Source organism: Streptomyces sp. NPDC059255, from assembly GCF_042752355.1.
Classification (GTDB): Bacteria; Actinomycetota; Actinomycetes; order Streptomycetales; family Streptomycetaceae; genus Streptomyces.
On record NZ_JBHYZP010000005.1, the window covers coordinates 171,610 to 285,873 of the forward strand.

97 protein-coding genes, 1 tRNA gene and 3 pseudogenes (2 of these 101 cut by a window edge) are annotated in these 114,264 nt (G+C 71.6%); 62 read left to right on the forward strand and 39 right to left on the reverse strand.

From position 1 onward, the window contains the following. Positions 1-482: the 5' portion of a metallophosphoesterase gene (locus ACFXKG_RS09580; protein ID WP_384834916.1), read on the reverse strand. The gene continues 460 nt to the left of window position 1, outside the view; only the first 482 of its 942 coding nucleotides appear in the window; its start codon is at positions 480-482; its stop codon lies off the left edge, out of view. A 108-nt stretch (positions 483-590) separates the two neighbouring features. Here ACFXKG_RS09580 and ACFXKG_RS09585 point away from each other — a divergent pair, with 108 nt between their 5' ends. Then, positions 591-1,055 (forward strand): GatB/YqeY domain-containing protein, encoded by a 465-nt coding sequence (locus ACFXKG_RS09585; protein WP_384834919.1) that lies wholly within the window; start codon positions 591-593, stop codon positions 1,053-1,055. A 176-nt stretch (positions 1,056-1,231) separates the two neighbouring features. Here the strand turns inward: ACFXKG_RS09585 and ACFXKG_RS09590 are convergent, their stop codons facing one another. After that, positions 1,232-3,520: a transglycosylase domain-containing protein gene (locus tag ACFXKG_RS09590; protein WP_384834922.1), complete on the reverse strand. Its 2,289-nt coding sequence runs from the start codon at positions 3,518-3,520 to the stop codon at positions 1,232-1,234. Between the two features lie 397 nt (positions 3,521-3,917). Between ACFXKG_RS09590 and ACFXKG_RS09595 the strand changes: the two genes are divergently transcribed. Next, positions 3,918-4,262, forward strand: coding sequence for a WhiB family transcriptional regulator (locus tag ACFXKG_RS09595; protein ID WP_030353248.1), 345 nt, complete (start codon positions 3,918-3,920; stop codon positions 4,260-4,262). 343 nt (positions 4,263-4,605) lie between these two features. Here ACFXKG_RS09595 and ACFXKG_RS09600 read toward each other — a convergent pair whose 3' ends face one another. Together ACFXKG_RS09600 and ACFXKG_RS09605 are read right to left on the reverse strand one after the other, a co-directional pair. Continuing rightward, positions 4,606-6,066 (reverse strand): ArsA family ATPase, encoded by a 1,461-nt coding sequence (locus ACFXKG_RS09600; RefSeq protein ID WP_384834926.1) that lies wholly within the window; start codon positions 6,064-6,066, stop codon positions 4,606-4,608. Continuing rightward, entirely contained in the window at positions 6,063-7,028 is a 966-nt protein-coding gene (locus tag ACFXKG_RS09605) for an ArsA family ATPase (protein WP_384834929.1), read from the reverse strand. The genes ACFXKG_RS09600 and ACFXKG_RS09605 overlap by 4 nt, the downstream gene beginning before the upstream one ends. A gap of 71 nt (positions 7,029-7,099) precedes the next feature. Here ACFXKG_RS09605 and ACFXKG_RS09610 point away from each other — a divergent pair, with 71 nt between their 5' ends. From ACFXKG_RS09610 to ACFXKG_RS09625, 4 genes are all read left to right on the forward strand, one after another. Continuing rightward, complete coding sequence (locus ACFXKG_RS09610) at positions 7,100-7,261, forward strand: DUF4177 domain-containing protein (RefSeq protein ID WP_106965770.1); 162 nt, start codon at positions 7,100-7,102, stop codon at positions 7,259-7,261. Beyond that, positions 7,258-7,728, forward strand: a complete 471-nt coding sequence (locus tag ACFXKG_RS09615; protein ID WP_384834932.1) for a RidA family protein — start codon at positions 7,258-7,260, stop codon at positions 7,726-7,728. Before ACFXKG_RS09610 ends, ACFXKG_RS09615 begins: the two co-directional genes overlap by 4 nt. A gap of 177 nt (positions 7,729-7,905) precedes the next feature. Next, complete coding sequence (locus tag ACFXKG_RS09620) at positions 7,906-8,979, forward strand: NUDIX hydrolase (protein ID WP_384834935.1); 1,074 nt, start codon at positions 7,906-7,908, stop codon at positions 8,977-8,979. Continuing rightward, a complete protein-coding gene (locus ACFXKG_RS09625; RefSeq protein ID WP_384834938.1) occupies positions 8,976-9,812 on the forward strand; it encodes an MBL fold metallo-hydrolase in 837 nt (278 codons plus the stop codon). Before ACFXKG_RS09620 ends, ACFXKG_RS09625 begins: the two co-directional genes overlap by 4 nt. A gap of 115 nt (positions 9,813-9,927) precedes the next feature. Here the strand turns inward: ACFXKG_RS09625 and ACFXKG_RS09630 are convergent, their stop codons facing one another. Next, the gene (locus ACFXKG_RS09630; protein WP_015034542.1) at positions 9,928-10,602 is read right to left on the reverse strand and encodes a Crp/Fnr family transcriptional regulator; all 675 of its coding nucleotides are present in this window, start codon (positions 10,600-10,602) and stop codon (positions 9,928-9,930) included. Positions 10,603-10,954: 352 nt separating this feature from the next. On the opposite strand from ACFXKG_RS09630, the gene nth reads away from it, so the two are divergent. The 3 genes from nth (at position 10,955) to ACFXKG_RS09645 (ending at position 14,064) form a co-directional block, all read left to right on the forward strand. After that, on the forward strand, positions 10,955-11,818 hold the full coding sequence (nth, locus tag ACFXKG_RS09635) for an endonuclease III (RefSeq protein WP_384834942.1): 864 nt from the start codon (positions 10,955-10,957) through the stop codon (positions 11,816-11,818). 147 nt (positions 11,819-11,965) lie between these two features. Further along, on the forward strand, positions 11,966-12,790 hold the full coding sequence (locus tag ACFXKG_RS09640) for an NUDIX hydrolase (protein ID WP_384834944.1): 825 nt from the start codon (positions 11,966-11,968) through the stop codon (positions 12,788-12,790). A gap of 74 nt (positions 12,791-12,864) precedes the next feature. Beyond that, a complete protein-coding gene (locus ACFXKG_RS09645) occupies positions 12,865-14,064 on the forward strand; it encodes a MarP family serine protease (protein WP_384834947.1) in 1,200 nt (399 codons plus the stop codon). A 56-nt stretch (positions 14,065-14,120) separates the two neighbouring features. Here the strand turns inward: ACFXKG_RS09645 and ACFXKG_RS09650 are convergent, their stop codons facing one another. The 6 genes from ACFXKG_RS09650 to ACFXKG_RS09675 all read right to left on the reverse strand — a co-directional run bounded on the left by ACFXKG_RS09650 (position 14,121) and on the right by ACFXKG_RS09675 (position 22,285). Beyond that, positions 14,121-14,300: a hypothetical protein gene (locus tag ACFXKG_RS09650; protein WP_365806278.1), complete on the reverse strand. Its 180-nt coding sequence runs from the start codon at positions 14,298-14,300 to the stop codon at positions 14,121-14,123. A gap of 164 nt (positions 14,301-14,464) precedes the next feature. Beyond that, complete coding sequence (locus ACFXKG_RS09655) at positions 14,465-15,457, reverse strand: alpha/beta fold hydrolase (RefSeq protein ID WP_384834951.1); 993 nt, start codon at positions 15,455-15,457, stop codon at positions 14,465-14,467. Next, positions 15,454-15,948 (reverse strand): phage holin family protein, encoded by a 495-nt coding sequence (locus ACFXKG_RS09660; protein WP_384834954.1) that lies wholly within the window; start codon positions 15,946-15,948, stop codon positions 15,454-15,456. Before ACFXKG_RS09660 ends, ACFXKG_RS09655 begins: the two co-directional genes overlap by 4 nt. Positions 15,949-16,032: 84 nt before the next feature. After that, complete coding sequence (nhaA, locus tag ACFXKG_RS09665) at positions 16,033-17,427, reverse strand: Na+/H+ antiporter NhaA (protein ID WP_384834957.1); 1,395 nt, start codon at positions 17,425-17,427, stop codon at positions 16,033-16,035. A 217-nt stretch (positions 17,428-17,644) separates the two neighbouring features. Then, positions 17,645-19,603, reverse strand: coding sequence for an acetate--CoA ligase (gene acs / locus ACFXKG_RS09670; protein ID WP_384834960.1), 1,959 nt, complete (start codon positions 19,601-19,603; stop codon positions 17,645-17,647). Between the two features lie 351 nt (positions 19,604-19,954). Beyond that, on the reverse strand, positions 19,955-22,285 hold the full coding sequence (locus ACFXKG_RS09675; RefSeq protein ID WP_384834962.1) for a bifunctional SulP family inorganic anion transporter/carbonic anhydrase: 2,331 nt from the start codon (positions 22,283-22,285) through the stop codon (positions 19,955-19,957). A 268-nt stretch (positions 22,286-22,553) separates the two neighbouring features. Between ACFXKG_RS09675 and ACFXKG_RS09680 the strand changes: the two genes are divergently transcribed. Further along, positions 22,554-23,834: a hypothetical protein gene (locus tag ACFXKG_RS09680; RefSeq protein WP_384834965.1), complete on the forward strand. Its 1,281-nt coding sequence runs from the start codon at positions 22,554-22,556 to the stop codon at positions 23,832-23,834. A gap of 19 nt (positions 23,835-23,853) precedes the next feature. On the opposite strand, the gene ACFXKG_RS09685 is transcribed toward ACFXKG_RS09680, so the two are convergent. Beyond that, entirely contained in the window at positions 23,854-24,840 is a 987-nt protein-coding gene (locus ACFXKG_RS09685) for an ATP-binding protein (RefSeq protein ID WP_384834969.1), read from the reverse strand. Between the two features lie 102 nt (positions 24,841-24,942). Here ACFXKG_RS09685 and ACFXKG_RS09690 point away from each other — a divergent pair, with 102 nt between their 5' ends. Then, entirely contained in the window at positions 24,943-25,896 is a 954-nt protein-coding gene (locus ACFXKG_RS09690) for an oxidoreductase (RefSeq protein WP_384834972.1), read from the forward strand. Between the two features lie 372 nt (positions 25,897-26,268). Here ACFXKG_RS09690 and ACFXKG_RS09695 read toward each other — a convergent pair whose 3' ends face one another. After that, positions 26,269-27,114, reverse strand: coding sequence for an HAD family hydrolase (locus tag ACFXKG_RS09695; RefSeq protein ID WP_384834975.1), 846 nt, complete (start codon positions 27,112-27,114; stop codon positions 26,269-26,271). A 516-nt stretch (positions 27,115-27,630) separates the two neighbouring features. Here ACFXKG_RS09695 and ssd point away from each other — a divergent pair. From ssd to ACFXKG_RS09730, 7 genes are all read left to right on the forward strand, one after another. Then, entirely contained in the window at positions 27,631-28,728 is a 1,098-nt protein-coding gene (gene ssd / locus ACFXKG_RS09700) for a septum site-determining protein Ssd (RefSeq protein WP_384834977.1), read from the forward strand. Continuing rightward, positions 28,725-29,912: a TadA family conjugal transfer-associated ATPase gene (locus ACFXKG_RS09705; protein WP_384834980.1), complete on the forward strand. Its 1,188-nt coding sequence runs from the start codon at positions 28,725-28,727 to the stop codon at positions 29,910-29,912. The genes ssd and ACFXKG_RS09705 overlap by 4 nt, the downstream gene beginning before the upstream one ends. 11 nt (positions 29,913-29,923) lie before the next feature. Next, entirely contained in the window at positions 29,924-30,790 is an 867-nt protein-coding gene (locus ACFXKG_RS09710; RefSeq protein WP_384834983.1) for a type II secretion system F family protein, read from the forward strand. Then, positions 30,787-31,563: a type II secretion system F family protein gene (locus ACFXKG_RS09715; RefSeq protein ID WP_384834986.1), complete on the forward strand. Its 777-nt coding sequence runs from the start codon at positions 30,787-30,789 to the stop codon at positions 31,561-31,563. Before ACFXKG_RS09710 ends, ACFXKG_RS09715 begins: the two co-directional genes overlap by 4 nt. 63 nt (positions 31,564-31,626) lie before the next feature. Beyond that, positions 31,627-31,866, forward strand: a complete 240-nt coding sequence (locus tag ACFXKG_RS09720) for a DUF4244 domain-containing protein (protein ID WP_384834989.1) — start codon at positions 31,627-31,629, stop codon at positions 31,864-31,866. An 88-nt stretch (positions 31,867-31,954) separates the two neighbouring features. Next, positions 31,955-32,323, forward strand: coding sequence for a TadE family type IV pilus minor pilin (locus ACFXKG_RS09725; protein ID WP_384834992.1), 369 nt, complete (start codon positions 31,955-31,957; stop codon positions 32,321-32,323). Then, entirely contained in the window at positions 32,320-32,718 is a 399-nt protein-coding gene (locus ACFXKG_RS09730) for an Rv3654c family TadE-like protein (RefSeq protein WP_384834995.1), read from the forward strand. The genes ACFXKG_RS09725 and ACFXKG_RS09730 overlap by 4 nt, the downstream gene beginning before the upstream one ends. Here ACFXKG_RS09730 and ACFXKG_RS09735 read toward each other — a convergent pair. Beyond that, positions 32,630-35,149: a DEAD/DEAH box helicase gene (locus tag ACFXKG_RS09735; protein WP_384834998.1), complete on the reverse strand. Its 2,520-nt coding sequence runs from the start codon at positions 35,147-35,149 to the stop codon at positions 32,630-32,632. The genes ACFXKG_RS09730 and ACFXKG_RS09735 overlap by 89 nt on opposite strands. Positions 35,150-35,228: 79 nt before the next feature. Between ACFXKG_RS09735 and ACFXKG_RS09740 the strand changes: the two genes are divergently transcribed. From ACFXKG_RS09740 to ACFXKG_RS09805, 14 genes and pseudogenes are all read left to right on the forward strand, one after another. Next, positions 35,229-35,582 (forward strand): STAS domain-containing protein, encoded by a 354-nt coding sequence (locus ACFXKG_RS09740; RefSeq protein ID WP_003967428.1) that lies wholly within the window; start codon positions 35,229-35,231, stop codon positions 35,580-35,582. 103 nt (positions 35,583-35,685) lie between these two features. Then, entirely contained in the window at positions 35,686-36,138 is a 453-nt protein-coding gene (locus tag ACFXKG_RS09745; RefSeq protein ID WP_384835001.1) for an ATP-binding protein, read from the forward strand. A 249-nt stretch (positions 36,139-36,387) separates the two neighbouring features. Continuing rightward, a complete protein-coding gene (locus tag ACFXKG_RS09750; protein ID WP_384835004.1) occupies positions 36,388-38,799 on the forward strand; it encodes a sodium-translocating pyrophosphatase in 2,412 nt (803 codons plus the stop codon). Between the two features lie 363 nt (positions 38,800-39,162). Next, positions 39,163-39,756 (forward strand): small secreted protein, encoded by a 594-nt coding sequence (locus ACFXKG_RS09755; RefSeq protein WP_384835007.1) that lies wholly within the window; start codon positions 39,163-39,165, stop codon positions 39,754-39,756. A gap of 156 nt (positions 39,757-39,912) precedes the next feature. After that, positions 39,913-41,460 carry a methyltransferase gene (locus tag ACFXKG_RS09760; RefSeq protein ID WP_384835010.1) on the forward strand — a complete coding sequence of 516 codons (1,548 nt, stop codon included), beginning with the start codon at positions 39,913-39,915 and terminating at the stop codon, positions 41,458-41,460. 142 nt (positions 41,461-41,602) lie between these two features. Next, entirely contained in the window at positions 41,603-41,800 is a 198-nt protein-coding gene (locus ACFXKG_RS09765) for a hypothetical protein (protein WP_384835013.1), read from the forward strand. A 444-nt stretch (positions 41,801-42,244) separates the two neighbouring features. Beyond that, entirely contained in the window at positions 42,245-45,100 is a 2,856-nt protein-coding gene (topA, locus tag ACFXKG_RS09770; RefSeq protein WP_384835016.1) for a type I DNA topoisomerase, read from the forward strand. Positions 45,101-45,392: 292 nt separating this feature from the next. Then, positions 45,393-48,842 carry a dTMP kinase gene (gene tmk / locus ACFXKG_RS09775; protein ID WP_384835019.1) on the forward strand — a complete coding sequence of 1,150 codons (3,450 nt, stop codon included), beginning with the start codon at positions 45,393-45,395 and terminating at the stop codon, positions 48,840-48,842. A 244-nt stretch (positions 48,843-49,086) separates the two neighbouring features. Further along, positions 49,087-50,292, forward strand: a complete 1,206-nt coding sequence (locus ACFXKG_RS09780) for a DNA polymerase III subunit delta' (RefSeq protein WP_384835022.1) — start codon at positions 49,087-49,089, stop codon at positions 50,290-50,292. A gap of 108 nt (positions 50,293-50,400) precedes the next feature. Next, complete coding sequence (locus ACFXKG_RS09785; RefSeq protein ID WP_384835025.1) at positions 50,401-51,948, forward strand: alpha/beta hydrolase; 1,548 nt, start codon at positions 50,401-50,403, stop codon at positions 51,946-51,948. A 116-nt stretch (positions 51,949-52,064) separates the two neighbouring features. After that, a tRNA-Thr gene (locus ACFXKG_RS09790) sits at positions 52,065-52,138 on the forward strand. Between the two features lie 368 nt (positions 52,139-52,506). Next, the gene (locus ACFXKG_RS09795) at positions 52,507-52,662 is read left to right on the forward strand and encodes a hypothetical protein (RefSeq protein WP_384835028.1); all 156 of its coding nucleotides are present in this window, start codon (positions 52,507-52,509) and stop codon (positions 52,660-52,662) included. 166 nt (positions 52,663-52,828) lie between these two features. Further along, positions 52,829-53,071: pseudogene (locus tag ACFXKG_RS09800) on the forward strand (nucleotidyl transferase AbiEii/AbiGii toxin family protein); the annotation flags it as partial. A 119-nt stretch (positions 53,072-53,190) separates the two neighbouring features. Further along, the gene (locus ACFXKG_RS09805; protein ID WP_384835031.1) at positions 53,191-53,346 is read left to right on the forward strand and encodes a hypothetical protein; all 156 of its coding nucleotides are present in this window, start codon (positions 53,191-53,193) and stop codon (positions 53,344-53,346) included. Between the two features lie 150 nt (positions 53,347-53,496). Here ACFXKG_RS09805 and ACFXKG_RS09810 read toward each other — a convergent pair. After that, positions 53,497-54,290, reverse strand: a protein-coding gene (locus ACFXKG_RS09810; RefSeq protein ID WP_384835279.1) for an IS5 family transposase whose coding sequence is annotated in 2 segments (ribosomal slippage) — positions 53,497-53,969 and positions 53,969-54,290 — 795 coding nt in all. Because the reading frame shifts where the segments join, the coding sequence is not laid out codon by codon here. A gap of 240 nt (positions 54,291-54,530) precedes the next feature. Next, a pseudogene (locus tag ACFXKG_RS09815) lies at positions 54,531-54,701 on the reverse strand (transposase); the annotation flags it as partial. Between the two features lie 153 nt (positions 54,702-54,854). Here ACFXKG_RS09815 and ACFXKG_RS09820 point away from each other — a divergent pair. After that, positions 54,855-55,304 (forward strand): annotated as a pseudogene (locus ACFXKG_RS09820) (LuxR C-terminal-related transcriptional regulator); the annotation flags it as partial. Positions 55,305-55,354: 50 nt separating this feature from the next. Here ACFXKG_RS09820 and ACFXKG_RS09825 read toward each other — a convergent pair. From ACFXKG_RS09825 to ACFXKG_RS09835, 3 genes are all read right to left on the reverse strand, one after another. Next, positions 55,355-56,398, reverse strand: coding sequence for an RNA polymerase sigma factor (locus tag ACFXKG_RS09825; RefSeq protein WP_384835035.1), 1,044 nt, complete (start codon positions 56,396-56,398; stop codon positions 55,355-55,357). 4 nt (positions 56,399-56,402) lie between these two features. Continuing rightward, positions 56,403-59,273: an excinuclease ABC subunit UvrA gene (gene uvrA, locus ACFXKG_RS09830; RefSeq protein WP_384835038.1), complete on the reverse strand. Its 2,871-nt coding sequence runs from the start codon at positions 59,271-59,273 to the stop codon at positions 56,403-56,405. A 172-nt stretch (positions 59,274-59,445) separates the two neighbouring features. Next, positions 59,446-60,510 carry an SMP-30/gluconolactonase/LRE family protein gene (locus ACFXKG_RS09835; RefSeq protein WP_384835041.1) on the reverse strand — a complete coding sequence of 355 codons (1,065 nt, stop codon included), beginning with the start codon at positions 60,508-60,510 and terminating at the stop codon, positions 59,446-59,448. A 313-nt stretch (positions 60,511-60,823) separates the two neighbouring features. Here ACFXKG_RS09835 and ACFXKG_RS09840 point away from each other — a divergent pair, with 313 nt between their 5' ends. Beyond that, entirely contained in the window at positions 60,824-61,561 is a 738-nt protein-coding gene (locus tag ACFXKG_RS09840) for an NPP1 family protein (RefSeq protein ID WP_384835044.1), read from the forward strand. A 107-nt stretch (positions 61,562-61,668) separates the two neighbouring features. On the opposite strand, the gene ACFXKG_RS09845 is transcribed toward ACFXKG_RS09840, so the two are convergent. From ACFXKG_RS09845 to ACFXKG_RS09855, 3 genes are all read right to left on the reverse strand, one after another. Then, complete coding sequence (locus ACFXKG_RS09845) at positions 61,669-62,136, reverse strand: cupin domain-containing protein (protein ID WP_384835046.1); 468 nt, start codon at positions 62,134-62,136, stop codon at positions 61,669-61,671. Next, positions 62,133-62,612: a nitroreductase family deazaflavin-dependent oxidoreductase gene (locus ACFXKG_RS09850; RefSeq protein ID WP_384835049.1), complete on the reverse strand. Its 480-nt coding sequence runs from the start codon at positions 62,610-62,612 to the stop codon at positions 62,133-62,135. Before ACFXKG_RS09850 ends, ACFXKG_RS09845 begins: the two co-directional genes overlap by 4 nt. 337 nt (positions 62,613-62,949) lie before the next feature. Then, positions 62,950-64,665, reverse strand: coding sequence for a bifunctional 3'-5' exonuclease/DNA polymerase (locus ACFXKG_RS09855; protein WP_384835052.1), 1,716 nt, complete (start codon positions 64,663-64,665; stop codon positions 62,950-62,952). A gap of 291 nt (positions 64,666-64,956) precedes the next feature. On the opposite strand from ACFXKG_RS09855, the gene ACFXKG_RS09860 reads away from it, so the two are divergent. After that, positions 64,957-65,871 carry an NADP-dependent oxidoreductase gene (locus tag ACFXKG_RS09860; protein WP_384835055.1) on the forward strand — a complete coding sequence of 305 codons (915 nt, stop codon included), beginning with the start codon at positions 64,957-64,959 and terminating at the stop codon, positions 65,869-65,871. Between the two features lie 287 nt (positions 65,872-66,158). Here the strand turns inward: ACFXKG_RS09860 and ACFXKG_RS09865 are convergent, their stop codons facing one another. Then, the gene (locus ACFXKG_RS09865) at positions 66,159-66,791 is read right to left on the reverse strand and encodes a sugar O-acetyltransferase (protein WP_384835058.1); all 633 of its coding nucleotides are present in this window, start codon (positions 66,789-66,791) and stop codon (positions 66,159-66,161) included. A 254-nt stretch (positions 66,792-67,045) separates the two neighbouring features. Here ACFXKG_RS09865 and ACFXKG_RS09870 point away from each other — a divergent pair, with 254 nt between their 5' ends. Together ACFXKG_RS09870 and ACFXKG_RS09875 are read left to right on the forward strand one after the other, a co-directional pair. Continuing rightward, positions 67,046-68,344 carry a DUF2786 domain-containing protein gene (locus ACFXKG_RS09870; RefSeq protein ID WP_384835061.1) on the forward strand — a complete coding sequence of 433 codons (1,299 nt, stop codon included), beginning with the start codon at positions 67,046-67,048 and terminating at the stop codon, positions 68,342-68,344. Between the two features lie 138 nt (positions 68,345-68,482). Next, positions 68,483-70,699: an FUSC family protein gene (locus tag ACFXKG_RS09875; protein WP_384835064.1), complete on the forward strand. Its 2,217-nt coding sequence runs from the start codon at positions 68,483-68,485 to the stop codon at positions 70,697-70,699. Between the two features lie 107 nt (positions 70,700-70,806). Here ACFXKG_RS09875 and ACFXKG_RS09880 read toward each other — a convergent pair whose 3' ends face one another. Continuing rightward, entirely contained in the window at positions 70,807-71,319 is a 513-nt protein-coding gene (locus ACFXKG_RS09880) for a hypothetical protein (RefSeq protein WP_384835067.1), read from the reverse strand. Between the two features lie 360 nt (positions 71,320-71,679). On the opposite strand from ACFXKG_RS09880, the gene ACFXKG_RS09885 reads away from it, so the two are divergent. Then, positions 71,680-71,922, forward strand: a complete 243-nt coding sequence (locus ACFXKG_RS09885) for a DUF397 domain-containing protein (RefSeq protein ID WP_382893729.1) — start codon at positions 71,680-71,682, stop codon at positions 71,920-71,922. Between the two features lie 269 nt (positions 71,923-72,191). Here the strand turns inward: ACFXKG_RS09885 and ACFXKG_RS09890 are convergent, their stop codons facing one another. Then, positions 72,192-72,692 carry an ATP-binding protein gene (locus ACFXKG_RS09890; RefSeq protein ID WP_384835071.1) on the reverse strand — a complete coding sequence of 167 codons (501 nt, stop codon included), beginning with the start codon at positions 72,690-72,692 and terminating at the stop codon, positions 72,192-72,194. Between the two features lie 315 nt (positions 72,693-73,007). Here ACFXKG_RS09890 and ACFXKG_RS09895 point away from each other — a divergent pair, with 315 nt between their 5' ends. The 6 genes from ACFXKG_RS09895 to ACFXKG_RS09920 all read left to right on the forward strand — a co-directional run bounded on the left by ACFXKG_RS09895 (position 73,008) and on the right by ACFXKG_RS09920 (position 78,868). After that, entirely contained in the window at positions 73,008-73,889 is an 882-nt protein-coding gene (locus ACFXKG_RS09895) for a helix-turn-helix domain-containing protein (protein WP_382893733.1), read from the forward strand. 70 nt (positions 73,890-73,959) lie between these two features. Further along, the gene (locus tag ACFXKG_RS09900; RefSeq protein WP_384835074.1) at positions 73,960-75,426 is read left to right on the forward strand and encodes an aldehyde dehydrogenase family protein; all 1,467 of its coding nucleotides are present in this window, start codon (positions 73,960-73,962) and stop codon (positions 75,424-75,426) included. 118 nt (positions 75,427-75,544) lie between these two features. Then, positions 75,545-76,129, forward strand: a complete 585-nt coding sequence (locus ACFXKG_RS09905; protein ID WP_384835077.1) for a DinB family protein — start codon at positions 75,545-75,547, stop codon at positions 76,127-76,129. A gap of 9 nt (positions 76,130-76,138) precedes the next feature. Next, a complete protein-coding gene (locus ACFXKG_RS09910) occupies positions 76,139-76,780 on the forward strand; it encodes a PadR family transcriptional regulator (RefSeq protein WP_384835080.1) in 642 nt (213 codons plus the stop codon). Positions 76,781-76,949: 169 nt separating this feature from the next. Further along, positions 76,950-78,020 (forward strand): ATP-binding cassette domain-containing protein, encoded by a 1,071-nt coding sequence (locus ACFXKG_RS09915; RefSeq protein ID WP_384835281.1) that lies wholly within the window; start codon positions 76,950-76,952, stop codon positions 78,018-78,020. Next, a complete protein-coding gene (locus ACFXKG_RS09920; RefSeq protein ID WP_384835083.1) occupies positions 78,017-78,868 on the forward strand; it encodes an ABC transporter permease in 852 nt (283 codons plus the stop codon). The genes ACFXKG_RS09915 and ACFXKG_RS09920 overlap by 4 nt, the downstream gene beginning before the upstream one ends. A 107-nt stretch (positions 78,869-78,975) precedes the next feature. Here ACFXKG_RS09920 and ACFXKG_RS09925 read toward each other — a convergent pair whose 3' ends face one another. The 3 genes from ACFXKG_RS09925 to ACFXKG_RS09935 form a co-directional block, all read right to left on the reverse strand. Beyond that, the gene (locus ACFXKG_RS09925; protein WP_384835086.1) at positions 78,976-80,412 is read right to left on the reverse strand and encodes a glutamate decarboxylase; all 1,437 of its coding nucleotides are present in this window, start codon (positions 80,410-80,412) and stop codon (positions 78,976-78,978) included. Between the two features lie 200 nt (positions 80,413-80,612). Beyond that, positions 80,613-81,932, reverse strand: a complete 1,320-nt coding sequence (locus ACFXKG_RS09930; RefSeq protein WP_384835089.1) for an ion channel protein — start codon at positions 81,930-81,932, stop codon at positions 80,613-80,615. A 91-nt stretch (positions 81,933-82,023) separates the two neighbouring features. Beyond that, complete coding sequence (locus tag ACFXKG_RS09935; protein WP_384835092.1) at positions 82,024-82,395, reverse strand: YbjQ family protein; 372 nt, start codon at positions 82,393-82,395, stop codon at positions 82,024-82,026. Positions 82,396-82,610: 215 nt separating this feature from the next. Between ACFXKG_RS09935 and ACFXKG_RS09940 the strand changes: the two genes are divergently transcribed. The 7 genes from ACFXKG_RS09940 to ACFXKG_RS09970 all read left to right on the forward strand — a co-directional run bounded on the left by ACFXKG_RS09940 (position 82,611) and on the right by ACFXKG_RS09970 (position 90,273). After that, entirely contained in the window at positions 82,611-83,897 is a 1,287-nt protein-coding gene (locus ACFXKG_RS09940) for a DedA family protein (RefSeq protein WP_384835095.1), read from the forward strand. 163 nt (positions 83,898-84,060) lie between these two features. Next, positions 84,061-85,020, forward strand: coding sequence for a hypothetical protein (locus ACFXKG_RS09945; protein WP_384835098.1), 960 nt, complete (start codon positions 84,061-84,063; stop codon positions 85,018-85,020). Beyond that, positions 85,017-86,546: a peptidoglycan-binding protein gene (locus ACFXKG_RS09950; protein WP_384835101.1), complete on the forward strand. Its 1,530-nt coding sequence runs from the start codon at positions 85,017-85,019 to the stop codon at positions 86,544-86,546. Before ACFXKG_RS09945 ends, ACFXKG_RS09950 begins: the two co-directional genes overlap by 4 nt. 128 nt (positions 86,547-86,674) lie before the next feature. Beyond that, complete coding sequence (locus tag ACFXKG_RS09955) at positions 86,675-87,346, forward strand: ABC transporter ATP-binding protein (RefSeq protein ID WP_384835283.1); 672 nt, start codon at positions 86,675-86,677, stop codon at positions 87,344-87,346. A 53-nt stretch (positions 87,347-87,399) separates the two neighbouring features. Beyond that, on the forward strand, positions 87,400-88,599 hold the full coding sequence (locus ACFXKG_RS09960; RefSeq protein WP_384835104.1) for an ABC transporter permease: 1,200 nt from the start codon (positions 87,400-87,402) through the stop codon (positions 88,597-88,599). A 181-nt stretch (positions 88,600-88,780) separates the two neighbouring features. Then, on the forward strand, positions 88,781-89,314 hold the full coding sequence (locus ACFXKG_RS09965) for a SigE family RNA polymerase sigma factor (protein WP_384835286.1): 534 nt from the start codon (positions 88,781-88,783) through the stop codon (positions 89,312-89,314). A 2-nt stretch (positions 89,315-89,316) separates the two neighbouring features. Continuing rightward, positions 89,317-90,273, forward strand: coding sequence for a hypothetical protein (locus tag ACFXKG_RS09970; protein WP_384835107.1), 957 nt, complete (start codon positions 89,317-89,319; stop codon positions 90,271-90,273). A gap of 103 nt (positions 90,274-90,376) precedes the next feature. Here ACFXKG_RS09970 and ACFXKG_RS09975 read toward each other — a convergent pair whose 3' ends face one another. Together ACFXKG_RS09975 and ACFXKG_RS09980 are read right to left on the reverse strand one after the other, a co-directional pair. Further along, positions 90,377-92,080, reverse strand: a complete 1,704-nt coding sequence (locus tag ACFXKG_RS09975) for a threonine/serine exporter ThrE family protein (protein ID WP_384835289.1) — start codon at positions 92,078-92,080, stop codon at positions 90,377-90,379. Between the two features lie 365 nt (positions 92,081-92,445). After that, entirely contained in the window at positions 92,446-92,940 is a 495-nt protein-coding gene (locus ACFXKG_RS09980; protein ID WP_003968257.1) for an inorganic diphosphatase, read from the reverse strand. A 166-nt stretch (positions 92,941-93,106) separates the two neighbouring features. On the opposite strand from ACFXKG_RS09980, the gene dacB reads away from it, so the two are divergent. The 6 genes from dacB (at position 93,107) to folE (ending at position 100,788) form a co-directional block, all read left to right on the forward strand. Next, entirely contained in the window at positions 93,107-94,630 is a 1,524-nt protein-coding gene (dacB, locus tag ACFXKG_RS09985) for a D-alanyl-D-alanine carboxypeptidase/D-alanyl-D-alanine-endopeptidase (protein WP_384835111.1), read from the forward strand. A gap of 95 nt (positions 94,631-94,725) precedes the next feature. Continuing rightward, positions 94,726-95,853, forward strand: a complete 1,128-nt coding sequence (locus ACFXKG_RS09990; protein ID WP_382893760.1) for a zinc-dependent metalloprotease — start codon at positions 94,726-94,728, stop codon at positions 95,851-95,853. Positions 95,854-96,040: 187 nt separating this feature from the next. Continuing rightward, positions 96,041-97,183, forward strand: a complete 1,143-nt coding sequence (tilS, locus tag ACFXKG_RS09995; RefSeq protein WP_384835114.1) for a tRNA lysidine(34) synthetase TilS — start codon at positions 96,041-96,043, stop codon at positions 97,181-97,183. Between the two features lie 93 nt (positions 97,184-97,276). Beyond that, positions 97,277-97,837 (forward strand): hypoxanthine phosphoribosyltransferase, encoded by a 561-nt coding sequence (hpt, locus tag ACFXKG_RS10000; RefSeq protein ID WP_384835117.1) that lies wholly within the window; start codon positions 97,277-97,279, stop codon positions 97,835-97,837. A 201-nt stretch (positions 97,838-98,038) separates the two neighbouring features. Further along, on the forward strand, positions 98,039-100,066 hold the full coding sequence (gene ftsH / locus ACFXKG_RS10005) for an ATP-dependent zinc metalloprotease FtsH (RefSeq protein WP_384835120.1): 2,028 nt from the start codon (positions 98,039-98,041) through the stop codon (positions 100,064-100,066). Between the two features lie 116 nt (positions 100,067-100,182). Beyond that, on the forward strand, positions 100,183-100,788 hold the full coding sequence (gene folE, locus ACFXKG_RS10010) for a GTP cyclohydrolase I FolE (protein ID WP_382893766.1): 606 nt from the start codon (positions 100,183-100,185) through the stop codon (positions 100,786-100,788). Between the two features lie 28 nt (positions 100,789-100,816). On the opposite strand, the gene ACFXKG_RS10015 is transcribed toward folE, so the two are convergent. The 6 genes from ACFXKG_RS10015 to ACFXKG_RS10040 form a co-directional block, all read right to left on the reverse strand. Continuing rightward, a complete protein-coding gene (locus ACFXKG_RS10015) occupies positions 100,817-101,317 on the reverse strand; it encodes a DUF3180 domain-containing protein (RefSeq protein WP_384835123.1) in 501 nt (166 codons plus the stop codon). Positions 101,318-101,435: 118 nt separating this feature from the next. Further along, complete coding sequence (folK, locus tag ACFXKG_RS10020) at positions 101,436-102,050, reverse strand: 2-amino-4-hydroxy-6-hydroxymethyldihydropteridine diphosphokinase (protein WP_384835126.1); 615 nt, start codon at positions 102,048-102,050, stop codon at positions 101,436-101,438. Next, positions 102,047-102,406 (reverse strand): dihydroneopterin aldolase, encoded by a 360-nt coding sequence (gene folB / locus ACFXKG_RS10025; protein ID WP_365806154.1) that lies wholly within the window; start codon positions 102,404-102,406, stop codon positions 102,047-102,049. Before folB ends, folK begins: the two co-directional genes overlap by 4 nt. Before the next feature lie 193 nt (positions 102,407-102,599). After that, positions 102,600-103,133 (reverse strand): nuclear transport factor 2 family protein, encoded by a 534-nt coding sequence (locus ACFXKG_RS10030; protein WP_384835292.1) that lies wholly within the window; start codon positions 103,131-103,133, stop codon positions 102,600-102,602. A gap of 8 nt (positions 103,134-103,141) precedes the next feature. Beyond that, the gene (folP, locus tag ACFXKG_RS10035) at positions 103,142-104,044 is read right to left on the reverse strand and encodes a dihydropteroate synthase (RefSeq protein WP_384835129.1); all 903 of its coding nucleotides are present in this window, start codon (positions 104,042-104,044) and stop codon (positions 103,142-103,144) included. 97 nt (positions 104,045-104,141) lie between these two features. Next, positions 104,142-106,103 (reverse strand): phosphatidylglycerol lysyltransferase domain-containing protein, encoded by a 1,962-nt coding sequence (locus ACFXKG_RS10040; protein WP_384835132.1) that lies wholly within the window; start codon positions 106,101-106,103, stop codon positions 104,142-104,144. Positions 106,104-106,249: 146 nt separating this feature from the next. On the opposite strand from ACFXKG_RS10040, the gene ACFXKG_RS10045 reads away from it, so the two are divergent. Next, positions 106,250-107,365 (forward strand): alpha/beta hydrolase, encoded by a 1,116-nt coding sequence (locus ACFXKG_RS10045; RefSeq protein WP_384835135.1) that lies wholly within the window; start codon positions 106,250-106,252, stop codon positions 107,363-107,365. A 29-nt stretch (positions 107,366-107,394) separates the two neighbouring features. Here the strand turns inward: ACFXKG_RS10045 and ACFXKG_RS10050 are convergent, their stop codons facing one another. Next, entirely contained in the window at positions 107,395-108,600 is a 1,206-nt protein-coding gene (locus ACFXKG_RS10050; protein WP_384835138.1) for an ABC transporter ATP-binding protein, read from the reverse strand. 151 nt (positions 108,601-108,751) lie between these two features. On the opposite strand from ACFXKG_RS10050, the gene ACFXKG_RS10055 reads away from it, so the two are divergent. From ACFXKG_RS10055 to ACFXKG_RS10070, 4 genes are all read left to right on the forward strand, one after another. Further along, positions 108,752-109,444, forward strand: a complete 693-nt coding sequence (locus ACFXKG_RS10055) for an ABC transporter permease (RefSeq protein ID WP_384835141.1) — start codon at positions 108,752-108,754, stop codon at positions 109,442-109,444. A 2-nt stretch (positions 109,445-109,446) separates the two neighbouring features. Next, positions 109,447-110,214: an ABC transporter permease gene (locus ACFXKG_RS10060; protein ID WP_384835295.1), complete on the forward strand. Its 768-nt coding sequence runs from the start codon at positions 109,447-109,449 to the stop codon at positions 110,212-110,214. A gap of 36 nt (positions 110,215-110,250) precedes the next feature. Next, on the forward strand, positions 110,251-111,246 hold the full coding sequence (locus ACFXKG_RS10065; protein ID WP_384835144.1) for an ABC transporter substrate-binding protein: 996 nt from the start codon (positions 110,251-110,253) through the stop codon (positions 111,244-111,246). Positions 111,247-111,421: 175 nt separating this feature from the next. Further along, positions 111,422-112,636: a hypothetical protein gene (locus tag ACFXKG_RS10070; protein ID WP_384835147.1), complete on the forward strand. Its 1,215-nt coding sequence runs from the start codon at positions 111,422-111,424 to the stop codon at positions 112,634-112,636. Between the two features lie 80 nt (positions 112,637-112,716). On the opposite strand, the gene ACFXKG_RS10075 is transcribed toward ACFXKG_RS10070, so the two are convergent. Beyond that, entirely contained in the window at positions 112,717-113,868 is a 1,152-nt protein-coding gene (locus ACFXKG_RS10075) for an NADH-quinone oxidoreductase subunit D (protein ID WP_384835149.1), read from the reverse strand. A 107-nt stretch (positions 113,869-113,975) separates the two neighbouring features. Further along, positions 113,976-114,264 carry the final stretch of an SAM-dependent methyltransferase gene (locus ACFXKG_RS10080; protein ID WP_384835298.1) on the reverse strand. It continues 701 nt past the right edge of the window, so 289 of the gene's 990 nt are visible here — the last part of the coding sequence; its start codon lies off the right edge, out of view; its stop codon occupies positions 113,976-113,978.

Consider the following 114,264-nt stretch of genomic DNA (forward strand, 5'->3'; position numbering starts at 1 on the left):
TCGCGCAGCGGCTCCCACGGGTTGTGCACCACGGAGACGGCCGGGGCGTTGCCGTTCAGGCCGTGGCGGCCCTGGGCCTTCTCGAAGAGATAGCGGACCGGGTTGCGGAGCGTCGGGCCGTAGTAGTCGTTCGAGCCGAAGACGTACACGCCCGGGTACTCCATCAGCGGGCCCAGCGCGTCCAGCACCTCCGGCACGCCCTCCGGGTCGGAGAGGTTGTCGCCGGTGTTCACGACGAAGTCGGGGCGCAGCCCGGCCAGCGACTGGAGCCAGCGCTGCTTCTTGCGCTGTCCGCTCACCATGTGGATGTCGGAGACCTGGAGGACGCGAAGATCACGCATACCGCGCGGCAGCACCGGTACGGAGATTCTCCGCAGCCGGAAGGAGCGGGCTTCGAATCCGGCGGCGTAGGCGAGGCCGGCCGCCCCGACAGCTGCGATACCGGCGGTGACTTTGAGGGGAACCCCGTAGCGTGCGCGCATGCGCCCATGGTCGCAGACGCGCCGGGTGTCAGTGATCCACGGGGCGGTTATCCACAGGCGGGGAAATCCGCGGGCGGCCACCTCGGCGCACCTGCCACACTTGGCCCCATGACCAGCCTTAAGTCCAGACTGAAGGAAGACCTCACCGAGGCCATCAGGGCGCGGGACGAGCTCCGCTCGGCCACGCTCCGGCTCACCCTCACCGCGATCACCAAGGCGGAGGTCTCGGGCACGTCGGCGCGCGAGCTCTCCGACGACGAGGTGCAGAAGGTGATCGCGAAGGAGGCGAAGAAGCGCCGCGAGGCGGCCGAGGCGTTCGCCCAGGGCGGCCGTGAGAAGCAGGCCGAGCGCGAGAAGGCCGAGGGCGTGCTGCTCGACGCGTATCTGCCGAAGCAGCTCACCGACGAGGAGCTGGCCGGGATCGTGGCGCAGGCCGTCGCGGAGGCGAAGGCCGCGGGTGCCGAGGGGCCGCGGGCGATGGGCGCGGTCATGAAGATCGTGAACCCGAAGGTGGCCGGTCTCGCCGACGGCGGCCGGGTGGCGGCCCTCGTGAAGCAGTCGCTCGCCGGCTAGATCCGGCCCGGTCCGTCGGCGGTCGCGCGGGGACTGCGGCCGAGCCGGCAGCCTGGGCTGATGTCTCTGGGGGCGGGGGACGGCGACGGTGTGCCGCCCGTACCGCGCCGGTGGGGGGCCCGCGTGTGGGGGGCCCACCCTCCGGTCGGTTACGCGGTCAGAAGCGCGGGGCGCGGTTACGGGAAGGCATCGCCGCCGCCGTTCCCGTTGCCGCCGCCGTTACGGCCGCCGCCGAAGAAGTCGAAGCCGCCGCCCGGCTTCCCGTCGCCGTTGCCGCCGTTCCCGTTGCCGCCATTGCCGTTGCCGCTGTTGCCGCCGCCGTTCCCGTTGCCGCCGTTGTCGGAGCCGCCGTTGCCGTCGCCCGGGTTGTCCCGGTCCCGGCCCTTTTCCTTGTCCTTCTGCGCGTCCGGGATGTTGATGGTGTTGAAGGTCGGCGCCTCCTTCCCCTCCAGCGCCCCGGTGACCGCGTCCTTCCAGATCGGCCCCGGCACCTGACCACCGAACACCTTGTCGTGGTAGGTGCCGCCGATGGTGATGTTCTCCATCTCGACCTGCTGGGAGGGGCTGCCGACCCAGACCGCGCCGGACAGGTTCGGGGTGTAGCCGACGAACCAGGCGTTCTTCCTGAGGTCCGTCGTACCCGTCTTGCCCGCGTTGTCGCGGCTGGTCAGACCGGCCGACTCACCGGTACCGGAGTCGACCACACCCTTGAGCAGGGTGTTGATCGTGTCGGCGGTCTTCTCGCTCATCGCCCGCGAGCAGCTCGTCTTCGGAACCTTGAGGCTGTCGCCTCCCGCCGTCTTGATCGAGGAGATGGCGATCGGCGTGCAGTACGTGCCGCGGTTCGCGTAGGCGGCGTACGCGCTGGCCATCCGCAGCGGTGAGATGCCCTGCGAGCCCAGGGTCAGGGCGGACGGCGCCTCGGGGAGCTTCTTGCCGTCACCCTGGACGACGCCCAGCTTGGAGATCGTCTCCGTCACCGGGCAGAGTCCGATTTGCCCTATCATCTGCACGAAGTAGGTGTTGACCGAGAGGGCCATCGCCTCCTTCAGCGCGTACGGACCGACCTCGGACTCGTTCTCGTTCTCGGCCGTGTCGCCGCCGGTGTTGACCCACGGCTTGCCGCTGCACGTCTGGATCGAGGCCGGGTACGGCATCTGGTACGGCGACGGGTACGACTGCGTCGGCGGGACCCCGCGCTCGATCGCCGCCGTCGCGAGGAACGGCTTGAACGTCGAACCGGTCGGGAAGCCGTAGTTCGAGCCGCCCATCCCGTGGTCGACCGAGAGGTTGATCTGGGTCTCGTTCTTCCCGAAGCCGTACGGCTTGGACTGGCCCATGCCCAGGATCTTGCCGGTGCCCGGCTCGACCAGGGTCACAGCCGTCGCGACCTTGTCGCTCTTGTTGACGTGGCTCTTGATCGACGCCTGCACCGAGGACTGGGCCTGCGGGTCCAGCGTCGTACGGATCGTCAGACCGCCCTGGCTCCAGACCTTGGCGCGCTCCTCGCGGCTCTTGCCGAAGACCGGGTTGGTCAGGAAGGCCTCGCGCACGTAGTCGCAGAAGAAGCCCGCCCCGCTGACCGCCGTGATGCAGCCGTTCTCCGGGCGGCTCACCTTCAACTCGATCGGCGCGGCCTTGGCACGGTCCGCCTCCGCCGCCGAGATGTCGCCGACGGTGGCCATCCGCTGGAGGACGGTGTTGCGCCGCTTGGTCGCCTCTTCCTCGTCGTTGATCGGGTCGTAACGGGTCGGCGACTGGACGGTGCCCGCGAGGAGGGCCGCCTCTTCCAGCTTCAGGTCCTTGGCGGACTTGGAGAAGTAGCGCTGCGACGCCGCCTCGATCCCGTACGCCGACTGCCCGAAGTACGTGATGTTCAGGTAGTTCTCGAGGATCTTCTTCTTGCCCAGCTCCTCCTCGACCTGGATCGCGTACTTCAGTTCCTGGATCTTGCGGCCCAGGGTCTGCTGGGTGGCCTGCGCGACCTTGTCCGGGTCGTCGCCGGCCTCCTCGACGAACACGTTCTTCACGTACTGCTGCGTCAGGGTCGAGGCGCCCTCCGCGACGCCGCCCGACTGCGCGTTGCGGTTGACCGCGCGCAGTACACCCTTGAGGTCGACGGCCCCGTGCTCGTAGAAGCGCGAGTCCTCGATCGCGACGATCGCCTTCTGCATGTACGGGGAGATCTGCTTGAGCGGCACGACGGTACGGTCGCGGAAATAGACGGTGGCGATGCGGCCACCCTGGGCGTCCAGGATCGTGGTGCGCTGACTCAGCGGCGGAGTCTTGAGGTTGGCGGGGATTTCGTCGAACCCCTCGACCGACCCCTTCGCCGCGAGTCCCAGCGCGCCGAAGGCCGGCAGCGCGATTCCGGCGAGGACCGCTCCCGCCAGCACACTGACACCGAGGAACTTGGCGGCCTGCTGGGTCCCGGTCAGACCCCCGCCCGAGCGCTTCTTTGGCATGAGGGCAGCCTACGTTCTCAATCGCCGGACACGCGTCAAGGCTCTGGCCTAAGCTGTCCCCAACTGTCACAGCAGTGCGGTCATGCATCAAGGGCCCTCGATGAACTTCCCGTGAACCCGAAACGTGAGAAGTGATGTCCGAATCACCCCGATACGCTGTCGGACGTCCGTTGTGACTCGACTGAAATAACCCGACTCTTTTGGATTGTTCCTTTATGCCCTGGGGTCACTCCCCTGGGTGATCTGCCGCGTACGCATAGTCCGTTCGGGCCATTCAAGATTGGGCCCGAAGGGGGTGTTGCGCTGTGCCCGCCTTCCGTAACGTCCTCAACTGGCAACGGTGAATATGCCGCTGCCGCCGTGGGGGAGCCTCGATTCGGGAGAGGACGGCGCCGGCATGGGCTGGGTAACCGACTGGAGTGCGCAGGCAGCTTGCCGCACTACCGATCCAGATGAACTGTTCGTACAGGGTGCGGCGCAGAACAGGGCCAAGGCGGTGTGCACCGGATGCCCGGTGCGGACCGAGTGCCTGGCAGACGCGCTCGACAACCGCGTCGAGTTCGGCGTGTGGGGCGGAATGACGGAGCGGGAGCGCCGCGCGTTGCTGCGCAGGCGTCCGACCGTCACTTCATGGCGCCGACTGCTGGAAACGGCGCGTACGGAGTACGAGCGCAGCGCGGGTCTGCTGCCCGTGGGCTTGGAGGATGACGAGACGTACGAGACCTACGCGGCGGTCGGGTAGATCCCTGGCCGTCCCGGTGCTGGGGCGGATGCGTTTCGGTCCCACCGATATCGAAACGGACTCCGCCCTGGCCGGGAGCCTGTCGGGAGCGCCGAGTGTGGCGTGCGGACGGGCGACCGCGAGGAACACGATGCCTCGCGTCGCGGATTGTGGGGGCCATACATCCCCGTGGCCCCGCAATGTCGTCTGCGTAATCCCGGCTACTGCTCCACATTCCTGTCCCACGTCTCAAACAGCACGCATTGCATAGCGGCACGCATTGCATATACGCGGGTATGGCGCGGCTCGATCAGTCGCGCCGTCGGCGTGTCCCCGTGTGCCCCTACGCCTGCGAGGCGTGTCCCTATGCCTCCGAGGCGAGGCGCTCGCCGATCATCCTGAGTCCCGCCAGGTCGTGCACATCTCCTGGCAGGGCTCCCACCTCGACCACCGCCACCTCGGGGTGGAGCGCGGTGAAGCGATCGCGCGTGCGCTGCTCGCGTGCGAGGACCTGCATGCGCTCGGCGTGCAGATACAGCAGACCGGCCGTGAGCTGTTCCACAGTTGTGACAGAAGGGGGCGCGTCCGTCGCGGCGGAAACGGACACATCCGCCGGAATGTCCCGGGGGGTCTTTGACGTCTCGGTGCTCTCCGGGGGGTCCGGGGTCTCTGATGTCTGTGGAGCCGGCGTCGTCACCGGGCTGTCTGACGTGTCTGGGGTCTTCTCGGTCCGGTCCGCGTCGGCGGCTGACGCGGCGGCTGGCTCGGCGGCTACGGGGGGCTCGACGGCTTCATGAAGCCCGTGCGGCTCGGACGCTTCGGGAGAGGAGCTGTCCGGGGTGGTAGCGCCACTGCGAGCATTCCCCCGTATCTGATCCACCATGCGCCCCTCCTCAAGATTTTCTGCCGCCGCGCGCGCCCGCTCCGCCGACAGCCGGTCCGCCCCGCTCCCGTGGACCCGGTTGAGGACCAGCCCCGCCAGCGGCATCTCCTCGGCCGCCAGCCGCTCCACGAAGTACGCGGCCTCCCGCAGCGCGTCCCGCTCCGGCGCCGCCACCACCAGAAAGGCCGTGCCGGGCGCCTGGAGCAGCCGGTACGTCGCGTCCGCGCGGGTGCGGAAGCCGCCGAACATCGTGTCCATCGCCGTCACGAACGTCTGTACGTCGCGCAGGAACTGACCGCCCAGCAGCTTTCCCAGCGTTCCGGTCATCATCGACATACCGACATTGAGGAATTTCATCCCGGCCCGGCCGCCCATCTTCGCGGGGGCCATCAGCAGCCGGATGAACTTCCCGTCGAGGAAGGACCCGAGCCGCTTCGGCGCGTCCAGGAAATCGAGCGCGGAGCGCGACGGCGGGGTGTCGACGACGATCAGGTCCCAGGAGTCGCGGGCCCGCAGCTGGCCCAGCTTCTCCATCGCCATGTACTCCTGCGTGCCCGCGAAACCGGCCGACAGGGACTGGTAGAACGGGTTCTCCAGAATGGCGCGGGCCCGGTCCGCGTCCGCGTGCGCTTCGACGATCTCGTCGAAGGTCCGCTTCATGTCGAGCATCATCGCGTGCAGCTCACCGGGCCCCTCGACGCCCTTGACCTGCCGCGGAGTGTTGTCCAGCGAGTCGATCCCCATGGACTGCGCCAGCCGGCGCGCCGGGTCGATGGTCAGGACGACGACCTTGCGGCCGCGCTCCGCCGCCCGTACACCGAGGGCCGCCGCGGTCGTCGTCTTGCCGACCCCGCCGGAGCCGCAGCACACGATGATGCGTGTCTCCCGGTCGTCGAGCAGCGGATCGATGTCGAGCGGGGCGGCCGCGGAGTCCAGCGTCATGCGAAGACCTCACCAAGTTCCCGTAGCTCTCCCGCCAGCCGGTAGAGACCGGCGAGGTCCATCCCCTCCCCGATGAGGGGAAGCTCGTACGCCGGCAGCCCCAGCTTGGCGAGCACGGCCCGCTGTTCGCGCTCCAGTTCCACGCGCTGGGCGTGCTCGGCGGCCTGTTCGAGCAGCGGCCCGACCAGCTTCGTGGGCGCGGGCACGCCGGCCGCGGCCAGTGCCTTGGCCACCTCCTTGCGGCGGTCCCCCGCCGCGGCGCGTACGGCCGCCTCGTCCAGGAGGTGCGGACGCACCATGTTCACGATCACCTTGCCGACCCGCAGCTCGGCGCCCTTCAGCTCGGCGATGCCGTCCGCGGTCTCCTGGACGGGCATCTCCTCCAGCAGCGTCACCAGATGCACCGCCGTCTCCGGCGACTTCAGGACCCGCATCACCGCCTGCGCCTGATTGTGTATCGGGCCTATCTTCGCCAGCCCCGCCACCTCGTCGTTCACATTGAGGAAGCGGGTGATGCGGCCCGTGGGCGGCGCGTCCATCACGACGTAGTCGTAAGTGAAACGTCCCTGCTTGTCCCGTCGGCGTACGGCCTCGCACGCCTTGCCGGTCAGCAGCACGTCCCGGACGCCGGGCGCGATCGTCGTCGCGAAGTCGATCGCGCCGATCTTCTTGAGCGCCCGCCCCGCGCTGCCGAGCTTGTAGAACATCTGGAGATAGTCGAGGAGGGCGCGCTCGGCGTCGATGGCCAGCGCGTACACCTCACCGCCGCCCGAAGCGACGGCGATCTTCCGTTCCTCGTAAGGAAGGGCTTCCGTCTCGAAGAGCTGTGCGATGCCCTGTCTGCCCTCGACCTCGACGAGAAGGGTGCGCTTGCCCTCGGTCGCGAGGGCGAGCGCGAGGGCGGCGGCGACCGTCGTCTTACCGGTACCGCCCTTGCCGCTGACGACCTGGAGCCTGCTCACGTATTCGAGCCTAACCAGTAAGGCCGCGGGCTACGCACGAGGCTGCCACCCGGTACGACTACAGTCGCCCCATGACCAAGTGGGAATACGCGACCGTGCCCCTTCTCGTGCACGCGACCAAGCAGATTCTGGACACCTGGGGCGAGGACGGCTGGGAGCTCGTCCAGGTCGTCCCCGGGCCGAACAACCCCGAGCAGTTGGTGGCCTACCTGAAGCGGGAGAAGGGCGCATGAGCGGCACCGTCGACGCCGCCCTCGCCGGGCTGGGGCTGACGCTGCCCGAGGTCGTACCGCCGCTGGCCGCCTACCAGCCGGCCGTACGGTCGGGCGCGTACGTCTACACCTCGGGCCAGATCCCGATGGTGGACGGCAAGCTTCCGGTCACCGGCAAGGTGGGCGCCGAGGTCACCGCGGAGGAGGCCAAGGAGCTGGCCCGCACCTGCGCGCTGAACGCCCTCGCCGCCGTGAAGTCGGTCGTCGGCGACCTGGACCGGATCGCGCGCGTGGTGAAGGTCACCGGCTTCGTCGCCTCGGCCGCGGACTTCACCGGCCAGCCGGGCGTCGTCAACGGCGCGAGCGAGCTGCTGGGCCAGGTCCTCGGCGACAAGGGCGTGCACGCGCGCAGCGCCGTGGGCGTGGCGGTGCTGCCGCTGGACGCGCCGGTCGAGGTCGAGATCCAGGTGGAACTGACCCAGGACTGACTGACCCAGAGCTATGCGTGGAGCCGGTCCCCGGTGGTCCGGCCTCGTGACCCTGAGAGGTCCCGTTCGGTACGTGCGGTACGGCACGTACGGGGCGGGGCCTCTCCGCGTACGCGAGGGGCGACGCGTGACCGGGTGCCTCTCGAACATCCTCCCGCCAGCGCATAGCATCCGGCCATGTCCAATGGTCAGTGGTACCCGCCCGAATGGCCCGAGCGGATCCGTGCCCTCGCCACCGGTGAGATCACCGCGGTGACTCCCCGGCGGGCCGCGACGGTGATGCTCCTGCGCGACGATCCCGGCGGCCCCGGCGTTCCCGGTGGTCCCGCCGTCCACATGCTGCGGCGCCGCGCCTCGATGGCCTTCGCCGCGGGCGCGTACGCGTATCCGGGCGGCGGAGTCGACCCCAGGGACGACGACCGCCTCGTCCGCTGGGCGGGGCCCGGCCGCGACGTATGGGCGCGGCGGCTCGGCGTGGACCCGGCGTCCGCGCAGGCCATCGTCTGCGCGGCGGTACGCGAGACGTACGAGGAGGCGGGTGTCCTGCTCGCGGGGGAGACCGCGGACACCGTCGTCGGTGACATCGGCGCCGCCGCCGACGGGGGAGGCGGCACCCCTGGCGACGACGCTGATGCGGACCGCGGCGCCGCCCGTAACGCCGACAGTGCTGCCGCTCGCGACGCCGACCGGGACGGCTGGGAGGCCGACCGCGCCGCCCTCGTCGACCGGGAGCTCTCCTTCGCTGAATTCCTCGACCGGCGCGGCCTGGTCCTGCGCAGCGATCTGCTCGGCGCGTGGGCCCGCTGGATCACCCCGGAGTTCGAGCCGCGCCGCTACGACACCTGGTTCTTCGTGGCCGCCCTGCCGCCGGGGCAGCGGACCAGGAACGCCTCGACCGAGGCCGACCGTACGGTGTGGATCAGGCCGTCCGAGGCGACGGAGGCGTACGACAAGGGGGAGCTGCTGATGATGCCGCCTACCATCGCGACGCTCCGTCAGCTCCAGCCTTACGGTACGGCCGCCGGCGCGCTCGCCGGGGCCGCGGGGCGTGATCTGACGCCCGTGCTGGCCACGGCCCGGATGGAGGGCGGGGAACTGGTCCTGAGCTGGCCGGGGCACGACGAGTTCACCAAGCGCGTCGACCGGGCACCCGCGTACGACTCGAACGCCCCCGGCCCGGACGTCCCCGGCCCGAACACCCACGGCCCGAACACCCACGGCGAGCAGCACCCGGCCGGAGGTCCCCGATGAGCGACGCAGCGCTCCTCCCCGGCCAGCCGCGCGGCGGAGTGCTCTCCGGCCCCGCCACCGCCCACGCCGTGAACGTCCTCGCCCCGAACCCCTCCCCGATGACGCTCGACGGCACCAACACCTGGATCGTCTCGGAGCCCGGCTCGGACCTGGCGGTCGTGATCGACCCGGGGCCGCTGGACGACGCCCACCTCAAGGCGGTCATCAGCGCCGCCGAGCGGGCCGGGAAGCGGGTCGCGCTGACCCTGCTCACCCACGGCCACCCGGACCATGCGGAGGGCGCGGCGCGCTTCGCGGCTCTGACCCGTACCGGCGTCCGCGCCCTGGATCCGGCCCTGCGGCTCGGGGACGAGGGGCTGGCGGCCGGGGACGTCGTCACCACCGGCGGGCTGGAGCTGCGGGTCGTGCCCACCCCCGGCCACACCTCCGACTCGCTCTGCTTCCATCTGCCGGCCGACCGCGCGGTGTTGACGGGAGACACGGTCCTGGGGCGCGGTACGACGCTCGTCGCGCACCCGGACGGCAGGCTCGGCGACTACCTCGACTCGCTGCGCAGGCTGCGCTCGCTCACGGTCGACGACGGTGTGGACACGGTCCTGCCGGGCCACGGCCCGGTCCTCGACGACGCGCAGGGCGCCGTCGAGTTCTATCTCGCGCATCGGGCCAACCGGCTCGCCCAGATCGAGACCGCGGTCGAGAACGGCCACCGCACCCCCGCGGAGGTCGTGGCGCACGTGTACGCGGAGGTGGACCGCTCCCTGTGGCCCGCCGCCGAGCTGTCCGTACGCGCACAGCTCGACTATCTGCGCGAACACGGCCTCATCCCGGAGTAGCGGGCCCCGGGCACGCACCACGGGCATGCGGAAGGGCCCCGCCATCATGGCGGGGCCCATCCGCTGAACTTCGGCTCAGCGGCTCAGCGGCCCGGTCGCTCAGCGGCTCTGTCGCTCAGCGCGAACGCTTCGCGAGGCGCTCCACGTCCAGCAGGATCACCGCGCGCGCCTCCAGCCGCAGCCAGCCGCGCTGGGCGAAGTCCGCGAGCGCCTTGTTCACCGTCTCGCGCGAGGCGCCGACGAGCTGGGCCAGCTCTTCCTGGGTCAGGTCGTGGACGACGTGGATGCCCTCCTCCGACTGCACGCCGAAGCGGCGCGACAGGTCGAGGAGCGCCCGCGCCACGCGGCCGGGAACGTCGGAGAAGACCAGGTCGGACATCTGGTCGTTCGTCTTGCGCAGCCGTCGCGCGACGGCACGCAGCAGCGCCGTGGCCACCTCGGGGCGGGCGTTCAGCCAGGGCTGGAGGTCGCCGTGGCCCAGGCCGAGGAGCTTGACCTCGGTGAGCGCGGTCGCGGTCGCGGTGCGCGGGCCCGGGTCGAAGAGGGACAGCTCGCCGATCAGCTCGCCGGGGCCGAGCACCGCCAGCATGTTCTCCCGGCCGTCGGGGGACGTCCGGTGGAGCTTGACCTTGCCTTCGGTGACCACGTAGAGGCGGTCGCCGGGGTCGCCCTCGTGGAACAGCGCGTCACCGCGCGCCAGCGTCGCTTCACTCATCGAGGCGCGGAGCTCCGCCGCCTGCTCGTCATCGAGCGCCGCGAAGAGCGGGGCACGCCGCAGAACGTCGTCCACGTGTTCTCTCCTTGTCGACCTGCTCAGGGAACCATGGTCCCCACCTGCTCAGGGGACCGTGGTCCCCATGATGCCGTACGTGCTGCTTCTTCTCGGGTGGCTCGGCATCCCGGGCTTTCTCCACCCTTCACCGAGATCCGTTTGTTCGAATCAGCTGTTCGAAACCGTGCGATCAGTCACAAGTTTGACGTACGTACGTGCCACACCGTGCCCGGAGGGCCGATTCGGGTGGTGATCCGCCATGGCCGGGGCGGATGTCGGTGGCGGGCTTTACGCTGGCCGGGTGTCCAACTCGCCGGTGACAGCGCAGGCCAAGGGGGCTGGAAGAGTGTCCGCGGAGCGTAATTCCGCTGTGGGCGAACAGCCTTCGGCGAAACCGAAAAAAGCCACAAAAGGTACAAAAGGCAAGGCGTCGCCCGCCGTGACCGGGGCCAAGGCCGGACCGGAATCGCGGCTGGCGATGGTCCGCAGGGCCCGCCGGATCAACCGCGAGCTGGCCGAGGTCTATCCGTACGCCCATCCCGAGCTTGATTTCCGGAACCCGTTCGAACTGCTCGTCGCGACGGTCCTGTCGGCCCAGACGACCGACCTCCGGGTCAACCAGACGACGCCCGCGCTCTTCGCGAAGTATCCGACGCCCGAGGACATGGCCGCGGCCGTGCCGGAGGAGCTGGAGGAGGTCATCCGGCCGACGGGCTTCTTCCGCGCCAAGACCAGGTCGCTGATAGGGCTCTCCACCGCCCTCCGGGACCGGTTCGACGGCGAGGTGCCGGGCCGGCTGGCCGATCTGGTGACGCTGCCGGGCGTCGGCCGCAAGACCGCCAATGTGGTGCTCGGCAACGCGTTCGGTGTCCCCGGGCTGACCGTGGACACGCACTTCGGCCGGCTCGTCCGGCGGTGGAAGTGGACGGAGCAGGAGGACCCGGAGAAGGTCGAGGCGGAGATCGCCGAGATCTTCCCCAAGAGCGAGTGGACGATGCTCTCGCACCGCGTGATCTTCCACGGGCGCCGGGTCTGCCACTCCCGCAAGCCCGCGTGCGGCGCCTGTCCGATCGCGCCGCTCTGCCCCTCGTACGGGGAGGGCGAGACCGATCCGGAGAAGGCGCGCAAGCTGCTCAAGTACGAGTTGGGCGGCTACCCGGGCCAGCGCCTGAGCCCGCCCGCCGACTACCCCGGCCGGCCGGCGCCGCCCGCCGCCCCGGCGCCGCGCGATTGAGCAGGTGGAGGAGGCGCGCCGTATGGGGCCGTATGAAGGTGCGGGGCGCAGCGGGCCGGGGCGGCCGAGTGGAACACACGATCGAGTGGAGCCGGACGGGGGCGGAACGATCCGGCCGATGGTCGGCGTTGTACGACGGGGGTGCTCATGACGCGCGCTAGAGAGACCTACAGCAGCGGGACCCACGGCAGGGGGACCCACGACGGCGGGACCCGAGCCGGTGAGGCCCACGACGGCGGGACCTACGCCGGCGGGGCCCACGACGGCCGGGCTCGCCGCAGCGGGGCCGACGACCCGTCGGCGGACGACATCGCCGTGACCGCCGACGGGCTGCCCGCATGGCTGGCGCCGGTCGCCGGCGCTGCCCGTAACGTCCAGGGCGAGCAGCTCAGCCGCTTCCTGCCGCCGGAGAGCGGCGCCGGCCGCCAGTCAGCCGTGCTGATCCTCTTCGGCGAGGGCGACCGGGGACCGGAGCTGCTGCTCATGGAACGGGCCAGCAGCCTGCGCTCGCACGCGGGACAGCCCGCGTTCCCCGGCGGTGCCCTCGACCCCGAGGACGGCGATCCGGCCACCACGGGCCCGCTGCGCGCGGCCCTGCGGGAGGCCGAGGAGGAGACCGGCCTCGATCCGGCGGGCGTCCAGCTCTTCGGCGTGCTGCCCAGGCTCTACATCCCCGTGAGCGGCTTCGTGGTGACGCCCGTCCTCGGCTGGTGGCGGGCGCCGACCCCGGTCGGAGTCGTCGACCCGGCGGAGACGGCCCGCGTCTTCACGGTCCCCGTGGAGGCGCTGACGGACCCGGCCAACCGCGCGACCGCCCGCCACCCCCGAGGCCACCAAGGACCCGCCTTCCTGGTCGAGTCGGCCCTGGTCTGGGGGTTCACCGCCGGGGTGATCGACGGGATCCTGCATCACGCCGGATGGGAGCGGCCGTGGGACCGCTCCCGGCAGGTCCCGCTCGACTGGCGTGCATGAAAGGCTGACCCAGTGCCCTGGCCCGGTCCGGGGCGACCGGAGACATTTCCGCGAGGCAAGCGAGGCTATTGACGGTGAACGTGCTGGACATCCTGCTGCTGCTCGCCGCCGTCTGGTTCGCCGTCGTGGGCTACCGCCAGGGGTTCGTCGTCGGCGTCCTTTCGGTGATCGGCTTCCTCGGCGGCGGTCTCGTCGCCGTCTACCTCCTCCCGGTGGTCTGGGCCAAGCTCACCCAGGACTCCGAGGTCTCCACGACGGCCGCGGTCGTGGCGGTCGTCATAGTGATCGTCTGCGCCTCGGTGGGGCAGGCGTTCACCACACACCTCGGCAACAGACTCCGCCGCTACATCACTTGGTCCCCCGCCCGTGCCCTGGACGCGACGGGGGGCGCGCTGGTCAACGTCGTGGCCATGCTGCTGGTCGCCTGGCTGATCGGCTCCGCCCTCGCCGGTACGTCCCTGCCGACGCTCGGCAAGGAGGTCCGCGGTTCGAAGGTGCTCACCGGCGTCTCCCAGGTCATGCCCACGGAGGCGTCGACCTGGTTCACGGACTTCTCGTCCGTCCTCGCGCAGAACGGCTTCCCGCAGGTCTTCAGCCCGTTCGCCAACGAGCCCATCCCCGAGGTCACGCCCCCGGACCCGGCGCTCGCCGGCAGCCCGGTCGCGGCCCGCGCCAAGAAGTCCATCGTCAAGGTCGTCGGCACGGCCCAGAGTTGCGGCAAGGTCCTCGAAGGCTCCGGCTTCGTCTTCGCCGACCGCCGGGTGATGACCAACGCGCACGTGGTCGGCGGCGTGAGCGAGCCGACGGTCCAGATCGGCGGCGAGGGCAAGCTGTACGACGCCAAGGTCGTCGTCTACGACTGGCGGCGCGACATCGCCGTACTGGACGTGCCGGATCTCCCGGCCGCACCGCTCCGGTTCAGCGAGGAGAGCGCGGCCAGCCGGGACGACGCGATTGTCGCCGGCTTCCCGGAGAACGGCGCGTACGACGTCCGCTCCGCCCGCGTCCGCGGCACCATCGACGCCAACGGCCCCGACATCTACCGCCGCGGTGAGGTCCAGCGCGGCGTCTACTCGCTCTTCGCGACCGTGCGCCAGGGCAACTCCGGCGGCCCGCTCCTCACCCCGGAGGGCGAGGTGTACGGAGTGATCTTCGCCAGGTCGCTCGACGACGCCGACACGGGCTACGCCCTGACGGTCGACGAGATCCGCGACGACATCACCCTCGGCCGGACCGCGAACCAGCAGGTCGACACCGAGGGGTGCGCGCTCTAGAAGAGGGCGCACCAGGGGTGCGTGCCACGGCCGCTCGCGGCCGGGGCGCCGCGACCCTAGCCGCGTTGATGGCGCAGCCGGGCCGAGACCCAGCGCGCCCTGCGGCGGAGAATCAGCGAAATGCCGAGCCGGGCATCATGGCCCTGATCTTCGGAGCCGCCCCTTCTGCGGGTGATCGGCCCCGAGGCCGAGCGGCGGTTGCGTGCTGCGTCACCGTAGTCGTGCGTCCAGCCCATACACCGACGTCTGCCCGTGCCCCATGGTCGGTAACCGCGCCCGAGGCGGCCAATCGGCCTATGCGCGCGGCATTTGGCTGTTCATAGGACAAGCGTTCGTGACGTTCGCCCAATGGGGTGTGCGCCGGTCTGCGCGCCGGTCACTTCCACCGCCGTCCGGCCGTTCAACGGTCCGGTTCGGGGTCCTTGAGCCAGTTGATGAGCTCCGACGAGAACGCCGCCGGATCCTCCTCGTGCGGGAAGTGTCCCAGACCGTCGAACAGCCGCCAGCGGTACGGCGCCTCCACGTACTCCGCAGACCCGGCCGTGCTGCGCGTACGCATCGCCGGATCGAGTGACCCGTGGAGCTGCAGGGTCGGCACCCGCACGGGCCGTTTCATCCGCCGGTTGAACTGGATGCCGTCGGGGCGCGCCATCGACCGCACCATCCAGCGGTACGGCTCGATCGAGCAGTGCGCCGTGGACGGAATGGTCATCGCCCGCCGGTAGACCTCGACGGTCTCGTCGTCGGGCAGCCGGGGCCCCGACCAGTCCCGGATCAGCCGCCCCACCAGCGCCGCGTCGTCGGCGAGCAGTTGACGCTCCGGCAGCCACGGCCGCTGGAAACCCCAGATGTACGAGCCGGCCCGGCTCTGCGAGAAGTCGGAGAGCATCGCCGAGCGCCAGCGGCGCGGGTGCGGCATCGAGGAGACCGCCAGCCGGCGCACCAGCTTGGGCCGCATCACCGCCGCCGTCCAGGCGAGGTAGCCGCCCAGATCATGGCCGACGAGCGCGGCGTCGGGCTCGCCGAGGGAGCGCACCACGCCCGTGATGTCGAGGGCCAGATTGGCGGGGTCGTACCCGCGCGGCGTACGGTCGCTGCCGCCCACCCCGCGCAGATCCATCGCGACCGCCCGGTACCCGGCCTCCGCGAGCGCCGGGAGCTGGTGCCGCCAGGTCCACCAGAACTGCGGGAAGCCGTGCAGCAGCAGCACCAGCGGCCCGTCGCCCATCTCGGCGATGTGGAAGCGCGCGCCGTTGGCCGCGACGTCGCGATGGGTCCAGGGCCCGTCGAGGCGTACGGCAGAACCCGGCGCCGGTGCGGGCCGGGCCGGTTCCGGCGAACTCGCCGGGGTCGAACCGGGAGTGACGCCGGGCTCGGAATCAGGGGCGGTCATGCAGTCGAGCGTGCCACAGTCTTGGAGCTTTCCCCGACCTCGCGGGGGTGGGGCTTCACATTCTGGAGCACGGCGGCGGTCTGCTTGGCCGAGGCGATCGACTTCTCCGGCGGCTTGACCTTCTTGAACTTCCGCAGCGCGATGAAGGCCAGCAGCCCGGCGATCACCAGGAACGCGGCGCCCACGATCAGGAACGACCAGGCCAGGCCCAGCCCCAGATTGTGGATCCCGTACGCGGCGGCGAAGCTCAGCACCGGCAGTGCGAACAGCGCGAACACCGCGGCGATGGCGATGGCCGCGCTACCCGCGACCCCGCGCTTGACGTCCTGCCGGACCTCCGCCTTGACCAGGGCGATCTCATCGTGCACCAGCGCGGACATCTCGGCGGTCGCCGAGGCGACCAGCTGACCGATACTGCGGTCCGCACCGCCGGCCTCGACAACGGTGCCGGTCGTGACGGCGTCGGCGACGTGCATGCCGGGGTCGCTCATCGGTGACTCCCTACCTTCTCGCTCTTCTCGTCTGCGGATCGCAGGTCGGTCCGTCTGCGGCTCGCAGGTGCGTCGGATGTCCGATCATGCCGGACCGGCGCCGTCATCGCGCGCCGCCCCCGCGTGTTCCGCCAGCCGTCGGTGTTCCGCGGCCTTCGCCTCGTACAGCGCGGCCATCCGCAAGTGGTACGCCGGATCGTCCTGTTCGTAGATGTCGGGGATGCCGTCCCGGTCCTCGTCGAGTTCCTCCGCCTCGTACAGCGCGCGGTACTCACGGACCCGCATCTTGAGCAGGATCCCTGCCAGTACGGCGGCGATCAGGGAGCCCGTCAGCACCGCGGCCTTCACCTCGTCGGTGAGCCCGGGATCGCCGGCGAAGGCCAGCTCACCGATGAGCAGCGAGACGGTGAACCCGATCCCGGCGAGCGTGGCGAGGGCGAAGACATCGGGCCAGGCCAGGTCCTCGTTCAGCTCGGCGCGGGTGAACCGTACGGCCAGCCACGTACCGCCGAAGATGCCGATCGCCTTGCCGACCACCAGCCCCAGGACCACCCCGAGGGTCTCCGGCTCGGTGAAGACCCGGCCGAGCGCGCCGCCGGAGACCGCGACGCCCGCCGAGAAGAGCGCGAACAGCGGCACCGCCAGGCCCGCGGAAAGAGGGCGGACGAGATGCTCGATGTGCTCCCCGGGGGACTGCTCCTCGCCCTCCCGGCGGGTGCAGCGCAGCATCAGCCCCATCGCGACCCCGGCGATGGTGGCGTGGACGCCGCTGTTGTACATCAGCCCCCAGATGACCAGGGCCAGCGGGACGTACACGTACCAGCCGCGCACCCCCGTGCGCAGCAGCAGCCAGAAGACGGCGAGGCCCGCGAAGGCACCGCCGAGGGCCAGGAAGTCCAGCTCGCTCGTGAAGAAGACGGCGATGATCAGGATGGCGAAGAGGTCGTCGACGACGGCGAGCGTGAGGAGGAAGGCGCGCAGCGCGGACGGCAGGGATGTGCCGAGGACCGCGAGGACGGCGAGGGCGAAGGCGATGTCGGTGGCGACGGGCACGGCCCAGCCGTCGAGCGAACCGCCGCTCACCGTGTTGACCAGCACGTACACCAGGGCGGGCGCGGCCATACCGGAGAGCGCGGCGATGACGGGGAGGGCGGCGGCCTTCGGGTCGCGCAGTTCCCCGGCCACGAGTTCACGCTTGAGTTCGATGCCGGCGACGAAGAAGAAGAGGGCGAGCAGGCCATCGGCGGCCCAGTGCTGCACGGAGAGGTCGAGGCCGAGCGAGCCGGGCCCGAGATGAAATGTGCGTACGGCGTCGTAGCTGCCGCTGAGGGGGGTGTTCGCCCAGACGAGAGCGGCGACGGCGGCGACGAGCAGCAGCACACCGCCGACGGTTTCGGTACGGAGCTGCTCCGCCAGGTAGTTCCGCTCGGGGAGCGAGAGCCGTCCGAGGAACGTGCGTACGGGCGTGGGCGCGGGCATTCGGTGTGCTCCGGTCAGGTCGGGTCGGCGGGCATGACGTATCACATGCCGACCAGACTTCCCGGCGCCCCTGTGGAGTTCTTGTTCATTTTTTGACGCGTTCCTCACCCTACCCGGACGCGTCGAACGGGGCGCCCGGGGTGCGGTCCGCGTGACGGACCGGGTCGTGACGGACCGGGTACAGAAGCCGCTGCCCCTGTACCCGGGCCGCGTGCGCTCAGTCCTCGCTGGTCGCGGTGGGGAGCTGGGTCTGGATCAGCTCCATGACGGAGGAGTCGGTGAGGGTGGTGACATCGCCGAGCTGGCGGTCCTCGGCGACATCCCGCAGCAGACGCCGCATGATCTTGCCGGAGCGGGTCTTCGGCAGTTCGGCGACCGGAAGGATCCGCTTGGGCTTGGCGATCGGGCCCAGCACACTGCTGACGTGGTTCCGCAATTCGGCCACCAGGCCGTCGTCCGCGGAGGCGGTGCCGCGCAGGATCACGAAGGCAACGATGGCCTGGCCGGTGGTGGCGTCGGCGGCGCCGACGACCGCCGCCTCGGCGACCTTGGGGTGGGAGACGAGGGCGGACTCGACCTCGGTCGTGGAGATGTTGTGGCCGGAGACCAGCATGACGTCGTCGACGCGGCCCAGCAGCCAGATGTCGCCGTCGTCGTCCTTCTTGGCGCCGTCCCCGGCGAAGTACCGGCCCTCGAAACGCGACCAGTACGTGTCGAGGAACCGCTGGTCGTCGCCCCAGATGGTGCGGAGCATCGACGGCCACGGCTCGGTGAGGACGAGATAGCCGCCGCCCCCGTCGGGCACTTCACGCCCCTCGTCGTCCACGACCGTGGCGGAGATGCCGGGCAGGGCACGCTGCGCGGAGCCCGGCTTCGTCGCCGTCACCCCGGGGAGCGGGGAGATCATCATGGCGCCGGTCTCGGTCTGCCACCAGGTGTCCACGACCGGGGTGCTGCCCGCGCCGATGTGCTCGCGGTACCAGACCCACGCCTCGGGGTTGATCGGCTCGCCGACCGAGCCCAGCACGCGCAGGGACGACAGATCGAACTTGGCGGGGATGTCGTCGCCCCACTTCATGAACGTACGGATCGCGGTCGGCGCGGTGTAGAGGATCGTCACCCCGTACTTCTGGACGATCTCCCAGAACCGTCCCTGGTGCGGGGTGTCGGGGGTGCCCTCGTACATCACCTGGGTGGCGCCGTTGGCGAGCGGCCCGTACACGATGTACGAGTGGCCGGTCACCCAGCCGATGTCGGCCGTGCACCAGTACACGTCCGTCTCCGGCTTGAGGTCGAAGACCGCGTGGTGCGTGTAGGCCGTCTGGGTGAGGTAGCCGCCCGAGGTGTGCAGGATGCCCTTCGGCTTACCCGTCGTGCCGGAGGTGTAGAGGATGAAGAGCGGGTGCTCCGCGCCGAACGCCTCCGGGGTGTGCTCCTTGGACTGGCGGCCCACGATCTCGTGCCACCACACGTCCCGCGCGCTGTCGAAGGCGGTGTCCTGCCCGGTACGGCGCACCACGAGGACGTGCTCGACCTGCGGGCACTTGGCGACGGCCTCGTCGATGGCCGGCTTGAGCGCGGTCGGCTTCCCGCGGCGGTACCCGCCGTCGGAGGTGATGACCAGCTTGGCGTCGGCGTCCTGGATACGGGAGGCGACGGCGTCGGCGGAGAAGCCGCCGAAGACCACCGAGTGCGCGGCCCCGATCCGGGCGCACGCCAGCATGGCGATCGCGGCCTCGGGGATCATCGGCAGATAGACGGCGACCCGGTCCCCGGTGCGGACACCCAGCTCGGTGAGGGCGTTCGCGGCCCGCGACACCTCGTCCTTCAGCTCCGCGTAGGTGAGGGTCCGGCTGTCACCGGGCTCGCCCTCGAAGTGGATCGCCACCCGGTCACCGTGGCCGGCCTCGACATGGCGGTCGACACAGTTGTACGCGACGTTCAGCTCCCCGTCGGCGAACCACTTCGCGAACGGGGGGTTCGACCAGTCGAGCGTCTCGGTCGGCTCGGTGACCCAGGTGAGCCGCCTCGCCTGCTCGGTCCAGAAGCCAAGCCTGTCCGCCTCGGCCCGCTCGTACGCCTCCGCCGTCACATTGGCGTGCGCGGCCAGCTCGGCCGGCGGGGCGAACCGCCGCTCCTCCTTGAGCAGGTTGGAGAGGGATGAAGTCTCGCTCATCGTCCCGTCTCCTCCTTGAGAAGATTGGCCAGGCTTTCGTTGCTCACGACATCTCCCTTTCCCAGGGCGTCCTAGCGTCCTATGTGTCCCGGGGCCGGTGCCCCGTCCGGCACGCTCTGCCCGTCGCGGGCGAAGAGTGCCGGTCGCGCCACTAGCTCATCAGGCGAACGACCGGGTGACAAGGGGCTTCTCTGCAGGCCCCCGGCCGCCCGGTTACCCGCGCGTGGCCCTCCCGACCCGGCCTCCCGCCCGGTGCCCTGCCGGGCGGGAGCGGCCCTCTTCCCTCGGACAGGTGCGTGGGAAGAGGAGGGAAGGGGCCACACACTCTCACGGATGCGGTACGCGGACGGTTCAGGCGCGCGACTCCTCCCGTTCGGTGGGCGAGACCCGGTTGAACACTTCCTCGTCCAGGGCGTCGGCCGCGCCCGCCCCGGCGCCGTCCGCCAGCAGGTACGCCTGGGCCTCGCCGACGTGGAAGTACATGCCGTGCAGCGCCAGCCGGTTCTCGGCGAGTGCGCGCGCGACCGCCTCATGGGCCCGGAGATGCTCCAGCTGCTGGATCACATTGGTCAGACAGAGCTGCTCGACCACGTCGTCCGTCGGCCGTCCGGAGATCCCGGCCCACGCGTGCTGACGGCTCTTCATCCGCGCCAGGCTGGGCTGCCCGTGGCGCAGCCACCGCGTCAGTGGGGTCCCCGGCGCGTCGGGGTCGCCGGGACGCTGCTCGGGCGTGTTCAGCAGGGCCTGCATCGCGCCGCACCCCGAGTGACCGCAGACGGTGATCGACTCCACGCGCAGCACGTCCACGGCGTACTCGATCGCGGCCGCCACACAGTCGTCGGCGCTGTCGGCCCCCGGCAGGGGCACCAGATTCCCCACGTTCCGTACGGTGAAGAGGTCGCCCGGGCCGCTGGATGTGATCATGCTCGTGACCAGCCGGGAGTCGGCGCAGGTGAGGAAGAGCTGGGAGGGGCGCTGGCCCTCGCGCGCCAGCCGCGCCAGCTCGCCGCGCACCAGCGGGGCCGTATTGCGCTGGAAGAAGCTGAGCCCGCTGGCCAGTTGCAGCCCGCCCGACCACGGGGCCTCATCGCCGCTCCGGTGGTGATTGCGCCACGGCGTCCAGGGGCCGCAGCAGACATGCGGCTCACCGGAGGGCGGCTCCGCGATGCTGCCGCCCTCCCGGCCGGTGAACTCGGCCGCACCACCCTGGGCGATGTGCGCGGTGCGCCAGTCGTGCAGAGCCTCGTACGCCGCGTGATCCATGAACGACCCGTCCAGCTCCACCACGCATCTGGCCTCCTGCGGGATCTGGTGCAGCATCCGGCTGAGTCTCGGCACGGCGAGGAAGGTCAACTGGCCCCGGGCCCGCACCCGGTGGACGCCGTCGCGCTCCTCCACCGTGATCCGTGTTCTCGCCAGCCGGTGCAGCGCGACCGCCACGGCCACGGCGATGCCGATCACGACCCCCTCCAGCACTCCGGTGAGCACCACGGCGGTGATCGTCACCGCGTACACCAGCATCTCCCGGTTCCGGCGCACGCTGCGCAGATGCGTGATGTTCACCATCTGGACCCCGACGACCATCACCAGCGCGGCGAGGGCCGCCAGCGGGATCAGATCGAGCACGGGCACGAGCAGCAGGGCCGCCACCGCGATCCACAGGCCGTGCAGCATCGTCGAGCTCCGGCTCACCGCCCCGGCGGCGACATTGGCGGAGCTGCGCACGGCGACCCCGGTGACGGGGAGGCCGCCGAGCGCGCCGGAGAGCAGATTCCCCGCGCCCTGTCCGGCCAGCTCCCGGTCGAGCCGGGCGCGCGGGATCCGGATGCCGGGTGTCTTGCGCGCGGCCACCAGTTTGTCCACGGCGACCGCGGAGAGGAGCGATTCGACGCTGGCGACGAGAGTGATCGTGAGGACGGCGGCGAGCAGCCCGAGCGCCGGTCCCTCGGGCAGTTCGGGCAGGGCGTGACTGCTCCAGGACGGCAGGTCGCCCCGTTCCAGCCGCAGCCCGGCGAGAGCCGCCGCCGTGGTCGCGAGGGCCACCGCGGCGAGCGCGGCCGGGATCTTCCGCACCACCCGGCCCGCGTTCCCCGGGATACGCGGCCACAGGAGCAGCACCGCGACCGTCAGGGCGCTCACGAAGAGCGCGCCGGGATGCAGGTTGGCCAACTGTGCGGGCAGCCCGCGCACGTTGGAGACGGCGGAGCTCTGCGGCGAACCGCCGAGCACGATGTGCAGCTGGGCGAGGGCGATCGTCACACCGATTCCCGCGAGCATGCCGTGGACGATCGCCGGGCTGACGGCGAGTGCGGAGCGGGCCACCCGCAGCGCGGCGAGGCCGAGTTGGGCGAGGCCCGCGCAGATGGTGATGGCGCAGGTGGTGCGCCAGCCGTACCGCTGGATCAAGTCGGCGGTGACGACGGTGAGCCCGGCCGCCGGCCCGCTGACCTGGAGCGGCGCTCCGCCGAACCGGCCCACGACCAGCCCCCCGACCGCGGCGGCCACCAGGCCCGCCTGGAGTGGTGCGCCGGTGGCGAGCGCGATGCCCAGGGAGAGCGGGAGCGCGATCAGGAAGACGGAGATGGACGCGGAGAGATCGGCCCCGGCGATCCGGAACCTGTGGCCGCCCGGCGGCGCGGGGCGGGCGGGACGGTCGGTCTGACTGGGAACGCAGGCGGTCATGATTTCCGTCCCCTCCGGGCGGCTGGCGGACACCTGTTCGGCGCCCGGTTCAACTCTTGGTAAACGGATCGTAATGGAGGGTAAAGATTTATGTAGGTCATTTCGGGCAAATGGACTAGTTATTCACTCGGGGTAGCGATTAGTCATTTTGTCCGGCTTGTCGTTTCTTCTTCTTATCGGTCTCGGTGCGAGGTTGTCCGCGCTCGACGCCGCGTCGGCAGTCGCCGCTCGGCACTTCGGTACGGAATCTGAAGGAAGAGGTGGGCGGATGCTGGCCGCCACAAAACGGATCTCCTTCGGCGCGGCTGTCATGGCGCTCGCCGTCGGTCTCGCCGGATGCTCCGGTGCCCAGGGCGCCAGGGAGGGGGCGGCGAAGGGCACCCAGGCGGAGAAGGGGGCGCCCGGAGCGCAGAACGCCGTACGGCTCATCGGTGACGGCTCGACCGCGTTCACCGGTGCGCAGCCGCATCTCTCCGCGCCGCAGCGGCTGAAGCCCGGCCAGAAGCCCCCGCAGTTCGTGGTGTTCTCGTGGGACGGCGCGGGCGAGGACAGCCAGCAGCTCTTCTCGCACTTCCGGGAGGTGGCCCGGAAGTACAACGCGAAGATGACGTACTTCCTGAGCGGCGTCTACCTGCTCCCCGAGGAGAAGGCCCAGCAGTACGAACCGCCGAAGCACCTGCCCGGCCAGTCGGACATCGGCTTCAACGACACCAAGGGGATCAAGGACACCCTGCGCGAGGTGCGGGCCGCCTGGAGCGAGGGCAATGAGATCGGCACCCACTTCAACGGCCACTTCTGCGGCAACGAGGGCGGCGTCGGCACCTGGTCCGTCGACGAGTGGAAGAGCGAGATCAACCAGGCCAAGTCGTTCGTGAAAGGCTGGAAGACCAACGCGGGCCTCCAGGACGAGGCCCCGCTGCCCTTCGACTACGACAAGGAGCTGATCGGCGCCCGTACGCCGTGCCTGGAGGGCCAGAAGAACGCGATGCGGGCCGGCCGGGAGCTCGGCTTCCGCTACGACTCCAGCGGCATCGGCAACCAGGTCTGGCCGAAGAAGAAGGAGGGGCTGTGGGATGTCCCGCTCCAGCTCGTCCCGGTGCCGGGCCGCGAGTTCGAGACGCTCTCGATGGACTACAACTTCATGTACAACCAGTCGGGGGAGTCGAGCGGCGAAGAATCGCAGCACACGTACTGGGGCAACCAGATGCGTGACGGCCTGCTCCAGGCGTTCGACCGTGCCTACGCGGGCAACCGGGCCCCGCTGATCATCGGCAACCACTTCGAGTCCTGGAACGGCGGCACGTACATGCGCGCCGTCGAGGAGACCATCAAGACGGTCTGCACCCAGAAGGACGTGCAGTGCGTGACCTTCCGCCAGCTTGTGGACTGGCTGGACGCGCAGGACCCGGCGACCCTGGAGAAGCTGCGGGGCCTCGGCGTGGGCGAGGCCCCGAAGGGCGGCTGGGCGGCCTACACGGCGGCCACCGCCCCCATGAACTCCGCCTCCCCGGCCGCCTCGGCATCCCCGGCGGCTTCCGCGGGAAGCTGAGCGGCCGGCCGGCTTCTCGTCAGGAGGGCTGGGGCAGGGCGAGTGCTTCGCTGAGGACGAAGGCGGGGTCGACCTGGGCGGCCAGGTCGACACCCGTCTTCGCGTTGCCCCAGTTCTCGGCGTTCCTGAGGTGGAAGTGGACCATCTGCCGGGTGTACCGCTCCCAGTCGCGCAGCTCGTACGAGTCCTCCGCCGTGTCCTGCATCGTCTGGAGCGCGCAGCGGTTGTCCGCCTCCAGCAGTTCGAACCGGGCGGGTCGGCCCTTCTCCATCGCCCGTACCCACTCGGAGTGGCCGACCGTGACGAGCAGGTCCTCGCCCACCTCGTCGCGGAGGAACTCCACGTCGTCCCGGCCCTGGACCTTGTTGCCGACGACCTTGAGCGAGATCCCGAAGTCCCGTGCGTACTCCTTGTACTGGCGGTAGACCGACACGCCCTTGCGGGTCGGCTCGGCGACCAGGAACGTCATGTCGAACCGGGTGAACATCCCGGAGGCGAAGGAGTCCGAGCCGGCCGTCATGTCGACGACCACGTACTCGTGGGGCCCGTCGACGAGGTGGTTCAGGCACAGCTCGACCGCGCCGACCTTCGAGTGGTAGCAGGCCACGCCCAGATCGGACTCCGAGAACGGGCCGGTGGCCATCAGCCGGATCTCGCCGTCGTCGAGAGCCACGGGGCGGGCGCACGCGTCGTACACCGGGTTGTTCTCGCAGACCCGCAGCAGCCGCGATCCCTCGCCCGGCGGCGTTGTCTTGATCATCGAGTCCGCCGAGGAGATCCGCGGGTTGGTGCCCCGCAGATACTCCTTGATCAGCGGCAGGTGTGCCCCCATCGCGGGCAGTGTCGCGGCTGCTGTGTCGTCGAGGCCGAGCGCGGCTCCGAGATGCTGGTTGATGTCGGCGTCCACTGCGACGACGGGGGCCTCGTTGGCGGTCAGGTGGCGGATGAAGAGCGAGGACAGCGTCGTCTTGCCGCTGCCGCCCTTCCCCACGAAAGCGATCTTCATGTTCACGTAGGGTAGCCGCATTCTCGCTGCGGGTGAGGTGCTTGTGTGGAGAAGACCACTCCAAGGTGGGGCGTACGCGCGGGGCGCGTAGCCTCGCTACTTATGAGTACGACAGCCTCTGACGCTTCCTCCGCGCCATGGCCGGAGGACCCCCTGGCCACCCTGGCGGCTCTGCCGGGCGTCCCCGACGCCGTGGACTCCGTGCGAAAGGCCGTCGACCGGGTGTACGGCCACCGAGTGATGCGGCGTCGCGGAGGCGAGGTCACCTCCGAGGCGGCCCTGCGGGCGGCGCGCGGTTCCGCCGCGCTGTCCGGAGCGGACTGGGCGCTCGAAGAGGTGCGCCGACGCAGCGATTTCGGGTCGGACGCCGAGGCGCGTACGGTCGGTGCCGCCCTGCGGCTGAACGCCGAGGCGGGCCAGTTGCTCTCCATCTGGTCGCAGTCGCCGCTCCGGGTGCTGGCCCGGCTGCACCTGGTGGCGGCCGGCGGTGCCGGGGTGTCCGACCGCACCGTGGGGCGGCCCCGGCTGGCGGGTGAACCGGTCGTGGAGGCGCCCGGTTCCGACCTCGCGGCTTCCGGCCCTGCGGTTTCCGGTGCCGGAGCGCTGCTGCCCGACGGGGCGTTGCCCGAGGGGGCGCCGGCCGCGGGGCCGTGGGCCGAGGCGCCGTTGCCGGGCGCGGACGAGGTGGCCGCACGGCTGGACGGACTGGCCCGGCTGGTGATCGCGACCAGCGCGGCGCCCGCGCTGGTGACGGCCGCGGTGGTGCACGGGGAACTGCTGGCGCTGCGCCCCTTCGGGTCGTACAACGGCCTGGTGGCGCGGGCGGCCGAGCGCATCGTGCTGATCGGCAGCGGTCTCGACCCCAAGTCGATCTGCCCGGCGGAGGTCGGTCACGCCGAGCTGGGGCGCGCGGCGTACGCGGCCGCCTTTGACGGTTATCTGACCGGGACTCCGGAGGGCATGGCGACGTGGATCGCGCACTGCGGTCGCGCCGTCGAGCTGGGGGTACGGGAGTCCACGGCCGTCTGCGAGGCCCTGCAACGGGGCGCGGCCTGAGGCCCGGCCTCCCCGTCCGTCCTGCCCGTCGCGTTTCGCCGCGTTTCGTCCTGGGGGCAGCCTGCTGTCCATGCCCCGAACGAAGTTGCGGCGGTACCGTGGGGGCACCGCCGCTGGCATGTCCGTCGAGTTACCAAGCGTCCTCGTGTATTTGCCCATCAGGTCGGGTACTTTGCCCGTCGCCTGGTGCGGCTGGCCCGTAATCGACGGGTCGACGTCGCGTGGGTGCTCGGCTTCCATGCTCGGTCCGTGGGGCCTGGTGCGTATAAAGGTGATCCTCTCGGATGTCCTTGGTCTCGCGGGCCGTTGAATCCTTTGTACTCCAGTCCGCCAGGATGCGGAACCCCCGGCCCCACTTCTTTACTTTTAGGTTCAAACACGGGCAAAGAGAGCGGACTGCCGACGGCGGCTGGCGTACCAGACCAGTCCGGCCGTCGCCGCCGCCGCGCCCACCGCGGCCGCCGCGACCAGGGCGGGGCGGGGCGGCATGGAGAAAGCGGGCAGGCGCTGCTTCAGCCGGACGGGCCGGTTGAAGACGAGAACCGGCCACGCGCGCGCCACCGCCTCGCGCCGCAGCGCCCGGTCCGGGTTGACGGCGAAGGGGTGGCCGACCGATTCGAGCATCGGCACATCGGTGATGGAATCGCTGTAGGCGTAACAGCGGGCCAGGTCGTATCCCTCGGACGCGGCGAGCGCCTTGACCGCCTCAGCCTTGGTCGGCCCGTACGCGTAGTACTCCACCTCGCCGGTGAAGCAGCCGTCGGGGCCGACGACCATCCGGGTGGCCACGACGCGGTCGGCGCCCAGCAGCTCGCCGATGGGCTCGACGACCTCCGCGCCCGAGGTGGAGACGATCACCACGTCGCGGCCGGCGGTGTGGTGCTCCTCGATGAGGGACGCCGCCTCGTCGTAGATGATCGGGTCGATCAGATCGTGCAGGGTCTCCGCGACGATCTCCTTGACCTGCCGGACGTTCCAGCCCTTGCAGAGCGCGGAAAGGTACTCCCGCATCCGCTCCATCTGGTCGTGGTCCGCCCCTCCGGCGAGGAAGACAAACTGTGCGTACGCGGTGCGCAGTACGGCGCGGCGGTTGATCAGGCCGCCTTGGTAGAAGGACTTGCTGAAGGTCAACGTCGAAGACTTCGCAATGACCGTCTTGTCCAGGTCAAAGAAGGCTGCTGTGCGCGGCAAGGAGTGGTTTTCCACGGGGTCGAGCATATGCGCCCACCATTCGGCGTAAGGTGCGGCGCGTGGGTTTGCCTGAGAAGGCTCTCGGGTACACCATGGAAGTCACGGATCGTTCGCGACCGTGCTAACCCGGTCCGGCTCCTCCCCCCCCCCCCGAGTCGGCCGTGGGGACGACCCCCGCTCTCCCCCCCGGCGGGGGTCGTCGCATGTCCGGACGCGTTTTGGGCCTTCGAGCCACGGCGTCCCCCTCTCCTCGATCTCTACGCGCGACAGCCTCGGCGCCAGCATGCCCGTCACGGTACGTAGTCAAGGCGCTCCGCTCTGGAAGTCACCGGTATGAGCTACCGGGATATTCACAACTGGTGAGTTGTCCACAGTTTTTCAGCAAGATCCACACGATTTCTTGTTGTCCTGCACGGTGATTCCGGCCGCGAACTTCGCGGAAGCCGGAATCAGGGATACCGGATCAGTGCGAGATCGCGGAGAGAAGCGCTCGCGGATACCGGATCACGTCAGAGATAGGGGGCGGAGATCGTGGCTGGATCCATGACATCCGATCGCTCGCACGGGCCGGACGGACACCGGGCCGGACCGCTGATCCTCACCGAGGACGCGGAGTTGCTCGACGACCTGCTGCGCCTGTGCGCCGCGGCCGGCGCCGAGCCGGAGGTGCACCACGCGGTGCCGGAGCGGAAGGGCTCCTGGGAGGACGCGCCGATGGTCCTTGTCGGGGACGACGCGGCGGCCCGCTGCCGGGGTGCTACGCGCAGGCGCGGGGTGATGCTGGTCGGGAAGGACCAGGACGACCCGGAAGTGTGGCGGCGGGCGGTGGAGATCGGCGCCGAGTGTGTACTGCGGCTGCCGGACGCGGAGAACTGGCTGGTGGACCGCATCGCGGACGCCGCCGAGGGCGTGGGCCGACCGGCGCTGACCGTCGGGGTGATCGGCGGCAGGGGCGGCGCCGGGGCCTCGACGCTCGCCTGCGCGCTGGCCGTCACCGCGGCGCGCGAGGGCCGGCGCACGATGCTCGTCGACGGCGATCCGCTCGGCGGAGGGCTCGACGTGCTGCTCGGCGGTGAACAGACCGAGGGGCGGCGGTGGCCGGATTTCGCGGCTTCCAAGGGGAGGGTCGCGGGCGGCGCCCTGGAGGAGTCGCTGCCCCTACTGCACCAACTGAGGGTTCTCAGCTGGGATCGTGGAGATTCCGTGGTGGTCCGGCCGGAGGCCATGAGATCGGTGCTGGCCGCGGCCCGCAGGCGCGGCGGTGTGGTCGTCGTGGATCTCCCGCGCAGAGTGGACGAGGCCATGGCCGAGGCGCTGGCCCAGGTGGACGTGGGACTGCTGATGGTCCCCGCAGAGCTGCGGGCCGTCGCGGCGGCCGGGCGGGTGGCCTCGGCGGTGGGCATGGTCCTTCACGACCTGCGCGCGGTGGTCCGCGGACCCTACGCCGCCGGCCTCGACGGACAGTGGATCGCCGACGCGCTCCGCCTTCCGCTGGCGGGTGAACTACCGCTGGAGCCGGGGCTGTCGGAGGCGATGGAGAACGGAGCACCGCCGGGAGCCCGGGTGCGCGGGCCGCTCGCGGCGTTCTGCACGGCCTTCTGGGAGCGGGCCTTCGCCGCCGACGGGAGCGTGCCCGCATGACCTCCACGATGCCTCTGAAGCCCCTGTCCCCCTCCGGGGCCGGCGGGCTGCTCGACGCGGTGCGGCAGCGGCTCGCGGAGAGCGGGGCCGAACCGACCCCGGCCGGGGTGGCCGCCGCCCTGCGGGCGCAGGGACGGCTGCTGGGCGACTCGGAAGTGCTCGGGGCCGCCGAGGAGTTGCGGTGCGAGCTGGTGGGCAGCGGCCCGCTGGAACCACTGCTCGCCGATCCGTCCGTGACGGATGTGCTGGTCTCCGCACCCGACCGGGTGTGGGTGGACCGGGGCGGCGGTCTCGAACTGACGACGGTGTCCTTCGCGGACGCGGCGTCCGTACGGAGACTGGCGCAGCGGCTCGCCGCCGTGGCCGGGCGCAGGCTCGACGACGCCAGGCCCTGGGTCGACGCCCGGCTTCCGGACGGCACACGGATGCACGCGGTGCTGCCCCCGGTCGCCGTCGGCTCGACCTGTCTGTCGCTGCGGGTGGTGCGCCCCAAGGCGTTCTCGCTCGCGGAGCTGACCCGGGCCGGGACGATCCCACCGGGCGGCGAGCGGCTGCTCCGCGCGCTGCTGGACGCCCGGCTCTCATTCCTGATCAGCGGCGGTACGGGCACGGGGAAGACGACGCTGCTGTCCACCCTGCTCGGTCTGGTCGGAGCGCGCGAGCGGATCGTACTGGCCGAGGACTCGGCCGAGTTGAGGCCGGACCATCCGCATGTGGTGCGGCTGGAGGGCCGCCCGGCGAACCAGGAGGGCGTGGGCCTGGTGACCCTGCGGGACCTGGTCCGCCAGGCACTGCGGATGCGGCCGGACCGGCTGGTCGTCGGTGAGGTCAGAGGACCGGAGGTCACCGAACTGCTGGCCGCCCTCAATACGGGACACGAAGGAGGCTCCGGCACGGTGCATGCCAACACGGCCGCGGACGTGCCCGCGCGGCTGGAGGCCCTCGGAACGGCGGCAGGGCTGGACCGGGCGGCCCTGCACAGCCAATTGGCCGCGGCGCTGTCCGTCGTGCTCCATCTGGTGCGGGATCGCGACGGGCGCAGGAGGCTCGCCGAGGTGCATGTGCTGGAACGGGACGCCGCCGGACTCGTGGTGCCGGTACCCGCGCTGCGCCGGCGCGTGGACGGCTTCGCCCACGACCGCGGCTGGCCGCGGCTGCGGGCGCTGCTCGGGGGTGCGCTGTGACCGCGATGTCGATGACGGCCCTCGTGTGTGCGGCGGCGCCGTGTGCGGTGGCCGCGGTCCGGCTGACGGCCCGCGAGGAGAGAGTGCTGCGCCGGGCCAGGTTCATTCTGGCGTCCGGCGGCGCGCCCATGGGGCCGGCGCCCGGGGAGCCTTCATGGGAGCGTCTGCTTCCGCGGCTCCGGGACAGGGCGCGTGGGTTGCCCCGGGAGTGGCTGTGTCTGCCCCCTGCGCTGCTGCTCGCCCTGGCGGGCGAGTCGGTGCTGCCCCTGCTCGGCGGCGCGCTGGCGGTGCCGCTGGTGGGGCGGCGGCTGCGGGCGGGCGAGCGGCGGAAGGAGCGGGAGCGGCGCGCCGCCGGGATCGTGACGCTCTGCGGCGCCGCTGCGGGCGAGTTACGGGCGGGACTCCAGCCCGTGCAGGCCCTGCTGGTCGCGGCGGCCTCGACCGGCGGACTGGGCGGCGCCGAGCCCGCCGTACTGGCCGCTGCCCGGTTCGGTGGCGATGTGCCGGACGTGCTGCGGCGGGCGGCGCGTGAGCCGGGGGCGGAGGGCCTGGTGGGACTCGCGGCCTGCTGGCGGGTGGCGGTGGACGGCGGCGCGGGGCTGGCCGCCGGGCTGGACCGGCTGGAGGCGGCCCTCCGGGCGGAGAGGGAGCAGCGGGAGGGGCTGCGCGCGCAGTTGGCGGGCGCCTGGTCGACGGTGGTCGTGCTCGCGCTGCTGCCCGTGGTGGGGCTGGCGATGGGCTGGGCGCTGGGCGCGGATCCGCTGCGCGTGCTGCTGCACACCCCGGCCGGACTGGGCTGTCTGGCGGTGGGCGGCCTGCTGGAGGCCGCCGGGCTGTGGTGGGCCGCCCGGATCGTACGGATCGGCGAGGCGTCATGAGGCCCGCTCCGGCACCCGGGCTGTGGACGGCGGTTCTGGTGTCGGTCGCCATGGGGTGTCTGTTCGTCGCGGTGTCGGTCGGGCGGCGCGAACGGCGGGTCCGTCGGCGGCTGGCCGTGCTCCTGGGGGCCGGGCACGTACAGCGGCCGTCGCGAACACGCCCGTGGACGGCGGAACGGGCCGGGCGCTGGGGCCCGCCGCTCGGTGTGGTGCTCATCGCCTGGGCCCTGGTCGGCGGCGTGACGGGGATCGCGGTCGGACTGGCCGGGGCGTACGGGGCCCGGAGATGGCTGCGTACGCACCGCTCCGGCGACCGCTCCTCGGCCGACGTGGCGGCGGGGCAGCTTCCGCTCGCGGCCGATCTGCTGGCCGCCTGCGTCGCGGCAGGGGCCGGGCCGCGCGAGGCGGCGGAGGCCGTCGGGGAGTCGCTGGGCGGCCCCGTCGGTGACGGGCTGGCGCGTGCGGCGGCGGAGATCCGGCTCGGTGGTGAACCGGCGGCGGCGTGGGGGCGGTTCGGCGCGATACCGGACGCCGCCGGGCTGGCCCGCTGCCTGGAGCGCGCGTCCGCCACCGGAGCGCCGGCGGCGGAGCCGGTGTCCCGGCTGGCCGACGGCCTCCGGGCGGCCCGGTCGCGGGACGCCGTGGCCCGGGCCCAGCGGGCCCAGGTGCTGATCACCGCACCGGTGGGGCTGTGCTTCCTGCCCGCCTTCCTGGCGGTGGGGGTGGCTCCGGTGGTGATCGGTCTGGCGAGCGGACTGCTGAGCGGCAACTGATCTGTGCCGTCGATGATTTCCGGCATTTCCCAATGATTTGTCACGGAGAACGGGGAGAGTCACATGTGGACACGACAGACGCGAGAGACACGCGAGACGCGACCGGTACGGCGAAGGGGCGGGCTGCTCCGCGTACTGCGGCGGCGAACGCGGGCCGATACGGGGATGACCACGTCCGAGTACGCGGTGGGGACGATCGCCGCCTGCGCCTTCGCGGCGGTGCTCTACCGGGTGGTCACCAGCGGGTCCGTCTCGGGCGCGCTGGAGGGGCTGATCGGCAGGGCGCTCGGTGCGCAGTTCTGAGCCGGTGCGTACGGCCCGGGGGTGTCCCGCCCGGGGGCGTTCCGCCCGGGGGCGTTCCGCCCGGGCGGGAGACGGGGACCGGGGCTCGGTGACGGCGGAGGCGGCCGTGGCGCTGCCCGCGCTGGTGGTCTTCACCCTGTCGCTGGTCTGGGGCCTGACGGCGGCAGCCGCGCAGATCCAGTGCGTGGACGCCGCCAGGGCGGGGGCGCGGGCGGCGGCGAGGTCCGAGCCACGGGCCACGGCGCTGGCCGCCGCCCGTTCGGCCGCCCCGCAGGGGGCCAGGGTCACCCTGGGCCGTACGGGTGATATGTGGCGGGTCCGGGTGGAGGCACCGGCGCCCGGACCGGGCTCACTGGCCCTGACGCTCGCCTCGGAGGCCGTCGCGCCGGCGGAGGACGCCCAGGGCGGCTCTGAAGGGGCACCAGACGGCCCGGAACCGGCAGGGGCGGCTCCATGAGCCCCATGGCCCGCGACCGGGGCGCGGCGACGGTGTGGGCGGCCCTGGCGGCGACCACGATGTGTGTGGTTTTCGCGGCGGTGCTCGCGATGGGGCAGGCGGTCGTCGCGCGTCACCGCGCGGGGGCCGCCGCGGATCTGGCCGCGCTCGCCGCGGCCGACCGCGCGCCGAGCGGCCCGGCGGCCGCCTGCCGCCGGGCGGTCGAGGTGGCGGTGGCGCAGGGGGCGCGGGTGGTCCGGTGCGTGCTGAGCGGGGAGATCGCGGAGGTGACGGCCACCGCGCAGTTCGGTCCGTACGCGCCCACGGTCAGGGCGCGGGCCGGTCCGCCGCGATCGGCGTATCCGCCGGATCCGCTTCCTCCGGCGAGTCCGCCGGATCCGGCGGCGCCGCCCTGAGCAGTTCGGTCAGCAGCCGTACGGCTCCCCGCTTGTGCAACGGATCGTTGCCGTTGCCGCACTTGGGTGACTGGATGCAGGACGGGCAGCCCGCCTCGCACTCGCAGGAGGCGATGGCCTCACGGGTCGCTGTGAGCCAGGCGCGGGCCGTGCGGAAGGCGCGTTCCGCGAATCCCGCGCCGCCGGGGTGGCCGTCGTACACGAAGACGGTCGGCAGGAGGGTGTCCGGGTGGAGCGGTACGGAGACGCCGCCGATGTCCCAGCGGTCGCAGGTGGCGAAGAGCGGCAGCATGCCGATGGAGGCGTGCTCGGCGGCGTGCAGCGCGCCGCCGAGCTGCTCGGGGTTGACCCGGGCCGCGTCGAGCTGGTCCTCGGTGACCGTCCACCACACGGCTCGGGTGCGCAGGGTCCGTGGCGGCAGATCGAGCTTGCTCTCGCCGAGCACTTCGCCGGTGATGAGCCGGCGGCGCAGGAAGGAGACGACCTGGTTGGTGACTTCGACGGAGCCGTAGCACAGACGTCCGGTGCCCCACGGGATCTCGGTGTCGGTTTCGAGGACGGAGATGGCGGTGGTGTCGCGCGCGGTGGTGGAGTACGGCGGGTTGGCCTCCTCGACCAGGGCGACCGAATCCGACAGGTCGAGGTGTTTCACCAGATAGGTGCGGCCCTGGTGGAGGTGGACGGCGCCGTCGTGGACGGCGGTGTGGCTGGCCGCTTCGTCGACCGTGCCGAGCAGCCGCCCGGTCGACGCCTCGACGATCTGGACGGGACGCCCGCCCTCGCCCCGGATGTCGGCGAGATCGGCGGCCCGCTCGCGGCGGGTCCAGTACCAGCCGGCGGCGCGGCGGCGGAGCAGCCCCGCGGACTCCAGTTGCGGCAGCAGGGCGGGCGCGGCCGGGCCGAAGAGCGTCAGGTCGTCCTCGGTGAGGGGGAGTTCGGCCGCCGCGGCGCAGAGATGGGGGGCGAGGACGTACGGATTGTCCGGATCGAGGACGGTGGACTCCACCGGCTGCTGGAACAGCGCCTCGGGGTGGTGGACCAGGAAGGTGTCCAGCGGGTCGTCCCGGGCGACGAGAACGGCCAGCGCGCCCTGTCCCGACCTGCCCGCCCGGCCCGCCTGCTGCCAGAGCGAGGCCCGGGTGCCGGGGTAGCCGGAGATCACGACGGCGTCCAGGCCGGAGACGTCGATGCCCAGCTCCAGGGCGGTGGTGGCGGCGAGGCCGAGGAGCTCGCCGGAGTGCAGGGCGTTCTCCAGCGCGCGGCGTTCCTCCGGGAGGTAGCCGCCCCGGTAGGCGGCGACCCGGCGGGCCAGTGAGCGGTCCACCTCGGCGAGGCGTTCCTGGGCGATGACGGAGATCAGTTCGGCGCCCCGCCGGGACCGTACGAAGGCCACCGTACGGACGCCCTGGACGGTGAGGTCGGTGAGGAGGTCGGCGGTCTCGGCGGTGGCGGTACGGCGTACGGGCGCGCCCCGCTCGCCGTGGAGCTCCGTGAGCGGGGGCTCCCAGAGGGCGAAGACCAGTTCGCCCCGGGGGGAGGCGTCGTCGGCGACCTCGCGCACGGGCAGACCGGTGAGCCGGCCCGCGGCCTGGGCGGGTTCGGCGGCGGTGGCCGAGGCGAGGAGGAAGACCGGGTGCGCGCCGTAGCGGGCGCAGACGCGGCGGAGCCGGCGCAGCACCTGGGCGACGTGCGAGCCGAAGACGCCGCGGTAGGTGTGGCACTCGTCGATGACGACATAGCGCAGCGCGCGCAGGAAGGAGGCCCAGCGGGGGTGGGAGGGGAGGATGCCCCGGTGCAGCATGTCGGGGTTGGTCAGTACGTAGTTCGCGTACTGCCGGACCCATTCGCGCTCCTCGACGGGGGTGTCGCCGTCGTAGACGGCGGGGCGCACGCCGTTGCCGAGCGGGGCCGCGAGGGCCTTCACCGCGCGCCGCTGGTCGGCGGCGAGGGCCTTCGTCGGGGCCAGGTAGAGCGCCGTGGTGCCACGGCCGTTGGGCGCCTCGGAGCCGTCGAGGAGGGTGGTCAGCACGGGGGCGAGGTAGGCGAGTGACTTGCCGGAGGCCGTTCCGGTGGCGATCACGACGGACTCGCCGTCCAGGGCGTGCTCGGCGGCCACCGCCTGATGCGTCCACGGGTGCTCGACGCCCGCCCGCTGAATGGCGTTGATCACTTCCGCGCGGATGCGATCGGGCCACACGGCATGACGGCCCTCACGCGGGGGCAGGTGCTCCGTATGGGTGATGCGCGCAGCACGGCCCGCCCCTGCGGCGAGGCGGTCGAGGACCGTGCCGGGAGAGGGGCGTTCGCCCCCGGTCTGCGGGGGTCCACTGGGACGATGATTCCTGGCCATCGGCATCGAGTGTGTCACTGGCATGACGGACAATGGGCCCAAGGCGTCGTGCATGACCGCTGGTAAGTGATTGAATGCCATCGCGGCTGGCGATACGTCCCCTGGCTCCGTCGGGGAGACCCGAGGGGCGACCGCTCGATAGCAAGGTGCTGGAGGATCCGTGGACCTGTCCCTGTCGACTCGCAATGTGTCCGGCCCTGGTGGCGACCGTACGGTCGTCGAGGTCGGTGGCGAGATTGATGTGTATACCGCGCCCAAGCTGCGCGAGCAGTTGGTCGAGTTGGTGAACGACGGCAGCTACCACCTGGTTGTCGACATGGAGGGCGTGGACTTCCTGGACTCGACCGGTCTCGGCGTGCTCGTGGGCGGACTGAAGCGTGTGCGCGCCCACGAGGGCTCGCTGCGCCTGGTCTGCAACCAGGAGCGCATTCTCAAGATCTTCCGGATCACCGGTCTGACCAAGGTGTTCCCGATCCACACCACGGTCGACGAGGCCGTGGCGGCCACCGACTGAGGTCGGACGTCGCTTTCCGGAGGAGCGGGCAGAGGCACCGGGCCGTCGCGCCCGGGTGCCCGCGCCCGTGAGTTTGCACGCTCATACGTTCGAGGGGGATCGCATGGCCACCGTTGAACTCCGCTTCAGCGCCCAGCCCGAACATGTCAGAACGGCCCGTCTGGTGGCGGCCGCCGTTGCTCGCCGGGCAGGCGTCGACGAAGCTGTGTTGGACGAGGTCAGACTCGCGGTCGGTGAGGCATGCAGCCGTGCGGTCGGGCTGCACCGCAGTCATGGCATCACCGAACCGGTGAGAGTCGTGCTCACCGAGGAGGAGAAGGCGTTCTCCATCGAGGTCGGCGACGGGGTGTCCGGTACGGGCGCCGGCGGAGCCGGGGCCTCGGAAGCGGGCGAGGGCGCGTCCCCGGGCGGCCACGAGGGTGACGCCGAGGGCGAGGACGAGATGGGCCTCGCGGTCATCAGCGGGCTGGTCGACGACGTCGAGGTGACTTCGGGAGACGACGGCGGCGTCATCCGGATGAGCTGGCCCACGACACCGCCCGTCGCGACATCCTGACCGTTTCGGATGTCCTGATCATTTTATCGGCCGTACCCCTTCCGGCCGTACCGGGAAAGGCCCTGCTGAGCAGGGCCTTTCTTATTTCCACAGGGTTTCCGCCCGGCTGCGTAAACGCTTTTATCCCATTACTCGTTTCCCGGGTGATTCCTTATGTCAAGGTCAATTACCTTGTGGCGCGCTCTGTTTTGATCAGGTTCCGCTCCCTACAATCCGTCCATCTTGAACGCTGAGCGTCAAGGAGGACGAATGGCGGGACACTTCCAACCACACCTGTCCGAGCACCCCACTTCTCTCGCGGCCGCGATACTCACGGACGGCAATCGGCTGATCGTGATCGTCATCGCGGTCGTCGCGCTGGCCGCGCTGTTCGTGGCCCAGCTGCTGGTACGCCAGGTCCTGGCGGCCGGTGAGGGCACCGATTCCATGAAGGAGATCGCTGCCGCTGTACAGGAAGGCGCAAATGCCTATCTGGCCAGGCAGTTGCGCACCCTCGGCGTATTCGCCGTGGTGGTTTTCTTTCTGCTCATGGTGCTGCCGGCCGACAACTGGTCGCAGCGCGCGGGACGTTCGCTGTTCTTCCTGGTGGGTGCCGGTTTCTCCGCGGCCACCGGTTACATCGGCATGCGTCTTGCCGTACGCAGTAATGTGCGGGTGGCCGCTGCCGCGCGTGAGGCGACACCGGCCGAAGGCGAACCGGAAAAAGATCTCACGGCCGTATCGCACAAAGCCATGAAGATCGCGTTCCGTACGGGCGGCGTGGTCGGCATGTTCACCGTGGGGCTCGGGCTGCTCGGTGCCTCCTGCGTGGTCCTCGTCTACGCCGCGGACGCCCCCAAGGTCCTGGAGGGGTTCGGCCTCGGCGCCGCGCTGATCGCCATGTTCATGCGCGTCGGCGGCGGCATCTTCACCAAGGCCGCCGATGTCGGCGCCGACCTCGTCGGCAAGGTCGAGAAGGGCATCCCCGAGGACGATCCGCGCAACGCCGCCACCATCGCCGACAACGTGGGCGACAACGTCGGCGACTGCGCGGGCATGGCCGCCGACCTCTTCGAGTCGTACGCCGTGACGCTCGTCGCCGCGCTGATCCTCGGCAAGGCGGCGTTCGGCGACTTCGGTCTCGCCTTTCCGCTGATCGTCCCCGCGATCGGTGTGGTGACCGCGATGATCGGCATCTTCGCGGTCGCCCCGCGCCGTACCGACCGCAGCGGCATGAGCGCCATCAACCGCGGCTTCTTCATCTCCGCGGTGATCTCGCTCGTCCTGGTGGCCGTCGCGGTCTTCGTCTACCTGCCGTCCTCGTACGCGGAGCTGGACGGCGTCTCCGACCGGTCGATCCTCACGCACGGCGGTGACCCCCGGCTCCTCGCCCTGGTCGCGGTCGCCATCGGCATCGTGCTCGCCGCCCTGATCCAGCAGCTCACCGGCTACTTCACCGAGACCACCCGGCGACCGGTCAAGGACATCGGCAAGTCCGCCCTGACCGGCCCCGCCACGGTCGTGCTCGCGGGCATCGCCATCGGCCTGGAGTCTGCCGTCTACACGGGCCTGCTGATCGGTCTCGCGGTGTACGGGGCCTTCCTGCTGGGCGGTACGTCGATCATGCTCGCCCTGTTCGCGGTGGCCCTGGCCGGCACCGGGCTGCTCACCACGGTCGGCGTCATCGTCGCCATGGACACCTTCGGGCCGGTCTCCGACAACGCGCAGGGCATCGCCGAGATGTCCGGGGAGGTGACGGGTGCGGGCGCCCAGGTGCTGACCGAACTCGACGCCGTGGGCAACACCACCAAGGCGATCACGAAGGGCATCGCCATCGCCACGGCCGTACTCGCCGCGGCGGCGCTCTTCGGCTCGTACCGGGACGCCATCGCGACCGCCGTCGCGGACGTCGGGGCCAGAGCGGGCGAACTCACACTCAGCCTGGACATCTCCCAGCCCAACAACCTGGTCGGGCTGATCCTCGGCTCCGCGGTCGTCTTCCTCTTCTCCGGTCTTGCCATCAACGCGGTGTCGCGGTCGGCGGGCTCGGTGGTCTACGAGGTGCGGCGGCAGTTCCGCGAGCACCCCGGGATCATGGACCGCACGGAGAAGCCGGAGTACGGGCGCGTCGTCGACATCTGCACCAAGGACGCGCTGCGCGAGCTGGCCACACCGGGGCTGCTCGCGGTGCTCACGCCGATCGTCGTGGGCTTCTCGCTCGGCGTGGGGGCGCTCGGGTCGTTCCTGGCCGGCGCGATCGGCACCGGCACCCTGATGGCCGTCTTCCTCGCCAACTCCGGCGGCGCCTGGGACAACGCGAAGAAGCTGGTCGAGGACGGGCACCACGGCGGCAAGGGCAGCGAGGCGCATGCCGCGACGGTCATCGGCGACACCGTCGGGGATCCGTTCAAGGACACGGCGGGCCCCGCCATCAACCCGCTGCTGAAGGTGATGAACCTGGTCGCGCTGCTGATCGCCCCGGCGGTCGTGCAGTTCAGCTACGGGGGCGACGCCAGCGCGGGGGTGCGCACGCTGGTCGCGGTGCTCGCCCTGGTGGTCATCGTGGGGGCGGTCTATGTCTCCAAGCGGCGCTCGGTCACCGTGGACGACGGGGACGGGAGCGGCGGGGAGGGCAGCGGCGGCGGCAGCGAGAAGTCGCCCGATCCGGTGGCGGCGTCATGACCTCCGGTCACCTGTCGGCCGTCCTTGGGTGACCGGATGACCGCTTCCGGTCACTTTGCTTCGCCTGATTGACCGGGCAGCCGATCCGGCTCTGCTCGGGCCATCGATCAGGGCCGGTCGCGAGCGGGGCCGGTCAAGGTGCGTACGGACGGCGTGGATTGACCTGCCGTCCGTACGTGCCGCCGTATGCGCAGTCGGTACGTGCGGTCCCTACGCGCCGCGCCGGACCGGGCCGTGCGCGTGAGGTGTCTCTCCCTTGGTGCAAATGGCTGCAATAGCCTACGTACCGGACGTCCGGCGCGCGGCTGCCACCCCGGCGGCGTGTATGTTCCGGGGCCGAGAGCCTTGGAAGGGACCCATCCGGTGAACAAGAAGCTTGTGGCCACGCTGTCCGGCGGTGCGGTACTGCTCATGGCGCTGTCCGGTTGCAGCGGTGACGACAACGACAGCAAGGTGAACGACTGGGCCAAGAAGGTCTGCGACCAGGTCCAGCCACAGCTAAAGAAGATCGCGGACGCCAACACGTCCATCCAGCAGGCGACCTCGGACAGCAGTAAACCCGCTGACGTCCAGACGGCGGACGCCGCCGCCTTCCAGTCCATCTCCCAGGCGTACAAGTCGCTGGGCGCCGCCGTGAACAGCGCGGGCGCCCCGCCCGTCACCGACGGCGAGAAGACCCAGCAGGAGGCCGTCAAGGAGCTCAACTCCACCGCGGCGTCGTACGAGGGCCTCAAGACGAAGGTCGACGAGCTGGACACCAAGGACCAGGCGAAGTTCGCCGACGGCCTCAAGGGTGTCGCGGACGAACTGGCCACCCTCAGCAAGAGCGGCGACCAGGCGCTCCAGAAGCTGCAGTCCGGCGATGTCGGCAAGGCGATGGCGAAGCAGCCCGGCTGCCAGAAGCCCACCGTCGGTGGCGCGTCCGCCTCTCCCACGACGGCGGGCAGCGAGCGCTGACCCGCGCGGCGGCGCCCGACCGCCGCGGGCCCCGTCGCGGGCCCCGTCGTGGACCGCACTCTCGAACGTGGCACCCGCGGCCCGGCCCCCATCGGACTCACACGTCCAGGGGCCGGGCCGCGGGCCGTTGTCAGTGGGAGACGCCACAATGGGCAGGTGAGTACGACCAGCCTTCCCACGCCCGACCACTCGCCCCGACTCCGTGCGGCCCTGCTCGCCGCCGACTTCACCGCCGACGGCCTCCTGGAGCTGCTCGGCGCCTCCGCCTACGCCGCGCTGGCCCGCAGCGAGACCGTGCCCGCGCTGCGCGCCACCCGCGGTGACACCCCGCTCGAAACGCTCGTCCGGCTCTTCCTGCTCCAGAGAGCGGTCCCCGGGGAGCGGGCAGAAGCCGCCCTTCCGCTGGACGCCGCGCTGACGGACGGCTGGGTCGTACGGGACGGCGACCGGATCACCGCCACCGTGGATGTACGGCCGTACGGCGGACCGGACGGGCAGGACTGGTTCATCGTCTCCGACCTGGGCTGTTCCGTCGGCGGTGCCGCGGGCGCGCGGGGGCACGGCGAGGACGTGGTGCTCGGCGTCGGCGGCGCCTCGACGACCCTGGCGGGGCTCACGGTCCGTACGCCCGTGGGCCGGGCGCTCGACGTGGGCACGGGCTCCGGCATCCAGGCGCTGCACGCCACCCAGCACGCGACCCGGGTCACCGCCACCGATCTCAACCCGAGGGCGCTCGGCTTCACCCGGCTGACCCTGGCGCTCTCCGGGGCGCCCGCGGCCGAGCTGCGCGAGGGCTCCCTCTTCGAGCCGGTCGGGGACGAGACGTACGACCTGATCGTCTCCAACCCGCCGTTCGTGATCTCCCCCGGCGCCCGGCTGACCTACCGGGACGGCGGAATGGGCGGGGACGATCTGTGCCGCACGCTCGTTCAGCAGGCGGGGGACCGGCTGAACGAAGGCGGGTATGCGCAGTTCCTCGCCAACTGGCAGCACGTGGAGGGGGAGGAATGGCAGGAGCGGCTGCGGTCGTGGGTGCCGCGCGGCTGCGACGCCTGGATCGTCCAGCGCGAGGTCCAGGACGTGACGCAGTACGCCGAGCTGTGGCTGCGCGACAGCGGAGACCACCGCAGCGATCCGCAGGCGTACGCGGCGCGGTACGACGCCTGGCTGGACGAGTTCGAGGACAGCGGGACGAAGGCGGTCGGTTTCGGCTGGATCTCGCTCCGGAAGTCGGGCGCCGCACAGCCGTCGATCGTCGTGGAGGAGTGGCCGCACTCGGTGGAGCAGCCGCTCGGCGAGAGCGTACGGGCCCACTTCGAGCGGCAGGACTATCTGCGGGCGCGCGACGACGCCGCGCTGCTCGCCGAGCATTTCGTTCTCGCGGCGGAGGTCGTCCAGGAGCAGGTCGGGCTGCCGGGTGCCGAGGACCCCGAGCATGTGGTGCTCCGGCAGCACCGCGGAATGCGCCGGGCCACCAAGGTGGACACGGTCGGCGCCGGGTTCGCCGGGGTCTGTGACGGATCCCTGAGCGCCGGGCGGATCCTCGACGCGATCGCCCAGCTCATGGGGGAGGACCCGGTCCTGCTCCGGGACCGGACGCCGCAGTCGATCCGGCTCCTGGTGGAGGAGGGCTTCCTGGAGCCGTCCCCGGTCCCGGGCTCGCCGGCCGCCCCGGGGGCGGCATCGGGACCGGCGTTGGGGTGAGCCGCTCGCCGTGAGCCGGCGGACGTCCCGCGACCCGCCGCGTTCACCCGGAGTTCGCGCCGGGTATGTCCCGGGGTGCCAGCATCTGCCTTCTGGATTCCCGGCGCCCCGAGACAGGCGCCACGGAGAGACGGGAGCGGCCATGGAGAGCGAGCCGGCGATCTTCGCGGGAGTGGTGTTCACGCTGTTCGGCGCCGGGCTGCTGCTGTGGACGGGCGCTCGCGTCCTGCACCGGGCGCCGGTGGCGCACGGCGTGCGGCCCGCGGTGTCCATCACGCTCACGACACTCTCGGGCGTGGTCTTTCTCGCTCTCGGCGTGTGGTGCTTCGGTCGTATCTGATCCAAGCGCTCCACCGTCCCGAAGCACCCCGGAGACCATGATCGTCACGGCCCGACGGGCGGGACTCCCGAGACCCGGCGCGCGGTGCCACCATCCCCCGGACCTGCTGCGGAAGCGCCCCGGACCTGGGCCGCGACCCGGCGGGGACGAGTCCCGGGCGCCCCACGCGACGCCCGTACCCGACTGTCACCAGGCGCCCCGGAGCGCCCACCGCCGGGGCGGCCCGACGCGACGGGCGAGGGGGTCCGGGCGGCAGGAACGGCTGGAGTCGGGTTACCGTTCGAGTGGCCGTTGCGGTCTTTTGCCGTTTGACACGGGGGCGGGTTGTACCGTCACACTCCGCAGCGAAGCAGCGTCACCGCTGGGCCGCCACACGCCCCGCCGTGCCGTTCTGCCGTACTGCCGTACGGGCCCACCCAGCGTCGACCGGAGAGAAGAGCGAAGTTGTCCCCGACCAGCGAGACCGCACACGGCGGCCGCCGACTCGTCATCGTCGAGTCGCCTGCCAAGGCGAAGACGATCAAGGGCTACCTCGGCCCTGGCTATGTCGTCGAGGCGAGCGTCGGGCACATCCGCGACCTCCCGAACGGCGCCGCCGAGGTGCCCGAGAAGTACACGGGCGAGGTGCGCCGCCTCGGAGTGGACGTCGAACACGACTTCCAGCCGATCTATGTCGTCAACGCCGACAAGAAGGCGCAGGTCAGAAAGCTCAAGGAGCTGCTGGCCGAATCCGACGAGCTCTACCTCGCCACCGATGAGGACCGCGAGGGCGAAGCCATCGCGTGGCACCTCCAGGAGGTCCTCAAGCCGAAGGTCCCGGTCCACCGGATGGTCTTCCACGAGATCACCAAGGACGCGATCCGGGCCGCGGTGGCCAATCCGCGTGAGCTGAACACGCGCATGGTCGACGCCCAGGAGACCCGCCGTATCCTCGACCGCCTGTACGGCTACGAGGTCTCGCCGGTCCTGTGGAAGAAGGTCATGCGGGGCCTCTCCGCGGGCCGCGTCCAGTCCGTCGCCACCCGGCTCGTCGTCGAGCGCGAGCGCGAGCGCATCGCCTTCCGCTCCGCCGAGTACTGGGACCTGACCGGTACGTTCGCCACCGGCCGCCCGGGGGACCTGTCCGACCCGTCCTCGCTGGTCGCCCGGTTGAACTCGGTCGACGGCCGGCGCGTCGCCCAGGGCCGCGACTTCGGCCCGGACGGCCGGCTCAAGTCCGACCAGGTGCTGCACCTCGACGAGGCGAACGCGCGGGCGCTGGCCGCCGCGCTGGCGGAGTCCTCCTTCGCCGTGCGCTCGGTCGAGTCCAAGCCGTACCGCCGCTCGCCGTACGCGCCCTTCCGCACGACGACCCTCCAGCAGGAGGCGTCGCGCAAGCTCGGCTTCGGGGCGAAGTCCACGATGCAGGTCGCGCAGAAGCTGTACGAGAACGGCTTCATCACCTATATGCGTACGGACTCCACGACCCTCTCGGACACCGCGGTGGCGGCGGCCCGTGCCCAGGTCACGCAGTTGTACGGGGCGGGCTATCTGCCCGACAAGCCGCGTACGTACGCCGGGAAGGTCAAGAACGCCCAGGAGGCGCACGAGGCGATCCGTCCTTCGGGTGATCGTTTCCGCACCCCCGCGGAGACCGGACTGAGCGGCGACCAGTTCCGGCTGTACGAGCTGATCTGGAAGCGGACCGTCGCCTCCCAGATGAAGGACGCGGTCGGCAACAGCGTCACCGTCAGGATCGGCGGAACGTCGAGCGACGGCCGGGACGCGGAATTCTCCGCCTCCGGCAAGACGATCACCTTCCACGGCTTCATGAAGGCGTACGTCGAGGGCGCGGACGACCCGAACGCGGAGCTGGACGACCGCGAGCGCAGGCTGCCGCAGGTCGCCGAGGGCGACGCGCTCGCCGCCGAGGAGATCTCGGTCGACGGCCACGCCACCAAGCCGCCCGCCCGCTACACCGAGGCCTCGCTGGTCAAGGAGCTGGAAGAGCGCGAGATCGGCCGCCCGTCGACGTACGCCTCCATCATCGGCACCATTCTCGACCGCGGTTATGTCTTCAAGAAGGGCACGGCACTGGTGCCGTCCTTCTTGTCCTTCGCTGTCGTCAACCTGCTGGAGACGCACTTCGGCCGGCTCGTCGACTACGACTTCACGGCCAAGATGGAGGACGACCTCGACCGCATCGCCCAGGGCGAGGCCCATTCGGTGCCGTGGCTCAAGCGCTTCTACTTCGGCGAGGGCGACGACAACGCGGGCGCCGCTTCGAGCGCGGGCAACGGCGACGGGGACCACCTCGGCGGCCTCAAGGAACTCGTCACCGACCTCGGTGCGATCGATGCCAAGGAGATCTCCTCGTTCCCCGTCGGCGACGGCATCATGCTGCGCGTCGGACGGTACGGGCCGTACGTGGAGCGCGGCGAGAAGGACGCGGAGGGCCACCAGCGCGCCGACGTGCCCGAGGAGATGGCGCCCGACGAGCTGACCGTCGCGTACGCGGAGGAACTGCTGGCCAAGCCGAGCGGCGACTTCGAGTTGGGCGCCGACCCGGTCACCGGCAACCAGATCGTGGCGAAGGACGGCCGCTACGGGCCGTACGTCACCGAGATCCTGCCGGACGGCACGCCGAAGACCGGCAAGAACGCGGTCAAGCCGCGCACCGCCTCGCTCTTCAAGTCCATGTCGCTCGACACGGTCACCATCGACGACGCGCTCAGGCTGATGTCGCTGCCGAGGGTGGTCGGGACGGACGCCGAGGGCGTCGAGATCACCGCGCAGAACGGCCGGTACGGCCCGTATCTGAAGAAGGGCACGGACTCGCGGTCGCTGACCAGTGAGGACCAGCTCTTCGACATCACGCTCGAAGAGGCGCTGGCGATCTACGCCCAGCCCAAGCAGCGGGGCCGGGCCGCGGCCAAGCCGCCGCTGAAGGAGCTGGGTACGGACCCGGTGAGCGAGCGCCCGGTGGTCGTGAAGGACGGGCGGTTCGGCCCGTACGTCACGGACGGCGAGACCAACGCGACCCTGCGGACGGACGACAGCGTCGAGGCGATCACCCCGGAGCGCGGGTACGAGCTTCTCGCGGAGAAGCGCGCGAAGGGCCCGGCCAAGAAGACCGCCAAGAAGGCGGCGAAGAAGGCTCCCGCGAAGAAGGCGCCCGCCAAGAAGGCGACGACGGCGAAGAAGGCCGCCGCGAAGAAGACGACGGCCAAGAAGGCGACCTCGACCGGCGGGACGACCACGGCGAAGAAGACCGCGGCGAAGAAGTCGTCGGCTTCGGGCTCGGCGACGACGGACACGTAGCGGCGGCGGTACGCGTGCCGCCCGACGCGTGCCGCCCGGAGTGCGTCGCCTGACGCGTGCCGCCTGACGCACGTTGCTCGGTGCGCGTCGCGTGAGGCGCGAGGCACGCCGAGCGCCGGGCGCTGCCGCGGGCTCGGATGCGTGACGGCCACGGGCTCGAACTCCTTGCGGCTGCGACGACGGACGCGTGACGGGCGGCGTGCGCGGCCGGGGTGCCGGGCGAGGGTGGCCAGGTGGTCGTTTGTTCGGACGGGGCTCCGGGGTTGTCGGTGGCTCCGGATAGGCTGGGCGAATGACACGAGCCGAGCAGCCAGGGGTCGTGAGCTCCTCCTCCGACTCCGACGCACTTGCCGCAGACTCACGAGAGCGCGCCGTTCGATCACTGTTGCGCCTTCCTCCGCTGCGGCGGTTGTGGGGTGCCCAGTTCGTCGGCGGGATCGGCGACGTACTCGCCGTTCTCGTGCTTCTGCTGCTTTCGTTGCAAGCGGCGATCGCGGAGGGCTCGTTCGGTACGGGATACCGGGGCGCGGCATTCGCCGTCGCCGCCGTGTTCGGCGCCAGGATCCTGGCCACGCTGCTGTTCGGAGCGGTGCTGCTGGGGCCGCTGACGGCGTTGGTCGCACCGCGTACGGGAGCCCCGGCGACCGCCGGGAAGTCCGGGAAGTCCGGGACGGCCCAGTCGCCCGGGGACGCGGGCACGGCGCCTGACGGGGGCGCGTCCGGAGAGCCCGGCGGTACCGGAGCCACTCCCGCTCGGCCCACCAAGCCCGCCAAGTCGGACCGCGACGGTGGGCCGCTGGACCGTCGCTGGACGATGATCGTCGCCGATGTCCTCCGCCTCGGTCTGCTGATCGTCGCGCCGCTGTGGCTCGACTGGACCCCCGACCGCGCACTCCCGATCCTCCTCAGCACGGTCTTCGTGGTGGGCGTGGCCGAGCGCTTCTGGACGGTGGCCAAGGAGAGCGCCGCGCCGTCGCTGCTCCCCGCCCCGCCGCTGGAGGGCGCCGCCGTGCGTCCGCTGCCGGACCACCTCGACGCGCTGCGGCGGCTCTCGCTCCGTACGACGTTCCTGTCCGTCCCCGCCGCGGCCGCCGTCCTGCTCGTCGCGACGCTGATCGGCAACCTGCTGGGCACGGGCATCGAGTGGTTCTCGCTGCACCAGGCGGCCCTCGGCTCGTATGTCGCGGCCGGGCTGTTCTCGGCGTCCGTCTCCGCCCTGTACTTCCTGGAACTGCCCGACGGGGCGACGCCCCGGCCGCGCTCCCCGCTCGAAGGGCTGCGCCGTCCGGGTAGCACCGGTGCCGGGAGCGCCGGTTCCGGCGGTTCTGGTTCCGGCGGTGGGGACAAGGGCCGCACGGGCGCGGTGCCGCTGCTCGTCCTCGCCTGCGGCGCGATCGCCGGAGCCGTCGCGTCGGCGGTGGCCGTCTCCGTGCTCCAGGCCAAGGACCTCGGCGGCGGCCCGGTTGCCTTCGCACTGCTGGTCCTCGCCCTGACCGGCGGTACGGCGCTGGGCATCCGCTGCGGCGTGAAGGTGTTCCCCGCCCTGTCCCGGCGCCGGCTGTTCGCGCTGGGCATCGCGGTCACCGGAGTCGCGCTGCTCGCCATGGGCCTCGTACCGGACACGGCGACGGTGCTGCTCCTCGCGCTGTTCACCGGCTTCACGGCAGGCGTCGTGGCGTATACCGGCCACGCCCTGGTCGATGTGGAGGTCGAGGAGTATCGTCGACAGCGAGTCACCGAACACCTGCAGGCTGTAGTCAGGGTCTTCGTCGCGCTCGGCCTGGTGGCCGCCCCCCTCCTCGCCGCGGCCATCGGCCCGCACCGCCTCGCCAGCGGCACCTTCGTCTTCGCCCACGACGGCGCCGCGTTCACCCTGATGCTGGTCGGCGCGCTGCTGCTGCCCGTCGCGGCGATCGTGCTGGCCAAGACGGACGACCGGTCCGGCGTGCCGCTCCGGCGCGACCTCCGCGACGCGCTGCGCGGCGGAGCCGACCCCGTACAGGCCTCGGTCGGGACCGGGTTCTTCCTCGCCGTGGAGGGCGGGGACGGTGCCGGGAAGTCCACACAGGTCGAGGCGCTGGCCGATTGGATCCGGGCCAAGGGCCACGAAGTGGTGGTCACCCGGGAGCCGGGCGCCACTCCGGTCGGCAAGCGGCTCCGGTCGATCCTGCTCGACGTGTCCAGCGCCGGGCTGTCCAACCGCGCCGAGGCGCTGCTGTACGCGGCGGACCGCGCCGAGCATGTCGACTCGGTCGTCCGCCCCGCCCTGGAGCGTGGCGCGATCGTCATCTCCGACCGCTACATCGACTCGTCCGTCGCCTACCAGGGCGCGGGCCGCGACCTCTCCCCGACCGAGATCGCCCGTATCTCGCGCTGGGCGACGGACGGGCTCGTACCGCACCTCACGGTGCTGCTCGACGTCTCCCCGGAGACGGCACGCGAGCGCTTCACGGAGGCGCCGGACCGGCTGGAGTCCGAGTCCGCCGAGTTCCACCAGCGGGTACGGACCGGCTTCCTCAGCCTGGCCGCCGCCGACCCGACGCGCTATCTCGTCGTGGACGCGGGCCAGGAGCCGGAAGCCGTCACCAAGGTCGTACGGCACCGGCTCGACCAGCTTCTGCCGCTCTCCGAGGCCGAGATCAAGGCCAGGGAGGAGGCGCGGAAGGCCGCGATCGAGGAGGCCCGCCGCAAGGCCGAGGAGGAAGCCGCGCGCAAGGCGGAGGAGGAGCGGCTGGAGCGCGAGCGGCAGGCGCAGCTCGCCAAGCTCCGTGCCGAGGAGGAGGAGCGCAAGCGGCGCGAGCTGGAAGAGGCGCGTCGGCGCGAGGAGGAGCGGCAGGCGCAGGAGGCCAGGGAGCGCGCCGAGGCGGAGCGCCGGGCCGCCGAGGAGGAGCGCAAGCGGCGCGAGGCCGAGGAGCGGGCGTACGAGGCGGAGCAGGCGCGCCTGAGGCGACAGGCCCAGGAAGAGGCCAGGCTCCGTGCCGAGGCGGAGGAGCGGCGCCTGGAGAAGCAGCGCAAGGCGGAGGAGGCGCTGCTCAGGGCCGAGGAGGCGCGCCGCGTCGCGGAGCGGGCGGCGGCCGCCGAGGCCGCCGAGGCCGCCGAGGCCGAGGTCTCACCGGCCGAGGTCACGGTCCCCACCCCGGTGATCAAGCCGAACCTCCGGAAGCCGGACTTCACGAAGCCGGCGAGCGCCCCGGAGGACGTGACGCAGGAGGTCCCGGCGGTACGTCCGGACACCCCGCGGCCCGGGCAGGACCGTCCGGGCGCCGGGCAGGACCGGCCCGGCGCGGCCGACGAGACGGCGGTCCTGCCGCAGGTGAAGGACGAGCCGCGGGAGTCCCCGCGGGATGCGCGAGCGGCCGACGAGACCGCCGTCCTGCCGCCCGTACGGGACGGTGGCCAGGCGCCCGTGCGGAACGGCGACCCGGCCGACCGGGTACCCCGGGGCTTCTTCCGCGAGGACGACCCGGCGCCGTCCGGGGAGCGGGAGAACGAGCGCACGCGGGAACTGCCGGTGATCGACCCGAACGCCGCTCCGGAGGCCCGCTTCCAGCGCCCGCCGGAGCGCCCGCGCCGCCGCTCGGACTGGGCGGAGGAGACGCCGCTGGACGATCTGCCGACCCTCGCGGACGAACTGCTCGGCCCGCGTGACGGGACGGCCGACGACGCGGCCGACACCAAAGACACCGGCGACACCAAAGACACCGGCGACACCGGTGACACCGACGGAAGGCGCCGCCGCTAGTCGGCGGGCCGTCGGACGGCGGCTGCCCACCGGCCGCTGGTGGGGCCGGAACCGGCCGGCGGCGGTCGGCCCGGTGGGGCCGGAGCCGCCCTTGTGGGGCCGGGTTGTCAGACCCCGGCCCCACAATGGACTCCGAGCGGGTACGTCCGGCCGGGTGCGTCCCGTCGGGACGGCACAGGTACGGAGTGACGGAGCCGTGGAGCCACGAGGCTCGCGGCGCGAGAAGGCGGGGCGGTGGCGGCGCATGGCCGTATGGGACGAGCTGGTCGGGCAGGACCGGGTCACGACCACGCTGGCCGCCGCCGCCCGTGACGCGGACGCGCTGGTCACGGCCGAGGCCTCGGGCGGCGCCCCGCCCGAGGCGTCCAGGATGACGCACGCCTGGCTCTTCACGGGACCGCCCGGGTCGGGGCGGTCCACGGCGGCCCGCGCCTTCGCCGCGGCCCTGCAGTGCACCAGCCCGGACCGGGCCCTCGGCGGCGAGCCGGGGTGCGGCTTCTGCGACGGCTGCCACACGAGCCTGATCGGTACGCACGCCGATGTGGACATCATCCGTACGGACCTGCTCTCCATCGGCGTCAAGGAGACCCGCGAACTGGTCCGCCGCGCTCAGCTCTCGCCGGCCGGCGGGCGCTGGCAGGTCAATGTGCTGGAGGACGCGGACCGGCTCACCGAAGGCGCGGGCAACGTCCTGCTGAAGGGGGTGGAGGAGCCGGCGCCCCGGACGGTCTGGCTGCTCTGCGCGCCCTCCCTGGAGGACGTCCTGCCCACGATCCGCTCCCGCTGCCGCCACCTCGTGCTGCGTACCCCGCCCGTGGCCGCCGTCGCCGACGTCCTGATCCGGCGCGACGGGATCGAGCCGGACGCCGCCCACGCCGCGGCGCGGGCCACCCAGGGCCACATCGGGCGGGCCCGCCGTCTCGCCACCGACCCGCGCGCCCGGGCCCGGCGGGCCACCGTCCTCAAGATGCCCCTGCGCGTGGACGACATCGGCGGCTGCCTCAAGGCGGCGCAGGAGCTGATCGACGCCGCCACCGAGGACGCCAAACAGGTCGCCGAGGAGGTCGACACCAAGGAGACGGAGGAGATGAAGGCCGCTCTCGGCGCCGCGGCGGGCGGCAGGATGCCCCGGGGCACGGCCGGGGTGATGAAGGAGCTGGCCGACCGGCAGAAGCGCCGCTCCACCCGTACGCAGCGCGACAGCCTCGATCTGGCCCTCACCGACCTGACCGGGTTCTACCGCGATGTGCTCGCCCTCCAAATGAGATCGCGGGTCGCGCTCGCCAACGCCGATGTGCAGGACGCGCTGGAGCGGGTGGCCCGCGCCTCCACCCCGGAGCGGACCCTGCGCCGCATCGAGGCGATCGTCGCCTGCCGCCAGGCCCTGGACCGTAACGTGGCGCCGCTGCTCGCGGTGGAGGCGATGGCCGTGTCGCTGAGAGCGGGCTGACCCGGGGCGCGCTCGCTCGTACGGTCGGAAGATCACCCGTACCGGTCGGGATTCACCCGTACGAGCGTGGCCGGACCCCGGGCGGGGCCGGACGGCTAGCATCCCTGGATGGACACCAGGCGCCTGTTCCGCATCTCCGCCACCGCGCTGGCCGCAGCCGGCCTGCTGATCTCCGGCTGCAGTTCCGGTGGCTCGCCGACGGAGGCGTCCGCGTCGAACCCGGCCTCGGGCCCGGTGTCCGGCGACCCGGCAGCCCTGAAGAAGTACTACGACCAGAAGCTCGCCTGGCGCGACTGCGGCGTCCCCGACTTCCAGTGCGCCACGATGAAGGCCCCGCTCGACTACGCGAAGCCGGACGGCACCGAGATCGACCTGGCCGTCGCGCGGAAGAAGGCCACGGGCCCCGGCAAGCGCCTCGGCTCCCTCATGGTCAACCCGGGCGGCCCCGGCGGCTCGGCCATCGGCTACCTCCAGGCGTACGCCGGTATCGGCTACCCGGCCCCGGTCCGCGCCCGGTACGACATGGTGGCCGTCGATCCGCGCGGCGTGGCCCGCAGTGAGCCCGTCGAATGCCTCAGCGGCACGGAGATGGACGCGTACACGCAGGTCGACCAGACCCCCGACGACCCGGCGGAGGTCACCGAGCTGACCGAGTCCTTCAAGAACTTCGCCCGGGGCTGCGAGAAGCGCTCCGGCACGGTCCTCCCGCATGTCTCCACGGTCGAGGCCGCCCGTGACATGGACCTCTTCCGCGCGGTGCTGGGCGACCGGAAACTCTCCTACGTCGGAGCCTCGTACGGCACCTTCCTCGGCGCGACCTACGCCGAACTGTTCCCCCAGCGCACCGGCCGCCTCGTCCTCGACGGAGCGATGGACCCGTCCCTCCCGGCCCGCGAGCTGAACCGCGACCAGACGGCCGGCTTCGAGACGGCCTTCCGGTCCTTCGCCGAGGACTGCGTGAAGCAGGCGGACTGCCCGCTGGGCCAGAAGTCCGCTGCCGATGTCTCGAACCGGATGAAGGCGTTCTTCACACAGTTGGACGCGCGCCCCGTCCCGGCGGGCGGAGGCCGTGAGCTGGGCGAGTCCCTCGCCACGACCGGCGTGATCGCCGCGATGTACGACGAGTCCGCCTGGCCCCAGCTCCGCGAGGCCCTCGCCGCCGCGATGGACGGCGACGGGGCGGCGCTGCTCGCCCTGGCCGACTCGTACTACGAACGCGAGAGCGACGGCACGTACGCCAATCTGATGTTCGCCAACTCCGCGGTGAACTGCCTGGACCTCCCGCCCTCCTTCTCCGGCCCCGACGAGGTCACCAAGGCGCTCCCCTCCTTCGAACAGGCTTCCTCGGTCTTCGGCAGGGGCCTCGCCTGGGCCGCCCTGAACTGCACGTACTGGCCGGTCAAAGCCACCGGCACCCCCCACCGTATCGAGGCGAAGGGCGCGGCCCCGATCGTCGTGGTCGGCACCACCCGCGACCCGGCCACCCCCTACAAGTGGGCCCGGTCCCTCGCCGCCCAGCTCTCCTCGGGCACGCTCCTCACCTACGAGGGCGACGGTCACACGGCGTACGGACGCGGCAGCGACTGCATCGACACGGCGATCAACACCTACCTCCTGGAGGGCACGCCCCCCGCGCGCGGAAAGAAGTGCTCCTGACCCGCCCAGACCGCCCTGACCTGCGAGAACCCCCGCACACCGGGGGTGGACGGAGCACCCCTCGAAACTGTGTAGACTTGGCGGCGCCGCAGACCGCACGATGGTCCGGACGGCACGCCGCCTTAGCTCAGTTGGCCAGAGCAACGCACTCGTAATGCGTAGGTCTCGGGTTCGAATCCCGAAGGCGGCTCAGAGAAACCCCAGGACTCACTCGCCGTGACCTGGGGTTTCTTTCTTTTTTGACCTTTGAATGTGTGCTCGATGAGCTTCTTTGGTCTGTGCATGGAATGCGTAGGTCAATCAGGGATGCGTTGTTGAGGCCGGATGAGGTCACTGGCCTGCTGTTCCTTGGGATGTCGCTGGTTGATCGGTCCGTACCCGCAGGGTCCCGGGTGGCCAAGGGGTGGCCATTTGTGCAGCGGCAGTGTTCTGGAGAGGCGCGAGGAGCCGTGAGCCGGAAGCCGAGGGAGGCTCTGGTTTCGTGCCCAATCGACAAGGTGAGGCTTGGGTGCGCAGTTTGCGGTGCGCGACGAGGTCCGGGTGCGGCATGCTGGAGGCATGAGCAGCAGGTACGCAGAGGCGAAGCCGTACGCACTGCCGGAGTCGCTCGCCGATCTGGCCGGTCCGACGAGAGATCTGGTCGACCTGCCCCGCCGTCTGGACTGGGGACCGCGTGCGTCTATGACCTCACCGACGAGGCCGATGTCCTGCTGATGTACGAGCGGGTGATCCGTGAGGCTCCCGAGCTTGATGATCTCCATGCGTATGTGAACGCCGACCTGTTGCGTCACCATTGGGTCGATCTGTTCTTGCCGCTGCCTGTGCGCAGTGCCTGGGAGACCCGCTTTCCGGAGCTTGTCACGACGGAGGCTGCGGCATAGTGGACGATCTGCACCGTGAGCTGATCCGGATCGGACTTGATGCGCTGGCAAAGGACTTTGGATACGCGCTGGCCGGCGGCTATGCCGTTCAGGCGCACCACATCACTCAGCGGATCAGCGACGATGTGGATCTGTTCGCACCGATCGACCGGGCGACTGGTGAGATGGAAGACGCGGTTGAACGGATCACTGCGGCGTACACGGCTGCCGGTTACGAGGTTGAGGTCACTCAACATGTGCCCACGTACTCACGGTTGAGCGTTACTGATCCGTCCACTGGTCACCACAGCAAGGTCGAGCTGGTCGCCGAGTTTCTGCACCGGTTGAATCGGACCTTGGGCCAGTTCTGCACAGGGACGACGTGGCTGCGGGCAAGACCGGAGCGTTGTTCAGCCGGGCCGAGGCTCGGGACGCGATCGACGTCGACGGGCTGCTTCGGGCGGGCTATTCCCGGGAGCGGTTGATCGAGCTCGTGGCGCAAAATGATGCGGGATTTGATCAGCCCTATCTTCGCTGATGCCCTTGCTCGCATCCAGCGTTACAGCGACAAGCAGTTTGCTGTTTATGGACTCGGTGAGTCTGAGGCTGCGCAGCTACGGCGCCGGTTCATGGAGTGGCAACGTGAGTTGACTGAGCCAGCAGAGGCAGAGCCGGACTCTAACAACGGCTAACACAGTGAGCCGAGTTGTCGGTGGGTGATGAGGCAGCAGGCGAGTTTGAGGAACGCTTCGTGGATGTCGGCTCGCCGTTCCCATCGGATGCGCAGACATCGGAAGCCGTGCAGCCACGCAAGACTTCGCTCGACCACCCAGCGGTAGGTGCCCAGTCCGGTGCCGTGCGGGGTGCCGCGGCGGGCGATCGCGGGCACGATGCCGCGGGCGCGGACCTGGTCGCGGTAGATGTCGTGGTCGTAGCCGCGGTCGGCGAACAGCGAGTCCGGCTTGCGGCGGGGCCGTCCGACCCGGCCACGGACCGGCGGGATCGCGTCGAGCAGGGGCAGGAGCTGGGTGACGTCGTTACGGTTGCCGCCGGTCAGCAGGACCGCGAGCGGGGTGCCGTGCCCGTCGGTGATCAGATGGTGTTTCGAGCCGGCCCGGCCTCGGTCGACCGGCGAGGGGCCCGTGTGGATCCCCCTTTTAGCGCTCTGACGTGGGAGAAGTCGACCACGCAGCGGGACCAGTTCAGCCGCGAGGCCGCGTTCAGCTCGGCCAGCAGGACCTCGTGCAGCCGTTGCCACACGCCGGCCTCGTTCCAGTCCCGCAGACGGCGCCAGCAGGTCATGCCCGAGCCGAAGCCCAGGTCCTGCGGCAGGTACTCCCACTGGATCCCGGTGTGCAGCACGTACAAGATCCCGCACAGCACGTCCCGGTCCGGCAACGGCTTGCGGCCCGGATAGCGGAATCTGCGCTCACGCTGCGGCAGCAGCGGCTCCAGGCGATCCCACAGCTCATCCGACACGATCCACGGTGACGTCCCCACACGGGACCGAACGCTCAACTCCCGCCCCGGACACGGCAACCAGAAGCGATCCACCTCATTGTGTTAGCCGCTCTTACACCGGTCACGGAAGACCGTGTAGATCTGGTCCAACCTCCGCTGACGTCATGCCTCCTCGGTGACCTTGTCGGTGGCCCGCGAGATAGTCCCGCGAAACGTCGATGTCGTAGATCTCCGCCAGGTGCGCCTGGACCTTCCCGGTCGTCAGCCCTTTGGTATACATAGAGGGAGAGGATCGCCTCGTCGAAGCACTCCACCCGGCGCGATGGCGGAACTGAAGCCGCTTGCCCGGTCCCGAGGTACATTGAGCTCGGCCGCTGCGACTTCCGTCAACACCCTCTTGCGGCGAGTGCCGTTGCGCAAGCCCCCCGACCCGCGCCGGCCGGATCGCCCTGCTCGTAGCGGAGATGCTCCGTCATCTCCGCCTGTAAATCGCCCTCAAGGACCAGCTTCACCAGCCCGTTCTCCCCGACCAGTTCACCCCCTCATTCCGAGCCCGATTCACGAGGTGCTCGGCCAACTCCCGGTCGGGCCGCGATCGCGCTGCGGGAGCGGGAGCCGGGGCTGCCCATCCTGGTCCTCAGCCAGTACGTCCAGCGCGCGTACGCCGAGGAGTTGCTCGACTCCTCGGACGGAACCGGTGTCGGCTATCTGCTCAAGGAACGGGTCGGGCACGTCGAGGAGTTCGTCGACGCCGTCCGGCGGGTCGCGGAGGGAGCCACGGTGGTGGACCCGGAGGTGGTACGGCAGTTGCTCAGGCACCGCCGCGCCCCCCTGTCGAGACTCACCGCCCGGGAACGGGAGGTGCTCGCGCTCATGGCGGAGGGACGCTCCAACGCCTCGGTCGCCGGGGCGCTGCACCTCAGCGAGGGCACGGTCAGCAAGCACTTCGGCAGCATCCTGACCAAACTCGACCTCACGCTGACCGACGCCACCAACCGCCGGGTCCTCGCCGTACTCGCGTACCTGCGGGGCTGAGACCGCTCCGAGGGGAGCGCCGCGACGCCCGCCCTTCCTCCCTCCCCGCGTCAGTCGGCCGTCAGGTAGTCCCGGAGCACCTGGGAGCGGGAGGGGTGGCGGAGCTTGGACATGGTCTTGGACTCGATCTGGCGGATGCGCTCGCGCGTCACCCCGTACACCTGGCCGATCTCCTCCAGCGTCTTCGCGCGGCCGTCGGCGAGGCCGTAGCGGAGGGAGATGATGCCGGCCTCGCGCGGGGTCATCGTGGCGAGGACGGCGTGGATCTCGGCCCGCAGGAGCAGGAACGTGACCAGGTCCGAGGGGGAGGCCGACTCCACGTCCTCGATCATGTCGCCCAGTTCGGTGGCGGTGTCGTCACCGAGAGGGGTGTGCAGGGAGATGGGCTCCCTGGCGTAGCCGTCGAGTTCGGTGATCCGCTCGACGGACACCTCCATTTTCTCCGCCAGTTCCTCCGGAGTGGGGTGGACCCCCAGATCCTGGAGCAATTCCCGGCGGACCCGGGAGAGCCGGTTGATGACCTCGACCATATGGACCGGGATACGGATGGTCCTGCCCTGGTCGGCGAGGGCCCGGGATATCGCCTGGCGGATCCACCAGGTCGCGTACGTCGAGAACTTGAAACCCTTGGTGTAGTCGAATTTCTCTACGGCCCGGATCAGTCCGGTATTTCCCTCCTGGATCAGGTCGAGAAACATGAGGCCGCGCCCGCTGTAGCGTTTGGCGATGGAGACGACCAGACGGAGGTTGGCCTCGATGAGGTGGGATTTCGCCCGGCGGCCGTCCTCGGCGAGGAGGTCCAGCTCCCTGCGGTGGCGGGTGTCCAGGCCGGGGTCCTCCTCCGTCTTCTTCTCGGCGAACAGCCCGGCCTCGATCCGCTTCGCCAGGTCCACCTCCTGCTCGGCGCTGAGGAGGCGGACGCGGCCGATGCGCTTGAGGTAGTCCCGTACCTGGTCGACCGAGTCCCCGCCGGAGGGCAGCCGGGGTGCGGGGGCGTCGGTGTCCTCTTCGGTGCGGGTGGTGCGGGTGGTGCGGGTGGTGTGGGTGGTGCGGGTGGTGTGGGTGGTGCGGGCGGTGCCGGGGTCCGTCTCCATGGCGTCAGCTCCCCGTCCCCGGCCCGGTCCGGGGACCCTCCAGCAGCGGGCGCAGGAACCGGCCGGTGTGGGAGTACGGGTGGGCCGCGACCTCTTCGGGGGTGCCCTCGGCGACGACGGTGCCGCCCCGGCGGCCGCCCTCCGGGCCCATGTCGACGACTCGGTCGGCGGTCTTGACCACGTCGAGGTCGTGCTCGATCACCACGACCGTGTTGCCCGCGTCGACGAGCCGGTGCAGGACGGTCAGCAGCTTCCGTACGTCGTCGGTGTGCAGCCCCGTGGTCGGCTCGTCGAGTACGTACAGGGTGCGGCCCCTGGTGCGCTTCTGCAGCTCGGCGGCGAGCTTCACGCGCTGCGCCTCGCCGCCGGAGAGCGTGGTGGCGGCCTGGCCGAGCTTCACGTACCCCAGTCCGACCTCGTTCAGCGTCCTGAGGTGACGGCCGATGATCGCGTGCCCGGCGAAGAAGTCCTCGCACTCCGCGATGGTCAGGGCGAGGATGTCCGCGATCGACTTCCCCTTGTAGTGGACGTCCAGGGTCTCGCGGTTGTACTGGGCCCCGTGGCAGACCTCGCAGGGGACATGGACGTCCGGGAGGAAGCTCATCTCCACGCGGATGGTGCCGTCGCCGAGGCAGTTCTCGCAGCGGCCGCCCTTCAGGTTGAAGGAGAACCGGCCCGGCTGGTAGCCGCGTACCTTCGCCTCCGCCGTCTGCGCGAACAGCCGGCGCAGATGGTCGAAAAGCCCCGTGTACGTGGCGGGGTTGGAGCGCGGGGTGCGGCCGATCGGCGACTGGTCGACCCGGACCACCTTGTCGATCTCCTCGGCGCCGGTGACCGTACGGTGGCGCCCCGGCGCCCGGTGGGCGCGGTGGACGCGCTTGGCCAGGGCCGTGTAGAGGATGTCGTTGACCAGCGTCGACTTGCCGGAGCCCGAGACGCCGGTGACGGCGATGAACTGGCCGAGCGGGAACGAGACCGTCACCTCGCGCAGATTGTGTTCGGCCGCGTCGTGCACGGTGATCTCGCGGCCTTCGGTCCGTGGCCGGCGCCGCTCGGGCACCGGGATCCGCCGGCGCCCCGAGAGGTACGCGCCCGTCAGGGACGTGGGGTGGTCCAGCAGCTCCCGCGCCGTGCCGGAGTGCACCACGTGCCCGCCGAGCGCGCCGGCCCCGGGACCGATGTCCACCACCCAGTCGGCCACCCGTACGGTCTCCTCGTCGTGCTCGACCACGATCACGGTGTTGCCCCGGTCGCGCAGCCGCAGCAGCGTCCCGATCAGCCGCTGGTTGTCCCGCTGGTGCAGTCCGATGCTGGGCTCGTCCAGTACGTAGAGGACGCCGACCAGCCCGGATCCGATCTGGGTGGCCAGCCGGATCCGCTGCGCCTCCCCGCCGGAGAGGCCGGCGGCCGGGCGGTTCAGCGTCAGGTAGTCCAGGCCCACGTCCAGGAGGAAGCGCAGCCGCTCGTCGATCTCCGCGAGGACGGCCTCGGCGACCCGGCGCTCCCAGCCTTCGAGCCGCAGGTCGCGGGAGAACGCGGCGAGTTCGTCGAGCGGCAGCGCGGTCAGCTCCGCGATACTCCGTCCGCCCACGGTGACCGCGAGCACCTCGGGCCGGAGCCGGGCGCCGCCGCAGGCGGGGCAGTCCACCTCCCGCATGTAGCCCTCGAACCGTGACGGGGAGGCGTTCTCCTCGGCCTCCGCGTGGCGGCGCCGGATGTGCGGGATGACGCCTTCGTACGGGGTGGTGTGGGAACGGTCCCGGCCGAACCGGTTGGTGTACGAGAGGTGGAGCCGCTTCGGCGTGCCGTGCAGCACCACCTTCCGTACGGCGGCGGGGAGTTCGCGCCACGGCGTGGCGGTGCTGAACCCGGTCTCGGCGGCCAGCGCGTCGAGCAGCCGGGAGAAGTACTCGGCGCCGCTGGTCGAGGTCCAGGGGGCGATGGCGCCCTCGGCGAGCGACTTCCCGGCGTCCGGGACGACGAGGCCGGGGTCGACCTCCGCGCGCGAGCCGAGGCCGCCGCAGTCGGGGCAGGCGCCCCAGGGCGCGTTGAAGGAGAACTGCCGGGGCTCCAGCTCCGGCAGGTCGATGTCATGGGCCCGGGGGCAGGCCATCGTCTCCGAGAACGTCAGCTCGCGCCCGGGGTCGGTGGCGGCGAGGTCCACGAACTCGACGGCTATGGCGCCGCCCGCCAGCCCGAGGGCGGTCTCGACGGACTCGGTGAGCCGCTGCCGGACGGCCGGCTTCACGGCGAGCCGGTCCACGACGACCTCGACCGAGTGTTTCTTGCGCGGGTCGAGCGCGGGCGGCCTCGTCAGCGGAAGGACCGTACCGTCCACCCGGACCCGGCTGAACCCGTCGGCCGTCAGCTGCCGGAAGACATCCGCGTGTTCCCCCTTGCGGCCGCGGACGACCGGGGCCAGCACCTGGAGGCGTACGCCCTCGTCGTACGCGAGCAGGCGGTCGACGATCTGCTGGGGCGTCTGGCGGGTGATCGGCTCCCCGCACTCCGGGCAGTGCGGGCGGCCGACGCGCGCGTACAGCAGGCGCAGGAAGTCGTAGACCTCGGTGAGGGTGCCGACCGTGGAACGCGGGTTGCGGCCGGTGGTCTTCTGGTCGATGGCGATCGACGGGGATATCCCCTCGACGGAGTCGACATCGGGCTTGTCCAATTGGCCGAGGAACTGACGGGCATATGCGGAAAGCGATTCGACGTAGCGCCGCTGCCCCTCGGCGAAAATGGTGTCGAAGGCCAGGCTCGACTTCCCCGATCCGGATACTCCGGTGAAAACGATGAGCGCATCCCTGGGCAGGTCCACGGAAACGTCGCGGAGATTGTGCTGGCGGGCACCCTTGATTACGAGACGGTCCATCACGAGTTGAACCCTAACCCACCTGGGGCTGTGGCGTTATGGGATCGTTACGGGTTTTTTCGTTGCCCACGCTTTCGCGGAAAAAGCAAGTGCCGTGACGGGAAAAGGAATGTGCCGGATCCGGTGGCGGGATCCGGCACATTCCTTTTCCGGGGTGCCTTGCGGGTGGGTGCGGTCAGAGGGGAACGGCCACGGCGTTGAACGTCGTCTCGGGTGTCTGCGGTGTGGTGAAGCGGGCGTTTACCAGATAGAGCCGGTCGCCCCGGCGGGCGACGGTGGTCGGCACGTCGAAGCGCGGGTCGGTGATCGTGCGGCGCAGGGTGGCGGAGCGCAGCCCCGCGTCGAGTTCGAACACGCTGATCACGTTCTGCCGGTTCTGGACGACGTACAGGGTCCGCCCCAGCCGGAGGAGGCCGTCGCCGTTGGAGACGTCGGCCGCGCCGTTCAGCGCGAGTTCCGTGGCGTGACCGGTCTTCAGGTCCACGTGGTAGAGCCGGCCGGGCTGGCTGCTGACGACGATCAGCCCCCGGCCGCCGGGGGCGGAGACGATGCCGTTGGCGTTGTTCACGTCGGGCGTCTGCACCCAGTCCCCGCCGAGGGGGAGGCTGCGGATGTCGCTCTTCCGGCCCGTCGCCGCCGTCCGGCCGCGCGGTATCCCGTACAGCACGCTGTCGCGCGAGTCGGTGAACCAGGCGCGGTCGCCGAGCAGGATCACGTCATTGACGAAGTGACCGGTCGCGGGCGTCGGTCGGTACGTGGCCACGAGCCGGCCGGTGCGGGTGTCGACGACCCGCGCCGTTCCTCCGCCGCCCCCGGCGATGTAGAGCAGCCCGTCCTCGTCCAGCTCGACCCCGACGGCCGCCGTGCCGGCCTCGCCCGGGTGGACGACCGTGCCCTCGCCGGTGCGCAGATCGGTGCGGAGGATGGCGCCGTTGGCGCGCGAGCCCATGTAGGCGTACGGGCGGCCGCCGATGGTGATCCCCTCGGGGAGGAAGCCGTCGGGCAGCGGGAACTCGGTCGGCCACGCGCCACTCGGCCGTGCGGCGCCGGATCGTGCACCGCCCGGCTGTGCGGCACTCGGCCGTGCGGCACTCGGCTGGGCGGCGGCGCTCGCGGGGCCGGCGCCGGCCGCGAGGGCGAGGGCCGCGAGGGCGGTGGTGCCGAGCACGGCGCGCCGGGACGGCGACTCCGTGGTGCGGGCGTGGGCGTGGGGGTGGGGGTGGGGGTGGTTCCGGGTCATGGTTCAGGGCCTCCGTGAAAGGGGGTGGGGAAGCGGGGAACGCTGCGGACTCGGTGACTCCATGGACGCGATCGGCGGAGCGGACGCGGCGGAGCGGGAGCGGCGGTCCCGGCGGGACGCGCGGCTTCCGGTCCGCGTCAGCTCGATGTCAACTCGCCTTCTCCTGGCGTTGGTTGCTCTGCTCGAAGCTCCATTTCGTTCGTAACGAGCTGTCCTGTGCCGGAGTTCCCCACGCGTGATGTGGGCATGCCAATATCGCCGTCGGCCCCACGTCGCGGTCCACCAGGAGGACGCAGTGAAGAAGAGCTCGCGCATGCGTAAGGCCGCACTCACCCTCGGCAGCGCCGTCGCGCTGGTCGTCGCCTTCCCGGGCAGCGCTTTCGCCGCGCCTCCGACGGCCCTGCCGGGGAACGCGGACGAGTTGGAGCGTACGTACCAGCCGGCCTACGACTACGACACCGACGGCTGCTACCCCACCCCCGCCATCGGCCCCGACGGCACCCTCAACGGCGGCCTCAACCCGTCCGGGGCGCCCCAGGGCGAGTGCCGTGACCGGTCGGACCTGGACAACACCAACGGGTACGCGCGGTCCAAGTGCAACAACGGCTGGTGCGCGGTCATGTACGGCCTCTACTTCGAGAAGGACCAGGCCACGATCGGCGGGCACCGGCACGACTGGGAGCACGTCGTGGTGTGGGTGCAGAACAACCAGGCGCAGTACGTCTCCACCTCGGCCCACGGTGGCTTCACCGTCCACGGCCGGGACCAGATCCGCTGGGACGGGGCGCACCCCAAGATCGTCTACCACAAGGACGGCCTGAGCACGCACGCCTTCCGCGCCGCCAACGCCAACGACGAGCCGCCGGAGAACCACTACGGCGTGTGGCAGTACCCGACCCTCGTCGGCTGGAACGGATATCCCGCGGGCCTCCGCGACAAGCTCAGCCAGGCCAATTTCGGCAGCGCCAACTTCGGCCTCAAGGACGGCAGTTTCAACAGCCACCTGGAGAAGGCCAAACCGGCCGGCATCCCGTTCGACCCCAATGCCTGACGAACGCCCCACGCCGCCCGGGGCCCTACGCCCGGGGCCCTACGCCTGGGCCCAGGGGGCCTGGCGTCTCCGCGCCCCCGAGGACCGGGGGCGCGGGGCCCCGCTCGTCAGCGCGGGGGGCCGACGACTATCTGGCCGTGGAGGTCCGCGGCCTCGGCGAGGAGGTCCGGCGAGATCTCGTACCCCTCGGGCCGGGGCGTCGCCATGTCGCGTCCGGCGTGCCGGAACATGCCTTCGATCCCCGCGGGCGTGCACATCATCAGCAGATCGGCGGTGTCGGAGGTGATCCGGTAGCCGTGGGGGACGTTCCGGGGCAGGAAGACGATGCCGCCCTCCGTCAGCTCCATCTGCTGGTCGTCGCACCACAGCAGCGCGCTGCCCTTGAGCAGCATGAAGACCTCGTCCTCGCGGGTGTGCATGTGGTACGGAGGCGCTTCGCCCTTGTCGACGGTGAACCGTCCGACGGTGAGCTGCCCGTCGGTGGCCGCGCTGTCCAGCAGTACGGCGAACTGCCCGCCGTCCAGCCATTCGAGCTTCTGCTGCTGGTCGGGCTGGGCGAGGTACGGCATGGTCATGATGGGTTCCGTTCTGTACGGTCGCCGGACCGGTCCGTACCGCCGGCGGACGGGGTGTCGTCCTCGGCGGGCACGAGTGCGACGACCGGGATGATCCGCTCGGTCCTGCGCTGGTAGCCGGCGAAGCCGGGGTAGCGGCGGGCCTGCTCGGCGAAGCGGTCGTCACGCTCCGCGCCGTGCAGTTCGACGGCGCGTACGGCGAGGGCGTCGTCGCCCACCTCGATGTGGACATCGGGATGAGCGAGCAGGTTGTAGTACCAATCCGGGTGACGGTCGGAGCCCGCCTTGGAGGCGAAGACGAGATAACGGCCCTCGTCGGACAGATACATCATCGGATTGACGCGGGGTGTGCCGGAGCGGGCGCCGACGGTGTGCAGCAGGAGCAGGGGCGCTCCGGCGAAGGCGCCGCCGACCTGCCCGTGGTGGGCGCGGAACTCGGCGATGGTGCGTGCGTTGAAGTCGGCATTCTCGGTCATGACTGTCTCCCGGTTCGTGGAGTGCCGAGAGAACGATGATCCTCCCGGGTGCCCGGCGACCGCCAGCGGCTGAGGCACGGACAACGCTCCACCGCCGTGTCCGCGGCCGAAACCCTTCGCATGCCAGGGGGCACGGAGCCTCCCGGCCACGTACCGGTGCACGGGAAGGACCGGGGCCGGGAGGCCCGCTCCCGGGGTCCGGGACCGTCCCCCCGATGTGGCGGATAATCACCGGTGTGACGAACGGGGCCGGAGCCGGGTGGACACGGGCGCGCCACCACCCGGATCTGGGGCCGCCGCAGGTCCCGGACCGCGCGGTCCGGGACAGGCCGTCTCGTCACTTCGCGTCGGAGTAGCGCTCCACCGTCGCCGTCGTGAACGAGAACCGCACCGGTGTCTCGCCGAAGGCGATCCTCCCGGCCAGCTCGCCGGCCGCGCCGATCGCCGCCGCCACCTCCTCGGCCTCCTCCAGCGGGCAGTGCACGATCACTTCGTCGTGCTGGAAGAAGACCAGCTCGGCGCGCATCCCCGCGATCGCCCGGCGCAGCGCCGCCAGCATCAGCAGGGCCCAGTCGGCCGCGCTGCCCTGTACGACGAAGTTACGGGTGAAACGGCCCCGGGCCCGGCCGTTCGACGACGCGTATCCGGGGGTGAACTCCCCGCCGGAGAAGCCGCCGGAGCCGGTGGGGGCCGGTCCGTCCGGCTCGGGTATCTCCTGCGGAATTCCGGCCTCGTCGTCCTCCGCCCCGGCCGCGCGCGGGCTCGTCCGCCCGAGCCAGGTCCGTACGATCCTGCCCTCCTCGCCCGCCCGGGCCGCGTCGTCCACATACGCCACGGCGAGCGGGAACCTCCGGCGCAGTGCGGCCAGATTCTTCAGCCCGTCACCGGACGTCTGGCCGTAGATCGCCCCCAGCAGGGCGAGCTTCGCGTGCTCCCGGTCGCCCGAGAAGGCCCGGTCGGAGAGCGCCGTGTACAGATCGCCGGGGTGCCCCGCCACCTGCATCAGCCCCGGGTCGCGGGAGATCGCGGCCAGGACGCGCGGCTCCATCTGGTCGGCGTCCGCGACCACCAGCCGCCACCCGGCGTCGGCGACGACCGCCCGGCGGATCACCCGGGGGATCTGCAGCGCCCCGCCGCCGTTGGTGGTCCAGCGGCCCGAGACCGTACCCCCCGGCTGGTACTCCGGGCGGAACCGGCCGTCCCGAACCCAGTCCTGGAGCCAGCTCCAGCCGTGCGCCGTCCAGATCCGGTACAGCTTCTTGTACTGGATCAGCGGCTCCACCGCCGGATGGTCGATCTCCTGCAGCTCCCACCGCCGGGTCGACCTCACCCGGATGCCCGCCTGCGCGAACGCCTTCACCACGTCCGCCGGCAGATCCGGCCGCACCCGCCGGCCGAACGCCTCCGAGACCGCGTCCGCCAGCTCCGCCAGCCGCCGGGGCTCGCCCCCGCCCGCGTACCGCTCGCCGAGGAGTTCGTGCAGCACCTCCCGGTGCACGTCCGCCCGCCAGGGCAGCCCCGCGCGGTGCATCTCCGCGGCCACCAGCATGCCCGCGGACTCGGACGCGGTGAGCAGCCGCAGCCGCCCGGGATGCTCGGCCACCGCGTGTCTGCGCTGCTGCTCCGCGTAGACCTCCACCAAATCCTCGAAGAGAATCTCCGTCCCCGCCCGCGGCTCGAAGAGCGAGGACTGGGAGCCCGGCTCCGCCGAGCGGGGCGGCGGATCGGGCGGCACCGGCCCGTTCCGCAGCCGGGCCAGCGCCGCGGCCGCCGACCGGGGCTCGCCCAGCCTCCCCTCGTGGGCCAGCAGCAGGGACTCGCTCGCCTCGATGTCGTAACACCGCTCGACGCGCACCCCCGCCGCCAGCAGGCGCGGATACACCGCGGAGGTGGCCCGCCACACCCATCGCCCCACCTCGGGCAGGCATGCCCCGACCGCCGCGACGAGATCCGGCTCCCGCAGCACGGGACCGGCCGCCCGGCCGTCCTCGCCCAGCGGAACGAGCAGCGCGCCGCCGCCGTCCGTCGGAGCCACCGCCCATCGTTCGGTCATGGGAGCGAGTCTGGCAGGAGGGTCTGACAACGGCCCGTGACGACGGCCCGTCCGGCGAGGCCCCGTCCGGCGACGGCTGGTCTGACGACGGCTGGTCTGACGACGGCCCGTCCGGCGACGGCCCGTCACCGCCCGCCGCTCGCCCGGGAGGCGGGCACGGCCGCTCGCCGGGAGGATCGGTTCAGAAGCCGGAACAGGGAAGCCGGCTGGTGTGTTGACGGCTCCCGTGGGCTCGGGGGACCCGTACGGCACGCAGGTCACGTGAAGAACATGAGATCTCTGGAGGTTGAGATGCGCGCGGTCGTTTTCGAGGAGTTCGGCGGTCCCGAGGTACTGCACGTCAAGGACGTGGACGAGCCTCACCCGGGCCCCGGCCAGATCCGGGTGGCGGTGCGGGCGGCAGGCGTCAATCCGATGGACTACAAGATCCGCCACGGATGGATGGAAGCGTTCCTGCCCACGACGTTCCCCGCCGTCCCCGGACTGGAGTTCTCCGGAGTCGTGGACGAGACCGGTGACGGGGTGACCGACTTCGCCGTCGGCGACGAGGTGCTGGGCTGGACCGCCACCGGCGCCTACGCCCCCTACGCCCTGGCCGATGTCGTCGTCGCCAAGCCCGACGGTCTGAGCTGGGACGAGGCCGCGGCGATCCCCGTGGCGGGCGAGACCGCGCTGCGTGGCCTCGACCTGCTCGGCGTCCGGGACGGCGAGACGCTGCTGCTGCACGGCGCGGCGGGCGCGGTCGGCGCCATGGCCGCGCAGCTCGCGGTGGCGCGCGGCGCCACCGTGATCGGCACGGCCTCCCCGGCCAACCACGAGTACGTGGCCTCGCTGGGCGCCGTCCCCGTGGCGTACGGCGACGGCCTGGTCGACCGGGTGCGCGCGGCCGCGCCCCAGGGCGTCGACGCGGTCCTCGACACCTCGGGCAAGGGGGCGCTGCCCGACTCGATCGAGCTGCGCGGCGGCACGACGGACCGGATCGTCACCATCGCCGACCCGGCGGCCGAGGAACTGGGGGTGACCTTCTCCTCCGGCGGCACGACCCCCGAGGCGAAGCGCGCGGGGCTGGCCGAGAACGCCCGGCTGGCGACGGAGGGCGCGCTGCGGGTGCGGGTCGCCGGGACCTTCCCGCTCGCGGAGGCGGGCAAGGCGCAGCAGACGAGCGAGGAGGGACACGCGGGCGGAAAGCTGGTGATCACCCCCTGAGGACCGCTGACAGGGCCCGGGAGCGGTGATGCGGCTCCCGCGGCGCTCCTCTCGTGCACGCGTGGCGCCGTCACCCTCACCCTGCCGCGCTCACCGGACGGCTGTCCGCGCGTCGAGATCGCCGACCCCGCCCGTACGCCGCCGAGATGGCCGACGGGCATCGAGTCGGTCGACACGGAGGCGACGGAGGGCAGGGGGGCTGCTCCTGGTCACGGACCTGGCCTCGGACTGGGGTGACCACGCGGGCCCCGCCCGGGGGAAAGTGGTGTGGTGCGAGTTCGGGCCGCCTACCGGCCTGCCCTCTGCACCACCGTCCGCTCCGCCCTCCGCTCCGTCTCCCGCGGCTCCGGCCCCTTGTCCGACGCGGTCAGCTCGCGTATCACCCGCGCCGGATTCCCCACGGCCAGCACGCCCGCGGGCAGGTCCTTCGTGACGACCGATCCCGCGCCGACCACCGTGTTCTCGCCGATGGTGACCCCGGGGCAGACGATGACCCCGCCGCCGAGCCAGACGTTGTCCCCGATCGTCACCGGGGACGCCTTCTCCCAGCCCGCGCGGCGGCGCTCCGTGTCCAGCTCGTGGGTGGGGGTGAGGAGCTGGACGTTCGGGCCGATCTGGACGTCGGAGCCGATGGTGATCGGTGCGGCGTCCAGGAAGACCGCGTTGAAGTTGACGAACGTACGGGCCCCGATGGTGATGTACGTCCCGTAGTCGCACTGGAACGGCGGCCGTATCCGGACGTCCTCGCCCACCGAACCCAGCAGCTCCGCGAGGATCCTGGCGCGATCACCCGGCGCGGCGACGCCGTTCCCGTTGTACGCCGCGCAGAGCGCGAAGCGGCGCTCGGTCTCCGCCCCCAGCTCCTCGTCGTCGGGGAGATACCACTCGCCGGCCAGCATGCGCTGCTTGTTCTCGCCCATGGACGCTCCTCCGCGGATGAAAGCCCTCGCTCATCGACTGGAGGCACCAGCCTAATCCGGGCACAGAGGCAGCCGGTTCGCTGTCCACAGGCTGTGGACAGGAGAAGGCGGGGGAGCGGGAAGGGCCAGGACGGGGAGGGGCGGGACGGGGCGGGACGGGGCGGATGTGACCGCTCCACCCGGACCTGGGACCATCGGGAGCGCGAGACGGAGGAGACGCCCCCCATGGCCATGGAGCACCGCGAGGCCGCGGCATGAGTGAGAAGCGTGCCACCGGCGACCCCGTGCGCACGGTCGAGCGCGCCGTGGCCGCGATGCTCTCCACCGGCGTCGGCGCCCCCGGTCCCGACGGCATCGACACCGGCGCCTCCCTCCTCGCCGCCGACCCGGCCGCCGACCCGGAACTCCGGCGGTGCGGCGAGCGGTTCCTGCGGCTGGCCTGGGAGCGGGGCTGGCAGCCCGCCGATGCCGCCCGTCTCGTCCGCCGCGACCTGGGCGCCCCCCATCTGCGGATTCTCGCGGAGCTGGCCGCAGGGGAGGCGCGGCGCTACGAGCGGCTGGCGCCGCGCTGGACCGCCCAGCTGGCCGAACTCGACCAGGAGTCGGGCCCGGAGGCGGGCGGCGGTCCGTACCGGGCCGACCGCTTCTCGTACGCCACCACCGTTCTGGAGCTGTATCTGCTGCTCGCCCGGCTGCCCGCGATCGAGCCCGTCGGGCCGGTGCCCGGCGCGCCCCTCCATCTGCCGCCCGCCGATGGCGAACCGCGCATGCTCACCCGGATCCGCGCGCTGCTCGCCAAGGCGGAGGCGACCGGTTACCCGCAGGAGGCCGAGGCGCTCACCGCCAAGGCGCAGGAGCTGATGGCGCGCCACAGCATCGACGAGGCGCTGCTCGCGGACCGGACGCACCGGGGCGATGTGCCCGGCGCCTGCCGGATCGGCGTGGACGCCCCCTACGAGACGGCGAAGGCGATCCTGCTCGACGCGGTCGCCGCCGCCAACCGCTGCCGCGCGGTCTGGAACAGCGCGTACGGTTTCTCGACGGTCGTCGGGTTCGAGCCCGACCTGGAGGCGGTCGAACTCCTCCACACCTCCCTGCTGGTGCAGGGCACCTCGGCGATGACCCGCGCGGAGGCGGCCCAGCGCGCGGGCGGCCGCAAGCGGACGAAGACCTTCCGGCAGTCGTTCCTGATGGCGTACGCGCACCGCCTCGGCGAGCGCCTGGCGGCGGCCACGGAGCAGGCGACGGAGCAGGCCGCCGACGAGGCCGCCGAGAGGCGGGCGGAGGAGACCGCGGCGTCGGGCGGCGGATCCGGACTGCTCCCGGTCCTCGCGGCGCGGGAAGCCGCGGTGGCCGACCGTACGGACCGGATGTTCCCGGAGACCGTCGCGACGCGGGTGCGTGGGGTGACGGACGCGGAGGGCTGGACCCACGGCATCTCGGCGGCGGACGCGGCCCATGTGCCGGGCGGCGGCACGGGAAGCGCCCGCGGCAGGGGCGGCGAGGGCGGTGCGGACGGTACGGACCGACGCGGCCGCATCCGCCCCGCCTGACCGCCTGTACGCGGACCCGCCTGTACGCGGACCCGCCTGTACGCGGACGGGCAAGCGCGGTCCGGAAGTCGGCCTTTCCTTCCCACGCCGTTCCCTCCCTTAACGCTCTATTCCGGGAGCAATCGCTACCCTCACCCCATGAGCTGGCTCCGGGCGTTGAAGGACACCGCCCTCTCCGGGCTCAGTGTCGAGCGGCGGCGACTCGAACCGTTCGTCGCGCTGCGCGGGACCGCCGGTCTCGCCGTGGTCGTGTTCGGCACGCTCGCGCTGTTCGGTCCGAGCGTCGCCGCCAGCGCCGCGTTCGGCGCGTTCCAGGCGGGGATCGCCACCTTCCAGCGCAGTTGGCGCCCCCGGCCGGTGCTCGCGCTCGCCTCCGGGGCGAGCCTCGGCGTCAGCACGTTCCTCGGCTATCTCACCGGCGCCCACTCCGGGCTGTTCCTCGTCCTGCTCGCGCTCTGGACCTTTCTCGCCGGGCTCGCCTGGACGGCGGGGCCGACCGCCGGGGTCATCGCGTCGTCCAATGTCGCGATCATGCTGGTGACGGTCACGCTGCCGACCTCCGTCGCGACCGCGGCGGGCCACGCGGCCGTGATCGCCGCCGGCGGTCTCGTCCAGGCCGCAATGATCGTGCTCTTCCCCGTCCGGCCCTGGGGGCTCCAGCGCGACGCGCTCGCCGACGCCCTCGCCGCGCTGGGCGACTACGCCCGCCGGCTGCGCCAGGACCCGACCGCCCCGTTCGACCCGGAACCGCTGATGACGGCCCGCAGCGCCGCCGCCGTCACCGCCTGGCAGGCGCGCAGGCGCCCGGCCGAACTGCACGGCGCCCGCGGGCTCGCCGAGCGGATCAGGCCCGTACTCGCCTCGCTCGCCGACCCGGAGGTGGGCGGCGCGGCCGAGGGCCCGGAGCGGGACCGGGTACGGGAACTCCTCGCCGCGACCGGTTCCGTACTGGACTCCACCGCGCGTGCCGTACGCCACGGCACGCCGGTCCATCTCGCGCCCGCCGCGGTCGCCGCCCTGCGCAGCCCCGACACCGAGGCACTGCTCACGGGCCCGGCCCGGCGCGCCGCCGCCCGGCTGGTCCCGCTGCTCGACCTGCTGCACGACGTGGTCGAGACCGACGTCGTCGCCGTGGAACCGACCCCGCCCCCGACTCCGGCCCCTGCGTCCCCCACGCCCCAGGGCTCGGTCGCCGGTACGGAGCCCGGCCCGGATTCCGGCGGCGGCGAGCGCGGCACCGGGTACCGCGACCGCCCCGGTCTGCTGCGGCTCCTCCCGCTCGTCCTGCGCGACATACGGGGCGAGCTGCACCGCGACTCGCCGATCCTGCGCCACGCGGTGCGCGTCACGGCCGTCACCTGTGCGGGGGACGTCCTCGGCGCCGCGTTGCCGCTCGGGCACGGCTACTGGGCGCCCATGACCGTCGTCATGGTGATGCGCCCCGACTTCGCCCAGACGTACGGGCGTTCCGTGGCCCGCTTCGGCGGCACCCTCGTCGGGGTCGCGCTGGCCACGGGCATCGTCCAAGCGGCCCATCCGGGCGGTTACGTCTCCGCCGCGTTCGCCGTCGTCAGCGCCGGCCTGATGTATCTGCTGCTGCGCACGGGCTACGCGATCAGCCAGGTCTTCGTCTCCGCCTATGTCGTCTTCCTGCTCGGCATGGCGGGGGCCGGCGTCTCGCAGACCGTACGGGAACGGGCCCTGCTCACCCTCCTGGGCGGGCTGCTCGCGATGATCGCGTACGCGGCCTTCCCCGCCTGGGAGACCCCGCGGCTGCGCGCCCGCCTCGCCGACTGGCTGCTCACGGACGGGCGGTACGCCGCGGCGGTCGTCGGCCACTACGCCCGGCCCGGCGACCGCGGGGGACCCGAAGGGCGCGAGGTGCGCGAGACCCTCCTCGCGACGCGTACGGCGCGGGTCGCCTGGCACACGTCCGAGGAGCGGGCCGCGCACGAACCGGTGCGGCACCGGGGCCTGTCGCCCGCCACGGCCGACCGGGCGGAGCGCGCCCTCGCCCAGTTCGCGCGGGTCGCCATGCTGATGGAGGCGCACCTTCCGGGGCGCGGCGTCACGCCCGTACCGGCGGCCGCCGGGCTCGCGGAGGTGCTGCGGGAGACCACGGAGGCGGGCGCGAAGGCCGTACGGGAAGGGCGGGTTCCGCGCTGGGACACGCTCCGCGACGCGCTGGCGCGCCGGGACGGTGAGGGCGTACCCGACGAGGTCGTACGGAGCGCGGCCGACCGGCTGCTCGAAGCGCTGGAGGAACTGTCGGCGGCCCTGGAAGGGGACAGCGACGGGCCGCGGTCCCCCGGGGGATCCGCGGCCCGAGCATCGGAGCAGGACCCGTCGGCCTGACCCGTCGGTCTGTCCCGGCGGCCTGGTCCGTCGGTCTGTCCCGGCGGCCTGGTCCGTCAGCCTGATGCGGCGGCCGTCCCGGCCAACCGCCCACGGCCGGTGTGCCGTCAGCCGGTCGGAAGCTCGGTCGGCAGGCCCGACGGGAGGTCGGTCGGCAGGTTGGTGGGCAGCGCGTCGGAGGCCGTCTTCTTCAGCGTGTCCTTCGTGCCGCCGGTCCAGGAGATGACCAGCGTCTTGCCGTCGTTGGACTCGATCGAGCCCATCGTGCGCTCGGTGTCGCCGTCGCCGCACTTCAGCGCGAACATCGGCGCACCGCTCATCTCCTCCACCGCGCCCTGGCAGACGTGTTCGGCGGCGACGAGCGCGACCTTCCCCGAGGCGACGGCCAGCGCCACCGACTTGCCGTCGGTCAGCCCGGCCCACGTTCCCTCGACACTCGCGGCGTCCGCGCCCGAACCGGAGCCGGAGGCCGGACCCGATCCGCTGTCGCCCGGCGCGGTGGCGCCGGTCTCCTTGCCCGCGTCGCCCTTGTCACTGTCACTGCCGCACCCCGTGAGCGTGAGTGCGACGACGAGCCCGGCCGCGGCGGCGCCGGTTCGTACGAGCTGGTGCACGTTCATGTCCCCCTAGTCGGTAGCAGACCGCGCCAAGCTACCAGGACGAGATCGAGCGACTGCTCGACTCCTGATCCTGGAGTCTTCCGTAGGGACCGGGGTAGCCGGTCAGAAGTGGCCCCGATGCGGCGGACTGGACCAATACCTGGAGACTGGGCAGGAAAAGGGATCCTTACGGCCCTGTTTCGCGTCTCTCTCCGTAGAGGGGGATGCACGTCTCCGCACGCGGGCGCGGGTGTTCACGAGGGCAGCTGTAACCGAGGGACCACCCCGCGTGCACGTGCATCTGCTCATGCATCGGCACATGAAACACAGCTATGATCCGAGACAGTTGACACCTGCACCTTGCAACTCGGGGAGCGACCTGTGCACCACGTGTACAACGGCATAACGGCCACAGAGCTTCACGGAGTCGTCTGGCAGAAGAGCAGGCACAGCAACTCCCAGGGATCCTGCGTGGAGTTCGCGAAGCTGCCGAGCGGCGAGGTGGCGGTACGCAACTCACGCCACCCTGACGGACCCGCGCTCGTCTACACGCTCGCCGAGATCGAGTCGATGCTCATCGGCGTCAAGGCGGGCGAGTTCGACCATCTCGTGGCGGGCGCCTGAGGGCCCCTGGCCCCTATGGCCTGTTACCGACGGTCGCACCTTCGGTCGGCAGATCGTCGCGCATCAGTGCGATCAAAACGCGCCATTTTCTGCTGCGGTATGGCCGAATGATCGCGGGTCAGGTCTAGACCATCCAGTATTTTGATCATGGGAACCGGCTTATCGGCGATGGTTTTCGGCCAATGGGTCCGGCCGGTCCGGCCTCGGGTCCGCCTCGGCCGCGCCTCTGGTCTGCTCCTGGTCTGCCCGTGGTCTGCCCGTGGTCTGTCTCAGGCCCGGTCGGCCTGCAGCTGGAACAGGGCCCAGACCACCTTGCCGTGCAGTGACCCGGCCAGCGGGTGCCACCCCCACGTGTCGCTGAAGGACTCCACCAGGAAGAGTCCCCGTCCGGACTCCGCCGCGCAGTCCTCGTCCGCGTCCCGCGTCGCGGGGCTCATGAGGCTGGGGTCCCGTACCGCGCACACCAGCCGCGACGACCACCGCATCAGGTGCAGGCGTACGGGGGGCTCGTGCGGCTCGCGCGGGGTGTCGGCGGGCAGCGCGTGCCGCAGCGCGTTCGTGACCAGTTCGGAGACGACCAGGGCGACGTCGTCGAACCGCTCGCTCAACTCCCACTGGGAGAGTGTGGTCCGGGTGAACTGCCGGGCCCCGCGCACCGCCTCGTACCGGGCCGGCAGGGCGCACGACGCCGTGCCGGCCGCTCCCGCGGGATCGATCGGGGGGAGCCCTTGCCTCAAGGGCTCCAGCATGGTCGATCCATTCATCCCCATGCGAGCACTCCCGGGGTTCGCGGCCGTAGCGATACTGCGGGTGGTTCAGCGGCACAACGCGTCAACACGATCCAGCACGCAGGTGCGCGGGGCCCATGGTTCCGAATGCGTACGGCAGATGCAAGGGCAGATGCACGTGCACGTGCCCAGCTTCACCCCTATCATGCCAGTTATGGCGCATTTCTTCCTGTGACCAGTTTCGCCCTCTCCGCAAAGCCTTCTTATTTCAGTAATCGAATGAGTACGGGGCGAAGCGTTTTGATGGCAGAATCCGGCACTTGGAGTTCGGGGGCGCTCCGAGCAGAACCACATGCGATGGGGAGGGTTGGAGACGTGACCGCAGCCGAATCGGGCGGTTCCGTGGTGCGGCGCATCCTGCTGGGCTCACAACTGAGACGGCTGCGCGAATCGCGCGGCATCACACGTGAGGCCGCGGGCTACTCGATCCGTGCATCCGAGTCCAAGATCAGCCGTATGGAGTTGGGACGGGTGAGCTTCAAGGCCAGGGACATCGAGGACCTGCTGACTCTCTACGGGGTCGCCGAAGAGGGCGAGCGCGCGGCCCTTCTCGGCCTCGCCCGGGAGGCCAATGTCGCGGGATGGTGGCACAGCTTCGGCGATGTGCTGCCCGGCTGGTTCCAGACGTACATCGGTCTCGAAGGCGCCGCCTCCCTCATCCGCATCTACGAGGTGCAGTTCGTGCACGGGCTGCTCCAGACCGAGGCGTACGCGCATGCCGTCGTCACCCGCGGCCAGCCGGACGCGCCCTGCGCCGAGGTCGAGCGCCGGGTGGCCCTGCGGCTGGAGCGGCAGAAGGCCCTCGTCTCCGAGCGCGCGCCCCGCTTCCACGCCGTGCTCGACGAGGCGGCGCTGAGACGGCCCTACGGCGACCGCGCCGTCATGCAGGGGCAGCTCAAGCACCTCATCGAGATCTCCGAGCAGCCCAACATCACGCTCCAGGTGATGCCGTTCAGCTTCGGCGGTCACGCCGGCGAGAGCGGCGCCTTCACCATGCTGAGCTTCCCGGAGTCCGATCTCTCCGACGTCGTCTTCCTGGAACAGCTCACCAGCGCGCTCTATCTGGACAAGGGCGAGGAGGTGGCTCAGTACGAACGCGTGATGGAGCGGCTACAGGCCGACAGCCCGGGGCCGGAAGAGAGCCGCGATGTCCTTCGCGGACTGCTCCAACTGATCTGAATACATCAGTACGATGACATCACATCAGGAGTTCGCACCTGCCGTAAGGGATCGCACCGTAAGGGATCGCATGTCCTACTTCACCGACCTGGCCCACCAGTACATCGACGGCGAGTGGCGGACCGGCAGCGGCTCGTGGGACATCATCGACTTCAACCCGTACAACGGCGAGAAGCTCGCGGCCATCACGGTCGCGACGTCCCTGGAGGTCGACGAGGCGTACCGCGCCGCCGAGCGCGCGCAGCGCCTGTGGGCCGGCACCAACCCGTACCAGCGCAGGCCGGTCTTCGAGCGGGTGCTCAGGCTGGTCGAGGAGCGCGAGGACGACATCGTCGAGGCGATCGTCGACGAGCTGGGCGGCACCCAGCTCAAGGCGCGGTACGAGGTCGGCGCGGCGCGCGAGTTCCTGCGCGAGGCCATACAGCTCTCGCTGCGCCCGGAGGGGCGGATCCTGCCGTCCCCGGTCGACGGCCGGGAGAACCGGGTCTACCGGCTGCCGGTGGGTGTCGTCGGTGTGATCAGCCCCTTCAACTTCCCCTTCCTGATAACGATCAGGTCGGTGGCGCCCGCGCTGGCGCTCGGCAACGCCGTCGTGATCAAGCCGAACCAGAACGCGCCGGTCACCGGGGGCGGCCTGGTGGCCAAGCTCTTCGAGGACGCCGAGCTGCCGGCCGGGCTGCTCAACGTCGTCGTCACGGACATCGCGGAGATCGGCGACGCGCTGATCGAGCACCCCGTCCCGAAGGTGATCTCCTTCGCGGGCTCGGACCGGGTGGGCCGCCATGTCAGCGCCGTGGCGGCCGGCCACTTCAAGCGGACCGTGCTGGAACTGAGCGGCAACAGCGCCCTCGTGGTCCTCGACGACCTGGACGACGAGGGTCTCGACTACGCGGTGGACGCGGCGGTCGCCAGCAGGTTCTCGTACCAGGGCCAGGTCTGCATGGCCGCCAACCGGATCCTCGTGGACCGGAGCGTCGAGCCGGCGTTCACGGAGAAGTTCGTGGCGCGGGTGGCGGCGCTCAGGACCGGCGACCCGCGCGACCCCGAGACCCAGATCGGCCCGGTCATCAACACCTTCCAGGCGGACGCCCTGACGGCGCTGGTGGACCAGGCGCTCGCGGAGGGCGCGACGGCGCTCGTACGGGGGCGGACACGGGGCAATCTCGTGGAGCCCACGGTGCTGACCGGGCTGCCGGAGGACTCGTCGCTGCTGCGCCAGGAGATCTTCGGACCGGTGGCGGTGCTCATCCCGTTCGACGGCGAGGAGGAAGCCGTACGGATCGCCAACAACACCCCGTACGGGCTGAGCGGCGCCGTGCACACGTCGAACGTCGAGCGGGGCGTCTCGTTCGCGCAGCGCATCGTCACGGGGATGATGCACGTCAACGGCGCGACCGTGCAGGACGATCCGATGGTGGCCTTCGGCGGGGAGAAGTCCTCGGGACTCGGCAGGCTCAACGGGGACTCGACGGTGGAGGCGTTCACCACCCTCAAGTGGATCTCCGTGCAGCACGGCCGCACGGAGTTCCCTCTCTGAACCTCCCGCGTCGCGTGGCATGAAGGACAGGATCTGTCCTCCATGCCTCGTAGCGTCGTACGTGTCGGTCCGGGACGGACGGACCGGCACAGCACCGTACGACGAGAGGCGGTATCCCATGGTCACCCATGTGAACGCGGAGAATCCCGGCGACGAGCGCGGGGCGCTCCTGGCCTTCCTGGAGGCCGAGCGCGGCGGCATCCGCAGGGCGCTGCTCGGCCTCGACGACAAGCAAGCGGCCGAGGCGCCGAGCGCGAGCGAGCTGTCGCTCTCCGGGATCCTGAAGCACGTGTCCGAGGTCGAGCAGAGCTGGCTCGCACGGGCCCGGCAGCTCGCGCCGGAGGTGCCGATGACGCGGGACGCCTGGTTGGACAGTTTCCGGCTCGTCGGCGACGAGACGGTCGAGAGCCGGCTGGCGTACTGGCGGCGGGTCGCGGGGGAGACGGAGGAGTTCATCCGGGGTCTCGACACCCTGGACGCGACGTTCCCGCTCCCCAATGACCCCTGGTTCCCGCCGGACGAGCGGGTGTCGATGCGCTGGCTGCTGCTGCGGCTGATCACGGAGATGTCCCGGCACGCGGGCCACGCGGACATCATCCGGGAGACGCTCGACGGGAAGACCGCGTTCGAGCTGGTCGCGCTGGAACACGGGGAGAGCCGGGAGGGCCGATCCGCGCCCGGGGCCGCCGCGGGGGCGTCATAACCTGGCCCCATGTCAGCGATCCGTTTGCTCGTGCTCGCCGCGGTCCGCCAGCACGGGCGGGCCCACGGCTACCAGATCCGCAACGACCTGGAGTACTGGGGCGCCCACGAGTGGTCCAACGCCAAGCCCGGCTCGATCTACCACGCGCTGAAGCAACTGGCGAAGCAGGGCAGCCTGCTGGCGCACGAGGTCGCGCCGAGCACGGCGGGCGGGCCGCCGAGGACCGAGTACGAGATCACGGACGCCGGCGACGCGGAGTACTTCAGGCTGCTGCGCGCCGCGCTGACCACGTACGACCAGAAGATGGACATCCTGTCCGCCGGACTCGGCTGCATGCTCGACCTGCCGCGCGCCGAGGTGGTCGAGCTGCTGAGTGAGCGGGTCCGCGCGATCGAGGCGTGGCGCTCGGCGGTGACGGAGACCTACGTCCCGGAGGACGGCCCGGAGCAGCTCGGCCACATCGGCGAGATCATGAACTTCTGGGTCCACTCGGCGGACTCGGGCGCGGAGTGGACGCGCGGCCTGATCAAGCGGATCGAGGGCGGCGCGTACGCCTTCGCGGGGGAGGGCGAGCCGTTCGTCGGCGTGCTGAGGAAGGGCGAGGAGAACCCGTACGCGACGGGGGTTCCCGATGAGGGCGATCTCCTCTGATCAAGTTTGACTAATGGGAAGGCCGGAGTTACCTTCCCTTCGTTAGGGTAGTCAAGTTTGACTACCTGCCCTGAGTGGTGCGTAACGGGTGAGCGGCTGGAGGCGAACGGCATTGACCGGTGCGACAGACGGTACGACGAGCGACGTGACGGGCGATATGGCGGACGGCATGGCGGACGGGACGGACGTGATCGTCGCGGAAGGGGTGCGGAAGCGCTACGGCGCGAAGCACGCCCTCGACGGGTTCGACCTGCGCGTGCGGCGCGGGACGGTGCACGGTGTGCTCGGCCCGAACGGCGCGGGCAAGACCACGGCCGTACGGGTGCTGAGCACGCTGCTGCGGCCCGACGAGGGGGTGGTCCGGGTGGCGGGCCACGACGTGCGGACGCGGGGGCGCGAGGTACGGCGCCGGATCGGGCTGCTCGGCCAGCACGCGGCGCTGGACGAGGACCTGAGCGGGCGGCAGAACCTGGAGATGTTCGGCCGCCTGTACCACCTCGGCGCCCGGCGGGCGGGGGCGCGCGCCGATGAGCTGCTGGCGCGTTTCGGGCTGCGGGAGACCGGGCGCAAGGCGGTCGAGGAGTACAGCGGAGGGATGCGGCGCCGGCTCGACCTGGCCGCGTCCCTGATCACCGAGCCGGAGGTGCTCTTCCTCGACGAGCCGACGACCGGGCTCGACCCGCGCGGCCGGGCGGAGGTGTGGAGCGCGGTGCGCTCGCTGGTCGGCGGCGGGACGACCGTACTGCTCACGACGCAGTACCTGGAGGAGGCCGACCAGCTCGCCGACCGGATCTCGCTGGTGGATCACGGGCGGGTCGTCGAGGAGGGAACGACGGACGAGCTGAAGGCCAGGATCGGCGGGGACCGGATCGATGTCGTCCTGCGGGACGCGGACCGGCTCGCGGACGGGGCGCGGCTGCTGGCCCGTACGGCCGGCACGGCGTCGGTCCGTACGGACGCCGACCGGAGGCTGCTGAGCGCCCCCGTCGCGGACCGTACGGCGGCGCTCACCGCGACCGTACGGGCCCTGCACGCGGAGGGTGTCGAGGCGGAGGACATCGCGCTGCGCAGGCCGACGCTGGACGAGGTCTTCCTCCGGCTGACGGGTGAGGCGGACGGGGCTCGGGGTCCGTCGGAGCAGGAACGGGAACGGGAACGGGAGCAGGAACGGGAGCAGGAGCAGGAGCAGGAGCAGGAACGGGAACGGGAGCAGGCGGCGCGGGCGGGGGTGCGGGCATGAGTACGGCGACCCCCGCGGCGGTGTCCGCGAAGGGCCCCGGTGCCGCCGGGGGCAGCGGGCTCGGCTGGGCGCTCGCCGACTCCTGGACCATGACCCGGCGCGAACTCGCCCGCTGGGCGCGCCGGCCGGTCCAGGTCGTCGTCGGGCTGGTCTTCCCGGTGATGCTGCTGCTGATGTTCGGCTTCCTGATCGGCGGCGGACGCGGGATCGAGGGGGAGTACGTCGCGTTCCTCGTGCCCGGCATGCTCGCCCTGACCATGGCCTTCGGGCTCGAATCGACGATGCTGGCCGTCACCCAGGACCTCAACAAGGGCGTGGTGGACCGGTTCCGCTCGATGCCGATGGCGTCCTCGGCGGTCCTGGTGGGCCGGAGCGTCGCGGACATGCTCCAGTCGGCGCTCGGCCTGGGCGTGCTGATCGGGGCCGGGTACGCGATCGGCTGGCGCTGGCACGGCGGCCCCGTGGACTTCCTGGCCGGTGTCGGGCTGCTGCTCCTGTTCCGGTTCGCGATGCTGTGGATCGGCATCCAGCTCGCCCTGGTGGCGGGCCGCCCGGAGATGGTGCAGGCGGTGCAGATCCTGGTCTGGCCGATCGGCTTCCTCTCCAACGCGATCGCGACGCCGGAGTCGATGCCGGGCTGGCTGGGCGCGGTCGTGGAGTGGAACCCGATGTCGGCGACGGCCACGGCGGTACGGGGGCTGTTCGGCGCCCCGGACGGGGGAGCGGCCGCCGCGACCGGCTCCTGGGCGGCGGAGCACGCGGGGGCGCTGGCGGTCCTGTGGCCGGTGGCGCTGCTCGCGGTCTTCTTCCCGCTCGCGGTTCGGAGATTCGGCCGGCTGAGCCGCTGAGGCACTGAGCCGCTGAGCCGCCGGGCCGCTGAGCCCTAGGGCCGCCGGGCATGTGCCGGGTACGGAGCGGCGCGGCCGGCGGCCGGTCGCCCGTACCCGGACGACCCTCAGTGGTGGAAGGCGGTGGCGGCCGATCTGTCGCGGTCCAGCGGCCGTTCCTGCGCGCGCAGTTCCGGCAGGATCCGCTTCAGATCGGCCACCAGCAGCGCGGCCAGGTCCGCCGAGAAGCCGTTGCGGCAGACCACGCGCAGCACGGAAAGGTCCTCGCGGTGGGCGGGGAAGGTGTACGCGGGAACCAGCCAGCCGTGTTCGCGCAGCCGCCGCGAGACGTCGAAGACATCGAAGTTCTTCACATCGGGAGCGGTGGTGAAGGCGAACACGGGCAGTTGGTCCCCCCGGGTGAGCAACTGGAAGTCGCCCAGCCGCTCGATGCGCGCGGCGAGGCTGGTGGCGATGGACCGCGCGGTCTGCTGGACGGCGCGGTAGCCGTCCCTGCCGAGCCGCAGGAACGTGTAGTACTGCGCGACGACCTGCGCGCCCGGCCGGGAGAAGTTCAGCGCGAAGGTGGGCATGTCACCGCCCAGGTAGTTGACGCGGAAGACCAGCTCTTCGGGGAGTTCGGCGGACGAACGCCACAGCGCCCAGCCGACACCCGGGTAGACCAGGCCGTACTTGTGCCCCGAGGTGTTGATGGAGGAGACCCGCGGCAGCCGGAAGTCCCAGACCAGGTCCTCGTCGAGGAAGGGCGCGATCATGGCGCCCGACGCCCCGTCGACATGGACGGGGATGTCGAGCCCCGTACGCTCCTGGAGCGCGTCCAGCGCCGCGCACAGCTCGGCGACCGGTTCGTACGAGCCGTCGAAGGTGGAGCCCAGGACGGCCACGACGCCGATCGTGTCCTCGTCGCAGAGGTCGGCGGCGGCCTGCGGGTCGAGGTGGAAGCGGTCGCCCTCCATCGGCACCAGCCGCGCCTCGACCTCCCAGAAGGTGCAGAACTTCTCCCAGCAGACCTGGACGTTGACGCCCATGACCAGATTGGGCCGGGCGGTCGCCGGATAGCGCGCCGCGTTCCGCCCGGCCCAGCGGCGCTTGAGCGCCAGCCCGGCGAGCATGCACGCCTCGCTCGACCCGGTGGTCGAGCAGCCGACGGAGGCCGCCGGGTCCGGGGCGTTCCACAGATCGGCGAGCATCGCGACGCAGCGCCGCTCCAGCTCGGCGGTACGCGGGTACTCGTCCTTGTCGATCATGTTCTTGTCCCGGCACTCCGACATCAGCACCGCGGCCTGCGGCTCCATCCAGGTGGTGACGAAGGTCGCCAGGTTGAGCCGTGAGTTGCCGTCGAGCATCAGCTCGTCGTGGACGAGCTGATAGGCCGTGTGCGGCGGGGTCGGTCCCTCGGGCAGCCGGTGGGTGGGCGGCGCCGAGGTCATCTCGCTGACGGGATCCGCCTCCCCGTAGAACGGGTTGAGCGACAGCCGCCGCAGCTCGGCGAGTTCCTTCTCGGGTACGTCGGCTGCCCTGTCCGCGCCTCGGTGGAGTGGCATCGGCGGATCTCCTCGGGGTGTCGGGGGTGGGTACGTGCGTACGGCCCCCTTCGCGAGAATACGGACGGGCGCCGTGCACCGCCTGTCGGCGGACCGGGGCCGTCCTGCCCGGCCGGGTCGCCTCTTTCACGCCGCCTCTTTCACGTTGCCTCTTTCACGTTGCCTCTGTCAGGTCATCTCTGTCCGGGCCGGTCCGCCGGTCACCGCAACGGTGTCCCGTCCTCGTGGAGCTGCATCCGGGCACGTCCTGTGACGAGCAGCCAGGCGGGCAGCACGGCCACGCAGAGCAGCGGCAGCACGGCGGTGTCGGAGACCAGGACCGCCGCCGTGAACAGGCTGAGCCACCCCTGCCGGGTGAGGGCGAGCAGGATGCCGAGCACGCCGCTGACGACCCCTACGGTGGGGTGGACGGCCGGGACGAGGGCGTGCGCGCACAGACCGAACGCGACCCCGACGAAGACGCCGGGGAAGATCCGGCCGCCCCGGAAGCCGCAGGCCGCGGCGGTGACCAGGGCGGCCAGCTTCACCACCGTCATCAGCGCGAACGATCCGGCCGACCAGCCGTCGGGGTCGCTCGCCAGGGTCTTCACCTCGTCGAGGCCCTTGAAGAGCGTGAGATGGCCGCCGAGCGCCCCCAGCAGCCCCAGCGCCAGCCCGCCCGCGGCCAGGGCGGGCACCGGGTGCCCGATCCGCCGGAAGAGGGCGTGGAGGTACAGGAAGGCCCGCACCGCCGCCATGCCCAGCGCCGCGGCGAGCGGGGCGATCACCAGGGCGGCCAGCAGGTCGCTCCAGTGGGTGCCGGGGTACGGCGGCAGGTTCAGGTCGAAGGTCGGGCGCGCGATCAGTACGGTGGTCAGCGCGCCCGCACCGGCCGCGACCAGCGGGCCGAACAGCTTGTCCCACAGCGAGCCGGGGCCCGGCCGCGCGGCGAGCGTCTCGGTGAGGATCAGCGCGGCGGCCACCGGGGTGCCGAAGAGCGCCCCGATCGTGCCCGCCGCGCCGAGCGAGACCCAGAGCGCGGCCGGGGCACGCGGCGCCGCCCTGCGGCCGAGCCAGTACGCGAGGGCGATGTTGGTGGCGGTGATCGGGTTCTCCGGGCCGAGGCTGACCCCGCCGGCCAGCGCGAGCACGGTGACGACCAGCAGCCCCGGCAGGACCCCGGGGGCCAGTGGCGCGTCGACCAGCCCGGTAGTCGCCGGGTCGGGCCCGGCGTGCCCGTACACCTGCCGTACGACGACGCCCACCGCCAGCCCGGTGGCCGTGAGCATCACGATCATCCAGAGCGCCGAGTAGCGCCCGATGCCGAGGGCGTCGGGCAGCGTCCCCCAGAGGACGTCCTCCAGCTGCCCCGCGACCGCGCTCACGCCCAGCAGCACCAGCGCCGAGACCACCCCGACCACCAGGGAAGGCACGACCAGGGGCAGCAGGGCGCGGGCGGAGAGCGAGGCGGGAACCGGGCCGGGGGCCGGGTCGGGAGCGGGGTCGGGAGCAGGGGCGTCGGGCACCGCGTCGTCGGCCACGCACTCACCTCCGCTGCCTCCGGACCGGCTCCGCCGTCTCCTGCACCGGCACCGCCGTCCCCTGTATCTGCCGGTCTTTATCTCTCGGTCTCTATCTCTCGATCTCGCTGATCACGACGGCTGTGCCGTACGCGCACACCTCCGTCCCGACATCCGCCGCCTCCGTCACGTCGAAGCGCATCATCAGGACGGCGTTGGCGCCCCGCGCCCGGGCCTGCTCGATGAGACGCTCCATCGCCTGGTTACGGGTCTCCACGAGGGTCTTCGTGAGCCCCTTCAGTTCGTCGCCGATCATCGACTTGAGCCCGGCGCCGATCTGGCTGCCGAGGTGGCGCGAGCGGACGGTGAGGCCGAAGACCTCGCCGATCACCTTCCGCACCTGATATCCGGGCACGTCGTTCGTGGTGACCACCAGGACGTCCGTCCCGGGGCCCTGGCCGCCGCCGTACTCCTCGATGCCCATCGCGCGGACCGTCCTTTCCGTCCGTCCCTGCGTCCCGGACCCCGTACGGCCCGTGTCACGCACAGCTTTGTACCCGTCTGCCCGGTGTGCATCCCGAGCGCATTTGCTGGACGCTGGGTGGAACCCGGGGGAGCGGCCGGCCGTTGATAGCTTGTGCGCGGCCGACCATGCCGAATCGCCGATCGACCGACCAAAGACTCAGGAGTCCGGAACCCGTGACCACCCTTGCGCTCGGACCAAGCTGGCTGGACCCGGACTATCTGATCGGGACCTTCGGGCTGATCGGTGTCCTGGTCATCGTCTTCGCCGAGTCCGGTCTTCTCATCGGCTTCTTCCTGCCGGGTGACTCGCTGCTCTTCACCACGGGCCTGCTGGTCACGGCCGGCACCCTGAAGACGCCCCTCTGGCTGGTCTGCGGGCTGATCGTGCTCGCGGCGATCGCCGGTGACCAGGTCGGATATCTCTTCGGCCGGAAGGTCGGTCCCGCGCTCTTCAAGCGCCCCGACTCCAAGCTCTTCAAGCAGGAGAACGTCGAGAAGGCGCACGACTTCTTCGAGAAGTACGGCCCCAAGTCGCTGGTCCTGGCCCGCTTCGTGCCCGTCGTGCGTACGTTCACGCCGATCATCGCCGGTGTGAGCCGGATGAACTACCGCTCGTTCATCACCTTCAACATCATCGGCGGCATACTCTGGGGCGCGGGCGTCACGCTGCTGGGTGCGGCGCTCGGCAAGATCGACTTCGTGCACGAGAACATCGAGATGATCCTCATCCTGATCGTCGTGATCTCGGTGCTGCCGATCGTGATCGAGGTCCTGCGGGCCCGCTCGCACTCCAAGAAGTCCGCCGGCCAGGCGCCCGCGGTCGATGACGGCCTGGTCGGCCCCGGCACGGAGGCCATGGAGGGGTACGGCGCCCCCGTCGCCTCCGGTGCGCCCGCCCCCGGTGCGCCCGGTGCGGAGACGATGCGGTTCCCGAAGATCTCCGACGCCTCCGGCCCGGGCGGTGCGCCTCAGGCCCAGGCTCCGGCACAGGCTCACGCTCCGGCCCAGGAGCCGGGTGGTTACGGTCAGCAGCCTCCCGGCGCGTATCAGCCCGCCGGTGGCTACCAGGCCCAGGGCGGCTACGGCCAGGCGCCCGGCTTGTACCAGACCCCTGGCGGATACCAGGCCCCCGGCGCTCAGCAGAACCCCAACCCGTACCAGACGCCCGGCGGCTACCAGGAGCAGCAGGGCGGATATCAGGGCCCCGGCGGGTACCCGAATCCCCAGAACCCCCAGGCGCACCAGAGCCCCAGCCCGTACCAGCAGGGGCAGCAAGGACAGCAGGGGGGACAGCAGGGGCAGCAGGGCGGCTATCCGGCCCCCGGCCCCTACCAGGCCGCCCCCGGGGCGTATCAGGATCCCGGCCCGTACCAGGCGCCCCACCAGCACCGGGGGCCCGGCGCGCCCGACGACGCGCCCGACGGTCCCGGCGACCCGCACGGCCGGCACAGCAGGCACTGAGGCACCTCCACGTCGTCCAGAGGCCCCAGCCCCAGCTCCGTACCGGGCTGGGGCTTTGTCGTGCCCGGGCCGGAAGGGCCGCCGGAAGGCCGCAGGGAAGGGCCGCCCAGATTTTTCGGGGGGCCTGACAACCCACCGGCCGGGTCGATGCGCTCTACCCGGCATGACAGAGAAAAAGCGTTCCCTCGCGGTCACCGTCCTGGCGGTCGGCCTGCTGCCGCTCCTCGCCGCCTGCGGTGGCGAGGGCGCCGACGCCGCGGGCTCCGCTTCCGGGGCCCGTTCCGGCGCCACCGCCGGCGACGGCACCGACGCGTCCTCCGGGTCGGGCAGCGGTGAACTGGCCGTCCCTGCGGGCGCCGACCAGGAGACCAAGCAGCGGTACCTCGTCGAGAACGCCGTCGCGGCCTGCATGAAGAAGCAGGGCTTCACCTACACCCCGTACGTCCTGGACGAGTCCGAGTCCTCGAAGGCGCTCGACGGGCGCGACTACGAGCTGGCCGGGCAGTACCGGCAGAAGTACGGTTTCGGCCTCTACGCGGGCGCCGTCTACCCAGACGACCCGCAGGCCCCGAACAGCGCGGCCGAGGAGAAGAAGCTGGCCAACCCCAACAGCGCCTACCGCGCCACGCTCACCCCCGCGCAGGAGAGCGCCTACTTCAAGGCGCTGGGGCAGCCCGGTGCCCTGGCCCCCGGCGACACGACCCCGCCCAAGGAGACCGGCTGTACGAAGGAGGCCAACACGGCCGTGTACGGGCCGGAGAAGAGCGCCGCCGAGCTCACCAAGGAGCAGAACGCCAAGGACGAGGAGAACACACGCGCGGGGCAGCGCCTCAACGGTGACCCCGAGCTGGTCGGGCTCGCGCAGGCATACGCGTCCTGCCTGACCGGGGAGGGACTGAGGCCCGAGACCACCCAGCCGACCGGCATCGTCGACACGGTCAAGTTCGGTCTCAGCGCCAGGCTGCCCGCCGACGGCACGGCCGCTCTGGCCGCGGACAGGCTGAAGTCCCTGTTCGCCGAGGAGGTCGACGCCGCCATGAAGGACCTGAAGTGCGGCAAGAAGTTCCGGGCGGCCTACTTCCCCAAGCTCAAGGCGAACCCCCACTCCGAGGGGCAGGGGTGAGCGCCGGGCACGGGCGTCGGGGCAATGCGGACGGTTCCGTACGTACGGAGGCGGGCGCCGCCAACCGCAGGAAGCTGGGAGCGCTCATCGGGGTGGTCGTCCTGGTCGGCGCGGGCGGCTGGTTCGCCGGTACGCAGGTACGGTCGCCCGCCGACGTCGCCGCCGCCCACAAGCCCCCCGCGGCGGGGCCGGTGACCGTGACCGTCGAGGAGCGTCCCCTCACCGCGACCGTGGTGGCGTCGGGCTCACTGGAGTACGGCTCGCCCAGGCCTCTCAGGCTGGCGGGCCCGGTCGGCTCCGCCGGCGGCCCCGAGGAGGAGGGCACCCAGCAGCGCGTCACCAAGGCGCCCGTCGCCGGGACGGTGCTCAAGGAGGGCGACGTACTGATGGCGGTGAGCGGCCGTCCCGTACTCGTCCTGAAGGGGACCGTTCCGATGTACCGCACGATCGCACCGGGTACCACCGGCGACGACGTGACCCAGCTTCAGCAGGCGCTCCGGCGGATCGGCTTCGAGCCGGGGGCGGTCAGCGGCACCTACCGGTCGGGGACGGCCTCGGCGGTCACCCGCTGGTACAGGAGCAAGGGGTATCCGGCCCACGAGCCGACCGCGGCCGACCGTCGACGGCTCGCCGAGCTGCGGCAGGCGGTGACCGGCGCGCAGGTGACGCTGCTCAACAGCGGCAGCGGCAGCGGCGGAGGCGGAGGCGACGACTCCGGCGAGGCCGAGGGCACCGGACGGGAGGGGACCGGCGGCTCGACCGAGCGGGTCAGGAAGCTGGAACGGAAGGCCGCGCAGGAGGCGCTGGACGCCGCCAACGGCGCGCTGAGCGACTTCGAGGCTTCGTACGGCACGAAGATCCCGTCCGGGGAGGTCGTCTTCCTGCCGGAGCTGCCCGCCCGGCTCGACAAGGCGGCGGTGAGCTCCGGGGACGCCGCGACGGGGGACATCGGTACGGTCACCAGCCCCGAGCTGCTGGTCCGGGCGGTCGTCCCCGGGGCGGACGCCCAACTGCTGCGGCCCGGGCTCGCCGTGGCGGTGGAGACCCCGGACGGCAAGAAGGCGGTGGGCAAGCTGGAGGCGGTCGGCGACGGCGCCGGAGACGGCGGGACGTCCTCGAAGAACGAGGACCAGGAACAGGGGCAAGGGCAGGAGCCGGACCAGGAACAAGGCCAAGGCCGGAGTCAGGGGCAGCAGAACGAGGGCGGGGAAGCCGAGCCGGTCGATCCGTCGGCCCCGGTCCAGCTGCGGATCACCGTGCCCGCGGGCGGCGCGCTCGGTGACCGCGCCGGTGGATCGGTGAAGACGACCATCAAGGTCGGCGCGTCGAAGGGCACGGTCCTCGCCGTTCCCGTCGCGGCCGTCCACACCTCGGCGGACGGTCAGGCCCGGGTACGGGTACAGCGGTCCGGCCGGGTCACGGAGGTGCCCGTCACGGTGGGCATCGCGGCGGACGGGCTGGTCGAGGTGGCGCCGGACGGGGGCGGGGAGCTGAAGAAGGGCGATCTGGTGGTGGTGGGCGCGTGAGGGGCACCCCGCCGGCGCACCCCGATCCGGACCGCGCCGCCGCCTCCGACACCGCTCTCGACGCCGGTACCCACGCCCGTACCAACCCCTATGCCGCTCCCGCCGCCGAGGCCGATGCCGTCGTCGAACTGACCGGCGTGACACGTTCCTTCCCCACCGACCCGCCCGTGTACGCGCTGCGCGCAGTCGACCTGACCGTGCGTCGCGGGGAGCATGTGTCGATCGTCGGGCCGTCCGGATCCGGCAAGTCGACCCTGCTCAACACGTTGGGGCTGCTGGACCGGCCCACCTCCGGTTCGTACCGGCTGGACGGCGTGGAGACCACCGGCCTCGGCGACCTCGAACGTACGGCGCTGAGGGGCGGCCGGATCGGGTTCGTCTTCCAGGCGTTCCACCTCCTGCCGTACCGGACCGTGGACGAGAACGTGATGCTCGCCGAGACCTACCGCAGGCCACGCCCCGGGCGGGACCGGCGCGGCCGCCGGGCGCGGGCCCGTGAGGCGCTGGAGCGGGTGGGGCTCGGGCACCGCGTCGGCTTCCGGCCCGACCGGCTCTCCGGCGGGGAGCGCCAGCGGGTCGCCATGGCACGCGCGTTGATGAGCGACCCGGCGCTGCTGCTCTGCGACGAGCCGACCGGGAACCTGGACAGCGAGAACACGCTCTCGGTGCTGGAGCTCTTCGACGAGCTGCGCGCGCAGGGGATGACCCTGGTGGTGATCACCCACGAGGAGGAGGTGAGCCGCCGGGCCGGCGTACGGGTCCGGATCACCGACGGCCGCCTCACCAGGGAGGCCGGGTGACCACGGTACGGAGGGCCGCCCGCCGGGGTCCGGCGCGGGCGGAACGCCCCCGCATGGATCCGCGTGACCTGTGGACCGAGGCGCTCTCGGGGGTGCTGGCCCGGCCCGTACGGTCGGCGCTGACCACCCTGGGCACCGTTCTCGGGATCGCCACACTGGTCATCACCATCGGCGTGGCGGCCACGGCGGGCAACCAGATCGAAGGCCGGTTCAGCGCGCTCGCCGCGACCTCGGTCACCGTGACGGTGCCGCCCCCGCCGCCCGGGCCCGACCCCGTACCGCTGGTGGAGTGGTCGGGCACCGACGCGGTGCGACGGCTGGCCGGGGTGGAGTCCGCCGCCGCCCTCGCCGACTCCAGCGCCACCGCCAACGTCCAGGTCAGGGCCAACGACATCACGTCGCCCGGGGGCGTCTCCGGCCAGGGCCTCGCGGTCGTCGCCGCCTCGGCGGAGCTGCCGGCGGCCGTGCGCGGCCGGATGACCGCCGGGCGCTTCTACGACGAGGGCAACATCACCCGGCGCGACCGGGTCGCGGTCCTCGGCGACCAGGCGGCGCGGCTGCTCGGCGTCCAGCGGGTCGGCGGAGCCCCGGCGGTCTTCATCGAGGGCCAGTCGTACACCGTGATCGGAATCCTCGGCTCCGTACGGCGGGAGGAGCGGCTCTCCACCGCCGTGATCCTGCCGCCCACGACGGCCGCGGAGCGGCTGGACCTGACGACGGTCACCCGGGTGCTGGTGAACACCTCGCTCGGCGCGGCCGAACAGGTGGCCCGGCAGGCGCCGATCGCGCTGGCACCCGGACACCAGGACTCCCTCGCGGTGGCCGCGCCACCGGATCTGACGAAGGCGCGCGGCGCGGTGCGCGGCGACGTCGACGGAATGTTCCTGGTGCTCGGGCTGGTCTCGCTGGTGGTGGGGGCGATCGGCATCGCGAACGTGACCCTGGTGACCGTGATGGAACGGACCGGGGAGATCGGCCTGCGGCGCGCGCTGGGCGCGTCGCGGCGCCAGGTGGCCGGCCAGTTCCTGCTGGAGTCGACGACCATCGGACTGCTCGGCGGGACGATCGGCTCGGTGCTGGGGATCGTGGTCGTGGTCGCGGTGGCGGCGGCCCAGGAGTGGACGCCGGTACTGGACCTGGCCCCGGCGCTGGGCGCTCCGGTGGCCGGGGCGCTGGTCGGACTGCTCGCCGGGCTCTATCCGTCGCTGCGGGCAGCGGGAATGGAGCCGGTCGACGCGCTGCGCGCCAGCTGACGGCCGTTCAAGGAGGGAGGGGTTCCGTGGCGGGATAGGGGTTCCGTACGGAGGAAGGGGTTCCGTGCCGGAAATTATTTCTCGCCGGACGTGACAACCCTTCCGGAACCCCGTCCCGTCTGGAGGACATGACCCTTTTCCCGCCGCCCGACGGTGACGGTGAGGGTGACGGCCGGTGTCTCTGACCCTTGAGCAGCGTGGCGTCACCTTCGACGAGTTCGCACGCAGCCGCCAGGCCCAGCTGCGCCGGACGGCGTACCTGCTGTGCGGCGACTGGCACCTGTCCGAGGACCTGGTGCAGCACACGCTGGCCAAGCTGTACGCCGTGTGGCGCCGGGTGAGCCGGACGGAGTCCCCGGACGCCTACGCCCGTACGGTGCTCTACCGGACGTTCGTCGACGAGACGCGGCGGCGCCGCTGGTGGGAGCGTCCGGCGGCGCGGGAGTACGACGTGGCGGCCCCGCCGCAGGACCCGGATCTGCGGGTGACGCTGCTGGCGGCGCTGCGTCAGGTGCCGCCGCGCAGCCGGGCGGTCCTGGTGCTGAGATTCTGGGAGGACCGGAGTGTGGAGGAGACCGCTGCGGCGCTGGGGTGCGGGACGGGGACGGTGAAGAGCCAGACCTCCCGGGGCCTGGCCGCGCTGCGCCGCATCCTGGGCGACACGCCGCTGGCGGTGGCGTCGCACCGTACCGGCGACATGACGGGGGAGTGGTGAGGATGACAGAGGAGACCGGGGAGAACGAGGTCGTGCGGGCGCTGGAACGGCTGAGCGTCGGGGCGGAGCCGCCGATGCCGGATCTGGTGCCGGGCGCGATCGTCCAGGGGCGGCGGCTCAAGCGGCGGCGCCGGATCGGTACGGCGCTGGGCGCCGCGGCGGCGGTGGTGGTCCTGGCGGGCGGAGCGGCCGCGCTGCCCTCGCTGCTGGGCTCCTTCCACCGGCCCGTGGAGCCCGCCGCGTCGGGGTCCTCGGGAGCGGGGGAGAGCCGGTTTCCCCCGCTCGCGTCGCTGCGGCCCCTCGTACAGGACCTGGGCACCCTGGAGACGTGGACGCCGCGGGATCCGCCGGTTCCCGGCGGTTACTTCCGGCTGGTCGAGCCGGATGGGGACGCGGTCTGGATGTACGTGTCCGTCACCAGGACCGCGGAGACGGCCGCCCCGGCGGGGGCGCGCGACACGGTGGCCGCGTGCCGGACCGGCGGTGGCACCCCGGTCGGCACGCCATGGGACGGCTCCGTCAAGAACTGCCGACCGATACAGAGCGACCCGAACGGCACCACCGACCCGAACAGCGGGAAGGACAGGACGAACGAGCCGGGAAGCCCGGACGGTGACGTGCTGGCCTACTACGTCGACGCCCCCGCCCTCACCCCCGCCATGGGGATCACCCGGCTGACCGCCGACGGCTGGACCGTCCAGATCCTCGCGGGCAGCGCCCCGCAGTCCCGCGACGCCACCTGGTCACCGCGGGGCGATCCGAGCCGGGCCGCCACCGACGAGGCGACCCCGGCGAATCCGCGGGGCGGCGCGGGCGGCGGGGGCGGCGGGGGCCTCGACGGAACCGGCTATCCGTCGGGCGCCGGCGTTCCCGAGGTGGCCGGCGGGCTGTCGTGGGAGACGCTGCACGCGCTGGCCGTGGACCCCCGGCTCCTCGAAGCGGTCGAACAGCGCCGCTAGGCGGTCTGTCAGCCGGTCTGTCACTTGGTCTGTCAACCGGTCTGTCAGCGTGCGCGGTCACGGGCGGTCCGCCGGTCCGCCGGTCCCTCAGCCGCTCGTCGTACTAGAAGCCGCGCGTCCGCTTGGCCGCGCGGCGGCTCGACGCCCGGCCCGAGCCCGGCACCTTGAGGAACAGCCGGGAGATCTCCCCGCCGAGGTTCACCCCCACCGCGATCGCCAGCGCCAGCGCCACCGCCTTGGAGAGCGAGGCGAGCCCGCGGTCCAGCTCGTTCTGGGCGAAGCCCAGCAGACCGAAGTAGGTCGCGGAACCCGGCAGCAGCGGTCCGATCGCCGCCGTGACGTACGGCAGCGCCGAGGCGAACTGGTAGCGCGAGAAGAGCTGTCCGAACAGGCCCACCACGCCCGCCGCGACCGCCGTGGCGGCCACCGGGGAGATCCGGCCGATGTCGTGCATCGCCGCGTACACCACCCAGGCGACGCCGCCGTTCAGCGACACCATCAGCACGGTGGAACGTTCCTGCTGGAGCAGGATCGCGAAGGCGAGGCTCAGCGTCACCGCCGCCAGGGTCTGCGTCACCGGCCGTACGTCCGCGTGCAGCGCCGCCTCCGGGTTCAGCTCGGCGTGGAGCTGGACCCCCAGATAGAGCACGAGCAGGACGCCGACGACGATCGCGATGAAGAAGTACATGACCTCCAGCAGCCGCGCCGCCGCCGTGATGTAGTACCCCGTCAGTCCGTCCTGCACGCCGGCCACCAGCGCCCGCCCCGGCAGCAGCGCGAAGAGACCACCGGTGATCACCGCCGAGGGGCGGCCCTCCCAGGGCACGTGCGGACCCAGCAGGGTCAGCGCCACCCCCATCGCGGCGGGCGGCATCGCCGCCACCACGAACTGGTAGAACTCCGGCAGCCCGCGCCCGGCGCAGAGCCACGCCAGCCGGTCGCCGAGCATCGCGCCGAGCGCCGCGACCACGAACACCAGCACACTGCCGCCGACCAGGACCGAGGCCGAACCGGCCAGCAGCCCGCTCGCCACGGTCAGTGCCCAGCCGGGGTACGGGTGCCGGTTGCGGCGGATCTCCGCGAGCCGCCGGTACGACTCCTCCAGCGTGGTGTCCGTGTCCTCGGTGGTGATGTCGTCGATGAGCGTGTAGACGGCCGACAGCCGGGTGTAGTCGGTGCCCCGCCGCCGTACGGTCCTGCTCGCCGTGACCGGGTCCTCCACCAGCGACGGCTGGTGGGAGATCGACAGCAGGGTGAAGGTGACGGTCGGCTCGCAGCGGTCGAGCCCGTACGCCCGGCTGACCGCGAACATCGCGGCCTCGACGTCCTCGGCCCCCTCACCGCCCGCGAGCAGCAGCTCGCCGATGCGCAGCGTCAGGTCGAGGACGCGCGGGACGGCGGGCCCCTGGTCGTCGTGGCGCTGCACTATCTCCGGTACGGGGCGGTCCCCGACCGGCATCCGCAGCAGCGTCCGCATCCGGTCCTGCCAGGGGGCCTCCCGGCTCAGCGCGAGCATCGGCACCCCGTGCGCGGGCGTGAACGCCGTGCTCCCGCTCAGTCCCGCCCCCGCGCCCGCCCCCGGGGCCGTTCCCGGCGGGGGGCGGGTCCCGCCCGGCAGGTCGAACGCCGAGCCCTCGGGCTCGGTCGGCGGCTCGGTCGTGGTGCCGTCGGGAAGCGCGAACTCCGACGTCGGATGGTCGTCCTCGGGGACCGGCGGCTGTCCCACCCCGAGCGGCGGGGTGAACGCGCTGTGTGCCTCGTCCGACGGAGGCTTACGGTCCTCGGACCGGTCCGGCTCGGCCACCACGGTCTGCGTCCTCACTCCCTGTCGTACCGCTGGTTGTCGTACCGCTGTGCGTCGTACAGCTAGTTGCCGTACAGCTCGTTGTCGTACGGCTCGTTGTCGTACCGCTGTCTCGTACCCACTCGTCGCCGTACCGCTCGTCCTGGGCGGCATACGGTTCCCGGCGTACGGTCTCCGGCGTACGGCACGTACGGCACCTCATGCCGTCCGCAGGGCCGGCCGGCCCTGTGTCCATGGGCCCGCTGTCCGCTCAGTATGGGCACGGGAAGCGGGCGGGCACACGCGGACGGGCGGCGCACCCCCCGAGGGGTACGCCGCCCGTCGTCCGCCCGGCGGTTGCCCGCCGGTCACACGGTGGAACGCACGCGTCAGTGCGCGCCGCCCTGCGCCTCCAGGCGCTTGTACGACGCCTCGATCTCGGCCTCGGCCTCGGCGCGGCCGACCCAGTCGGCGCCCTCGACGGACTTGCCGGGCTCCAGGTCCTTGTAGACCTCGAAGAAGTGCTGGATCTCCAGGCGGTCGAACTCCGAGACGTGGTGGATGTCGCGCAGGTGCTCCACCCGGGGGTCGGAGGCCGGGACGCACAGCAGCTTGTCGTCGCCGCCGGCCTCGTCCGTCATCCGGAACATGCCGATGGCGCGGCACTTGATGAGACACCCGGGGAAGGTCGGCTCGTCCAGGATGACCAGCGCGTCCAGCGGGTCGCCGTCCTCGCCCAGGGTGTTCTCGACGAATCCGTAGTCCGCCGGGTAGCTGGTCGAGGTGAAGAGACGACGGTCAAGGCGGATCCGACCGGTCTCGTGGTCCACCTCGTACTTGTTCCGCGAACCCTTAGGGATCTCGATGGTGACGTCGAACTCCACGGGTGGCTCCTCCATGATCAACACAATGTCCGGGTGGTGCTGCGGTTACCGGCCCCCACCCCCGGCCTGACAGGCCGTTACTGGCCGGGCTGGCATGCTCGGGGCGAGACGCAGTGGTTAAGTGTCCCCCACGCAGCAGTGTGATCGCGAAAGGGGCTGGTCAGCCGTGGTTGAGCCGAAAGCGTGGCAGGTCACGGCGGGTTCCGCCGCGATCGGTCTCGCCCTCGCCGCCGTGGCGGTGGTGGCGGCGGGCCCCTGGGACTCCGGACAGCGTAAGGCCGAGCGGGAGTGGGCGGTCGCACAGGACCGCGCGGGTGGCGCACATCACGGTCCGTCCGCGCCGCGCACGCCCGCGCCCGCCCCCAGCGCCGCCGGAGTGCTCAGCGCGCTCACCGCCCCCGACACCACCCGCTCCGGCACCGGCCGCTCCGGCACCGCGCACCCCGAGTCCGCGCATCCGCAGTCGCCGCGCCCCGAGTCCGCGCGCGGGACGGCCTCCCCCGACTTCGGCCGGACGCTCGGCAGGCTGCTCGACGCGGACGCGCTCGGCCCCTCCCGTACGGCCTCCGTCGTCGACACGGCCACCGGCGAGGTCCTGTACGGCAGGGGCGCCGCCACCCCGATGACCCCGGCCTCCACGATCAAGATCGCGACCACGGCCGCGGCGCTCTCCGCGCTCGGCCCCGACCACCGCATCCCCACCCTCGTCCAGGCCACCCCGGACCGGCGCCGGCTCACCCTGGTCGGCGGCGGGGACGCCACCCTCGACCGGAAGCGGCTGGCCGCCCTCGCCGGCGACACCGCCCGCGCACTGCGCGACAGCGGCGTGACCAAGGTCGAGCTGCGCTACGACACCTCGCTCTACACGGGCCCCCGGGAACACCCCATCGGCCCCAACGACAACATCGCCCCCGTGGTCCCCCTGATGGCCGGACAGGGGCGGCTCGACGCGTCCACGACCGGCCCCGCGCCCCGCAGCGGCAACCCGGCGGGCGACGCCGCACGGACCTTCGCGAGCCTGCTGCGCGACCGGGGCGTACGCACCGCCGAGCCGCCCTCCGCGGGCAAGGCCCCCAAGGGCTCGGAACGGCTCGCGCGCACCTTCTCCGCGCCCCTGTCCGACCTCGTCGAACGCGCGCTGACCGAGTCCGACAACGACATCGCGGAATCCCTCGCCCGGCAGACCGCGATCGCCGCCGGCGAACCCGCGAGCTTCGCGGGCGCGGGCCGGGCCGTCACGGCGGAGCTCGCACGGCTCCGGCTGCCCCTCAAGGGGACGCGCTTCGCCGACGGCAGCGGACTGAACCGCAAGGACAAGGCCAGCGCCGCGCTGCTCACCGCCCTGCTGACCCGCGCCGCCGACCCGGACCACCCGGAGCTGCGCCCCGTCCTCACCGGGCTGCCGGTCGCCGGGTTCACCGGCACCCTCAGGAGCCGGTACGGGGACGCCTCGCCCGCCGCCGGGCTCGTCCGGGCCAAGACCGGCACGCTCACCGGCGTGAACGCCCTGGCCGGCACGGTCGTCGACGGCGACGGCAGGCTCCTCGCCTTCGCCTTCCTGGCCGGGCGTACGGAAGCCCCCGACACCGCCCAGTCGGCCCTGGACCGGCTCTCCGCCGCGCTGGTCCCGCGTACGGCCCCCTCGGAGCCGCCGGCGCCGCGCCCCGCCAGGGAATCGGCGGCCCCCTAGCCGGGTGGCCGCCCGTCCCCTAGGGGACGAACCAAGGGAAGAACCGGGCGCCCTACACCTCACCGCTCTCGGGGCCGACCACGTACGGTTGACGCATGACGAGCATCGGTGGTGCAGAGATGGTCGACTGGAACCTCGCGGTGGCCACCGCGACCCGCCTCGCGCGGCCGGGACCCGAGGTGACCCGCGACGAGGCGCGCGAGATCGTCGCGGAGCTGCGACGGCACGCCAAGGCGGCCGAGGACCACGTCCGCGGGTACACGAAGCTGATTCCCGAGGGACACGAGCCACCGGACACCCCCGTCCTGGTCGTCGACCGGGCCGGCTGGATCAAGGCGAACGTGGCGGGCTTCCGTGAGCTGCTGAAGCCGCTGTTCGAGAAGATGCTGGAGCGCCGCCCCGGCGGTCCCGGCGGCGCCGTCATCGGCGCGGTCGGCGGCAAGGTCACCGGCGTCGAGGTGGGCATGCTGCTCTCCTTCATGTCCTCCCGGGTCCTCGGCCAGTACGAGACGTTCGCGCCCGCCACCCGCGATCTCCCGGCGGCCGCGGACGGCGGCCGGCTGCTGCTCGTCGCCCCCAACATCGTCCACGTCGAACGGGAACTGGACGTCGACCCGCACGACTTCAGGCTCTGGGTCGCGCTCCACGAGGAGACCCACCGCACGCAGTTCACCGGCGTGCCCTGGCTGCGCGACCACCTCCAGGGCGAGATCCAGTCGTTCCTCGACCAGACCGACGTCGACCCGATGACCGTCGTCGAGCGGCTGCGCGAGGCCGCCCAGTCCCTCGCGGGCGGCCGTCCCGAGGGCGAGCGGGACGAGGACGGCAGGAGCATCGTCGAGCTGGTGCAGACACCGGGCCAGCGCGAGATCCTGGGCCGGCTCACCGCCGTGATGTCCCTCCTGGAGGGCCACGCCGACTTCGTGATGGACGGCGTGGGGCCGCAGGTCGTGCCCTCCGTCGCCGAGATCCGCGAGAAGTTCCAGCAGCGCAGGGCCCGTGGCGCCAGCCGGCTCGACCTCGCGCTGCGCAAGCTGCTCGGCCTCGACGCCAAGCTCCGCCAGTACCGCGACGGGGAGCGGTTCGTACGGGCCGTTGTCGACCAGGTCGGGATGGACGGCTTCAACCGGGTCTGGACCTCGCCGAACACCCTCCCCACCAAAGCGGAGATCGCCAAACCCGCGGACTGGGTCGCGCGGGTGCACCGTAAGGCGGATTCGTGAGCGGGAGCTGACATGTGGCAGGGGGACGCCTCATGTATCACCCATCCGAGGGACCGTGGGTGAGGGATAGGCGTGCAATGCTCGGGTAATGGCTCGGTTCTGTCACCATCGACGCACTCTGAGTGACGTTCTCCGTCCTTTCTCCGACCGAGGCACCCCCCAAATAACATCACGAAGGGCACCGGATATGGGTCCCCATCCTGCGGTCGCGGCGATACGCCTGGCGGTCCGCCGCGTACTTCACGAGGTCCTCACCGACCACGCCGAACTCCTCTCCGCCACCTCGCACGCCTCCCCGCTCCCGCACGCTTCCTCGCTCCCGCACACATCCCCGACCCCGCACTCCCCCCTCACCGCCGACGAACCCCCGCTCGTGCTCGTCGCCTGCTCCGGCGGCGCCGACTCCATGGCGCTCGCCTCCGCCCTCGCCTTCGAGGCGCCCAAGCTCCGCGTACGGGCGGGCGCCGTCACCGTCGACCACGGCCTCCAGGCCGGCTCCGACCTCCGCGCCGCCGAGGTCGTCGCCCGGCTCCGCGCCATGCGCCTCGACCCCGTCGAGTCCGTCGCCGTCACCGTGGGACTCGAATCGACGAGGGTGGCGCACAGCGCCCCGAACGCGGGAGGCGGCGGACGCCGGGCGGGCGGCCCCGAGGCCGCCGCCAGGGACGCGCGCTACGCCGCCCTCGACGACGCCGCCGAACGCCATCGTGCCGTCGCCGTCCTCCTCGGCCACACCCGCGACGACCAGGCGGAGACCGTCCTCCTCGGCCTCGCCCGGGGCTCCGGCATCCGCTCCCTGTCCGGCATGGCGGCCGTCTCGGGGGCGGCCGGACGCTACCGGCGCCCCTTCCTCCAGCTCGACCGGCAGACCGCCCGCAAGGCCTGCCTGGTCCAGTCCATCCCCGTCTGGGACGACCCGCACAACGCCGACCCCGCCTACACCCGCTCACGGCTGCGCCACGAAGGACTGCCGGCCCTGGAGAAGGCCCTCGGCAAGGGCGTCGTCGAGGCCCTCGCCCGTACGGCACAGCTCTCACGCGACGACGCCGACGCCCTCGACGCCTGGGCCGCCGACGCGGAGGGGACCGTACGGGACGAGACGGGGCAGCTCGCCTGCGCGGGGCTGTACGCGCTGCCGCCCGCCGTCCGCCGCCGGGTGCTGCGCCGGGCGGCCATCGCCGCGGGCGCCCCGGCCGGTTCGCTGTTCGCCCGTCACATCGAAGAGGTCGACCGCCTGATCACGGGCTGGCGCGGCCAGGGAGCCATCAATCTGCCCGGCCGCGTGGAGGCCAGGAGGCAGGGTGGCAGACTGGTCATCCGGCAGGGCTGAAGCGCTGACGCACTACGGCTGTGTCTCCCGGGCCGCCAGGACGTGTTCGAGCACTTCCGTCCGGCCCCGGACCCCTGGCCGACAACGAAAGTGATGCGGGTGGACGACAAGGACATGGGCAACGACCTCCAGTCGGTGCTCATCACCAAGGAAGAGATCGACGCGAAGCTGGCCGAACTGGCCGCGAAGATCGACGCGGAGTACGCAGGCAAGGATCTGCTTCTCGTCGGTGTCCTCAAGGGCGCCGTGATGGTCATGGCGGACTTGGCGCGGGCCCTGTCCACCCCCGTGACGATGGACTGGATGGCCGTCTCCTCGTACGGGGCGGGCACCCAGTCCTCGGGCGTGGTCCGGATCCTCAAGGACCTGGACACGGACATCAAGGGCAGGCACGTCCTGATCGTCGAGGACATCATCGACTCCGGACTGACGCTGTCGTGGCTGCTCTCCAACCTCGGTTCGCGGGAGCCGGCCTCGCTGGAGGTCTGCACCCTGCTCCGTAAGCCGGATGCCGCAAAGGTCGCGATCGACGTCAAATGGATCGGCTTCGACATTCCCAATGAGTTCGTCGTCGGATACGGCCTGGATTACGCGGAGAAGTACCGCAACATTCCCTTTGTCGGCACTCTCGCGCCGCATGTCTACGGCGGCTGACACGGGACCTGGGACGGGCCGCGGCGACCGCCGCCGGGAACCTCTCCCCGGCGCGCGCCGTTGGAGCAGGGGAAGACGGGTTCGTCAGCCGTCCCGTGCGGTCGCGGGCCATGATGCTGGGGTACCTTCCCAGGAACAGTCTTTTCTCACAGCAGCATTTACCTACGGGCAGGAGGGACGGGGCGACTTCGCTCCGTATGGATGGACGTGAAGCGATACTTCCGTGGGCCGGTCATGTGGATCGTGCTGGCCGTCCTCGCCGTGGTCGTGTTGATGCAGGTCGTCGGCTCTTCGGGCGGCTACAAGACGGTGGACACCGGTGAGGTCGTCCAGGCGATCGACAAGAACCAGGCCGAGCAGGTCAAACTGACCACCGGCGATGACCAGATCATCAAGGTCGACCTCAAGGACGGCCTGAAGGTCAAGGGCAGCGACAAGATCCAGGCCAGCTACATCGGCAATCAGGGATCCTCGCTGGCCGCAACGCTCCAAACGAAGTTCCAGAACGGTGACATCACCAAGGGCTACACGGTCTCGCCTTCGAAGCAGAGCCCGTTCCTCTCGGTGCTGTTCTCGCTGCTGCCCTTCGTGCTGATCGTCGTGGTCTTCCTGTTCCTGATGAATCAGATGCAGGGCGGCGGATCGCGCGTCATGCAGTTCGGGAAGTCCAAGGCCAAGCTCATCACCAAGGACACCCCGAAGACGACCTTCGCCGACGTGGCGGGGTCCGACGAGGCGGTCGAGGAACTCCACGAGATCAAGGAATTCCTCCAGGAACCGGCGAAGTTCCAGGCTGTCGGCGCCAAGATCCCGAAGGGTGTGCTGCTCTACGGCCCGCCCGGTACGGGCAAGACGCTGCTGGCCCGCGCCGTCGCCGGCGAGGCCGGAGTGCCGTTCTACTCGATCTCGGGCTCCGACTTCGTCGAGATGTTCGTCGGTGTCGGCGCCTCCCGGGTGCGCGACCTCTTCGAGCAGGCCAAGGCGAACGCCCCGGCGATCGTCTTCGTCGACGAGATCGACGCCGTCGGCCGGCACCGCGGCGCGGGCCTCGGCGGCGGGCACGACGAGCGCGAGCAGACGCTGAACCAGCTCCTGGTGGAGATGGACGGCTTCGACGTGAAGGGCGGCGTCATCCTGATCGCCGCCACCAACCGGCCGGACATCCTCGACCCGGCGCTGCTGCGCCCGGGCCGGTTCGACCGGCAGATCGCCGTGGACCGTCCGGACATGCAGGGCCGTCTGGAGATCCTCAAGGTCCACCAGAAGGGCAAGCCGGTCGCCCCGGACGTCGACCTGGGCGCCGTCGCCCGTCGTACGCCCGGCTTCACCGGCGCCGACCTGGCGAACGTGCTGAACGAGGCCGCGCTCCTGACGGCGCGCGGTGACGGGAAGCTCGTCGACAACCACGCCCTGGACGAGGCGATCGACCGCGTCGTGGCGGGCCCGCAGAAGCGGACCCGGATCATGTCCGAGAAGGAAAAGAAGATCACCGCGTACCACGAGGGCGGTCACGCCCTGGTCGCCGCGGCGTCTCCGAACTCCGACCCGGTGCACAAGATCACGATCTTGTCCCGCGGCCGGGCCCTGGGCTACACCATGGTCCTGCCCGACGAGGACAAGTACTCCACCACGCGCAACGAGATGCTCGACCAGCTCGCCTACATGATGGGCGGGCGCGCGGCGGAGGAGCTGGTCTTCCACGACCCGACCACCGGCGCGGCCAACGACATCGAGAAGGCGACGGCCACGGCGCGGGCGATGGTCACGCAGTACGGCATGACCGAGCGGCTCGGCGCGATCAAGTTCGGCGGCGACAACACCGAACCGTTCCTCGGCCGGGAGATGGCGCACCAGCGCGACTACTCGGAAGAGGTCGCCGCGCTCGTCGACGAAGAGGTCAAGAAGCTCATCGAGACCGCGCACAACGAGGCGTGGGAGATCCTGGTCGAGAACCGTGACGTACTCGACAATCTGGTCCTGGCGCTCCTGGAGAAGGAGACGCTCAACAAGGAGCAGATCGCGGAGATCTTCTCGACCATCGTGAAGCGCCCGTCCCGTCCGGCGTGGACCGGCTCGTCGCGGCGTACGCCGTCGACGCGTCCGCCGGTGCTCTCGCCCAAGGAGCTGGCGCTGACCAACGGCGCCTCGGGGTCCAACGGCGGGATGCCCGCCGTGACTTCCGGTGAGACGCCCACCGAGGCGGTTCCGGAGGAACGTCCGGAGAGCTGACAGCGGGCCGGGCCGTCCGAGGGCCCGGAATGGATGCCGCGTCCCCCAGGTTTTAGCCTGTGGGGGCGCGGCATTCGTATGACCGCACACGAGGACGGCACAGGAACGAGGCACACATGACCGACCCGGTGACGCTGGACGGGGAGAACCTGGTCCGCGAGTTCGACGAGAAGCGGGCCGAGAATGCCGTGCGTGAGCTGCTGATCGCGGTCGGGGAGGACCCGGACCGCGAGGGGCTGCGGGCCACCCCCGGCCGGGTGGCCCGCGCGTACAAGGAGATATTCGCGGGGCTGTGGCAGAACCCCGAGGACGTGCTGACGACCACGTTCGACCTGGGCCACGACGAGATGGTCATGGTGAAGGACATCGAGGTGACGTCCACGTGTGAGCACCATCTCGTCCCGTTCGTCGGGGTCGCGCACGTCGGCTACATCCCGTCGACGGACGGCAAGATCACCGGGCTGTCGAAGCTGGCCCGGCTCGTGGACGTCTACGCCCGCAGGCCGCAGGTCCAGGAGCGGCTGACGACGCAGATCGCCGAGTCCGTGATGGAGATCCTGGAGCCGCGCGGGGTGATCGTGGTCATCGAGTGCGAGCACATGTGCATGTCGATGCGCGGCGTACGGAAGCCGGGTGCGAAGACGATCACCTCGGCCGTACGCGGCCAGCTCCGCGATCCGGCGACCCGTGCCGAGGCGATGAGCCTGATCCTGGCCCGTTAACGGGCGCTGCCGCGGACCGGGGCCCGGGTCAGGCGGGCCCGGCCGGGGCGGCGCCGTTCTTGTGTCCCTCGCCGTTGCCGTCCTCGGGGAGCTTGCAGACCCGTTCGAGGAAGAACGCCGCGACGATCACCGCGATGCCCGCCAGCACGGAGAAGGCCGCGTAGATGGCTTGGTCGCGGCGGGCGGGGATGTCGAGGGAGCCGAGCAGGAAGACGCCCGTACCGCCGTACAGCCCCGAGACCAGGGCGGCGACCAGCGCGCTCGCCTGGCCGAAGACCACGGCGCGGGCCGCCATCAGCGGATCGACGCCCCGCGCGCCCGGGCGGCGCTCCCGTTGGGCCTTGAGCCGGGAGCGCAGGGAGAGCGCCGTCGCGGCGAGGACCGCGGCGATCGCGGCGAGCACGATGGGCGCCGCGAGCGGCACGCTCGGCAGGGTGCCGAATGCGTCCCAGAGGCGGGCGGCCGCCCACGAGAGCACACCAGCCACCACGAACAGGCCGGCGAGGACGCCGATCCGCAACTGCTTCACCGAGAAAGCCGCCCTTCACTTCGCTCCGCCGAACCGATCCGCCCCGAACCGATCCGCCCCGACCCGGACCCGCCCGAGCCGGCCCGCCTCGCAGAGCCTAACGGGCCGTCCCGTACGACTATTCGGGCAGGCGCAGTTCCAGGTCGGACCGGGGCTGCACACCCTCCTGGCCGACATCGGTCAGCAGGTCGGCCACCGGGCCACGGCCCGGGACCTGTGCCTCCGGATCCACGTCGTGCCACGGGGCGAGGACGAAGGCGCGCTGGTGGGCGCGGGGATGCGGAAGGGTGAGCCGCGGGTCGTCCGAGACGACGTCCGCGTACGTCAGGATGTCCACGTCGATCGTGCGCGGCCCCCAGCGCTCGTCACGGACCCGGTCGAAGGCCTCCTCGATGGCCTGGCCGCGCTCCAGCAGTGAGGACGGCGGCAGCGTCGTCTTGATGACCACCACCGCGTTGAAGTACGACGGCTGGGAGCCGGCGTCGACGCCCCAGGGCTCCGTCTCGTACACCGGGGAGACCGCTTTGACCCGGACGCCGGGGGTGTCCTCCAGGGCGTCGATGGCGCCCTGGATGGTCTCCAGCCGGTTCCCGAGATTGGAGCCGAGGGCCACCACGGCCCGCTGCGGGTTGGACAGCGTGCTGTCCGCGGCGTCCACCTGGGCGACCACGGAGGCGGGCACCGGCTGGACCGTGGGGTCGCTCTGCGGCCCGTTCGATGGAAACAGACTCATACTCGACTCCGGGTGATGGTGATGGTCACGTCGTCGAAGGGCACGGTGATCGGGGCGTCCGGTTTGTGCACGACCACCTCGACCTCCTGGACGCCGTCGTGTTTCAGGCAGCTCTGGGCGATGCGTTCCGCCAGGGTCTCGATCAGGTCGACGGGCTCCCCCTGGACGACCTCCACGACCTCCTCCGCCACGATGCCGTAATGGACGGTCTTCGCCAGGTCGTCGTCGGCCGCCGCGGGCCGGGTGTCGAGGCCGAGCACCAGGTCCACGATGAAGGTCTGCCCCTCCTCGCGCTCCCGGGGGAAGACGCCATGGTGCCCGCGAGCCTTGAGGCCGCGCAGCGCGACACGATCCACGCGAATCACTCCTGCTGTCGTTGGTCGTCGGGGCACCCGGTCGCGAACGGGTGCGGCCCTGTGCCCATATGTGAATCTACCTGCGGCCACCGACAGTGCCGCCCCGCGGGGTGACGGGGAAGGGCGCCGCACAACTGGTAGGCGCCCCTACCCGCGGGTTCTCGCGGTCAATCCACACGGACCCCTTACCCCCTCACGCGGGTGGCACGTCGTCCATGTTGTCGCCGTTCCCGCCGTTCCCGCCGTTCCCGCCGTTCGCGCCCTTCTCGCCGTCGTCGTCGGTTTCGGTCAGAACGGGTGAACCGTGGTGCGACCAGATCTTCCACCCCTCCGGTGTGCGCCGGAACACGTTCGTCGCGACGACGAGCTGGCCCACCAGCGGTCCCAGCTCATTGCCGTCCTCGGCGGGGCCGCCGCTGAGGATGTTCTCGGTGCAGGTCACCAGGGCGGTGTCGGCGCCCACGGAGACCTCGACATCGGTGAGGAAGAACTGAATGTACTCGGTGTTCGCCATGATCAGGGCGTACGAGCGCAGCACGTCACCGCGCCCGCTCAGCACCGGCCAGCCCGGGTGGACGCAGGAGATGCCGGAGTCCTCGCCGTCCAGCCAGAGCCCCGACAGGGCCTCGATGTCACCGCGTTCCATCGCCTCGTAGAACGTGGTGTTGGCCTGCTCGACCCGCTCGCTGTCCGTGGGCCCGCCGTCGTCCGGCACCCCGCTCTCCATACGCGCGGTCACCGCTCGCCCCCGGCCGCTTCGCGGTCCTCCCGGGCCGGGCCTTGGGCTCCTTCGACGGCGCGGGCCACCCGGACCGCGTCGGCGGTCGCCCGTACCTCGTGGACCCGGACCGCCCAGGCGCCCCGGTGGGCGGCGATCGCGGAGACCGCGGCGGTGGCCGCGTCGCGCTCCCGGGCGGGCGGCGGGGCGCCGTCACCGCCCGCGAGGACATGGCCGAGGAACCGTTTACGGGAGGCGGCGACCAGCAGCGGACGGCCCAGCGAGCGCAGCTCGGGGAGGTGGGCGAGGAGTTCCAGGTCGTGCTCGGCCCGCTTGGCGAAGCCGAGCCCGGGGTCGACCACGAGGCGCTCGGGGGCGATACCGCCCGCGACCACCGCGTCCATCCGCGCGCGCAGTTCGGTGAGGACCTCGGCGACGACATCCTCGTAGACCGCGCGGCTGTTCATCTCCTCGCTGAAACCGCGCCAGTGCATCACGACGAACGGCACCCCGGCGGCGGCGACCGCGGGCACCATCGCAGGGTCGGCGAGCCCGCCGCTGACGTCGTTGACCAGCGCCGCGCCCGCGGCGACGGCCCGCTCGGCGACGGAGGCGCGCATCGTGTCGACGGACACGGTGACCCCCTCGGACGCCAGGCCCCGCACGACGGGGACGACGCGCCGCAGCTCCTCGTCCTCGTCGACCCGCGTCGCGCCGGGCCGCGTCGACTCGCCGCCGACGTCGACCAGGTCGGCGCCCGCGGCGACGAGATCCAGGCCGCGTTTGACGGCGGCGGTGGTGTCGAACCAGCGACCGCCGTCGGAGAAGGAGTCGGGCGTCACATTGATGACCCCCATGACCGCACACCGGTCCCACTCCGGCAGCCCCTGGACCGTGCCGCGCCCGCGCAACGTACTCATATGCCCCACCCTAGGGCCTGCTCATACGCCCTACCTTGGGGCCTGCTCATATGCCCCACCCTGGGGCCGGTCGTTCCGCGGGCCCCAGGGGGAACCCCTACGCCATCTCCCGCGCCGTACGGACCCCGGGGTCGGGGCGGCGGTCGGCGGGGCCGGTGCCGGGGGTGCGGCCACCGCCGGGCGGGTGGCGCCTGGTGCGGCCGAGGCGGCGCAGCGGGCGCGGGAGCGACAGCGTCACGAAGCCCTCCGCCTGCATCGCGGCGAACCCGATCCGCGGCAGGTCGCCGGGGGAGCGGAAGACCACGTAACGCGGTTCCCAGCGCGGTTGGAACTTGGCGTTGAAGCGGTACAGCGACTCGATCTGGAACCAACGCGAGAGGAAGACCAGCAGCCCGCGCCAGCCGCGCAGCACGGGGCCCGCGCCCAGGCGTTCGCCGCGGGCCAGGGCCGAGCGGAACATCGCGAAGTTGAGCGAGACCCGCACCACGCCCAGCGCGGGCGCGGCGCCCAGCGCGGCGACGATCAGCAGCTCGTTCATGCCGGGGTCGGCGGAGCGGTCGCGGCGCATCAGGTCCAGGGACATCCCGTCCGTCCCCCACGGGACGAAGTGGAGCACCGCCTTCAGGTCGCCGTACGGGCCCGGCGCCTCCTCGTCCGGCCGGTGCGCGGTGGCGATCACCGAGTCGCCGTCTGCGGGGTCGCCGATCCGGCCCAGCGCCATGGAGAAGCCGCGCTCCGTGTCCGTACCGCGCCAGTCGTCGGCGGCGCCGCGGATCCGCTCCACCTCGTCGTCGGAGAGGTCACCGACGCGCCGTACCCGGGTGACGTAGCCGGCCCGCTCGATGCGTGTCACCATCTGGCGTACGTTGCGCATCGCGCGGCCGCGCAGGGAGAAATCCGGCACGTCCACCACCGCTTCGTCGCCCAGCTCCAGCGCGTCGAGCCCCGTCTCGCGGGTCCAGACCGCGCCGCCGGTCTCGCTGCACCCCATCACGGCCGGGGTCCAGGAGTGGGCCTTCGCCTCGTCCATGAAGCGTTCGATGGCGCCGGGCCACGCCTCCACGTCGCCGATGGGGTCACCGCTGGCGAGCATCACCCCGGAGACCACGCGGTAGCAGACGGCCGCCTTGCCGCTGGGCGAGAAGACCACGCCCTTGTCGCGGCGGAGCGCGAAGTGGCCCAGCGAGTCGCGGCCGCCGTGCCGGTCGAGCAGGGCGCGCAGCCGCCGCTCGTCGTCCGCGGTGAGGTGCGCGACCGGGTGTGCGGGCCGGAAGGCGAGATAGGCGGTGGTGAGCGCGGTGAGCAGGCCGAGCGCGCCGAGGGAGTAGCCGACCGTGCCGCTGACCATCCCCCGGTAGTCGATGGGGCCGTCGACGCCGAACAGCCCGTACAGCACGTGTTCGAGCCGTTCCGACAGGCTCGGGTTACCGATGGTGCGGTGCGGGTGGACGCTGACGATGACCAGGCCGAGGCCGATGGACCCCGCGCCCATCACGACGAAGTTCGCCAGCGCCCGCCAGCGGCTGCGCGGGTCGGGCAGGGCGGCGAACTCCCCGCGGTGGCGCACCACCAGGGCGAGCAGCCCCAGCGAGAGCAGGGCGCCGATGAGGGAGTGCCGGTAGCCGAACTGGGCGACGGTTCCCACCGGCAACAGGAACACGGTGGCCCGCCAGGCGCGGCGCTTGCGCCGTTTGAGCCCGTGCGCGAGCAGCAGCAGGAGTACGCCGGCGCTCAGCGAGAGCGCGGCGGCGAAGGGGCCGAGCGCCCCGGGCAGCACCTCGGCGAGGGAGTGCATCCGGCTGTGGCGGAAGCGCGGGAAGACGCCCGCGGTGATGTCGACGAGACCGATGAAGGCGCAGGCCGTGCCGACGAGCCAGGGGACCGACTCGGGGTGAGGGCCGCGGAGCAGGCGGCGCGCGAGGGACTGCGGTTGCTGCGGTTGCTGTGAGCCCTGCGGGTGCTGCGGGGATTTGGGCGACTTGTTGGAGGGCGTCCCGGTGGACTGCCCCGACCGATCCGGAACCGATCCTGATTTATCCCCATCTAGCGTCACAGACATCGCTTCCCGTGGCTCCGCGAGAGAGTGTGGGCCCGAGTCCGCTTCTTCTTCGCGGGCCCGGACATTTTGCGCCCTCTAGGACGGGGCTTTCGGGGGGAGGGTTCCTCTGCATCCGGGAAAATCTCACGGAAGAAAGCTCGGTCGACATGGGTCTTACCAGTCGTAAGGTTCTGGCCTTGGCCGTCCTGCTGGCCGTGGCGCTGTTCGTCGCGACCATCTGGCTCTGGCCGCGGCTTTCGCGGCGTACGGCGCGGGCCGTGCTCGGCAGGATCGGCCTCACCTTCGCCACCCAGGTGGCGATCTTCGCCGCGGTGGGCCTGGCTGCCAACCAGTACTTCCTGTTTTACGGCACCTGGGGAGATCTCTTCGGCCAGGAGCAGGAGCTGGGTTCCGTGGTCGGCCACGCGGTGGCGGACGGCAGGCATGTGACGATCATGGACACACAGCGCACGGCGGTGCCCGGCGCGGTCCGGCCGGCGATGGCGGGGGAGATCCAGAAGGTCGCCGTGGCGGGAGCGGCGTCGGGGATCGACTCCACCGCGTACGTCTATCTGCCGCCCGAGTACTTCCAGCCGCAGTTCGCGAAGCAGACGTTCCCGGCCGCGGTGGTGCTCACCGGCTACCCGGGCGTGGCCGAGAACCTGATCAAGGGCCTGAACTACCCGACGACCGCCTGGCAGCTCGCCAGGCACGGCAAGATGCAGCCGATGATCCTGGTGATGCTGCGGCCCACCGTGGCGCCGCCGCGCGACACCGAGTGCGTCGACGTGCCCGGCGGCCCGCAGACCGAGACGTTCCTCGGCGCGGACCTGCCCCGGGCCGTCTCGGCGACGTACCGGGTCAAGGCCGCGCCCCGCAACTGGGGCATCATCGGCAACTCCACCGGCGGCTACTGCGCGCTGAAGATCGCCCTGCACCACCCGGAGCAGTACTCGGTGGGCGCCGGGCTCTCCGCGTACTACAAGGCGGCGGAGGACCCGACGACCGGCGATCTCTTCCACGGCGACCAGCGGCTGCGCGACCGCGCCGACCTGCTGTGGAGCCTGGACCATGTGCGCCAGGGCGACTCGTCGCTGCTCGTCACCAGCTCCAGGAAGGGCGAGCGGAACCTCCAGGACACCGAGCGGTTCATCCGGAAGGTCAAGGCGCCCGCGCAGGTGTCGTCGATCATCCTCGGGAGCGGCGCGCACAACTTCAACACCTGGCGCCGGGAGATCCCGCCGGCCCTGGAGTGGATGTCCGGCAGGCTCAGCGCGAACTGAGCGGGCTCAGCGCGGACCGGGGCGGCTCCTCACGGTGCGACGAGCTTGCTGACGGTCTCCAGCTCGACCTCCGTACGGTCGATGGCCTGCGCGTCCGCGTCGATCGACCGGCGCAGCGCCTCGTGCAGCCGCGCCGGGGTGAGGACCCCGAGGAACCGCCCCGTCTCCTCCCGGTCGATGACCGCTATCCACCCGGCGTCGTGCTGGAGCATCGTGGCGAACGCCTGCTTGAGCGAGGCGCCGACCGGCAGCCACGCCTCCATCCGGCGGGCGTGCTCCCGTACGGTCCCCGACGCTCCCGGGGCGGCCGGGCCACCGCCGGCGGCCCGGGTCGCCTGTTCGGCGGCGAGCCAGCCGTGCAGGTTGTCGTCGGAGTCCAGGACGACGGCCCAGCGCGCGCCCTGCCCGGCCAGCTTCGCCGCGGCGCGGGCGAGCGGGTCGTCGAGATGGACGACGGGCGGCTGTTCGAGGTCGCCCTCCTCGATGGGGGTGACCGAGAGCCGCTTCAGGCCGCGGTCCGCGCCGACGAAGTCCGCGACGTACGGGGTGGCCGGGGCGCCGAGCACCGCCGCCGGGGCGTCGAACTGCTCGATCCTGCCCTGTCCGTAGACGGCGATACGGTCGCCGAGCCGGACGGCCTCCTCGATGTCGTGCGTGACGAACAGCACGGTCTTGCGCACGGCTGCCTGGAGCCTGAGGAACTCGCTCTGGAGGTGGTCGCGTACGACGGGGTCGACCGCGCCGAACGGCTCGTCCATCAGCAGGACGGGCGGGTCGGCGGCGAGGGCGCGGGCCACCCCCACGCGCTGGCGCTGGCCGCCCGAGAGCTGCTCGGGGTAGCGGTCGCCGTAGACGGACGGGTCCAGTCCGACCAGGTCGAGGAGTTCGGCGGCGCGCGCCCGGCCCTTGGCACGCTGCCAGCCGAGGAGATGGGGGACGGTCGCGGTGTTCTCCAGGACCGTCTTGTGCGGAAAGAGGCCGACCTGCTGGATGACATAGCCGATACGGCGCCGGAGGCTGACCGGATCGATCGCGGATATGTCGTCCCCGTCGAGGAATATCCGCCCCTCCGACGGTTCGATGAGGCGGTTGACCATTTTCATGGTCGTGGTCTTGCCGCAGCCGGAAGGTCCGACGAGCGTGACCAGTTCGCCTTCGGAGACCTCGAAGGAGAGATCGTCCACCGCGGTGGTGCCGTCCGGGTACCGCTTGGTGACATGCTCGAATCGGATCATGGTTCCCCATTGTGCGGCGCGTTGTGTGAAGGCAATGTTGCTGGAATGTGGCGGGCTTCCGCGAATGTCAGAGGTCGGGGATAGGGTCGCCCGGGTCGGAGGTTGTGGAGGCCGACGCGTGTGGGCGCGGCCGGACGGGGAGGCGGGGTGGATGGGTACGCAAGGATGCCTGGCGGCGAACGACTGGATCTGCGGAGAATATCTGCGCTCCCGTAGCCAGGAGTTGATCGACGCCACGGTCCAGCACGTGTGGATCACGGTGGTCTCGGTCGTCATCGGAGTGCTGGTCGCATTTCCGCTCGCGCTGCTCGCGCGCAGCAGGCCCTCGTTCACCGCCCCCGTACTGGGCCTGACGACCCTGCTCTACACGATTCCCTCGCTCGCGATGTTCTCGCTGCTGCTGCCGCTCTTCGGGCTCTCGGCCGGTCTGGTGATCACGGGCCTGGTGCTCTATTCGCTGACCATTCTCGTCCGGAACATCATGGCGGGGCTGGCATCGGTGCCGGAAGAGGCCAGGGAAGCGGCCCGCGGGATGGGATACGGACCGGGCCGGCTGCTGTGGGAGGTCGAGCTGCCGCTCGCGCTGCCCGCGCTCATGGCCGGTGTGCGGATCGCCACGGTGTCGACGGTCGCGCTGACGACGGTCGGCTCGATCGTGGGGCGCGGCGGGCTCGGCAATCTCATCGAGGACGCCTTGCAGAGCTTCTTCAAGGCCCAGGTCCTGACGGCGTCCGTGCTGTGCGTGCTGCTCGCCGTCACCGCCGACCTGCTGCTGCTCGGGGTCCAGCGGGCGCTGACGCCCTGGACCCGCATACGCACGCGCCCGGCGAAGGCGGTGGGGTGACCATGGGTGTCCTCGGGGACGCGTGGGGCTGGCTGACGACGGGCGCCAACTGGTCGGGCGACGGCGGGGTGTGGCACCGGCTGGAGGAGCATGTCGTCGTCAGCGGGGTCGCGCTGGCGCTCGCCTGCGCGATAGCCCTGCCGCTGGCCCTCTTCCTGGGACACCTCGGCAAGGGCGGCGCGCTCGCGATCAACATCTCCAACGTGGGGCGGGCGGTCCCCGTCTTCGCCGTGCTCGCGCTCTTCATGGTCTCGCCGCTGCGCAACTCGGGCTCGGTGCCCACGATCATCGCGCTGGTGCTCTTCGCGGTGCCGCCCCTGCTGACCAACACCTATGTGGGCATGCGCGAGGTGGACCCGGCGGTGGTGGAGGCGGCGCGGGGCATGGGGATGTCCGGGCGCCAGGTCTTCGTCCGTGTGGAGCTGCCCCTCGCCTACCCGATGATCATGACCGGGCTCCGGTCGGCCGCCGTCCAGGTGGTGGCCACGGCCACCATCGCCGCGATGGTGGGCCAGGGCGGGCTCGGCCGGATCATCACCGCGGGGTTCAACACGTACGACACCGGGCAGGTGGTCGCGGGCGCGCTCCTCGTCGCACTCCTGGCGCTGCTCGTGGAGGGCGCGCTGGTGGCGCTGGACCGCCTGATCGACCCGGCGCCGTCCCTCACCGGAACCCCGGCCGACCCGGGTGCCGACACTCCCGCCGACGGCGGGACCCCCGCGCGCACGCCCGACCGTGCGACCGACCACGGTGCGACGACGACCGTGTGAGACAGGCTTTTCGCCCCTTTTGGAGAGTGGACCATCATGAGCAGAACCTCGCGTTTCGCGAGCGCCGTACTGGCCGTCGCCGCGCTGACCGTGTCACTCGCCGCGTGCGGCGGTGACAGCCTGGAGAAGAACAAGAGCGGCACGGACTCCGGTTCCGGATCCGACGCGGCCGCCGGGTCGGGGAAGAAGGGCTCCCTGGTCGTCGGCGCCGCCGCCTTCACGGAGTCCAAGGTGCTGGCGGAGCTGTACGCCCAGATCCTGGGCGACGCCGGCTACGCCACGTCCGTCACGACCGTGAAGAACCGTGAGCTGTACGAACCGTCCCTGGAGAAGGGCGAGATCGACGTGGTGCCCGAATACGCCGCGACGATCACCGAATTCCTCAACGCCAAGGTCAACGGGGCCGACGCGGCGCAGGAGAAGCCCCTCGCCTCCAGCGACGCCGCCGCGACCGTCGCCGAGCTGAAGAAGCTCGCCGAGCCGCGCGGGCTGAAGGTGCTCCCCGCCGGCCAGGCCGTGGACCAGAATGCCTTCGCGGTCAGCAAGGAATTCGCGGACAAGAACAACCTCAAGACCCTTTCCGATCTTGGAAAATCCAAGATCAAAGTCAAGATCGCCGCAGGCGACGAGTGCGAGGTACGGCCCTTCTGCGCGCCGGGTCTCAAGAAGACCTACGGCATCGACGTGGCGGGCATCGACCCCAAGGGAGTCGGCACACCGCAGTCCAAGCAGGCGGTCAAGGACGGCGTCGACCAGATGGCCCTCAGCTCCACCACCGACGGCACGCTCGACAGTTACGGACTCGTGGTGCTGGAGGACGACAAGAAGCTCCAGAACGCGGACAACGTACTGCCGGTGGTCAATGCCAAGGACGCCGGTGCGCAGGAGATAGCCGATGCCCTCGGCAAGCTGACGGACGCCCTGACGACCGCGGATCTCGCGCAGTTGAACCTCAAGGTCGACGCCGAGCGCGCCAAGCCCGAGGACGTGGCCAAGGAGTATCTGGAGTCCAAAGGTCTGGTCAAGAAGTAGCCGAGGCGCGCCGCGTGATCGGTAAACGCGCGGTAAGTGGCAACCGGCAAAACGGAGTTCTGTAGAGGAAACAGGAGACGAACGGGAGGGAAGGGGGCGGAGGGCCGACAACAGGCGGAGAAAGATTGTCCGACCGGTTCCCCAATCGGCCTCCACGCACGGTAAATTTCAGGCCATGCCACGTGGACGCCACCGCCATTCCCCACCTCTCCACAAGCTTCTGCCGCCGACGGCGGTCGCCGGAGCCGCGGTCCTCTGCGCCGCGGGTGCCTGGCTCTTCGCGGATCCCCTGGTGCTCCGCGGACTGACCGCGGCGGCGGCCGCCGCCGCGGTCGGCGGCGCGGTCTTCATGCGGAGCTGGGACCGGAACGCGGGCCGCCGTGTCGCCGAGCTGACGCGCGGCCGGGAGAGCGACCACTGGAAGACCGAGGAGCGCACGGCCGAGCTGGAGGCCGACGTCGAGGAGTCGCGCGAGCTGCGCGCCAAGCTGGAGGCCAAGCTCCGCTCCAAGCGGATCGAACTGGCGGGCCTGCGCGGCGAGCACGCCGCGCTGCTGCGCCGGTACGCCACGGCCGAGACGGAGCGGGCCACCGCGCTGGAGGGGCGGCGTCAGCTCGCCCTGGAGGCGGCGGCCGAGCCCAAGGCGCTGACCGCCGCGAGCAGTGGGCCGGGCAAGGCCGCGTACGTCGGTGCGGCGCGTGCCCTGGACGAGCTGACGCGTAACGGCGTGGCCCAGCAGGTGAAGCGGACCGTCGAGGCGGCCCGCGCCCGCGATCTGGCGGAGCGGGCCGCCGAGGCGGAGGAGGAGCCGCAGGGGAAGCACGCGGCGGCCGTCGGGGCCGAGCAGCACAGCCGCCCGTCGTCCGCCGCCTCCACGCCGTCCGCGCCCCGCGTACCGGTGGCGTCCGCGATCGTCCCGTACTCCCCGGCGGGCCGGCCCGCGCGGCGCCCCGAGGGCGGTTTCGACTTCTTCGGCGCCCAGTGCGCGCACGTCCTGGAGGACCAGCACGACCAGCACCACCAGAACAACCAGCACGACCAGAACGGCGACAAGCCTGCGGACCCGGAGGGCACCGGCGCGGGTACGGGTACGGGCGCCGGAAACGGAACCGGCGCGGGGACGGCCCCCGGCCAGGAGCCGGAGGCCCCGGCAGCCGAGGCGGACGCCCCCGTACCGGCGGACATCCCCGTACCGGAGGACGCCCCCGTACCCCTGGACCGGCTGGCGCGTGTGGCGCGGGAGGACCTCGCCGACGTGGTGGGCGAGGAGGCGCTCGCCGAGCGGCGCAGGACCGAGGACCGGGGGGTCGGCCAGGTCATCGACCTGACCGCGCACGACGAGACGGAGCCGCTTCCCCTCGGCGAACTGCGCGGCGCGATCAGCTCGTGACGAGAAGCTTCGTGAGGCTTCGCGGGGCTTCGTGACGCGAGGGTGGGCAGGGCACGCCCCGCCCACCCGCCTGCGCCGGGCTACTTGTCGATGTCGCCGACGACGAAGAACAGCGACCCCAGGATCGCCACCATGTCGGCGACCTGCGTCCCGGGCAGCAGCTCCGTCAGTGCCTGGATGTTGTTGAACGAGGCGGAGCGGAGCTTCAGCCGGTACGGGGTCTTCTCGCCCTTCGACACCAGGTAGTAGCCGTTGACGCCCAGCGGGTTCTCCGTCCAGGCGTACGTGTGGCCCTCCGGCGCCTTCAGCACCTTGGGCAGCCGCTGGTTGACCGGCCCCGGCGGCAGCTCCGTGAGCCGGTCCAGACAGGCGTCGGCCAGTGCCAGCGCGTTGTGCGTCTGCTCCAGCAGGCACTCGAAACGGGCCAGGCAGTCGCCGTCCTCCCGGGTCACCACCGTGAGCACGTCCGCCAGCTCGCCGTACGCCAGGTACGGCTCGTCGCGGCGCAGGTCGAAGTCGACCCCGGAGGCCCGCGCGATCGGCCCCGACACCCCGTACGCGTGCACCGCCTCCCGCGACAGCGCCCCGACGCCGCGCGTGCGCCCCCGGAAGATCTCGTTGCCGAGGACCAGCCGGTCGTACACGTCCATCCGCGAGCGCACGTCGGCGATCGCGTGCCTGACCCGGCCCGGCCAGCCCGCGGGCAGATCCTCCTTGAGACCGCCGACCCGGTTGAACATGTAGTGCATCCGGCCGCCGGAGATCTCCTCCATCACCGCCTGGAGCTTCTCGCGCTCCGTGAACGCGTAGAACACCGGGGTGATCCCGCCCAGTTCGAGCGGGTACGAGCCGAGGAACATCAGGTGGTTGAGGACCCGGTTCAGCTCGGCGAGGAGCGTCCTGGTCCAGACGGCGCGCTCGGGGACCTCCATGCCGAGCATCCGCTCGACGGCCATCACCACACCCAGCTCGTTGGAGAACGCCGACAGCCAGTCGTGGCGGTTGGCGAGCATCACGATCTGCCGGTAGTCACGCGCCTCGAAGAGCTTCTCCGCGCCCCGGTGCATATAGCCGATCACCGGCTCCGCGTGCTGGATCACCTCGCCGTCGAGCACCAGGCGCAGCCGGAGCACCCCGTGGGTGGAGGGGTGCTGCGGACCGATGTTGAGCACCATGTCGGTGCTCTCCGCCGCGCCGCCGATGCCGACCGTCGTCCGGGTGGTCTCCGTCATGGCGACAGTCTCTCAGAGGGGCGTGCAGGCGCCGACGTCAGAGGCCGGGCGCCCGGTGCGGCTCGTACGGCTACGGCTCATGCGGCTCGTGCGGCTCGTGCGGCTCGCTACGGTTCCTCCCGGTCCCCCGTTCCCCACACGTCCCGGGGCGCGATCCCGACCGGCTGGGTCAGCCAGCCGAAGTCCCCGAGACCGCCGCGCGCCGTCAGCTCCGCCGCCTCGCCCGCCCCGGCGAGCGCCCGTACGTACGCCGCCGGGTCCGACGCCGCCAGGGCGAGCGGCGGGCGGTCGCCCCGCACGCCCAGCCGGTGCAGCGCCTCGCGCTGGGTGAGCAGCTCGGCGCCGGGCAGCGGGCAGGCGGCCGCGCACGCGTCCAGCGCCACATGCGCGGTCAGG

Bases quoted from the DNA above. Each gene is read 5' to 3' on its own strand.
- ACFXKG_RS09585 (WP_384834919.1), top strand. From the start codon at position 591: ATGACCAGCCTTAAGTCCAGACTGAAGGAAGACCTCACCGAGGCCATC.
- ACFXKG_RS09590 (WP_384834922.1), bottom strand. From the start codon at position 3,520: ATGCCAAAGAAGCGCTCGGGCGGGGGTCTGACCGGGACCCAGCAGGCC.
- ACFXKG_RS09595 (WP_030353248.1), top strand. From the start codon at position 3,918: ATGGGCTGGGTAACCGACTGGAGTGCGCAGGCAGCTTGCCGCACTACC.
- ACFXKG_RS09600 (WP_384834926.1), bottom strand. From the start codon at position 6,066: ATGACGCTGGACTCCGCGGCCGCCCCGCTCGACATCGATCCGCTGCTC.
- ACFXKG_RS09610 (WP_106965770.1), top strand. From the start codon at position 7,100: ATGACCAAGTGGGAATACGCGACCGTGCCCCTTCTCGTGCACGCGACC.
- ACFXKG_RS09615 (WP_384834932.1), top strand. From the start codon at position 7,258: ATGAGCGGCACCGTCGACGCCGCCCTCGCCGGGCTGGGGCTGACGCTG.
- ACFXKG_RS09620 (WP_384834935.1), top strand. From the start codon at position 7,906: ATGTCCAATGGTCAGTGGTACCCGCCCGAATGGCCCGAGCGGATCCGT.
- ACFXKG_RS09625 (WP_384834938.1), top strand. From the start codon at position 8,976: ATGAGCGACGCAGCGCTCCTCCCCGGCCAGCCGCGCGGCGGAGTGCTC.
- ACFXKG_RS09640 (WP_384834944.1), top strand. From the start codon at position 11,966: ATGACGCGCGCTAGAGAGACCTACAGCAGCGGGACCCACGGCAGGGGG.
- ACFXKG_RS09650 (WP_365806278.1), bottom strand. From the start codon at position 14,300: ATGGGCTGGACGCACGACTACGGTGACGCAGCACGCAACCGCCGCTCG.
- ACFXKG_RS09655 (WP_384834951.1), bottom strand. From the start codon at position 15,457: ATGACCGCCCCTGATTCCGAGCCCGGCGTCACTCCCGGTTCGACCCCG.
- ACFXKG_RS09660 (WP_384834954.1), bottom strand. From the start codon at position 15,948: ATGAGCGACCCCGGCATGCACGTCGCCGACGCCGTCACGACCGGCACC.
- nhaA (WP_384834957.1), bottom strand. From the start codon at position 17,427: ATGCCCGCGCCCACGCCCGTACGCACGTTCCTCGGACGGCTCTCGCTC.
- acs (WP_384834960.1), bottom strand. From the start codon at position 19,603: ATGAGCGAGACTTCATCCCTCTCCAACCTGCTCAAGGAGGAGCGGCGG.
- ACFXKG_RS09675 (WP_384834962.1), bottom strand. From the start codon at position 22,285: ATGACCGCCTGCGTTCCCAGTCAGACCGACCGTCCCGCCCGCCCCGCG.
- ACFXKG_RS09680 (WP_384834965.1), top strand. From the start codon at position 22,554: ATGCTGGCCGCCACAAAACGGATCTCCTTCGGCGCGGCTGTCATGGCG.
- ACFXKG_RS09685 (WP_384834969.1), bottom strand. From the start codon at position 24,840: ATGAAGATCGCTTTCGTGGGGAAGGGCGGCAGCGGCAAGACGACGCTG.
- ACFXKG_RS09690 (WP_384834972.1), top strand. From the start codon at position 24,943: ATGAGTACGACAGCCTCTGACGCTTCCTCCGCGCCATGGCCGGAGGAC.
- ACFXKG_RS09695 (WP_384834975.1), bottom strand. From the start codon at position 27,114: ATGCTCGACCCCGTGGAAAACCACTCCTTGCCGCGCACAGCAGCCTTC.
- ssd (WP_384834977.1), top strand. From the start codon at position 27,631: ATGACATCCGATCGCTCGCACGGGCCGGACGGACACCGGGCCGGACCG.
- ACFXKG_RS09705 (WP_384834980.1), top strand. From the start codon at position 28,725: ATGACCTCCACGATGCCTCTGAAGCCCCTGTCCCCCTCCGGGGCCGGC.
- ACFXKG_RS09710 (WP_384834983.1), top strand. From the start codon at position 29,924: ATGACGGCCCTCGTGTGTGCGGCGGCGCCGTGTGCGGTGGCCGCGGTC.
- ACFXKG_RS09715 (WP_384834986.1), top strand. From the start codon at position 30,787: ATGAGGCCCGCTCCGGCACCCGGGCTGTGGACGGCGGTTCTGGTGTCG.
- ACFXKG_RS09720 (WP_384834989.1), top strand. From the start codon at position 31,627: ATGTGGACACGACAGACGCGAGAGACACGCGAGACGCGACCGGTACGG.
- ACFXKG_RS09730 (WP_384834995.1), top strand. From the start codon at position 32,320: ATGAGCCCCATGGCCCGCGACCGGGGCGCGGCGACGGTGTGGGCGGCC.
- ACFXKG_RS09735 (WP_384834998.1), bottom strand. From the start codon at position 35,149: ATGGCATTCAATCACTTACCAGCGGTCATGCACGACGCCTTGGGCCCA.
- ACFXKG_RS09745 (WP_384835001.1), top strand. From the start codon at position 35,686: ATGGCCACCGTTGAACTCCGCTTCAGCGCCCAGCCCGAACATGTCAGA.
- ACFXKG_RS09750 (WP_384835004.1), top strand. From the start codon at position 36,388: ATGGCGGGACACTTCCAACCACACCTGTCCGAGCACCCCACTTCTCTC.
- ACFXKG_RS09765 (WP_384835013.1), top strand. From the start codon at position 41,603: ATGGAGAGCGAGCCGGCGATCTTCGCGGGAGTGGTGTTCACGCTGTTC.
- tmk (WP_384835019.1), top strand. From the start codon at position 45,393: ATGACACGAGCCGAGCAGCCAGGGGTCGTGAGCTCCTCCTCCGACTCC.
- ACFXKG_RS09780 (WP_384835022.1), top strand. From the start codon at position 49,087: ATGGCCGTATGGGACGAGCTGGTCGGGCAGGACCGGGTCACGACCACG.
- ACFXKG_RS09785 (WP_384835025.1), top strand. From the start codon at position 50,401: ATGGACACCAGGCGCCTGTTCCGCATCTCCGCCACCGCGCTGGCCGCA.
- ACFXKG_RS09795 (WP_384835028.1), top strand. From the start codon at position 52,507: ATGAGCAGCAGGTACGCAGAGGCGAAGCCGTACGCACTGCCGGAGTCG.
- ACFXKG_RS09825 (WP_384835035.1), bottom strand. From the start codon at position 56,398: ATGGAGACGGACCCCGGCACCGCCCGCACCACCCACACCACCCGCACC.
- ACFXKG_RS09835 (WP_384835041.1), bottom strand. From the start codon at position 60,510: ATGACCCGGAACCACCCCCACCCCCACCCCCACGCCCACGCCCGCACC.
- ACFXKG_RS09840 (WP_384835044.1), top strand. From the start codon at position 60,824: ATGCGTAAGGCCGCACTCACCCTCGGCAGCGCCGTCGCGCTGGTCGTC.
- ACFXKG_RS09845 (WP_384835046.1), bottom strand. From the start codon at position 62,136: ATGACCATGCCGTACCTCGCCCAGCCCGACCAGCAGCAGAAGCTCGAA.
- ACFXKG_RS09850 (WP_384835049.1), bottom strand. From the start codon at position 62,612: ATGACCGAGAATGCCGACTTCAACGCACGCACCATCGCCGAGTTCCGC.
- ACFXKG_RS09855 (WP_384835052.1), bottom strand. From the start codon at position 64,665: ATGACCGAACGATGGGCGGTGGCTCCGACGGACGGCGGCGGCGCGCTG.
- ACFXKG_RS09860 (WP_384835055.1), top strand. From the start codon at position 64,957: ATGCGCGCGGTCGTTTTCGAGGAGTTCGGCGGTCCCGAGGTACTGCAC.
- ACFXKG_RS09865 (WP_384835058.1), bottom strand. From the start codon at position 66,791: ATGGGCGAGAACAAGCAGCGCATGCTGGCCGGCGAGTGGTATCTCCCC.
- ACFXKG_RS09870 (WP_384835061.1), top strand. From the start codon at position 67,046: ATGAGTGAGAAGCGTGCCACCGGCGACCCCGTGCGCACGGTCGAGCGC.
- ACFXKG_RS09875 (WP_384835064.1), top strand. From the start codon at position 68,483: ATGAGCTGGCTCCGGGCGTTGAAGGACACCGCCCTCTCCGGGCTCAGT.
- ACFXKG_RS09880 (WP_384835067.1), bottom strand. From the start codon at position 71,319: ATGAACGTGCACCAGCTCGTACGAACCGGCGCCGCCGCGGCCGGGCTC.
- ACFXKG_RS09890 (WP_384835071.1), bottom strand. From the start codon at position 72,692: ATGGGGATGAATGGATCGACCATGCTGGAGCCCTTGAGGCAAGGGCTC.
- ACFXKG_RS09895 (WP_382893733.1), top strand. From the start codon at position 73,008: ATGGGGAGGGTTGGAGACGTGACCGCAGCCGAATCGGGCGGTTCCGTG.
- ACFXKG_RS09900 (WP_384835074.1), top strand. From the start codon at position 73,960: ATGTCCTACTTCACCGACCTGGCCCACCAGTACATCGACGGCGAGTGG.
- ACFXKG_RS09905 (WP_384835077.1), top strand. From the start codon at position 75,545: ATGGTCACCCATGTGAACGCGGAGAATCCCGGCGACGAGCGCGGGGCG.
- ACFXKG_RS09910 (WP_384835080.1), top strand. From the start codon at position 76,139: ATGTCAGCGATCCGTTTGCTCGTGCTCGCCGCGGTCCGCCAGCACGGG.
- ACFXKG_RS09915 (WP_384835281.1), top strand. From the start codon at position 76,950: ATGGCGGACGGGACGGACGTGATCGTCGCGGAAGGGGTGCGGAAGCGC.
- ACFXKG_RS09920 (WP_384835083.1), top strand. From the start codon at position 78,017: ATGAGTACGGCGACCCCCGCGGCGGTGTCCGCGAAGGGCCCCGGTGCC.
- ACFXKG_RS09925 (WP_384835086.1), bottom strand. From the start codon at position 80,412: ATGCCACTCCACCGAGGCGCGGACAGGGCAGCCGACGTACCCGAGAAG.
- ACFXKG_RS09935 (WP_384835092.1), bottom strand. From the start codon at position 82,395: ATGGGCATCGAGGAGTACGGCGGCGGCCAGGGCCCCGGGACGGACGTC.
- ACFXKG_RS09945 (WP_384835098.1), top strand. From the start codon at position 84,061: ATGACAGAGAAAAAGCGTTCCCTCGCGGTCACCGTCCTGGCGGTCGGC.
- ACFXKG_RS09960 (WP_384835104.1), top strand. From the start codon at position 87,400: ATGGATCCGCGTGACCTGTGGACCGAGGCGCTCTCGGGGGTGCTGGCC.
- ACFXKG_RS09970 (WP_384835107.1), top strand. From the start codon at position 89,317: ATGACAGAGGAGACCGGGGAGAACGAGGTCGTGCGGGCGCTGGAACGG.
- ACFXKG_RS09990 (WP_382893760.1), top strand. From the start codon at position 94,726: ATGACGAGCATCGGTGGTGCAGAGATGGTCGACTGGAACCTCGCGGTG.
- tilS (WP_384835114.1), top strand. From the start codon at position 96,041: ATGGGTCCCCATCCTGCGGTCGCGGCGATACGCCTGGCGGTCCGCCGC.
- hpt (WP_384835117.1), top strand. From the start codon at position 97,277: ATGCGGGTGGACGACAAGGACATGGGCAACGACCTCCAGTCGGTGCTC.
- ftsH (WP_384835120.1), top strand. From the start codon at position 98,039: ATGGACGTGAAGCGATACTTCCGTGGGCCGGTCATGTGGATCGTGCTG.
- folE (WP_382893766.1), top strand. From the start codon at position 100,183: ATGACCGACCCGGTGACGCTGGACGGGGAGAACCTGGTCCGCGAGTTC.
- folK (WP_384835126.1), bottom strand. From the start codon at position 102,050: ATGAGTCTGTTTCCATCGAACGGGCCGCAGAGCGACCCCACGGTCCAG.
- ACFXKG_RS10030 (WP_384835292.1), bottom strand. From the start codon at position 103,133: ATGGAGAGCGGGGTGCCGGACGACGGCGGGCCCACGGACAGCGAGCGG.
- folP (WP_384835129.1), bottom strand. From the start codon at position 104,044: ATGAGTACGTTGCGCGGGCGCGGCACGGTCCAGGGGCTGCCGGAGTGG.
- ACFXKG_RS10040 (WP_384835132.1), bottom strand. From the start codon at position 106,103: ATGTCTGTGACGCTAGATGGGGATAAATCAGGATCGGTTCCGGATCGG.
- ACFXKG_RS10045 (WP_384835135.1), top strand. From the start codon at position 106,250: ATGGGTCTTACCAGTCGTAAGGTTCTGGCCTTGGCCGTCCTGCTGGCC.
- ACFXKG_RS10050 (WP_384835138.1), bottom strand. From the start codon at position 108,600: ATGATCCGATTCGAGCATGTCACCAAGCGGTACCCGGACGGCACCACC.
- ACFXKG_RS10055 (WP_384835141.1), top strand. From the start codon at position 108,752: ATGGGTACGCAAGGATGCCTGGCGGCGAACGACTGGATCTGCGGAGAA.
- ACFXKG_RS10060 (WP_384835295.1), top strand. From the start codon at position 109,447: ATGGGTGTCCTCGGGGACGCGTGGGGCTGGCTGACGACGGGCGCCAAC.
- ACFXKG_RS10065 (WP_384835144.1), top strand. From the start codon at position 110,251: ATGAGCAGAACCTCGCGTTTCGCGAGCGCCGTACTGGCCGTCGCCGCG.
- ACFXKG_RS10070 (WP_384835147.1), top strand. From the start codon at position 111,422: ATGCCACGTGGACGCCACCGCCATTCCCCACCTCTCCACAAGCTTCTG.
- ACFXKG_RS10075 (WP_384835149.1), bottom strand. From the start codon at position 113,868: ATGACGGAGACCACCCGGACGACGGTCGGCATCGGCGGCGCGGCGGAG.